Annotated in this window: 101 protein-coding genes and 3 pseudogenes (1 of these 104 running past the window's edge); 69 read left to right on the forward strand and 35 right to left on the reverse strand. The window is 72.1% G+C overall.

Annotation, left to right across the window (positions count from 1 at the left end; translation table 11 throughout):
- On the reverse strand, positions 1–726 hold a 726-nt coding region (locus E1269_RS10230), incomplete at its 3' end, for a DUF3109 family protein (RefSeq protein WP_131894032.1).
- A 52-nt stretch (positions 727–778) separates the two neighbouring features.
- Between E1269_RS10230 and E1269_RS10235 the strand changes: the two genes are divergently transcribed.
- From E1269_RS10235 to E1269_RS10250, 3 genes are all read left to right on the forward strand, one after another.
- Positions 779–1738, forward strand: coding sequence for a Ppx/GppA family phosphatase (locus E1269_RS10235; RefSeq protein WP_131894276.1), 960 nt, complete (start codon positions 779–781; stop codon positions 1736–1738).
- Between the two features lie 137 nt (positions 1739–1875).
- Entirely contained in the window at positions 1876–2610 is a 735-nt protein-coding gene (locus tag E1269_RS10245; RefSeq protein ID WP_162606331.1) for a M15 family metallopeptidase, read from the forward strand.
- A 105-nt stretch (positions 2611–2715) separates the two neighbouring features.
- A complete protein-coding gene (locus tag E1269_RS10250) occupies positions 2716–3576 on the forward strand; it encodes a sugar phosphate isomerase/epimerase family protein (RefSeq protein WP_131894278.1) in 861 nt (286 codons plus the stop codon).
- A 180-nt stretch (positions 3577–3756) separates the two neighbouring features.
- On the opposite strand, the gene E1269_RS10255 is transcribed toward E1269_RS10250, so the two are convergent.
- Complete coding sequence (locus tag E1269_RS10255; RefSeq protein WP_131894038.1) at positions 3757–4257, reverse strand: hypothetical protein; 501 nt, start codon at positions 4255–4257, stop codon at positions 3757–3759.
- Positions 4258–4720: 463 nt separating this feature from the next.
- On the opposite strand from E1269_RS10255, the gene E1269_RS10260 reads away from it, so the two are divergent.
- The 10 genes from E1269_RS10260 to E1269_RS10305 all read left to right on the forward strand — a co-directional run bounded on the left by E1269_RS10260 (position 4721) and on the right by E1269_RS10305 (position 12811).
- Positions 4721–5344, forward strand: coding sequence for a TetR/AcrR family transcriptional regulator (locus E1269_RS10260; RefSeq protein WP_131894040.1), 624 nt, complete (start codon positions 4721–4723; stop codon positions 5342–5344).
- Between the two features lie 98 nt (positions 5345–5442).
- Positions 5443–6216: an ABC transporter ATP-binding protein gene (locus tag E1269_RS10265; protein WP_131894280.1), complete on the forward strand. Its 774-nt coding sequence runs from the start codon at positions 5443–5445 to the stop codon at positions 6214–6216.
- Positions 6213–6941, forward strand: coding sequence for an ABC transporter permease (locus E1269_RS10270; protein WP_131894042.1), 729 nt, complete (start codon positions 6213–6215; stop codon positions 6939–6941). Before E1269_RS10265 ends, E1269_RS10270 begins: the two co-directional genes overlap by 4 nt.
- Positions 6942–7050: 109 nt before the next feature.
- The gene (locus E1269_RS10275) at positions 7051–7980 is read left to right on the forward strand and encodes a proline dehydrogenase family protein (protein WP_131894282.1); all 930 of its coding nucleotides are present in this window, start codon (positions 7051–7053) and stop codon (positions 7978–7980) included.
- Complete coding sequence (gene proC / locus E1269_RS10280; protein ID WP_131894044.1) at positions 7977–8783, forward strand: pyrroline-5-carboxylate reductase; 807 nt, start codon at positions 7977–7979, stop codon at positions 8781–8783. The genes E1269_RS10275 and proC overlap by 4 nt, the downstream gene beginning before the upstream one ends.
- Positions 8784–8790: 7 nt before the next feature.
- Positions 8791–9972 carry an acetoin utilization protein AcuC gene (locus tag E1269_RS10285; protein ID WP_131894046.1) on the forward strand — a complete coding sequence of 394 codons (1182 nt, stop codon included), beginning with the start codon at positions 8791–8793 and terminating at the stop codon, positions 9970–9972.
- 364 nt (positions 9973–10336) lie between these two features.
- Positions 10337–10555 (forward strand): helix-turn-helix domain-containing protein, encoded by a 219-nt coding sequence (locus E1269_RS10290; RefSeq protein ID WP_131894048.1) that lies wholly within the window; start codon positions 10337–10339, stop codon positions 10553–10555.
- A 153-nt stretch (positions 10556–10708) separates the two neighbouring features.
- Complete coding sequence (locus E1269_RS10295) at positions 10709–10810, forward strand: 30S ribosomal protein bS22 (protein WP_074946526.1); 102 nt, start codon at positions 10709–10711, stop codon at positions 10808–10810.
- Positions 10811–10869: 59 nt separating this feature from the next.
- Positions 10870–11904 (forward strand): NAD-dependent epimerase/dehydratase family protein, encoded by a 1035-nt coding sequence (locus E1269_RS10300; RefSeq protein ID WP_203433315.1) that lies wholly within the window; start codon positions 10870–10872, stop codon positions 11902–11904.
- Positions 11870–12811 carry a lysophospholipid acyltransferase family protein gene (locus tag E1269_RS10305; RefSeq protein WP_420810614.1) on the forward strand — a complete coding sequence of 314 codons (942 nt, stop codon included), beginning with the start codon at positions 11870–11872 and terminating at the stop codon, positions 12809–12811. The genes E1269_RS10300 and E1269_RS10305 overlap by 35 nt, the downstream gene beginning before the upstream one ends.
- Before the next feature lie 13 nt (positions 12812–12824).
- On the opposite strand, the gene E1269_RS10310 is transcribed toward E1269_RS10305, so the two are convergent.
- Entirely contained in the window at positions 12825–13694 is an 870-nt protein-coding gene (locus E1269_RS10310; RefSeq protein WP_131894052.1) for an HAD family hydrolase, read from the reverse strand.
- Positions 13695–13828: 134 nt separating this feature from the next.
- On the opposite strand from E1269_RS10310, the gene E1269_RS10315 reads away from it, so the two are divergent.
- The 16 genes from E1269_RS10315 (at position 13829) to ccsB (ending at position 29812) form a co-directional block, all read left to right on the forward strand.
- Positions 13829–14086: a glutaredoxin family protein gene (locus E1269_RS10315; RefSeq protein ID WP_131894054.1), complete on the forward strand. Its 258-nt coding sequence runs from the start codon at positions 13829–13831 to the stop codon at positions 14084–14086.
- 212 nt (positions 14087–14298) lie between these two features.
- On the forward strand, positions 14299–15033 hold the full coding sequence (locus E1269_RS10320) for a redox-sensing transcriptional repressor Rex (RefSeq protein ID WP_131894056.1): 735 nt from the start codon (positions 14299–14301) through the stop codon (positions 15031–15033).
- Positions 15030–16412, forward strand: coding sequence for a glutamyl-tRNA reductase (locus tag E1269_RS10325; protein WP_131894058.1), 1383 nt, complete (start codon positions 15030–15032; stop codon positions 16410–16412). The genes E1269_RS10320 and E1269_RS10325 overlap by 4 nt, the downstream gene beginning before the upstream one ends.
- Positions 16409–17350 (forward strand): hydroxymethylbilane synthase, encoded by a 942-nt coding sequence (gene hemC, locus E1269_RS10330; protein ID WP_131894060.1) that lies wholly within the window; start codon positions 16409–16411, stop codon positions 17348–17350. Before E1269_RS10325 ends, hemC begins: the two co-directional genes overlap by 4 nt.
- 14 nt (positions 17351–17364) lie before the next feature.
- Positions 17365–18975: a bifunctional uroporphyrinogen-III C-methyltransferase/uroporphyrinogen-III synthase gene (locus E1269_RS10335; RefSeq protein WP_131894062.1), complete on the forward strand. Its 1611-nt coding sequence runs from the start codon at positions 17365–17367 to the stop codon at positions 18973–18975.
- Positions 18976–19113: 138 nt separating this feature from the next.
- A complete protein-coding gene (hemB, locus tag E1269_RS10340; RefSeq protein ID WP_131894064.1) occupies positions 19114–20097 on the forward strand; it encodes a porphobilinogen synthase in 984 nt (327 codons plus the stop codon).
- Positions 20098–20167: 70 nt separating this feature from the next.
- A complete protein-coding gene (locus tag E1269_RS10345) occupies positions 20168–21697 on the forward strand; it encodes a sodium-dependent transporter (protein WP_131894066.1) in 1530 nt (509 codons plus the stop codon).
- Positions 21694–21813, forward strand: coding sequence for a methionine/alanine import family NSS transporter small subunit (locus E1269_RS10350; protein WP_131894068.1), 120 nt, complete (start codon positions 21694–21696; stop codon positions 21811–21813). Before E1269_RS10345 ends, E1269_RS10350 begins: the two co-directional genes overlap by 4 nt.
- A 68-nt stretch (positions 21814–21881) precedes the next feature.
- Positions 21882–22340, forward strand: coding sequence for a Fur family transcriptional regulator (locus E1269_RS10355; protein ID WP_131894070.1), 459 nt, complete (start codon positions 21882–21884; stop codon positions 22338–22340).
- Complete coding sequence (locus tag E1269_RS10360) at positions 22337–23785, forward strand: catalase (protein WP_131894072.1); 1449 nt, start codon at positions 22337–22339, stop codon at positions 23783–23785. Before E1269_RS10355 ends, E1269_RS10360 begins: the two co-directional genes overlap by 4 nt.
- An 81-nt stretch (positions 23786–23866) precedes the next feature.
- Positions 23867–25189 (forward strand): glutamate-1-semialdehyde 2,1-aminomutase, encoded by a 1323-nt coding sequence (hemL, locus tag E1269_RS10365; RefSeq protein ID WP_239000850.1) that lies wholly within the window; start codon positions 23867–23869, stop codon positions 25187–25189.
- Positions 25186–25833, forward strand: a complete 648-nt coding sequence (locus tag E1269_RS10370; RefSeq protein WP_131894076.1) for a histidine phosphatase family protein — start codon at positions 25186–25188, stop codon at positions 25831–25833. The genes hemL and E1269_RS10370 overlap by 4 nt, the downstream gene beginning before the upstream one ends.
- Positions 25833–26438, forward strand: coding sequence for a TlpA family protein disulfide reductase (locus tag E1269_RS10375; RefSeq protein WP_131894078.1), 606 nt, complete (start codon positions 25833–25835; stop codon positions 26436–26438). The genes E1269_RS10370 and E1269_RS10375 overlap by 1 nt, the downstream gene beginning before the upstream one ends.
- Positions 26435–27178, forward strand: coding sequence for a cytochrome c biogenesis CcdA family protein (locus tag E1269_RS10380; protein WP_131894080.1), 744 nt, complete (start codon positions 26435–26437; stop codon positions 27176–27178). The genes E1269_RS10375 and E1269_RS10380 overlap by 4 nt, the downstream gene beginning before the upstream one ends.
- Positions 27179–27191: 13 nt before the next feature.
- The gene (gene resB / locus E1269_RS10385) at positions 27192–28802 is read left to right on the forward strand and encodes a cytochrome c biogenesis protein ResB (protein ID WP_131894082.1); all 1611 of its coding nucleotides are present in this window, start codon (positions 27192–27194) and stop codon (positions 28800–28802) included.
- On the forward strand, positions 28802–29812 hold the full coding sequence (gene ccsB / locus E1269_RS10390; RefSeq protein WP_131894084.1) for a c-type cytochrome biogenesis protein CcsB: 1011 nt from the start codon (positions 28802–28804) through the stop codon (positions 29810–29812). Before resB ends, ccsB begins: the two co-directional genes overlap by 1 nt.
- Before the next feature lie 251 nt (positions 29813–30063).
- Here the strand turns inward: ccsB and E1269_RS10395 are convergent, their stop codons facing one another.
- Positions 30064–30495, reverse strand: a complete 432-nt coding sequence (locus E1269_RS10395) for a PLD nuclease N-terminal domain-containing protein (protein ID WP_203433317.1) — start codon at positions 30493–30495, stop codon at positions 30064–30066.
- 449 nt (positions 30496–30944) lie between these two features.
- Here E1269_RS10395 and E1269_RS10400 point away from each other — a divergent pair, with 449 nt between their 5' ends.
- The 3 genes from E1269_RS10400 to E1269_RS10410 all read left to right on the forward strand — a co-directional run bounded on the left by E1269_RS10400 (position 30945) and on the right by E1269_RS10410 (position 33030).
- Positions 30945–31415 (forward strand): Lrp/AsnC family transcriptional regulator, encoded by a 471-nt coding sequence (locus E1269_RS10400; RefSeq protein WP_131894088.1) that lies wholly within the window; start codon positions 30945–30947, stop codon positions 31413–31415.
- Positions 31416–31505: 90 nt separating this feature from the next.
- Positions 31506–31976, forward strand: coding sequence for a Dps family protein (locus E1269_RS10405; protein WP_131894090.1), 471 nt, complete (start codon positions 31506–31508; stop codon positions 31974–31976).
- Between the two features lie 64 nt (positions 31977–32040).
- On the forward strand, positions 32041–33030 hold the full coding sequence (locus E1269_RS10410; protein WP_131894092.1) for a threonine ammonia-lyase: 990 nt from the start codon (positions 32041–32043) through the stop codon (positions 33028–33030).
- Here E1269_RS10410 and E1269_RS34195 read toward each other — a convergent pair.
- The 3 genes and pseudogenes from E1269_RS34195 to E1269_RS10425 all read right to left on the reverse strand — a co-directional run.
- Positions 32987–33088 (reverse strand): annotated as a pseudogene (locus E1269_RS34195) (rhodanese-like domain-containing protein); the annotation flags it as partial. The gene E1269_RS10410 and the pseudogene E1269_RS34195 overlap by 44 nt on opposite strands.
- A gap of 114 nt (positions 33089–33202) precedes the next feature.
- Positions 33203–35923, reverse strand: a complete 2721-nt coding sequence (locus E1269_RS10420) for a carboxypeptidase regulatory-like domain-containing protein (protein WP_162606332.1) — start codon at positions 35921–35923, stop codon at positions 33203–33205.
- 32 nt (positions 35924–35955) lie between these two features.
- Positions 35956–40353, reverse strand: coding sequence for a S8 family serine peptidase (locus tag E1269_RS10425; protein WP_131894095.1), 4398 nt, complete (start codon positions 40351–40353; stop codon positions 35956–35958).
- A gap of 152 nt (positions 40354–40505) precedes the next feature.
- Here E1269_RS10425 and E1269_RS10430 point away from each other — a divergent pair, with 152 nt between their 5' ends.
- Complete coding sequence (locus E1269_RS10430; RefSeq protein ID WP_131894097.1) at positions 40506–41501, forward strand: helix-turn-helix domain-containing protein; 996 nt, start codon at positions 40506–40508, stop codon at positions 41499–41501.
- Between the two features lie 19 nt (positions 41502–41520).
- On the opposite strand, the gene E1269_RS10435 is transcribed toward E1269_RS10430, so the two are convergent.
- Genes E1269_RS10435 through E1269_RS10440 form a run of 3 tightly spaced genes read right to left on the reverse strand, consistent with a single transcriptional unit; the run spans position 41521 to position 44752 of the window.
- Positions 41521–43914 carry a helicase C-terminal domain-containing protein gene (locus tag E1269_RS10435; protein ID WP_131894099.1) on the reverse strand — a complete coding sequence of 798 codons (2394 nt, stop codon included), beginning with the start codon at positions 43912–43914 and terminating at the stop codon, positions 41521–41523.
- A 58-nt stretch (positions 43915–43972) separates the two neighbouring features.
- Positions 43973–44113 carry a hypothetical protein gene (locus tag E1269_RS32170; RefSeq protein WP_162606333.1) on the reverse strand — a complete coding sequence of 47 codons (141 nt, stop codon included), beginning with the start codon at positions 44111–44113 and terminating at the stop codon, positions 43973–43975.
- A gap of 45 nt (positions 44114–44158) precedes the next feature.
- Complete coding sequence (locus E1269_RS10440) at positions 44159–44752, reverse strand: TetR/AcrR family transcriptional regulator (protein WP_203433319.1); 594 nt, start codon at positions 44750–44752, stop codon at positions 44159–44161.
- A 62-nt stretch (positions 44753–44814) separates the two neighbouring features.
- Between E1269_RS10440 and E1269_RS10445 the strand changes: the two genes are divergently transcribed.
- Positions 44815–46032, forward strand: a complete 1218-nt coding sequence (locus tag E1269_RS10445) for an NAD(P)/FAD-dependent oxidoreductase (RefSeq protein ID WP_162606334.1) — start codon at positions 44815–44817, stop codon at positions 46030–46032.
- Positions 46033–46517: 485 nt separating this feature from the next.
- Here E1269_RS10445 and E1269_RS10450 read toward each other — a convergent pair whose 3' ends face one another.
- Positions 46518–47741 (reverse strand): S8/S53 family peptidase, encoded by a 1224-nt coding sequence (locus E1269_RS10450; RefSeq protein WP_162606335.1) that lies wholly within the window; start codon positions 47739–47741, stop codon positions 46518–46520.
- A 360-nt stretch (positions 47742–48101) separates the two neighbouring features.
- Here E1269_RS10450 and E1269_RS10455 point away from each other — a divergent pair, with 360 nt between their 5' ends.
- Both E1269_RS10455 and E1269_RS10460 read left to right on the forward strand, forming a co-directional pair.
- Positions 48102–50396, forward strand: a complete 2295-nt coding sequence (locus tag E1269_RS10455; protein WP_131894107.1) for a CHAT domain-containing protein — start codon at positions 48102–48104, stop codon at positions 50394–50396.
- Positions 50397–50473: 77 nt separating this feature from the next.
- Entirely contained in the window at positions 50474–51088 is a 615-nt protein-coding gene (locus tag E1269_RS10460) for an HAD family hydrolase (RefSeq protein ID WP_162606336.1), read from the forward strand.
- 158 nt (positions 51089–51246) lie between these two features.
- On the opposite strand, the pseudogene E1269_RS10465 reads toward E1269_RS10460, so the two are convergent.
- Positions 51247–51429 (reverse strand): annotated as a pseudogene (locus E1269_RS10465) (hypothetical protein); the annotation flags it as partial.
- Positions 51430–51560: 131 nt separating this feature from the next.
- On the opposite strand from E1269_RS10465, the gene E1269_RS34200 reads away from it, so the two are divergent.
- Positions 51561–51944 (forward strand): cold-shock protein, encoded by a 384-nt coding sequence (locus tag E1269_RS34200; protein ID WP_131894111.1) that lies wholly within the window; start codon positions 51561–51563, stop codon positions 51942–51944.
- Here E1269_RS34200 and E1269_RS10475 read toward each other — a convergent pair whose 3' ends face one another.
- A complete protein-coding gene (locus E1269_RS10475) occupies positions 51945–53375 on the reverse strand; it encodes an MFS transporter (RefSeq protein WP_203433323.1) in 1431 nt (476 codons plus the stop codon). It abuts the gene before it with no gap.
- A gap of 97 nt (positions 53376–53472) precedes the next feature.
- Here E1269_RS10475 and E1269_RS10480 point away from each other — a divergent pair, with 97 nt between their 5' ends.
- On the forward strand, positions 53473–54246 hold the full coding sequence (locus E1269_RS10480; RefSeq protein WP_203433325.1) for a DUF3027 domain-containing protein: 774 nt from the start codon (positions 53473–53475) through the stop codon (positions 54244–54246).
- A gap of 8 nt (positions 54247–54254) precedes the next feature.
- Positions 54255–57209 (forward strand): sacsin N-terminal ATP-binding-like domain-containing protein, encoded by a 2955-nt coding sequence (locus E1269_RS10485; RefSeq protein ID WP_131894117.1) that lies wholly within the window; start codon positions 54255–54257, stop codon positions 57207–57209.
- 22 nt (positions 57210–57231) lie between these two features.
- Here the strand turns inward: E1269_RS10485 and E1269_RS32175 are convergent, their stop codons facing one another.
- From E1269_RS32175 to E1269_RS10505, 4 genes are read right to left on the reverse strand one after another with little or no spacing between them, the layout of a single operon-like run.
- Positions 57232–58653, reverse strand: a complete 1422-nt coding sequence (locus tag E1269_RS32175; RefSeq protein ID WP_162606337.1) for a hypothetical protein — start codon at positions 58651–58653, stop codon at positions 57232–57234.
- Positions 58650–59729 (reverse strand): hypothetical protein, encoded by a 1080-nt coding sequence (locus E1269_RS10495; RefSeq protein ID WP_131894121.1) that lies wholly within the window; start codon positions 59727–59729, stop codon positions 58650–58652. Before E1269_RS10495 ends, E1269_RS32175 begins: the two co-directional genes overlap by 4 nt.
- Positions 59720–60310 carry a dienelactone hydrolase family protein gene (locus E1269_RS10500; protein WP_131894123.1) on the reverse strand — a complete coding sequence of 197 codons (591 nt, stop codon included), beginning with the start codon at positions 60308–60310 and terminating at the stop codon, positions 59720–59722. The genes E1269_RS10495 and E1269_RS10500 overlap by 10 nt, the downstream gene beginning before the upstream one ends.
- Before the next feature lie 56 nt (positions 60311–60366).
- Positions 60367–61818, reverse strand: coding sequence for an NCS2 family permease (locus E1269_RS10505; protein WP_131894125.1), 1452 nt, complete (start codon positions 61816–61818; stop codon positions 60367–60369).
- A gap of 136 nt (positions 61819–61954) precedes the next feature.
- On the opposite strand from E1269_RS10505, the gene E1269_RS10510 reads away from it, so the two are divergent.
- The 3 genes and pseudogenes from E1269_RS10510 to E1269_RS33335 all read left to right on the forward strand — a co-directional run.
- The gene (locus tag E1269_RS10510; protein WP_131894127.1) at positions 61955–63070 is read left to right on the forward strand and encodes a DUF2530 domain-containing protein; all 1116 of its coding nucleotides are present in this window, start codon (positions 61955–61957) and stop codon (positions 63068–63070) included.
- Between the two features lie 208 nt (positions 63071–63278).
- Positions 63279–63758 carry a MarR family winged helix-turn-helix transcriptional regulator gene (locus E1269_RS10515; RefSeq protein WP_239000851.1) on the forward strand — a complete coding sequence of 160 codons (480 nt, stop codon included), beginning with the start codon at positions 63279–63281 and terminating at the stop codon, positions 63756–63758.
- Positions 63755–64939, forward strand: a pseudogene (locus tag E1269_RS33335) (MFS transporter); the annotation flags it as partial. The gene E1269_RS10515 and the pseudogene E1269_RS33335, both read left to right, overlap by 4 nt.
- 154 nt (positions 64940–65093) lie before the next feature.
- Here the strand turns inward: E1269_RS33335 and argS are convergent.
- Positions 65094–66866, reverse strand: coding sequence for an arginine--tRNA ligase (argS, locus tag E1269_RS10525; protein WP_239000852.1), 1773 nt, complete (start codon positions 66864–66866; stop codon positions 65094–65096).
- 103 nt (positions 66867–66969) lie between these two features.
- Here argS and thpR point away from each other — a divergent pair, with 103 nt between their 5' ends.
- Positions 66970–67572, forward strand: coding sequence for an RNA 2',3'-cyclic phosphodiesterase (gene thpR / locus E1269_RS10530; protein WP_131894131.1), 603 nt, complete (start codon positions 66970–66972; stop codon positions 67570–67572).
- A 428-nt stretch (positions 67573–68000) separates the two neighbouring features.
- On the opposite strand, the gene serC is transcribed toward thpR, so the two are convergent.
- Positions 68001–69128 carry a phosphoserine transaminase gene (gene serC, locus E1269_RS10535; RefSeq protein WP_131894133.1) on the reverse strand — a complete coding sequence of 376 codons (1128 nt, stop codon included), beginning with the start codon at positions 69126–69128 and terminating at the stop codon, positions 68001–68003.
- Positions 69129–69227: 99 nt separating this feature from the next.
- On the reverse strand, positions 69228–70334 hold the full coding sequence (locus E1269_RS10540; protein WP_131894135.1) for a citrate synthase 2: 1107 nt from the start codon (positions 70332–70334) through the stop codon (positions 69228–69230).
- A gap of 185 nt (positions 70335–70519) precedes the next feature.
- Here E1269_RS10540 and pdxH point away from each other — a divergent pair, with 185 nt between their 5' ends.
- A complete protein-coding gene (gene pdxH, locus E1269_RS10545; protein ID WP_239000853.1) occupies positions 70520–71158 on the forward strand; it encodes a pyridoxamine 5'-phosphate oxidase in 639 nt (212 codons plus the stop codon).
- Between the two features lie 499 nt (positions 71159–71657).
- Here the strand turns inward: pdxH and E1269_RS10550 are convergent, their stop codons facing one another.
- Positions 71658–72353, reverse strand: a complete 696-nt coding sequence (locus E1269_RS10550; RefSeq protein WP_131894137.1) for a hypothetical protein — start codon at positions 72351–72353, stop codon at positions 71658–71660.
- Positions 72354–72413: 60 nt separating this feature from the next.
- On the opposite strand from E1269_RS10550, the gene nagA reads away from it, so the two are divergent.
- A complete protein-coding gene (gene nagA, locus E1269_RS10555; protein ID WP_131894290.1) occupies positions 72414–73559 on the forward strand; it encodes an N-acetylglucosamine-6-phosphate deacetylase in 1146 nt (381 codons plus the stop codon).
- A gap of 26 nt (positions 73560–73585) precedes the next feature.
- On the opposite strand, the gene E1269_RS10560 is transcribed toward nagA, so the two are convergent.
- Both E1269_RS10560 and E1269_RS10565 read right to left on the reverse strand, forming a co-directional pair.
- Positions 73586–73870, reverse strand: a complete 285-nt coding sequence (locus E1269_RS10560) for a hypothetical protein (protein WP_131894139.1) — start codon at positions 73868–73870, stop codon at positions 73586–73588.
- Positions 73867–74667 carry a ParA family protein gene (locus E1269_RS10565; RefSeq protein ID WP_131894141.1) on the reverse strand — a complete coding sequence of 267 codons (801 nt, stop codon included), beginning with the start codon at positions 74665–74667 and terminating at the stop codon, positions 73867–73869. The genes E1269_RS10560 and E1269_RS10565 overlap by 4 nt, the downstream gene beginning before the upstream one ends.
- A gap of 210 nt (positions 74668–74877) precedes the next feature.
- On the opposite strand from E1269_RS10565, the gene E1269_RS10570 reads away from it, so the two are divergent.
- Both E1269_RS10570 and E1269_RS10575 read left to right on the forward strand, forming a co-directional pair.
- Entirely contained in the window at positions 74878–75561 is a 684-nt protein-coding gene (locus tag E1269_RS10570; RefSeq protein WP_131894143.1) for an iron-dependent transcriptional repressor DtxR, read from the forward strand.
- Entirely contained in the window at positions 75558–75878 is a 321-nt protein-coding gene (locus tag E1269_RS10575; protein WP_131894145.1) for a rhodanese-like domain-containing protein, read from the forward strand. The genes E1269_RS10570 and E1269_RS10575 overlap by 4 nt, the downstream gene beginning before the upstream one ends.
- A 27-nt stretch (positions 75879–75905) precedes the next feature.
- Here the strand turns inward: E1269_RS10575 and E1269_RS10580 are convergent, their stop codons facing one another.
- From E1269_RS10580 to E1269_RS10595, 4 genes are all read right to left on the reverse strand, one after another.
- Complete coding sequence (locus tag E1269_RS10580; RefSeq protein WP_131894146.1) at positions 75906–76172, reverse strand: hypothetical protein; 267 nt, start codon at positions 76170–76172, stop codon at positions 75906–75908.
- Between the two features lie 76 nt (positions 76173–76248).
- Positions 76249–77193, reverse strand: a complete 945-nt coding sequence (locus E1269_RS10585) for a ribose-phosphate diphosphokinase (protein ID WP_131894148.1) — start codon at positions 77191–77193, stop codon at positions 76249–76251.
- Between the two features lie 13 nt (positions 77194–77206).
- Positions 77207–77680, reverse strand: coding sequence for a MarR family winged helix-turn-helix transcriptional regulator (locus E1269_RS10590; RefSeq protein ID WP_131894150.1), 474 nt, complete (start codon positions 77678–77680; stop codon positions 77207–77209).
- Between the two features lie 82 nt (positions 77681–77762).
- Positions 77763–78302, reverse strand: coding sequence for a GNAT family N-acetyltransferase (locus E1269_RS10595; protein ID WP_131894152.1), 540 nt, complete (start codon positions 78300–78302; stop codon positions 77763–77765).
- A 186-nt stretch (positions 78303–78488) separates the two neighbouring features.
- On the opposite strand from E1269_RS10595, the gene E1269_RS32180 reads away from it, so the two are divergent.
- Positions 78489–78911 carry a hypothetical protein gene (locus E1269_RS32180; protein ID WP_162606338.1) on the forward strand — a complete coding sequence of 141 codons (423 nt, stop codon included), beginning with the start codon at positions 78489–78491 and terminating at the stop codon, positions 78909–78911.
- Between the two features lie 88 nt (positions 78912–78999).
- Here E1269_RS32180 and E1269_RS10610 read toward each other — a convergent pair whose 3' ends face one another.
- Both E1269_RS10610 and E1269_RS10615 read right to left on the reverse strand, forming a co-directional pair.
- Positions 79000–79422 carry an Hsp20/alpha crystallin family protein gene (locus E1269_RS10610; RefSeq protein ID WP_131894158.1) on the reverse strand — a complete coding sequence of 141 codons (423 nt, stop codon included), beginning with the start codon at positions 79420–79422 and terminating at the stop codon, positions 79000–79002.
- Positions 79423–79545: 123 nt separating this feature from the next.
- Positions 79546–80400, reverse strand: a complete 855-nt coding sequence (locus E1269_RS10615; protein WP_203433327.1) for a class I SAM-dependent methyltransferase — start codon at positions 80398–80400, stop codon at positions 79546–79548.
- A gap of 288 nt (positions 80401–80688) precedes the next feature.
- On the opposite strand from E1269_RS10615, the gene E1269_RS10620 reads away from it, so the two are divergent.
- The 4 genes from E1269_RS10620 to E1269_RS10635 are packed head-to-tail and all read left to right on the forward strand — an operon-like array spanning position 80689 to position 84728.
- Positions 80689–81792 (forward strand): FecCD family ABC transporter permease, encoded by a 1104-nt coding sequence (locus E1269_RS10620; protein ID WP_239000855.1) that lies wholly within the window; start codon positions 80689–80691, stop codon positions 81790–81792.
- Between the two features lies 1 nt (position 81793).
- A complete protein-coding gene (locus tag E1269_RS10625; RefSeq protein ID WP_131894164.1) occupies positions 81794–82582 on the forward strand; it encodes an ABC transporter ATP-binding protein in 789 nt (262 codons plus the stop codon).
- A complete protein-coding gene (locus E1269_RS10630; protein WP_131894166.1) occupies positions 82579–83565 on the forward strand; it encodes an ABC transporter substrate-binding protein in 987 nt (328 codons plus the stop codon). The genes E1269_RS10625 and E1269_RS10630 overlap by 4 nt, the downstream gene beginning before the upstream one ends.
- Positions 83562–84728: an MFS transporter gene (locus tag E1269_RS10635; protein WP_131894168.1), complete on the forward strand. Its 1167-nt coding sequence runs from the start codon at positions 83562–83564 to the stop codon at positions 84726–84728. Before E1269_RS10630 ends, E1269_RS10635 begins: the two co-directional genes overlap by 4 nt.
- A 303-nt stretch (positions 84729–85031) precedes the next feature.
- On the opposite strand, the gene E1269_RS10640 is transcribed toward E1269_RS10635, so the two are convergent.
- Together E1269_RS10640 and E1269_RS10645 are read right to left on the reverse strand one after the other, a co-directional pair.
- Positions 85032–85238 (reverse strand): FmdB family zinc ribbon protein, encoded by a 207-nt coding sequence (locus E1269_RS10640; RefSeq protein ID WP_131894170.1) that lies wholly within the window; start codon positions 85236–85238, stop codon positions 85032–85034.
- A gap of 5 nt (positions 85239–85243) precedes the next feature.
- Positions 85244–85516: a YciI family protein gene (locus tag E1269_RS10645; protein WP_131894172.1), complete on the reverse strand. Its 273-nt coding sequence runs from the start codon at positions 85514–85516 to the stop codon at positions 85244–85246.
- Between the two features lie 175 nt (positions 85517–85691).
- Here E1269_RS10645 and E1269_RS10650 point away from each other — a divergent pair, with 175 nt between their 5' ends.
- Positions 85692–87050, forward strand: a complete 1359-nt coding sequence (locus E1269_RS10650) for a dihydrolipoyl dehydrogenase family protein (RefSeq protein ID WP_131894174.1) — start codon at positions 85692–85694, stop codon at positions 87048–87050.
- Positions 87051–87053: 3 nt separating this feature from the next.
- Here E1269_RS10650 and E1269_RS10655 read toward each other — a convergent pair whose 3' ends face one another.
- Complete coding sequence (locus E1269_RS10655; RefSeq protein ID WP_162606339.1) at positions 87054–88277, reverse strand: M23 family metallopeptidase; 1224 nt, start codon at positions 88275–88277, stop codon at positions 87054–87056.
- 91 nt (positions 88278–88368) lie between these two features.
- On the opposite strand from E1269_RS10655, the gene E1269_RS10660 reads away from it, so the two are divergent.
- Positions 88369–88947, forward strand: coding sequence for a helix-turn-helix transcriptional regulator (locus E1269_RS10660; protein WP_131894178.1), 579 nt, complete (start codon positions 88369–88371; stop codon positions 88945–88947).
- Positions 88948–89043: 96 nt separating this feature from the next.
- Here E1269_RS10660 and E1269_RS10665 read toward each other — a convergent pair whose 3' ends face one another.
- Both E1269_RS10665 and E1269_RS10670 read right to left on the reverse strand, forming a co-directional pair.
- On the reverse strand, positions 89044–89499 hold the full coding sequence (locus tag E1269_RS10665; RefSeq protein WP_131894180.1) for a hypothetical protein: 456 nt from the start codon (positions 89497–89499) through the stop codon (positions 89044–89046).
- A gap of 218 nt (positions 89500–89717) precedes the next feature.
- Positions 89718–93614 (reverse strand): S8 family peptidase, encoded by a 3897-nt coding sequence (locus tag E1269_RS10670; protein ID WP_131894182.1) that lies wholly within the window; start codon positions 93612–93614, stop codon positions 89718–89720.
- 110 nt (positions 93615–93724) lie between these two features.
- On the opposite strand from E1269_RS10670, the gene E1269_RS10675 reads away from it, so the two are divergent.
- The 5 genes from E1269_RS10675 to E1269_RS10695 all read left to right on the forward strand — a co-directional run bounded on the left by E1269_RS10675 (position 93725) and on the right by E1269_RS10695 (position 101339).
- Positions 93725–94678: a winged helix-turn-helix transcriptional regulator gene (locus tag E1269_RS10675; RefSeq protein WP_131894184.1), complete on the forward strand. Its 954-nt coding sequence runs from the start codon at positions 93725–93727 to the stop codon at positions 94676–94678.
- Between the two features lie 182 nt (positions 94679–94860).
- A complete protein-coding gene (locus E1269_RS10680; RefSeq protein ID WP_131894186.1) occupies positions 94861–98787 on the forward strand; it encodes an AAA domain-containing protein in 3927 nt (1308 codons plus the stop codon).
- 137 nt (positions 98788–98924) lie between these two features.
- A complete protein-coding gene (locus E1269_RS10685) occupies positions 98925–99749 on the forward strand; it encodes an endonuclease/exonuclease/phosphatase family protein (protein WP_203433329.1) in 825 nt (274 codons plus the stop codon).
- 149 nt (positions 99750–99898) lie between these two features.
- Positions 99899–100345, forward strand: coding sequence for a Uma2 family endonuclease (locus E1269_RS10690; protein ID WP_162606340.1), 447 nt, complete (start codon positions 99899–99901; stop codon positions 100343–100345).
- 4 nt (positions 100346–100349) lie between these two features.
- Positions 100350–101339: a zinc-binding alcohol dehydrogenase family protein gene (locus tag E1269_RS10695; RefSeq protein WP_131894192.1), complete on the forward strand. Its 990-nt coding sequence runs from the start codon at positions 100350–100352 to the stop codon at positions 101337–101339.
- 6 nt (positions 101340–101345) lie between these two features.
- On the opposite strand, the gene E1269_RS10700 is transcribed toward E1269_RS10695, so the two are convergent.
- Positions 101346–101723, reverse strand: coding sequence for an MmcQ/YjbR family DNA-binding protein (locus E1269_RS10700; RefSeq protein WP_162606341.1), 378 nt, complete (start codon positions 101721–101723; stop codon positions 101346–101348).
- Between the two features lie 212 nt (positions 101724–101935).
- Here E1269_RS10700 and E1269_RS10705 point away from each other — a divergent pair, with 212 nt between their 5' ends.
- From E1269_RS10705 to E1269_RS32830, 10 genes are all read left to right on the forward strand, one after another.
- On the forward strand, positions 101936–103453 hold the full coding sequence (locus E1269_RS10705; RefSeq protein ID WP_162606342.1) for an ABC transporter substrate-binding protein: 1518 nt from the start codon (positions 101936–101938) through the stop codon (positions 103451–103453).
- A gap of 4 nt (positions 103454–103457) precedes the next feature.
- The gene (locus tag E1269_RS10710; RefSeq protein WP_131894196.1) at positions 103458–104405 is read left to right on the forward strand and encodes an ABC transporter permease; all 948 of its coding nucleotides are present in this window, start codon (positions 103458–103460) and stop codon (positions 104403–104405) included.
- 2 nt (positions 104406–104407) lie between these two features.
- Positions 104408–105274, forward strand: a complete 867-nt coding sequence (locus E1269_RS10715) for an ABC transporter permease (protein WP_131894198.1) — start codon at positions 104408–104410, stop codon at positions 105272–105274.
- 9 nt (positions 105275–105283) lie between these two features.
- On the forward strand, positions 105284–107365 hold the full coding sequence (locus E1269_RS10720; RefSeq protein ID WP_131894200.1) for an ABC transporter ATP-binding protein: 2082 nt from the start codon (positions 105284–105286) through the stop codon (positions 107363–107365).
- A complete protein-coding gene (locus tag E1269_RS10725; RefSeq protein ID WP_131894202.1) occupies positions 107349–108272 on the forward strand; it encodes a dihydrodipicolinate synthase family protein in 924 nt (307 codons plus the stop codon). Before E1269_RS10720 ends, E1269_RS10725 begins: the two co-directional genes overlap by 17 nt.
- A complete protein-coding gene (locus E1269_RS10730; protein ID WP_131894204.1) occupies positions 108269–109417 on the forward strand; it encodes a mandelate racemase/muconate lactonizing enzyme family protein in 1149 nt (382 codons plus the stop codon). Before E1269_RS10725 ends, E1269_RS10730 begins: the two co-directional genes overlap by 4 nt.
- Positions 109417–110208 carry an SDR family NAD(P)-dependent oxidoreductase gene (locus tag E1269_RS10735; RefSeq protein WP_131894206.1) on the forward strand — a complete coding sequence of 264 codons (792 nt, stop codon included), beginning with the start codon at positions 109417–109419 and terminating at the stop codon, positions 110206–110208. The genes E1269_RS10730 and E1269_RS10735 overlap by 1 nt, the downstream gene beginning before the upstream one ends.
- The gene (locus E1269_RS10740; protein ID WP_162606343.1) at positions 110205–111407 is read left to right on the forward strand and encodes an ROK family protein; all 1203 of its coding nucleotides are present in this window, start codon (positions 110205–110207) and stop codon (positions 111405–111407) included. Before E1269_RS10735 ends, E1269_RS10740 begins: the two co-directional genes overlap by 4 nt.
- A gap of 117 nt (positions 111408–111524) precedes the next feature.
- Entirely contained in the window at positions 111525–113054 is a 1530-nt protein-coding gene (locus tag E1269_RS10745) for a glycoside hydrolase family 5 protein (RefSeq protein WP_131894210.1), read from the forward strand.
- A 17-nt stretch (positions 113055–113071) separates the two neighbouring features.
- Positions 113072–115343, forward strand: partial view of an arylsulfatase gene (locus E1269_RS32830; protein ID WP_203433331.1) — the 5' portion only. 986 nt of this gene lie beyond the right edge of the window; only the first 2272 of its 3258 coding nucleotides appear in the window; it begins with the start codon at positions 113072–113074; its stop codon lies off the right edge, out of view.

Raw genomic sequence — 115343 nt, forward strand, 5'->3', positions numbered from 1 at the left:
GGGGTGGACCAGGAGGGGGAGCTGGGCGGCCAGAAAGGCCTCGCAGTGCCGGGCCAGCTCGTCGTAGGCCTTGTCGCCGACCAGCGCGCGCAGCTCCGGCTCGTTCGTCACGTAGACCGGCTCGGGGGCGACGTGCGCCTCCGTCGCAGTAGTGCAGTACCAGTCCATGTCGTGCCCGCCGGCGCCCCACCCGGCGCGCTCGTACTCGCCGATGGTGATCTCCAGGTAGGTGCTGCCGTCCGGCCGTTCGGCCTCGCGGTAGGCCCTGCGGATCGGCAGCTGCCAGCACACGTCCGGCTTCGTCTCCAACGGATGCTGCCCGACCTTCACGGCGTACGCGTGCAGCGCGCAGCCCGTCCCGCCGGCGAACCCCGGCCGGTTGAGGAAGACGCAGGCCCCGTCGACGATGCGCGTCTTGCGCTCGCCTTCGTCGTCGGTCGCGACGACGCCGCCGCGCAGGCCCTCTTCGCGCAGCTGCCAGACGTCCGGGCCCAGCTGCAGCGCGGCGGCGCGCACGCGCTTCTCGTCGTCGCCGTCGGAGAAGTGGGCGCCGTGGGTGCAGCAGCCGTCGTCGGGCCGCTCGGCGTAGATGCCCGGGCAGCCGCGTCCGAAGATGCACGTCCACCGCGAGGTCAGCCAGGTCAGGTCGCAGCGCAGCACCTGGCCGTCGTCGGCGGGATCGGTGAACTCCACCCAGGCCCGCGCGCTCTGTGTCCGCAGCTCCATCTCACCGAGAGTACGAGGCATGTGCCCGTCGGACACGGGTATCGTCGAGTCCGTGCGCATGGGTGTGCTCGACGTGGGTTCCAACACCGTTCACCTGCTGCTGGTCGACGCTCACCGCGGCGCCCGGCCGCTGCCGGCGTACAAGGAGAAGACCGACCTGCGCCTGGTCGAGCTGCTCGACAAGTCCGGCTCCATCGGCAAGGACGGCGCACAGCGGCTGGTCGAGTCCTGCCGGCGCGCGGTGGAGGTCGCCGAGGACAAGGGCGCCACGTCCATGCTGGCCTTCGCCACCTCCGCGCTGCGTGAGGCCGTCAACGGCACCGCCGTCCTCGACCAGGTCCGCGAGAAGGCAGGGGTCGACCTGCAGATCCTCTCCGGTGAGGACGAGGCCCGGCTCACCTTCCTGGCGGTGCGGCGCTGGTACGGCTGGTCCAGCGGCCGGCTGCTCAGCTTCGACATCGGCGGCGGCTCACTCGAGATGGCCGCCGGCATCGACGAGGACCCCGACGTCGCGGTGTCGCTGTCGCTGGGCGCTGCCCGGCTCACCGGCGACTGGTTCAGCGCCGACCCGCCGCCGAAGGAAGAGGTCCGGGCGGTGCGCCGGCACGTGCGTGCCGAGATCGCATCCGTCGTCGGCAGCGTGAACCGCTACGGCGTCCCCGACCAGGCGGTCGCGTCCAGCAAGACGTTCCGCTCGCTGGCCCGGGTGGCCGGCGCCGCGCCGTCGGGCGAGGGACCGTACGTCCGGCGCACCCTGAGCAGAGACGACCTCCAGGACCTGGTCAAGAAGCTGGGCTCGATGTCGGCAGCGGAGCGCGCCAAACTACCCGGCGTCTCTGCCAGCCGGGCCGGGCAGCTGCTGGCCGGTGCCATCGTCGCCGACGCGGCCATGGACCTGTTCGAGGTCCGCTCCGTCGCCATCTGCCCGTGGGCGCTGCGCGAAGGGATCATCCTGCGCCGGCTGGACCAGATCGAAGGGGCCGGTTTCGGCGAATCGGACGATTCGGGTTAGAGTCGTCTGGCCGTTACCGGCCCGTGACCTCGACCCCCGGAGGACCGCCGCTCGTGCCCCATGCTCGACACGCCGTACGTCGACACGGCACGACGTCAAGGCACAAGCGGCGCCACGCACCGCGCCTTCTGCGGTTCGTGCTGCCGGTCGCCGGGGCCGGTGCGGCCGCCGGTGCCGCCGTCGGGGTCATCACCATGTCCGCCGACCCGGCCGGCACGACCGCCGCGATCGCTCCGGTCTCGCCGGTGCCGTTCGAGGTCGGTGGGCTGCGTGAGGACGCCGCCGACGACGCCGCGCGGTCCGACGAGCGCGACACGCCGTCTCCGCGGGCCGGCGCCGGCCCGACGGTGACACCGTCGCCCACCCCGACTCCTACGCCCACGCCGACTCCCACCCCGACGCCCGCGCCGACTTCTACCGGCTTCCCGCCGATCGAGGGCTGTGACGCCACCCCCGCCGATGACGACGTCCCCAACGGCGAGCTGAGCGACGCGCACCTGTGCCCCATCGGCGAGGAACACCAGCTGCAGCCCGAGGCGGCCGCGGCGTTCGTGGCGCTGGATGCCTACTACCGCGCCGAGACTGGCGAGAGCCTGGTCGCCTGCGTCACCGACTCCTACCGCAGCTACGACGAGCAGGTCGACGTCGCCGACCGCAAGCCCGGCCTGGCCGCGGTCCCCGGCACGAGCAACCACGGCTGGGGCCTCGCTGTCGACATCGGCTGCGGTGCCAACACCTTCGAGGGTCAGCTCTACGGCTGGCTCGACGCCCACGCCGAGGACTTCGGCTGGCACAACCCGGGCTGGGCCCAGCCCGGCGGTTCCAACCCCGAGTCGTGGCACTGGGAGTACGACAGCAGCTTGCTGCCTTAGGCGGGCGCGCGATGGCGCGATCTCGTGCGGTGAGCGCGGCCCCGGGCCGCGGCCGGGCGCCTTACCCTTGGGAGCGTGTCCGAACTGCGGCAGAGTGCTTCCGGGGTGCTGCGCGTCCCCGAGGCACCGGTGGGGCTCTCCACGGCGTCGGTATACCCGCAGGGGGTCGCGTCGGCCTTCGAGATGGCCGCGTCGCTGGGCTACGACGGCGTCGAGCTCATGGTCTGGACCGACCCGATCAGCCAGGACGTCGACCAGGTCGAGGAACTGACGCAGCGTTACGGGCTGCCGGTGCTGTCGGTGCACGCGCCGTGCCTGCTCATCACCCAGCGGGTGTGGTCGCCGGACCCGACGGTGCGGCTCACTCGGTCGCTGGAGGCGGCGCGGCGCCTGGGCGCGTCCACCGTCGTCGTCCACCCGCCGTTCCGCTGGCAGCGTGAGTATGCGCGCGGGTTCGTCGAACTGGTGGCTCGGCTGGAGGACGAGTTCGGCATCGACGTCGCGGTCGAGAACATGTACCCGTGGCGCGCGGCCGGCCGCGAGGTGGCCGCCTACGCGCCGGACTGGGACCCCACCGACGAGGAGTACCGCAACATCACGCTCGACCTGTCGCACGCCGCGGTGGCGGGCATGGACGCCCTGCGGATGGCCGAGGCGCTGGGCGACCGGCTCAGCCACGTGCACATGACCGACGGCACCGGCTCCGCACGCGACGAGCACCTGATCCCGGGCCGGGGCAAGCAGCCGTGCTCGGCGCTGCTGGAGCGACTGGCCCGCATCGAGTGGTCGGGGACGGTCATCCTCGAGGTGACGACACGGCGGGCGCGAACCACCGCCGAGCGCGAGGCCGATCTCGCCGAAGCGCTTGCGTTCACCAGGCTCAACCTGGCCGCCTCCGTGCAGACGGCGTTCGCCGTCGGCCCTGATGGGACGGCGCAGCTGGTCGCCCGCGGCCCGGCGGCCTGACGGCTCGAGATCCACCGCGGGCGCTCGAACGCGCCGAAAACGTGATCGCCTCCGGCGCGGGGACGGCCGTCGCCGAGCAGCACGGGGGGAGATTGCCGCAGGAGAATGCGGTTCGGGCAACCTCTGCCCCGTGCTCTCAGCTGTCAGCCAAGGGCACCGATGACGGTGCCGACGGCTGGGTCAGTTGCTCTGCGGCAGAACCTGGGTGCCCTCCGGCAGCATGCCCAGCAGGTCCAGCAGCTCCTGCTCGGTGAGCTCGTCGGGGGTGACACCCTCCGGCAGCAGCTCGGTCAGCTTCTCCTGCATCTCGGCCGGGATCTCCTCCGAGCCGTTGCAGGCCTCGTACTCGCCGCTCTGGTTGCCCAGCAGGATGTTGAACGGACCCTGCCAGAACCAGGGCAGGATGCACGCGTTGTCGGCGATGCTGCTGCCCTCGGCGTCCTCAGCGGCACCGTTGCAGGCCGAGTACGACCCGTCCTGGTTCTCGACCAGGAAGTTGATCGGACCCTGCCAGAACCAGGGAAGGACACAGGCGTTGTTCAGGATGTCGACCTCGGGCAGTGCTTCGGTGCCCGGGACGTCGACGCGGTCGGACTCGGCTGCCGAAGCCGAAGCTCCGAACCCGACGCAGGCGGCGAACGCCACACCTGCGACGAGAGCGCCGCGCAGTACGTTCTTCACAACAATACTCCTTGACTGATCAAACTGTGTTGCGGGCGGATGGTGCCTTGATGCGCATCAGGCTGAAAGCTTTGACGCGCGGGACGGCTATGTCAAGCGTGTTGTCGGAGAGTCACCTGATTGGTGTGACACGTCCGGCAGGGCGGTTCCAGCTGATCGCGTCGGTTCGGCTCTGAGCTGGGCTTTCAGACAGGTCGCGCCCGGTGTCGACCCATTTGGCAGAAGTCCTGAACAATGTCGGTACGGTGTATGAAATGTGCGCAGGCGACGGAATTCGCGGCTCAACTCACCGGGAATGTGGGACATCTGCGCCGATATGGCCGCGACGTCGGCATGGGTGCGTTGGCGTAGGATGGACGGAATCGTGGAGGACGAGAATTCGCCCGGTGCGGCGGTTGACGAGACGGTGTCCGCGGCGGCAGATTCACCGAATGGTGAATTGCCGGTTGGGCGGGACGCCGTGATGGGACGAACCCAGGCTCGGGGCCGCTCGGGCCGACGCCGCGGTGCGCCAGACACCCGCGGCGAGATCCTGGCTGCCGCGCGCGCCGAGTTCGGCGAGCGCGGGTACGACGGTGCCACTATGCGCGGCATCGCCCGGGCCGCCGCCGTCGATCCGGCGCTCGTGCACCACTACTTCGGCACCAAGGAGAAGCTGTTCCTGGCCGCCATGGAGATCCCGTTCGACCCGGTCATCATCAGTGAGCGGATCGCCGACACGACCAGCACTATGGGCATCGGCGAGCGCGCCATCCGCACGTTCCTCGGTGTCTGGGGCGACCCGGTCGGCCGGGCACCCATCCTCGCGATGCTGCGCTCGGCGATGCGGCACGAGGCCGCCGCGACGCTGCTGCGCCAGTTCATCACCCGCGTCGTCCTCGGCCGCGTCCTGGTGGCGTTCGAGAGCATGCCCGACGGTGCGCTGCGGGCCGAGGCGATGGTGTCGCACCTGGTCGGCCTGGCCATCGTCCGCTACGTGGTGAAGCTCGAGCCGATCGCCTCCGTGTCCGACGAGGAGCTCATCGCCCTGGTCGCCCCGGTGCTGCAGCGGTACTTCGACGGCGGACTTCCGCCGTCGCCGGGCTGACCGTCGGCGGAGCCCGCGACCCGGTCGCGGGCGTGACGTCATTCACATCCACCCCTGGGTTGACGTGGCTACCGCGCGAGCGCAATATTCATCACATGATGAATTACGTCCCGGAGCACACGGTCGACCCCACCGGCCACGGTGTGCCGGCGATCCGGATCCGAGGGCTGCGCGTCGTTCGCGGCCCGCTGACCGTGCTGGACGACTTCGACCTCGACATCCGTCGCGGCACCCTGACCGGGCTGCTCGGCCCCTCCGGGTCGGGCAAGTCGACGCTGATGCGCGCGATCGTGGGCGTGCAGCAGGTGGCGGGCGGGACCGTCGAGGTCCTGGGCGAGCCGGCCGGCTCCAAGCCGCTGCGCGACCGGGTCGCCTACGTCACGCAGGCGCCCAGCGTCTACGCCGACCTCACCGTCCGGCAGAACCTGCGCTACTACGCCCGGGTGCTCGGCGCGCCGCTCAGTGACGTCGACCGCGCCATCGAGCAGGTGGAGCTCGCCACCCACGCCGATCACCTGGTCGGCCGGCTCTCCGGTGGCCAGCACTCACGGGTGTCGCTGGCCACCGCGCTGCTCGGCGAGCCGGAGGTGCTGGTGCTCGACGAGCCGACCGTCGGCCTCGACCCGGTGCTGCGGGTCCAGCTGTGGGAGCTGTTCAACCGGCTCGCCGCCGACGGTGCCACGCTGCTGGTGTCCAGTCACGTGATGGACGAGGCCGAGCGGTGCGAACGGCTGATCCTGCTGCGCGAAGGCATGCTGCTGGCCGACGACACCCTGGCCGGCCTGCTCGCCCGGACCGGTGCGGCCGACGCCGAGGGCGCGTTCCTGGAACTGATCGAGAAAGCGGAGAAGAAGGAGGCGGGCGACCGATGACGCCGCGCATCACCCTGGCCACCGCCACCCGCGTCGTGCAGCAGCTGCGTCACGATCCGCGCACCATCGCGCTGATGCTGGTAGTCCCGAGCCTGCTCATGGCGCTGCTCTGGTGGGTCTACGACGGCGGCCCGCTGTTCGACCAGATCGGCCCCGCGCTGCTGGCGATCTTCCCGTTCCTCGTCATGTTCCTGGTGACGTCGATCGCGACGCTGCGCGAGCGGACGTCCGGAACCCTGGAGCGCCTGCTGTCCATGCCGACCGGGAAGCTGGACTTCCTCCTCGGCTACGCGCTGGCGTTCGGCGTCGTCGCACTGGTGCAGGCGCTGATCACGTCGACCGTGGCCGTCGCGCTGCTGGACATGCAGGCGGCCGGGCCGACCTGGGTGCTGATCGCCGTCGCGGTGTTCGACGCGCTGCTGGGCGTCGCGCTGGGGCTGTTCGTCAGTGCGTTCGCGTCGACGGAGTTCCAGGTGGTCCAGTTCATGCCGGCGCTGATCCTGCCGCAGTTCCTGCTGTGTGGCCTGCTGGTGCCGCGCGACCAGCTGCCCGACGTGCTCGAAGCGATCTCGAACGTCCTGCCGCTCTCGTATGCGGTCGATGCGATGACCGAGGTGAGGGCGAACGCCGACCCGGCCGTCTGGGCCGAGATCAGCGTGGTGCTGGCCTTCTCCGTCGCACTGCTCGCCCTCGGCGCCGCGACGCTGCGTCGTCGTACGCCCTGAGGAGCCCGGCGCCGGCGATCGGTGCCGTACCCTGGCGGAGTCCGTGCATAGCGCAGCCGTCGGCCATGAGCGACGGACGTGAGGAGAGGGCACCGACTTGGCAGGATCGATGGTGCGGTCGGCGTTGCTGGGTGCGTCGCGCAGCGACCGGCTGCGGCTCGCGGTGGAGCGGTTCCCGCTGACCCGCAACCTGGTCGCTCAGTACGTCGCCGGCACCGACCAGGCCGACGCCGTCCGGGTGGCCGGCGAACTGGTGGACGAGGGCCTGACGGTCACCATCGACCACCTCGGCGAGGACACCTTCGACCGCGCCCAGGCGGTCACGGTCGCGCAGGCCTACGTGTCGCTGCTGGAGGCGCTGCAGAAGGCGGAGCTCGGCGTCGAGGCCGAGGTGTCGGTGAAGCTGTCCGCCGTCGGCCAGGCGCTCAGCGGCGACGGGGAAGCCATCGCGCTGGAGAACGCTCGGCAGATCTGCCAGGCCGCGGCCGAGGCGGGCACCACGGTCACCCTCGACATGGAGGACCACACCACCACCGACTCCACCCTCGCCATCCTGCGCGAGCTGCGCCAGGACTTCCCGAACACGGGCGCGGTGGTGCAGGCGTACCTCAAACGCACCGAGGCCGACTGCCGCGACCTGGCGTACGAGGGCTCCCGCGTGCGCCTGTGCAAGGGCGCCTACGACGAGCCGGCCAGTGTCGCCTACCAGGACCGCGGCGAGATCGACCGGTCCTTCGTGCGGTGCATGAAGGTGCTGTTCGGCGCAGACGGCTACCCGATGATCGCAACGCACGACCCCCGACTGGTCGAGATCGCCGGCTCTCTGGCCGCCCGGCACCGGCGTGAGCAGGGCAGTTACGAGTACCAGATGCTGTTCGGCATCCGGCCGCGCGAGCAGCGCCGGCTGGTCCGGGCCGGTGAGCGGGTCCGCGTCTATGTCCCGTACGGCCAGGAGTGGTACGGGTACCTCATCCGTCGGCTGGCCGAGAAGCCGGCCAACCTGGCCTTCTTCCTTCGATCGGTGGCGAGCAAGAAATGACGGTCGCGATTCTCGGTGTCGGTGTCATGGGCGAGGCCCTGCTGTCCGGTCTGGTCCAGGCGGGCAGGCAGGTCTCCGAGCTGCTGGTCACCGACCGGCGGCCGGACCGCGCCGCCGAGCTGACCGAGCGGTACGGCGTCGAGGTGGTCACCAACGCCACCGCCGTGAAGCGCGCCGACACCGTCGTGCTGGTGGTGAAGCCCCAGGACATGGGCTCGCTGCTGGACGAGGTCGCCGACGCGGCCCGGCCCGGGCAGCTGTTCGTGTCGCTCGCGGCCGGCATCACCACGTCGTTCATCGAGTCGCGCCTCCCCGACGGCGTCGCCGTCGTGCGGGTCATGCCGAACACGCCGGCGCTGGTCGACGAGGGCATGGCGGCCATCTCCGCCGGTTCGCACTGCGACGAGGCCCACTTGCGCGAGGCCGAGGAGCTCATCCGTTCCACCGGCAAGGTGCTCCGGGTGCCGGAGAAGCAGCAGGACGCGGTCACCGCGATCTCCGGTTCCGGTCCCGCGTACGTGTTCTACGTGGTCGAGGCGATGATCGAGGCCGGCGTGCACATGGGGCTGCCGCGGTCCACCGCCACCGAGCTGGTCGTCCAGACACTGGTCGGCTCGGCCAAGCTGCTGCGCGACACCGGCGAGCACCCGACCGTCCTGCGCGAGCGGGTCACGTCGCCAGGCGGCACGACGGCGGCGGCGCTGCGGCTGCTCGAGGAGGGCCGGGTCCGCGCCGACTTCCTGGCCGCGATGGAGGCCGCGCGCGACCGCTCCCGGGCGCTGTCGTCGGGCGAACCCGTGTGACCTCAGCATGTCCCACACCGTGCACGTCGCCTGGGACGAGTCGCTGATCCGCTATGACTTCGGCCACGGGCACCCGCTGAACCCGGTCCGCGTCGACCTCACGATCCGCCTGGCGCGCGAGCTGGGTGTGCTCGACGGGCCCGGCGTGCACGTCGCGGTCCCCGAGCCGGCCGACGAGGCGAGCCTGCGGACCGTGCACACGCCCGAGTACATCCAGGCGGTCCGGGCCGCGGGCGCCGACCCGGACACCGTCGACGTCACGCACGGGCTCGGCACCGCGGACGACCCCTGCTTCGCCGGCATGCACGAGGCCAGCGCGCTGGTGGCCGGCGGCACCATTGCCGCCGCCCGGGCGGTCTGGTCCGGCGCCGCGGTCCACGGCGTGAACATCGCCGGCGGGCTGCACCACGCGATGCCGGCCAGCGCGTCCGGGTTCTGCGTCTACAACGACCCCGCGATCGGCATCCAGGCGCTGCTGGATGCCGGCGCGGAGCGGGTGGCCTACGTGGACGTCGACGTCCACCACGGCGACGGCGTGCAGGCGATCTTCTACGACGACCCTCGGGTGCTGACCATCAGCCTGCACCAGTCGCCGCGCACGCTGTTCCCCGGCACCGGCTACCCCGAGGAGACCGGCGGTCCCGGCGCCGAGGGCAGCGCCGCCAACGTCGCCCTGCCGCCGGGCACCGGCGACCGCGGCTGGCTGCGCGCCTTCCACGCCGTCGTGCCGCCGCTGCTGCGCTCGTGGCAGCCGCAGATCCTGGTCACCCAGCACGGCTGCGACAGCCACCTGGAGGACCCGCTGGCGCATCTCGCGCTCACCGTCGACGGGCAGCGCGAGTCGTACCGGGTGCTGCATGAGCTCGCGCACGAACTGTGCGGCGGCCGCTGGGTCGCCACCGGAGGTGGCGGGTACGCGCTGATCGAGGTGGTGCCGCGGGCGTGGACCCACCTGCTGGCGATCGCCGCGGAGAGCCCGGTGGACCCGGCGACCCCAACGCCGCAAGGCTGGCGCGACCACATCATGGCCCGCTACTCCCGGCGGGCGCCGGCGCGGATGACCGACGGCGCGGACCCGTCGTTCGCCGACTGGTCCGACGGGTACGACCCCGCCGACTGGCTGGACAAGGCCGTCGTCGCAACCCGCACCGCCGTCTTCCCCCTGCATGGCATCGACCCGTCCTTCTGAACCCCGCTGGGGATCGAGAACACCGTCCGCACCAGATCGACTGTGCTCGCGAGACGGGATGGGCGAGTCGCGACGTGGAACCAGCCGTTCGTTGGGTGGGGGCCGGGCAGGGTTCGGTCGGGCATCCGCGAGGAACGAGCGGCGGGCGGGCCCGGCCCCCACCCAACGAACGGCGGACCTCCACCATAAGAACGGGCCCCATGCCGGACGAGAGGTCACAAGATCGGATCAATCGGGACGGCCGAGGGGTTCACTTCTCGATCCCCCTTTCCCATCCGTCACATCCGCCACTACCATCAAGCCAACAGCGATGCCGACCACGCGCGCCCGACCGATGGCGACGCCGGCACGTCGTGGAGGGGCGATGACGACGAACGGACCGGAAGCACCACTGGGTGAAGTGCGCTTCCTCACCGTCGCCGAGGTGGCGACGGCTATGAGAGTGTCGAAGATGACCGTGTATCGCCTGGTCCACGCCGGTACGCTGCCCGCGGTCCAGGTGGGCCGGTCGTTCCGCATCCCGGAGAGCGCCGTGCACGACTACCTGCGCGAGTCCTACGTCCGCGGTATGCAGGCGGGCTGAACATCACGATTGGACGACGCCCCGGACCTGCCGGGTACGCTTACGTTCATGCGCGCGCCGGCGGTGCGCGCGGCAGGTGCCAGTCCGCGGGCCACGTCAACCGGCCGGCGAGTGGACGAACGACCGACCGTATCTGACGAGTGAGGGTGCCCAGTGGGCTCTGTGATCAAGAAGCGCCGCAAGCGGATGGCGAAGAAGAAGCACCGCAAGCTCCTGCGCCGCACGCGCGTGCAGCGTCGCCGCATGGGCAAGTAAGAGCAACACGCGGGTTTCTCGCCCGCATCGGGGGAACGCGCGGCGGAGAGCGGGGCACGGTGTCCAGGGTTGTCATGGTCGTCGGTGTCGCCCGGTATCTGGGCGGCCGGCTGGCTCAGCAGCTCTCCGCCGATCCCGCGGTCCAGCGCGTCATCGGCGTCGACGTCGTCGAGCCGACCGAGAACATCGGTGCCGCCGAGTTCGTGCGCGCCGACATCCGCACGTCCGACATCGGCCGCGCCATCCAGCGGACGGCGCCGGACACCGTCGTGCACATGAACATCCTGGCCACCCGCTCCGATGCCGGCGGCCGGGCGCCGCAGAAAGAGATCAACGTCATCGGCACCATGCAGCTGCTGGCGGCGTGCCAGCGGTCGGAGTCGGTGCGCAAGGTCGTGGTGAAGTCGTCGACGACGGTGTACGGCGCCGGGCCGCACGCGCCGGCGCTGTTCTCCGAGGACATGGTGCCCGGCATGGTGGCGCGCGGCGGCTACGAGAAGGACGCCGGGGAGGTCGAGGCCTACGTCCGCGGGTACTCCCGCCGTCGCCCCGATGTCGGTGTCACGATTCTGCGCTTCGCCAACGTGCTCGGCCCGACCATCCGGACCGCGCTGTCGGAGTACTTCGTGCTGCCGGTCGTGCCGGTCGTGCTGGGCCGCGACCCGCGCTTCCAGCTCGTGCACGAGCAGGACTGCCTGGACGCGCTGCGGCTGGCCACGGTCGAGGACCGGCCGGGCATCTTCAACGTCGCCGGTGACGGCTTCCTAGTGCTCAGCCAGGCGCTGCGGCGCGCCGGCCGGCCCGCGCTGCCGCTGCCGACGCTGGGCACGCCCCTCATCGGTGGTGTGCTGCGCCGCACCCGGGTCGCCGACATGGACGCAGCCATGGTGAGGTTCCTCACCCACGGCCGCGGCGTCGACACCACCCGGATGCGCACGGCGCTGGGCTTCGATCCCGCCTACAGCACCCGCGCGACCTTCGACGCGTTCGCCGCCGCCCGCAGCCGGGGCGGGCTGCTCGAGCGCGACCGCGTCCGCGCCGTCGAGCAGACGCTGCGCGGTGTCCTCACCGGGGAGACTGGCCATGGCCGATGATCCCCAGACCACCGGGGCGCTGGACCGCGTCGCCGTCACGCTCGGCCGGGCGCTGCGCGATCGCCTCGGCGTCGACGGCGCCCAGCTCGACCGGCTGGTCGAGTTCCTCGGCCGTCGGCTGACCGGCGACTTCGAGGTCGACGCGTTCGGGTTCGACCCCGAGCTCACCGAGACGGTCCTGCTACCGGTGCTGCGCCCGCTGTACCGGCGCTGGTTCCGGGTCGAGGTCCGCGGCATCGAGAACATCCCCGACACCGGCCCCGCTCTGGTGGCCGCCAACCACTCCGGCACCATCCCGGTCGACTCCTTGATGACGCAGCTGGCGGTGCACGACGAGCACCCGCGCCACCGTCACCTGCGCACGCTCGGTGCCACCCTGGTCTTCCAGCTGCCGGTCGTCTCCGACCTCGCCCGCAAGGGCGGCTCCACGCTGGCCTGCAACGAGGACGTCGAGGCGCTGCTGGACACCGGCGAGCTGGTCGGGGTCTGGCCGGAGGGGTTCAAGGGCGTCGGCAAGCCGTTCTCGGAGCGGTACAAGCTGCAGCGCTTCGGCCGTGGCGGGTTCGTCTCCGCGGCCCTGCGCAGCGGGACACCGATCGTCCCGTGCTCGATCGTGGGTGCCGAGGAGATCTACCCGCTGATCGGCAACGCCGACTACCTGGCCCGGCTGCTCGGCCTGCCCTATTTCCCGATCACGCCGACGTTCCCCTGGCTCGGCCCGCTCGGCCTGGTGCCGCTGCCGTCGAAGTGGTTGATCGAGTTCGGCGAGCCGATCCGCACCGACCAGTACCCGCCCGGCACCGCCGACGATCCCATGGTGGTCTTCGAGCTGACCGACCAGGTCCGCGACACCATCCAGCGCACGCTCGTCGAGCTGCGCGAGCTGCGCGGTCCCGCCTTCGGGTGACCCCGCGGCTGGCTCAGCGGCGCTTGCGAGCCGCCGCGATGCCGACGGCAGCGCCGGCGACGGCTCCGGTGCCGGCCGCAATGCCAAGCGTCGTGTTGCGCCGCCGACCGCGGTAGTCGCGGATGCGCCAGCCGTGCTTGCGCGCGTGCCGGCGCAGCTTGCGATCCGGGTTGACCGCGCACGGGAACCCGACCAGCGACAGCATCGGGATGTCGTTGGCCGAGTCGCTGTATGCCGAGCAGCGCGCCAGGTCCAGGCCCTCCCGGGTCGCCAGCGAGCGCACCGCGGCGGCCTTGTCCTCCCCGTGCAGGAGGTCGCCGACCAACCGGCCGGTGTAGTGGCCGTCGACGTGCTCGGCGACGGTGCCCAGCGCGCCGGTCAGCCCGAGCCGCCGCGCGATGATGGTCGCCACCTCGACCGGCGCCGCGGTGACCAGCCAGACCCGCTGGCCCTGGTCGATGTGCAGCTGGGCGATCGCCTGGGTGCCGGGCCAGATCTTGTCGGCCATTCGCTCCTCGAAAATCTCCTCGCCCACCTCGGACAGCTCGTCCACCGACCGGCCGGCGATGAACGTCAGCGCCGCCGCCCGTGCCTCGTGGATGTGGTCGGGGTCCTCGCTGCCCAGCATGAACTGCAGCTGCTGGCTGCCGAAACGCAGGATGTCGCTGGTGCGCAGCAGGTCGCGGGCGTGCATGCCGCGGGCGAGGTAGAACAGCGACGCGCCGCGCAGCAGGGTGTTGTCGAGGTCGAAGAAGGCCGCTGCGCGGGTGTCGGACGGTAGCTCGATGCCGGCGATGGCCTCGGCCGTGCTGGCGGCGGCGTCGGCGGCGGCGCCCGTCTCCGCGGCACCGGTCCGGTTCCTGCGGCTGCGCAACCACGCCATGGTCGCCAAGACTAACGGCGCCGCGCCCTGTCCCGGTCGCACTGCCGGTGGGGGCGTACGGTGACTTTGCACTGGCCGCGCATACGCGCCGGTGCGTACCTGCGGTCAGTGCAAGAGGCGTCGGAAGGATCGCCATGAGCGAAGCGGTTCGCGTGCGGCTGCTTGGCCGGCCCGGCTGCCACCTGTGCGATGACGCGCGATCCGTCATCGAGGAGGTCTGCGCGGAGCTCGGCGTCGGCTGGGAGGAACGCAGCATCGCCGGCGATCCGGAGCTGGAGCGGCGCTACGGCGAGCAGATCCCCGTGACCTTCGTCGACGGCGCCCAGCACGACTTCTGGCGGGTGGACGCCGACCGCCTGCGCCGTGCGCTCACCGCCCCCAGCGCTCCGTGATCATCAACTGTTTCGTGCGCCATGACCCACGGGATGGTTGATGATCATGGAGGAGAGTGGCGATGCCTATATAGAGCATGTGGGCCGGAACAGCAACTTTGTGCATCCGTTCACAAGTGGCCTAGTGTAGGGCGCATCGTACGTTCTGCCGGTGCGGGTTCGACACCCGCCCCCCGAATGTCGCCATCCGCGCCGGCCTACCGGGGAGTGTCGTGACCCGAAACAGCCGCCCGTCGCCCGCACCGACACCAGCCGCGGCACCGCCGCGCGGTGTGCCGGAGGCAACGGTCGCGCGGCTCCCGCTCTATCTGAGGGCGCTCACCAACCTGGCCGAGCGCGGCGTCGCCACCGTCTCGTCGGAGGAACTGGCCGTCTCCGCGGGCGTCAACTCGGCGAAGCTGCGCAAAGACCTGTCGTACCTCGGCTCCTACGGCACCCGGGGCGTCGGCTACGAGGTCGACTTCCTGCGCCACCAGATCTCCCGCGAGATCGGGCTGACCCAGGACTGGGCCGTGGTCATCGTCGGTATCGGTAACCTCGGGCACGCCCTGGCCAACTACGGCGGTTTCGCCTCCCGCGGCTTCCGCATCGCAGCACTCGTCGACGCCGACCCGAACCGGGTCGGCGAGCTGGTGGCCGGCCTCAAGGTCCGCCACGCCGACGAGCTGGAGCAGGTGGTCGAGGAGCTCGGCATCGCGATCGGTGTGGTGGCAACCCCGGCCCGCGCCGCCCAGCCGGTCTGCGACCGCTTGGTCGCCGCCGGCGTCACCAGCATCCTCAACTTCGCACCGGCCATCGTGCAGGTGCCCGAGGGTGTCGACCTCCGCAAGGTCGACCTCTCCACGGAACTGCAGATCCTCGCCTACCACGAGCAGCGCAAGAACGGCGCCGCGCTGGCCCTCACCGCCGAGCAGGCCGCCGAGCTCGCCGAGGCGGTGAACGGATGAGCGTCCTGGCCATCGGCGTGTCCCACCGCAGCGCGCCGGTCGAGGTGCTGGAGAGCGTCGCGCTGGACCGCCCGGGCGTGACGAAGCTCCTCGACGACATCCCGTCCTCGGACGAGATCGCCGAGGCCGTCGTCATCGCCACCTGCAACCGGCTCGAGCTCTACGCCGACACCGCCACGTTCCACGGCGGCATCGAGGAAGCCAGCTCGCTGCTCTCGCTGCACACCGGTGCCCCGATCGAGCTGTTGACGCCCTACCTCTACGTGCACTACGGCGACCGCGCGGTCTCGCACCTGTTCCACGTGGTCAGTGGCCTGGACTCCATGGTCGTCGGCGAGGCGCAGATCCTCGGCCAGATCCGTGACGCATTCCGGCTGGCGCAGACCTCCGGTGCCACCGGGCGGGTGTTGTCGGAGCTCTTCCAGAGCGCGCTGCGGGTCGGTAAGCGGGCACACGCCGAGACCGGAATCGATGCCGCCGGCCGCTCCCTGGTCACGCTCGGCCTGGCCCGGGTGCTGCCTGAGGTGGCGGCCGAGGGCTGGTCGGCCGGCCAGGTCGGCGGTTCGTCGTGGCGCGAGCTGGTGCGTGGTTCCAGCGCGCTGGTCATCGGCGCCGGTTCCATGGCGTCGCTGGCCGCGACCACGCTGCACAGCGAGGGCGCTGAGGTCGTCGTCGCCAACCGCACGCTGAGCAAGGGCGCCCGGCTGGCCGACGCCGTCGAGGGCCGGTCGGTGCCCATGAGCGAGGTCGCGGCGGCGCTCGACGACGTCGACCTCGTGCTGTCGTGCACCGGTGCTGCCGGCGTGGTGCTGCCGTACGACACCGTCGCGGCCGCGGTGAGCCGCCGCCGCGGCCGGCCGCTGGCCATCGTCGACCTCGCGCTGCCGCGCGACGTGGACGCCGGCGTGGCCGACCTGCCCGGCGTGGTCTTCGCCGACCTCTCCCGGCTCAGCACCGCCTCCGACGACGACGTCTCCGACGCCCGCTCGATGGCCGGCGACGTCGCCGCTGTGCGGGCGATCGTCACCGACGAGGTGGCCGCGTTCGCCACCGCCCGCCGGGCCGCCCAGGTCGCGCCCACCGTCGTCGCGCTGCGGTCCATGGCCGACGACGTCGTCGACGCCGAGCTGACCCGGATGGCCGGCCGGCTCCCCGACCTCGACGAGCGCACCCGCGCGGAGGTCGCCCGGACTGTCCGGCGCGTGGTCGACAAGCTCCTGCACGCCCCGACCGTGCGGGTCAAGGAGCTTGCCGCGCAGCCCGACGGCGCCTCGTACGAGGTGGCGCTGCGCGAGCTGTTCGCGCTGGACCGCCGCTCTATCGACGCCGTGGCCAAGCCGGACCCCGTCGCCGACGCCGAGCGGACGGAGTCGTCATGACCGGCCGCACCACGACCCTGCGGCTGGGCACCCGCGCCAGCGCGCTCGCGCTGGTCCAGGCCCGGTCGATCGCCGACGCGCTGCGCGAGCGCGGCCATGACGTCGAGCTGGTCGAGATCACGACCAAGGGCGACGTGTCGCGGGCGCCGCTGGACCGCATCGGCGGCACCGGCGTGTTCGTCACCGCGCTGCGCGACGCCCTGCTCGACCGCCGTGTCGACCTCGCCGTGCACTCGCTCAAGGATCTGCCCACCGCCCCGGCCGACGGGCTCGTCGTCGCCGCCGTGCCCGAGCGCGAGGACCCGCGCGACGCACTGTGCGCCCGCGACGGGCTCAAGCTCTCCGACCTGCCCGACGGCGCCCAGGTGGGCACCGGGTCACCGCGCCGGGAGGCACAGCTGCGGGCGCTGGGACTGGGCCTGACCGTCGTCGGCCTGCGCGGCAACGTCGACACGCGGCTGGGAAAGGTGGCCGACGGCACGCTCGACGCGGTCGTGCTGGCCCGCGCCGGGCTGTCCCGGTTGGGCCGGCTCGATGCGGTCTCCGAGGTGCTCGACCCCATGCAGATGCTGCCGGCACCGGGCCAGGGCGCACTGGCTGTCGAGTGCCGCGCCGACGACGACGAGCTGGTCGGCGCGCTGGCCACGCTCGACGATGCCGCCTCCCGGGCGGCGGTCACCGCGGAACGATCCCTCCTCGCCGTGCTCGAGGCCGGTTGTACCGCTCCGGTAGGAGCGTACGCCGAGGCGGCAGAGGGTGAAGATGGCCTCGAGCTCTACATCCGGGCCGTCGTGGCATCTCGCGACGGAACGATGAGTATCCGCAAGTCAGCCACCGGATCCGTCGAGGGGGCCGAACGGCTCGGGCGCGAGCTCGCGCACGAGCTGCTCGACGACGGCGCCGAGGCAGTCATCGACGCCCGTGATCCGGCGTCGTAGGAGGAGATAGTCACGTGACCACTCCGAGACGTGCGCAGCAGCGCACCGAAGAAGGTGGCGTCGCGTTCGTCGGCGCCGGTCCCGGTGACCCGGGGCTGCTCACCCTCCGGGCGGTCGAGGTGCTCGGTGGAGCCGATGTCGTCGTCATCGACGAGCCGGCCCACCGCGCGATGCTCGCACACGCGCCCGGCATCATCGAGGTCGTCGACGTCAGCGCCGACGACGAAGGCGTCACCCTGACCGCGGCGGCGCGCGGGCGCCGTCTCGTGCAGGCCGCCAAGGGGGGCCGACGGGTGGTGAGGCTGCTCAGCGGCGACCCGTTCACTCACGCCACCGGTGCCGACGAGGCGCTGGCCTGCGCCAAGGCCGGCATCCCGTTCGAGCTCGTCGCCGGTGTCGCCACGGCCACATCGGTCGCCGCACACGCCGGAATCCCGCTGGTCACCGGCCGCCGGCGCAGCGTCGAGATTCTCGACGTCGGCGGCAAGGTCGACCTGCGGTCCTGCGCGGCCGACACCATTCTGCTGACCGGGGTCACCGAGCAGCTCGGCTACGTGGCCGAGGCGCTGGTCGAGGCCGGACGGGTGCCGTCCACACCAGTCGCCGTCGTCACGTCGGGCAGCACCGTCGAGCAGCACACCGTGGTGTCCACGCTGGGGAGCGTCGCCGCCGACACCCGCGCGGCCAAGGTGGCCGGGCCGTTCGTCGTCGTGGTGGGCGACACCATCGAGCACCGCGACACCCTGTCCTGGTTCGAGACCAAGGCGCTGTTCGGCTGGCGGGTCCTGGTGCCGCGGACGAAGGAGCAGGCCGGCGTGCTGTCCGCGGCGCTGCGCCGCTCCGGTGCGGTGCCGGAGGAGGTACCCACCATCTCCGTGGAGCCGCCGCGCAACCCGCAGCAGATCGACAAGGCCGTGCGCGGCATGGTCGAGGGCCGCTACGAGTGGATCGCGTTCACGTCGGTCAACGCGCTGCGCGCGGTCAAGGAGAAGCTGACCGCGTACGGGCTGGACGCTCGGGCGCTGTCCGGGCTGAAGGTGGCCGCGGTCGGCGAGAAGACCGCCGAGGCGCTGCGGGCCTGGGGCATCGAGCCCGATCTGGTCCCGTCGGGGGAGCAGTCCGCGATCGGTCTGCTCGCCGACTGGCCGCCGTACGACGAAGTCCTCGACCCGATCAACCGGGTGTTCCTGCCCCGCGCCGACATCGCCACCGAGACGTTGGCGGCCGGCCTGGCGGAGATGGGCTGGGAGGTCGACGACGTGACGGCGTACCGGACGGTGCGCGCCGCCCCGCCGCCGGCCGAGACCCGCGACGCCATCAAGACCGGCAAGTTCGACGCGGTCGCGTTCACGTCCTCCTCGACGGTGCGCAACCTCGTCGGCATCGCCGGCAAGCCGCACGCCTCCACCGTCGTCGCCTGCATCGGTCCGCAGACGGCGAAGACGGCCGAGGAGCACGGCCTGCGGGTCGACGTGCTGGCGCCGGAGCCGACGATCGAGGCGCTGGCCGACGCGCTGGCGCAGTTCGGGATGGCGCGGCGGCAGGCGCTGGTGGAGGCCGGGGAACCGGTCCTCAAGCCGTCGCAGCGACGTCGCGCGTCTGCCCGTCGTAAGAGCGCCCAGTAGTAGCTGAATCTCGCGGTTCGGCCGAAATGATCACGTTCAGAATGATTGTGTGAGCGCGACGGGTCTTGCGGGCCTGGTGCGACACGAGGTTTCGTGGTGAACGTGATCATTTCGGGGTCAGGAAAGGAACGCAGCACCATGGGATACCCGGACGTCAGGCCGCGGCGGTTGCGCCGCACCTCGGCGATGCGGCGGCTGGTCGCCGAGACTTCGCTGGAACCTCGGCACCTGGTGCTGCCGATGTTCGTCCGCGAGGGCGCCACGCAGCCGCGTCCCATCCCGTCGATGCCCGGCGTCGTGCAACACACCATGGAGTCGCTGCGCAAGGCAGCGCTCGATGCCGTCGAGGCGGGCGTCGGCGGGCTCATGCTGTTCGCCATCCCAGCGCGGAAGGACGCGGTGGGCTCTGGCGGCGTCGACCCGAAGGGTCCGCTCAATGCCGCCATCCGCGAGGTGATCGCCGAGGTCGGCGACTCCACCGTCGTCATGGCCGACCTCTGCCTGGACGAGTTCACCGATCACGGGCACTGCGGTGTCCTGGCGCCCGACGGTTCTGTCGACAACGACGCCACGCTCGAGGTGTACGGGCGCATGGCCGTCGCCCAGGCAGAGGCCGGCGTCCACGTCGTCGGGACGAGCGGCATGATGGACGGCCAGGTCGGCGCGGCGCGGCAGGCACTGGACGCCGGCGGCCACACCGACGTCGCGATCCTCGCCTACGCCGTCAAGTACGCCTCGGCCTTCTTCGGCCCGTTTCGCGACGCCGTCGAGTCCTCGCTCACCGGCGACCGCAAGACCTACCAGCAGGACTTCGCGAACGCCTACGAGGCGCTGCGCGAGACCGCCCTCGACGTCGAGGAGGGCGCGGACATGGTGATGGTGAAGCCGGCCATGTCGTATCTCGACGTGGTAGCCCGGGTGCGCGACATGGTGGACGTGCCCGTGGCCGCGTACCAGATCTCCGGCGAGTACGCGATGATCCAGGCCGCCGCCGAGCGCGGGTGGATCGACCTCGACCGGGCCGTGCTGGAGTCGTTGACGTCGATCCGCCGGGCCGGTGCCGACATCGTCCTCACCTACTGGGCCGTCGACGTCGCCCAGCGGCTGCGGGCGGCACGCTGACGCTCGCCCGGCTGTCGGCGGCGGCGGCGGGTAAGGTCGCCGTCGACGTAGTTCGAGGGAGCACAGTTTCATGCACCAACAACGGGAGCAATGGGGTACCCGCGCCGGGTTCCTGATGGCGGCCATCGGCTCGGCGGTCGGGCTGGGCAACATCTGGCGGTTCCCCTATGTGGCCTACGACAACGGCGGCGGCGCGTTCCTGCTGCCGTACCTGGTGGCGCTGCTGACCGCCGGCATACCGCTGCTGGTGCTCGAGTACGCCGTCGGGCACCGCTACCACGGCTCGCCGCCGCTGGCGTTCCGCCGGCTGCACCGGCGCGCCACCACGCTGGGTTGGTGGCAGGTCGCCATCTGCTTCGTGATCGCCGCCTACTACGCGGTCATCATCGCCTGGGCGGTCCGCTACATCGGGTTCTCCATCGGCCAGGACTGGGGCGACGACCCCGAGGCCTTCCTGCTCGGCGACTTCCTGCAGGTGGGTGACCCGGGCTGGGTGACGTCGTACGTCTCGGGCGTGCTGTGGCCGCTTGTCGCGGTGTGGACGTTCGTGCTGGTGGTGCTGGCGCTGGGAGTCCGGCGCGGCATCGAGCGGGCTAACCGGGTGTTCATCCCGCTCCTGGTGGTGCTGTTCCTCGTGCTGGTCGTGCGCGCGCTCTTCCTCGACGGCGCCGGTCAGGGACTGAACGCCCTGTTCTCGCCCGACTGGGACGCCATTACCGACGGCGGCGTGTGGGTGGCCGCGTACGGGCAGATCTTCTTCTCGCTGTCGGTCGGATTCGGCATCATGATCACCTACGCCTCGCACCTGCACGGCCGCTCCGACCTGACCGGCTCGGCCCTGGTGGCCGGCTTCGCCAACAGCTCGTTCGAGATCCTCGCCGGTATCGGCGTCTTCGCCACGCTGGGCTTCATGGCGGCGGCCAACGGGGTCGCCGTCGACGACGTGGCCGAGGCCGGCATCGGCCTGGCCTTCATCGCGTTCCCGCAGATCATCTCGACGCTGACCAGCGGTGCCGGGCTGTTCGGCGTCCTCTTCTTCGCCTCACTCGTGATCGCTGGCATCACGTCGCTCATCAGCATCGTCCAGGTGATGGTCTCGGCGGTGCAGGACCGTACCGGGATGCGCCGGGTGCCGGCGGTGCTCACCGTCGGCGGGTCCGTCGCGCTGGTGTCCGTCCTGTTGTTCCCCACGGCGCAAGGGCTGCACTACCTGGACGTCGCCGACCACTTCATCAACCAGTACGGCATCGTGCTCGCCGCCCTGGTGGTCGTGGTGGTCGTCGCCTGGGTGCTGCGCCGGTTGCCGATGCTGCAGGCGCACGCCAACCTCACCTCGACCGTGCGGCTGGGCGCGTGGTGGCAGGTCGCGCTCGGTCTGGTCACGCCGGTGATTCTGGCCTGGATGCTCTGGGACAGCCTGCGCCAGGAGTTCGAGGAGAACTACGCCGGCTACTCCGGTGAGTTCCTGGTCAGCGTCGGCGGGGGCGTGGCCCTCGGCGCGATCGCTGTCGGCGTCTTGTTGTCGCTGTTCCCATGGCGTGGCCGCGACGAGTTCCTGCCGGTCGAGCTCGACTCCGTCGGCGGGAGGGAACGCGCATGAGCACCGGAGCCGTTCTGATGTTGATCGTCGCCATCCTCATCGTGTGGGGAGGGCTCGTCGCGAGCATCGTGCATCTGCGTCGTCATCCCGACCTCGGACCGCCCGACCGTGACTGAAGCCGGACATTACATCTGGATTCGTCCGCTTACTTGACTGGTTCCAGAAAAGGGCCGAGGATCGTCTCGTGCCCACCGACGAGCAGCTCCGCGACGACGCCGCCGCCCGGCTGCGCGCCGCCGGTCTGCGGGTCACGGCCCCCCGGGTTGGTGTCCTGGTGGCGCTGGAGCGGGAGTCACACGCCGACGCCGACACCGTCGCCCGCCACGTCCGGACATCGCTGGGCGCGGTGTCCACGCAGGCCGTCTACGACGTCCTGCACGCGCTGACCGAGGCGCAGCTGCTGCGGCGCATCGAGCCGGCCGGATCCACGGCGCGGTACGAGACCCGGGTCGGCGACAACCACCACCACATGATCTGCCGGGGCTGCGGCGTCATCGTCGACGTCGACTGCTCCGGAGCGGCGCCGTGCCTGGTACCCGCACACGCTCACGGCTTCGACGTCGACGAGGCCGAGGTGACGTTCTGGGGTCGCTGCCCGGCGTGCCAGAACGACGACGACACTCGTGACAAGGAGAACGGATGAGTCCCACCCCGCACACGACCAGCAACTCCGGCGCCCCGGTCGAAAGCGACGCGCACTCGCTGACCGTCGGCCCCAACGGTCCGATCGTCCTGCACGACCACTACCTCGTCGAGAAGCTGGCCCAGTTCAACCGCGAGCGGGTGCCGGAGCGGGTGGTGCACGCCAAGGGCGGCGGCGCGTTCGGCGTGCTGGAGGTAACCGAGGACGTCAGCCAGTTCACTCGGGCCGCGCTGTTCCAGCCGGGCGCCCGCACCGAGGCGCTGGCGCGGTTCTCGACCGTTGCCGGTGAGCAGGGCAGCCCCGACACCTGGCGCGACCCGCGTGGTTTCGCGCTGAAGTTCTACACCACCGAGGGCAACTACGACCTCGTCGGCAACAACACCCCGGTGTTCTTCCTGCGCGACACGATCAAGTTCCCCGACTTCATCCGTTCGCAGAAGCGGCTGCCGGGCTCCAACCTGCGCGACAACGACATGCAGTGGGACTTCTGGACGCTGTCGCCGGAGAGCGCGCACCAGGTCACCTGGCTCATGGGCGACCGCGGCCTGCCGCGCACCTGGCGCAACATGGACGGCTTCGGCTCGCACACCTACCAGTGGATCAACGCCGCCGGCGAACGCTTCTGGGTCAAGTACCACTTCCGCACCGACCAGGGGCACGAGTTCCTGACCCAGGCCGACGCCGACCGCATGGCCGGTGAGGACGCCGACCACCACATCCGCGACCTCTACGAGGCCATCAACCGCGGCGAGCACCCGTCGTGGACGGTGCACGTGCAGGTCATGCCGTACGCCGACGCCGCGGACTACCGGTTCAACCCGTTCGACCTGACCAAGGTGTGGCCGAAGGGCGACTACCCGCTGATCAAGGTCGGCACGTTGCGACTGGACCGCAACCCGGAGAACTACTTCGCGCAGATCGAGCAGGCCGCGTTCGAGCCGAGCAGTTTCGTGCCCGGTATCGCCGCCAGCCCGGACAAGATGCTGCTGGGCCGCATCTTCTCCTACGCCGACGCGCACCGGTACCGCATCGGCACCAACTACGCCCAGCTGCCGGTCAACGCGCCCAAGGCCGAGGTGAACTCGTACTCCAAGGACGGCTCCATGCGGTACTCGTGGGCGTCGCCGGAGCGTCCGGTGTACGCGCCGAACAGCCACGGCGGCCCGGCGGCCGATCCGTCCCTGGTGGGAGACGCCGGCTGGGAGTCCGACGGTGAGCTGGTTCGCGCGGCGGCCACGCCGCACGCCGAGGACGACGACTTCGGTCAGGCCGGCACCCTGGTCCGCGAGGTGCTCGACGACGCTGCCCGCGACCGGCTGGTGGGCAACATCGCCGGTCACGTGAGCAAGGTCACCACCGACGAGCTGCGCCAGCGCGTCTACGCCTACTGGTGCAGCGTCGACGAGACCCTCGGCAAGCGCGTCGAAGAGGCCGTCGGCCGCTGACGTGACCGCCCGGTCCCGCTCGGCGCGGAGCGGGACGGGGGCGGCGTTCTGACTGATCGTGCAGCTTGCGAGAATGGCCTGGTGACCTACGACGACGTGCCGCGCAGTGCGGAGCTGTTCGACCGTGCGCGGGCCGTGACGCCCGGCGGGGTCAACTCACCGGTGCGGGCGTTCCAGGCCGTTGGCGGGACGCCCCGCTTCATCGAAAGCGCCAGCGGCGCCTATCTCTACGACGTCGACGGGCGCGAGTACGTCGACCTGGTCGGCTCGTGGGGGCCGATGATCCTCGGACACGCGCATCCGGCCATCGTCGAGGCGATCCGCGCCCAGGTCGGTCGCGGCACCTCGTACGGCACGCCAACCCGGCCAGAGGTGGAGCTGGCCGAGGAGATCGTCGCGCGCACCAGCGTCGAGCAGGTGCGGCTGGTCTCCAGCGGCACCGAGGCCACCATGAGCGCCATCCGGCTGGCCCGCGGCGCCACCGGTCGGGAGAAGGTGGTGAAGTTCGCCGGCCACTACCACGGGCACGTCGATACGCTGCTGGCCGCGGCGGGCAGCGGCGTGGCCACGTTCGCGCTGCCCGACACCCCCGGCGTCACCGGCGCCTCTGCCGGTGACACCATCGTGCTCCCGTACAACGACACCGCGGCGGTGAAGGCGGCGTTCGCCGAGCACGGCGACCAGATCGCCTGCGTCATCGCGGAGGCCGCCGCTGGCAACATGGGCGCCGTCGCGCCAGGCGACGGTTTCAACGTTTTCCTGCTCGACACCGCCCATGAGCACGGCGCGCTGCTCGTGCTCGACGAGGTCATGACCGGCTTCCGCGTGTCGCGCTCGGGCTGGCACGGCCTCGACGGCGTCACCCCGGACATCACCACCTTCGGCAAGGTGATGGGCGGCGGCTTCCCGGCCGCCGCGTTCGGCGGCCGGGCGGACATCATGGGACTGCTGGCGCCGGCCGGCCCGGTCTACCAGGCCGGCACGCTTTCGGGTAACCCGGTGGCGACGACGGCGGGCCTGGCCACGCTGCGGCTGGCCGACGACGCCGTCTACGCCCATTTGGACTCCACCGCGAAGGCCGTGGGCGACCTCGTCGGCGAGGCACTGTCCGCGGCCGGGGTTCCGCACGTCGTCCAGTACGCCGGCAACCTGTTCAGCGTGTTCTTCGTCGATGACACCGGTCCCGTCACCGACTTCACGTCCGCCAAGCGCACCGACACCAGGCGGTTCGGCGCGTTCTTCAACTCCCTGCTGGCCGCCGGGGTCTACCTGCCGCCGTCGGCGTTCGAGGCGTGGTTCGTCAGCGCCGCGCACGACGGCCGGGCGCTGGACCGCATCGCGCAGGCCCTGCCGGCGGCAGCCGCTGCGGCCGCTGCCGCCGGTGGCGCAGGGGTGGTGTCGTGACGGAGACGACGAAGGTGCACCTGCTGCGGCACGGCGAGGTGCACAACCCGACGAAGGTGCTCTACGGCCGGCTCGCCGGGTACCACCTGTCCGAGCTGGGTCAGGCGATGGCGCAGCGGGTGGCCGACGCCGTCGCCGACCGCGACGTCGTGCTGCTGGCCAGCTCGCCGCTGGAGCGTGCCCGTGAGACCGCGGCACCGATCGCGGCCGCCCTGGGCCTGGAGGTTCGGCTCGACGACCGGCTGCTCGAAGCTCTCAACGTGTTCGAAGGGCTGACCTTCGGCGTCGGCGACGGCTCGTTGCGGCACCCGCGGCACTGGCGCAACCTGCGCAACCCGTTCCGCCCTTCCTGGGGCGAGCCGTATCGCGAGATCGCCGTCCGGATGCTGGCGGCCATGGACGACGCCCGCCGCGCGTCCGCCGGCCACGAGGCGCTGCTGGTGTCGCATCAGCTGCCGATCTGGACGGTGCGTGGCGCCATCGAGGGGCGCCGGCTCTGGCACGATCCGCGCCGCCGCGAATGCGCGCTGGCCAGCCTGACAACCGTCACGTACGAGGGCGACACCGTCGTGTCCGTGGCCTACACCGAGCCCGCCGGCGACCTCCTGCCGCGGGCCGGCAAACCGTTTTCGGCGGGTGCCTGATGCGCCGGCTCGCGCGCGCCGCGACGTCCGTCGTCGCCGTCGTCGCCGTCTTGATGGTCGCCGCCTGCAGCGACGGGCAGGTCGAGCGCAGCGACAACGCCAACCAGGCCGGCTACATCGCCGGCGACGGCACCATCGGCATCTACGAGCCCTCCGAGCGCGAACCCGCGCCGGAGTTCGGCGGTGAGCTGCTCGACGGTGGCGAGTTCAGCCTGGCCGAGGCCGCCGGCGACGTCGTCGTGCTCAACATCTGGGGCTCGTGGTGCCCGCCGTGCCGCAAGGAGGCACCCGACCTGCAAGCCGTGTACGAGACGGTGGCCGGCGACGGCGTGCAGTTCGTCGGCGTCAACATTCGCGACAACAGCAAGCGGGCGGCCACCGCGTTCGAGGACGAGTTCGGCATCACGTACCCGAGTGTCTACGATCCCAAGGCCGACGCGCTGCTGGCCTTCCGCGACACCGTCCCGCCCAGCGCCATCCCAAGCACACTGGTGATCGACCGCGAGGGCCGCATCGCCGCCCGCATCCTGGGCGGCATCGGCGAGGCGTCGCTTCGCGACATCGTCACCGAGATCGCGGCGGAGGGGCCCGCTGAGAGTTCGTGAACACCTTCGGCGACACAGTTCTGACCGGTTCGCTGGCGCTGGCCATCCCGGTCGCAGCGCTGGCCGGGCTGGTGTCGTTCCTGTCGCCGTGCGTGCTGCCGCTGGTGCCGGGGTATCTCGGCTACGTGACCGGGCTGTCCGGTGCGGAGCTGGCGGCCGGGCGCCGGGGCCGGGTCCTGCTCGGCGTCTGCCTGTTCATCCTGGGCTTCACCGTTGTGTTCGTATCGTATGGCCTGCTCTTCGGTGGCCTGGGCAGCCTGCTGCTGGAGCACGGCGACGTCATCACGCGGGTCCTGGGCGTGGTCACCATCGTGCTGGGGTTGCTGTTCGCCGGCTGGCTGCCGGGCCTCTCGCGCGACTGGCGCACCGACGTCCGGCCGGCGGTCGGGCTGGCCGGTGCGCCGCTGCTGGGCGCGGTCTTCGGCATCGGCTGGACACCGTGCATGGGCCCGACCCTCTCCGCGGTGCAGTTCCTCGCGTTCGACGAGGCCAGCGCCGGTCGAGGCGCGTTGCTGTCGTTCGCCTACTGTGTGGGGCTGGGGCTGCCGTTCCTGGCTGCCGCGGTCGCCTACCAGCGGGCCGCCCGGTGGTTCGGGTGGGTGCGCCGGCATCAGCGGGCCGTGATGCGCGCCGGCGGCGTCATGCTGATCGTGCTGGGGGTGCTGCTGGTGACCGGGGCGTGGAACGAGCTGATGGGCTCTATGCAGGGTTGGGTCCGCGGCTTCGACGTGGCGGTGTAGGGGTGTGGGGTCGATGACGACGCAGACCGACCAGCGGCCGCCGGTGGACAAGCGGCCGCCGCCGCTGAGCGGGCTGGAGCTGGCCCGTTGGGTGTGGCGGCAGCTGACGTCCATGCGGGTCGCGCTGATCCTGCTGTTCCTGCTCGCGGTCGCGGCGATCCCCGGCTCGGTGATCCCGCAGACCGATGTCAACCCGCTCCAGGTCCGCGACTTCCGCGCCCGCAATCCAACGCTCTCGGAGTGGTACGACCGTCTCGGGATGTTCGACGTCTTCTCCGCGCCCTGGTTCGCCGCCATCTACCTGGCGCTGATGGTGTCGCTGATCGGCTGCATCCTGCCGCGCAGCTGGCAGCACTGGAAGGCGATCCGGGCCCAGCCGCCCAAGGCGCCGCGCCGGCTGTCGCGGATGCCCGCCTACCGCCAGGTCGAGGTCGACGCGGCGCCGGACGAGGTGCTCGCGGTGGCCCGGGCCGAGCTGCGGTCGCGGCGATACCGGCTGCGCCGGGCCGGCACGGAGGGTGAGGCGGACTCCGTCGCCGGCGAGGTCGGGCACCTGCGTGAGACCGGCAACCTGATCTTTCACCTGTCCGTCGTCGTGGTGCTGCTGGCGGTGGCCCTGGGCGGGCTGTTCAGCTACCGGGCGACGGTGCTGGTGACGGAGGGCTCGGGATTCAGCAACCAGGTGATCCAGTTCGACAGCTTCTCGGCCGGGGCGCTGTTCGACACCACCGACCTGCCGCCGTTCTCCATGGACGTCGAGTCGTTCCAGATGGAGTTCGTCGACTCCGGCGCGCAGCTGGGCCAGGCCGACAACTACGAAGCGTCGGTGACGGTGGTGCCCGAGCCCGGCGCGGAGCCGGAGTCGCACACCATCCGGGTCAACGAGCCGTTGGACATCGACGGCACGTCCGTCCACATCCTCAACCCCGGCTACGCGCCCGCGTTCACCATCCGCTCGCCGGACCAGACGGTGCTCGCGGAGGGCCCGGTGCCGTTCCTGCCCGAGGATGGCAACTTCACCTCCAGCGGCGTGGTCAAGGTGGAGGTGCCGCCGGAGCTGGGCGAGGACATCGGCCTGCAGGGGTACTTCCTGCCCACGGCGGAGGTCGACCAGAACGGCCCGCGCTCGGTCTTCCCCGGCGCCCGCAACCCCGCGGTGTACCTGACCGCCTACCACGGCGACCTCGGGCTCGACGACGGCCAGCCGCAGTCGGTGTACCGGCTCGACACCTCCGCGATGGAGCAGTACGTGCGGGCCGACGGCGAGCCGTTCCGGGCCGAGCTGACCGTCGGCGAGACCATCCAGCTGCCCGACGGCAACTACATCACCTTCGACGGCTACGTGACCTGGGTCAACCTGCAGATCGGGCGCAACTCCGGACGCGAGATCGCCCTCATCGGCGCGGTCACCGCGGTGATCGGGTTGATGGGTTCGCTGTACGTGCGCCGGCGGCGGGCCTGGGTGCGTGCGAGCGTCGGAGCCGAGGGGCGTACCGTGGTCGAGGTCGCGGGGCTGCACCGCACCGAGGGCTCGGGCGCCGATCGCCTCACCGACGAGATCGGTGCCGTCACCGATGGGCTGCTGCTGCGCCTGAACGGCGCGGAAGGGGAGAGGGAGAGCTGATGGACCTCGACGCCGTCGCCGAGTGGAGCCGCTACGTCGTCTCTCTCTCGGTCTTCGTGTACCTGGGCGCCTGGCTGGCGTTCTGTGCCGAGGCCGGGTTGCGCAGCCGCATCCGTCGCCTGCTCGAGGCTACGGCCGCGGTGGACACGCCGGCGACGGAGCTCGTGGGCGTGAGCGCTGGCGCCGGCTCGGGCTCCGCTGGTGGCGGGGTGTCCGACGACGCCGACCCGGCGGCTGGCGCCCCCGAGAGCCTGCTCGAGCGCGCCGAGCGAACCGGGCGGAACGGCCGGTCGCTGCTGGTCCTCGCCACGGTGGTGCTGGCCGCCGGCGTCACCATGCGCGGCATCGGCACCAGCCGGGCGCCGTGGGGCAACATGTACGAGTTCTCCATCACCGGAGCGCTCGTCGCGTCGCTCGTCTTCCTCGTGCTGGCCCGCACCGTCGTCGGCCGTGCCGTGGCCGTCTGGGCCGTCCTGCTGATCTTCGTCACCCTCGGCCTGGCCGTCACCCTGCTCTATGTGCCGCCGGGGCCGCTGGTGCCGGCGCTGCGCTCGTACTGGCTCGTCGTGCATGTGGGCGCCGCCGTCGTCGCGTTCGGCCTGTTCACCGTCTCCGCCGTCGTCAGCGGCCTGCAGATCGTGTCCGAGCGGGCCGCGGCCCAGGGCCGGACGACGGGGTTCGGCGCGGCGCTGCCCGAGTCGTCCACCCTGGACCGGCTGAGCTACCGCCTCACCGCCGTCGCGTTCCCGATCTGGACGTTCGGGCCGCTCATCCTCGGCGCCGTCTGGGCCGAGGTCTCATGGGGCCGGTACTGGGGCTGGGACCCCAAGGAGGTGTGGGCGCTGATCACCTGGCTCGCCTACGCCGCCTACCTGCACGCGCGAGCCACCGCGGGCTGGAAGGGCTCCAAGGCCTCGATCGTCTCCCTGGTGGGCTACGCCACCGTGCTGTTCAGCTACTTCGGCGTGAACATCTTCTTCAACGGCTTGCACTCCTACGGCGGCCTGTAGACCGGAAGCGGTCACGTCCGCCCCGATCCGGGGGCGCGAGACCTCGAAATGATCACGTTCACCACGAAATCTCGTGTCGCACCATGCTTGTGAGCATCGTGGTGCGCGCATAGGCCTCGTGATGCCCGTGGGCCATCGACGGGCCGGTTCACACTGGCTCAGAGGCGCTCATTGCAAAGGCGCCCGCGACGTCGTGCTGGGCCGGCCGGGGGGCGCACCGGCGGGGCGCCGGGATGACGGGCAATGGCTGGTCAGCGGGAGTCGTCCTCGTCGTCGCCGCCGTGGCGGGACTCGTCTTCCCGCTTGCGCAGCTCGGCCTCGGCGTCCTTGCGCTCCTGCTCGCTCGTGGGCTCGTCCCCGGGCTTGTCGTCGCGGCGGATCTGCTGCTCACGGCGGCGGAGGTCGGCCTCCCACTCGCCGAGCATCTTCTCGTGGCGGGTGTCGATGTCGCGTAGCTGCCGCAGGAACTCGGGGTCGTCGTCGGGGGCGACGGGCCGTGGCGCTGGGGCGGCGGGTCGGCGCGACTCGCGGACCTTGCCGATGGTCAGCCACAGAATGGGCCCGATGAGCGGGACGAGAACGATGATGGCCAGCCAGATCACACGGTTCAGCGACCGGAATCGCGCGGAGTCGGTCTGCAGGCAATCGATCAGCGCATAGACCAGCAGCGCGATCGCCACCACGATTGGTAGTACCCGACCCACCGTGAAGACCTCCCCAGCCTATGTCCGTTCCTGCCACCAGACTAGGTGAGCCGCCGGTCGAACCGCACCCCGGAGGCCCCGCCGTTCCTCGGAGACCATCGCGCCGCGCCCCCGGCTGGGGTGCGCGGCGCGGTACGGGTCGTGAGAACGCGATCAGGTGAAGAACCGGCGGCGCGGGCGCGCACCGGCTCGGGCGGCGGACACCCGGCGCGCCTGCTCCGCCTCGCGGCGAAGGTCATCCAGGCGGGCCTTGGCGAGTTCCAAGCTGTACAACTGTGCTCCTTCAGGCAAAATCATAAGAGTATCTAAGGCAAACTTGCTTTTGCCCCTAGGATTCTAAATTACGAAGACGTAACAGATCAATCTCGGTACGGGTGATGCTCACCACGTTGCCGACCCGCTGACGAGCACTGCGAGGATGGAGCGTCATGGACACCGTCGATGCGCGTTTGGTGGCGGCGTTGCGGGCCAATGGCCGCGCCTCATACGCCGAGTTGGGGCGGCTGGTCGGGCTGTCGGGGCCGAGCATCCAGGAGAGGGTCCGGCGGTTGGAGGAGCGCGGCGTCATCACCGGCTACCGCGCCACCGTCAATCCCACCGCGCTCGGGCTGGGTCTGACCGCCCTGATCGGCCTCGTGTTGTCGGACTCGGCGGGTCACGACGAGGTGGGTGCGCGGCTCGAGGACGTCCCCGAGGTCGAGGACTGCTGGTTCATCGCCGGTGACGAGGCGTACATGCTCAAGGTCCGAGTGGGCGACGTCGAAGGTCTGGAGCGGCTGCTGAACCGGTTGGTGCGCGTCGAGGGCGTCGCGCGCACCCGGACCACGCTGATCATCTCTGCCCGCTTCGAGGACCGGCAGGTCGAAGCGAGCGACGAGGAGCTGGTCGGCAGCCGCTGACGGGGTGCGTCCAGCCCGGGATTGTGGGTAACGGATCGCGTGTTGGTACCTGACGGGTACGAGCGAGCACAACCACGCAAGGGAGGGGTCATGCCCACGATCAACAGTCCGTTGACGGACGATGCCTACAAGGTCGTGACCGAGGCGCTGCGCGACGCGCTGATCGACCTCATCGACCTGTCGCTGCTGGGAAAGCAGGCGCACTGGAACGTCGTCGGGCCGCGGTTCCGCACAATCCACTTCCAGCTCGACGAGGTCGTCGACGCGGCACGCAAGCACGCCGACATCGTCGCCGAGCGCTCGGCCACCGTCGGCAGCCCCGCAGACGGCCGGGCCGAGACGATCGCGCGCGACACCCAGATCACCCGCCTCGACGCGGGTTGGATCCGCGACGACGACGTCGTGGCGGCGTTCACCGGGCTGTACGAAGGTCTCATCGCGCGGATGCGCCAGCGCGCGCAGGACGTCGAGCAGGCCGACCCGGTCAGCAACAACATCCTGCTCGACGTCGTCGAGGAGCTGGAGAAGCAGTACTGGATGTGGCAGGCCGAGCGGTCCTGACCGACGAGCATGGGCGATGATGCTCCCGTCCCGAGTCGCTGTGGAACGGAAAACGGTGAGCATCATGCCCGACGCCTCCGGCCTGGTCACGATCGACGACGTACGTGCGGCGGCCGGCCGGTTGGACGGCGTCGCGGTGCGCACACCGCTGGTGCCGGCGGCCTGGGCCGGCGGTGAGCTGTGGCTGAAGCCGGAGGGCCTGCAGACCACCGGCGCCTTCAAGCTGCGCGGCGCGTTCAACGCCGTCGCCCTGCTGGACGACGACGAGCGAGCCCGCGGAGTCGTCACCCACTCCAGCGGCAACCACGCGCAGGCATTGGCCTGGGCGGCGGCGGCACAGGGCATCCCGGCCACCGTCGTCATGCCGGACGCGGCGGCACCGTTGAAGGTGGCGGCTACCAGGGCACTCGGCGCCGACGTCATCATGGTGCCGTCGGCGGAGCGGGACAGCCGGGTCGAGCAGCTGCGAACCGAACGCGGTCTCACGTTCATCTCACCGTTCGACCACCCCGGGGTGATCGCCGGCGGCGGAACGGTCGGGCTGGAGATCGCCGCGGACCTGCCGGACGTCGACACCGTCCTCGTCCCGGTCGGCGGCGGCGGGCTCATCTCGGGCATCGCCGTCGCGATGGCCGCGGCGGCTCCGAGCGCCCGCGTCGTCGCCGTCGAGCCAGAGCTTGCCGCCGACCTCGCCGAGAGCCTGGCCCGCGGCGAGCGGGTTCGCTGGGACCCCGAGCGCACCTACCGCACCATCGCCGACGGCGTCCGGCTCCCAGTGGTCGGGGAGCTGACGTGGCGGCACATCCAGGCCCATGTGGACGAGGTGGTGACGGTGCCCGAGGACGCGATCCTGGCCGCCATGGCGGCGATCGCCACCCGCGGCCGGATCGTCGCCGAACCAACCGGCGCGCTGACCACCGCGGCGTTCCTGACCGACCCGGGCCGATTCGGCCGGAGCGTGGCCGTCGTCTCCGGCGGCAACGCCGACCCGACGCTGCTGGCGAAGGTCCTCATGGACGCCGCAGGCTGGACCCCTCGTCCAGCCAGCCGGTGACGCCGCCGATCATCTTCTTGACCGGCCGGCCGAGCCGGGCCAGGCGCAGGGCGGCCTTCACACCTGGAGGAGATCGCCGGCAGGCTGGCCGCGCTCGGCAGCGTCACCACCTCCGTCATCTACTCCTCGCCGCTGATCTCCTTCGTCCTCTCCGGCACCACGGACAGCGGCGTCACGGGCAGCTGATCCGGCGCAGGGTGAGGTCCAGCTCGGTGACCCGTCCGGGCGCCACCCGAGCCGACACCGTCCGTGGAACCCAGACGTCGCTGCCGGCGAAGACCCGTAGCGGGTTCTGCCCCACCGGCAGCCACAGGGTGTACGAGCCGTCGGCGCCGGTGCGCAGGTCGTGGGTCTCGTCGCGGGCCTCGATCCACACGTCCGTGCCGCTCAGCGGGACGGTGGACCCGTCGCAGGCCACCCCGGAGACGGTGCCGGACACCGCACCCCAGGTGCGCGGCGCCACTGTGTCCAGGACCAGGTCGACCTCGCGCTGGTCGTACGGGGTGTCGTCGCCGCGCACCAGGAGCGTGCCGTTGTAGGCGCCGGGCTCGTCGCCGGACACCGTCAACGTCACCTCCATGCTCTCGCCGGGCGCCAGCGTCGTCGCCGGTGCCGCCGTCTCCAACCAGGCCGCGTCACGGTCGCTGGCGCAGTCGGTGTAGCCGGGCAGCGTCTCGACGAACGGGCTCTCGGCGTAGCCGGCGAACCCGCCGCCGACCCGGGTGAAGCCGCAGGTGCTGCCGCCGCGAGCCAGGTTGTTCGCGGTGGCCGGCAGCTCGCTCCACGCGTCGGTGACCGGGTCGTAGGCGAAGCCGGCGGTGACGGAGTCGTGGTAGCGCCCGCCGTTGACGCCGCCGGAGACCAGCAGCTTGCCGTCGGCGACGGTGTGCCCGGCGGCGGCGAGGTCGAGCGGCAGCGGCGCCACCGGCGTCCAGGTGTCCATCTTCGGGTCGTACTCGTACGCGGAGGTCATGGTGGGGACGCGGATCAGGAAGCCGCCCGCGCAGTACGCCTTCGCCTCGATCGCGCCGCACATGGGCTCCGCGATAGGCTCGGGGTAGTCGGCGACCTGGTCCCACTTTCGGGTCGCGGGGTCGTACCGGAATACGTCGTCGGTGCCGCAGTCCTCGTCTTCGCTGCTGAGGCAGCCGCCGACCACGTAGAGCTTGCCGTCCAGGACGAAGCTGCCCCCGCCGGTGACCGGGATCGGGGCGCCCGGCTCGGTGGTCCAGGTGCCGGCGGCCGGGTCGTAGACGTCGGTGCCCTCAGAGATGCCGCTCTCGTAGATGCCGGGCTCGCGGCCGCCGGTGACGTAGAACTTGCCGTCGATGAACTCGCCGACCGGAGCGGACCGTCCGGTGGGCATCGCGGGCAGTGTCGCCCAGCTGCCGACGGCGGGGTCGTACACCCACCCGCGGGTGATGCCGATATCGAACCCGCTGCGTCCGCCGACGGAGTAGATCTTGCCGTCGTGCATGCCGGCGACGTTCTCGACGATGTCCACCGGATAGTCGGGCAGCGCCTGCCAGGCGGTCGCCGCGACCTCGGCGGCGGTACCTGGAGTGGCGGCGGTCTGCTCGCCGCGCGTGTGGTCCTCGGTGCGCGGGACGAATGACCCCGGCCGCTCGGCGAGCGTGACGCCGGTGGGCTCGGTGCCGTCGTTGGTGACCGTGACGGTCGCGGTGGCCGGCTCGCCCAGCTCCGCGTCGAGGTCGAGCGACGTGACGCTCGTGGTCAGCATGCCGGCGCCGAGCTCGACGTCCGCCGTCGCGGTCGTGCCGGTGACGACGTCGGCGGTGATCGGCGCCTCGCGGTACTGCAGCCGCGACGCGGTGAGCTCGCGGGAGCCGGTGCCGGGGACGAACAGCCAGTAGAAGCCGTCGTCCGCGCTGGTGGTCGAGGCGGTGCCGTCCGCGGCTCCGACGCTCGCGCCGGCGACCGGCTCGCCGGTGTTGCCGTCGGTGACGTGGCCGGTGACCATCCCGCCGTCGATCGGGGCGCAGCTGCGGTCACCGACATAGACGTCGTCGAGCTGCCACCAGTTGGCGGCGGTGTACGGCCCTTCGTGGTAGCGGAACCGGACCTGGACCTCGTCCTGCCCGGCCGCCTGCGGGATCGGCACGACCTCCGCGCCAGGACCACGTACGGGCTCTACCTGGTGCCACACGGTCTCCCAGGTGGCGCCGCCGTCGAGAGACAGGTCGACGTCCGCGATGCCGGCGGCGCCGCTGTCGTAGACGAAGGTGTCGAAGTCGCTGGCGAAGCCGATCTCCGGTGCGGCAAGGTCGGTGAGATCCATCACCGGCGTCACCAGGGAGGTGTCCTGCCGGTTCGGGTAGCTGTAGAAGTAGCTGTCGACGATGGCGAACCCGGCCCGTCCGCCGGTGAGGTTGCCGCGCTCGCCCGGGTCGTCGAACCGCCAGACCTGCTCGTCGCCGATGCCGTCGACGACGCTCCAGCCGTCCGGCAGACCGTCGTCGAAGCTCGCCGCCACCCCGGCGGACTCCAGCTGGTAGCCGGGGGCGAAGCAGCGTGCCGGATCGATCGCGAGGACCACGTCCGCGGTGGCGCCGGCCTCGACCTGCGTCGTAACCGGCTCGTAGCCCGGGTACCGGCTGGTCACCGTCACCGTGTGGGTACCCGGCGGGAGGTCGAGCTGGTACTCGCCGGTCGCCGGGTCGGTGAGCGTGGTGGCGTCTGGCTGGCCCTCGACACTGACCTGGGCCCACAGCGGCCAACCCTGCCCGGAGCCGTCGCGGACGGTCCCGGTGACGGCGGCCGTAGCCTCCTCCGCGGCGGCGGTGGACCCCGTCACCAGGGCGGCGCCGGCCACGCCGGCGGCCGCGATCATGGCCAGGGCCCGGCGGGCGCGGGTCGTGCGAGGGTGCCTCATCAGCGCTGCTCCCTGTCGGTGGCGCCGGGCGGTCATCGGCCGCACCCGGACTGGCGGAGGGTGATGTCCTTGATGGCCGGCTTGCCCGGGCGCACCCGGGTGGTCGCCGTGATCGGCTGCCACCCGCTCTTGACCACGATCAGCTCGATCGGGTTGGCGGAGCGGTCGAACCACGTGCCGTACTCGCCCTCGCGGTCGGTGAGCAGCGTGCGCGGTCCGGTGGCGGTCTCCAGCTGGACCACCGCACCTGGCAGTGGCGCCACCGTTCCGTCGCAGGCCTGCCCGCTGACCGTGCCGCCCAGCTGCCCCCAGGTGTCCGGCGGGGCGATCGTCAAGTGGACGGGGACCCCGGCGGCGTCGTACGGGGTGTCGTCGCGGGCCACCAGGGCGGCGGTGAGCTCGCCGGGCTGCTCCACCGCGGACGCGTCCAGGGTCACCGTCACCTCGGCCGTCTCACCGGGCTGCAGGGTCACCGTCGCCGGGTCGGTCGACAGCCAGCCGACCGCGTCGGTCGAGCCGCAATTCGCCCAGCCCGGCAGCAGCGCCGTCGCCGCCGTCAGCGCGCTGCCGGCGTTGCCGCCGACGGTGTGCAGGCCGCAAGCGCTGCCGGCCCGGTAGAGCGGGAGGGGCGCGTTCGGGATGGACGACCAGGTGTCGGTCGCAGGGTCGTAGGCGAAGCCCTCGTTGGTGATGACCCTGTCGCCCTCGGTGACGCCGCCGGAGATGAGGAGCCTGCCGTCGGCGGCCGTCGCGGCCGACCCCCACAGCGGCATCGGCAGGTCGGCGACGCGCTCCCAGGTGTCGGTGGCCGGGTCGTAGGCGTAGGCGGAGGAGAGGTCGTTGGCCTCCAGGCCGCGCACGCCGCCGGCGCAGTAGAGCTTGTCGCCGATGCCGCCGCACGACAGCAGCGCCGCCTCCTCCGGATAGTCGGCCACCTGCTCCCAGCGGCCCGCCGCCGGGTCCAGCCGGAGCACCGTCTGGTCGCCGCATTCGCCGCCTGGACAGCCGCCGACGACGTAGAGCTTGCCGTCGTGGACCGCGGAGCCGGCGCTGGTCATCGCCTGGGGCATGGTCGGACCGGTCGACCAGGTGTCGGTGTTCGGGTCGTAGACGTCGACGTCCACCCGCTGTGCGCCGGTGGTGCTCCAGCCGCCGGCCGCGTAGAACCTGCCGCCGACGAAGCCGCCGTACGGGCGCTGCCGGGGGCGCGGCATGGCGGCGAGCGGCTCCCATTCGCCGGCCGCGTCGCTGTACACGTAGGACTGTGCGGTGGCGCCGCCGCCGTTGCTGCCACCGAAGGAGTACAGCCGGCCGTCGTGGTACCCGACGGCGCTGTCGTAGACGGCGGACGGGTAGCTGGTCAGCAACGCCCACGGTGCGATCGGCTCACCGGCCGGCGGCGTCGCCTGCTGGGCCGTCCCGGTGGCGACACCGGGCTCCAGGTCGGGCCCGGTGCTGAAGTTGCCGCTGATCCGCTGCGTCGGCGCGCCGGCGCCCTGGGCGACCGGGGCCGCGGTGCCGGGACGCTCGGTGAGGTCGACGGTGGCCGGTGCGCTGCCCTCGTTGGCGACGGTGATGGTCGCGGTCGTGCTGGAGCCCAGTTCGGCGGTGGCGTCGACGCCACCGCCGTCGTCGAGGGTGACCAGGCCCGCCGGCAGGTCGAGGCGTACCGGCGTGACGCTGTCGGCGGTCACCGCCACGGTGGCCATCTCATCCGCATAGCGGGCTCGGCTACCCGTGAGCTGCCGCTCCCCAGCCGCCGCGAAGCTCCAGAAGAACCCGTCGTCGAGGCCCGCGTCGTCGGGGGTGGCGACGGCGGTGAGCTCGGCCGGCGGAGCCAGGTCGCCGGTCACCGTCGCACCGACGATCGGTGCCGCGGTGTTGGCGTCGTGGACGTGTCCGAGCACGATGCCACCGTCGACGGTGTCGCAGTTGCGCTGGCCGACCACGACGTCGTCGACCTGCCACCGGCCGCTGAACGCGGAGTCGAACGTGAAGCGCAGCCGCGCGTCGGGCCTACCGGCCGCCGCCGGGATCGGGACCTGCAGCTCGTCGGTGATCCCGACGAGGCCGCTGTACTCCCAGACCGTCTCCCAGGTGGTGCCCCCGTCGACGGACAGGTCGATGCCGACGCTGGCGGCCGAGGAGTAGTTGGTCTTCAACCACAGCGCCGGGGTGTCGACGCCGGTGAGGTCGATGACCGGGGAGACCAGGTCGGTGTCCTGCCGGCCGTCCTGGGGATACCAGACGCTGAAGACCGAGGCGTAGTTGCCTTCGCCGCCGGTGCGGTTGCGGTCGTCGCCGTGCGGGAACTGCCAGACCTGGCCGTTGCCGACGTGGTCGACGACGCTCCAGCCGGGCGGCGCGGCGTTCGGGTCGAACGTCTCGGTGTAGACGGTGTCGCGGTCGCGCTGCGCGTACCCCGGGGCGGTGCAGGCGTACTGGTCCGCGGTGAGAGCGACGTCGTGGGTGGTGTCCCCGGTCAGTTCGACCTGGGTGGTCTCAGCGACGTGGCCCGGGTACTCGGCGGCGACGGTCACCTCGTAGGCGTCGCCTGCGGGCAGCTCGATCTCGTAGCTGCCGTCCACCGGGTCGGTGTAGTACGTGCCGTCGGGGACGCCGTCGACGGTGATCGTGGCGTAGAGCGGCCAGCCGTGGTCCGAGCCTTCGGTCACGGTGCCCGTGAGCAGCGCGGTCTCGCGCGGTTCGAGGGCCAGCCCGAGCGTGGTGGTCTCGTCGGTGCGGACGGTGGCGGTGCCGCCGGCGTCGGCGTAGCCGAAGACCGAGGCCGTGACGTCGAACTCGCCGACCGGCGTCTGCACCGACCAGGTGCCGTCGGGCGCCGTGGTGAGCCTGCGGTCGGACGGGCCGGCGACGGTGACGGTCGCGCCGGCCAGCGGCTCTCCGGTGGCGGCGTCGGTGACCGTGCCGCGCAGCACGCCGGTGTCACCGCGCGGTGCCGCCTCGATGGCGGCGTAGATGTCGAGGTACCCCTCGCCGTACACGTTGTTGTCCGTCGCCGTGCCGCCACAGGTCGTGTCGTCGACGTCGATCGCCTTCTCGTCGAGCAGTGCCCGGGTGGCCTCGATGTCGCCGGCCACGGCCGGCGCGGCCGACCACAGCAGCGCCACCGCGCCGGACAGGTGCGGCGTCGCCATCGACGTGCCGCTCCAGCTGGCGTAGCTGTCGCCGGGGACCGACGAGCGCACGGCGACGCCCGGTGCGGAGATGTCCGGCTTGGTCTCGCCCTCGGCGCCGGGGCCGCGGCTGGACTGCGCGTCGATCACGCCGTTGGCGTCGTGCATGCCGGCGCTGTAGGTCACCGCTGCGTCGCCTGGGTTGTTGGCGCTGCCGCACCACGGGCCGGCGTTGCCGTTGGCGAAGGCCGGGAAGATGCCGGCGGCGATCCAGGCCTCGATCAGGTCGTCGTACCACCGCTCGGTGGTGGTGCCGCCCCAGGAGTTGTTGACGACGTGCGGGCGCAGGTCCGGCCGCGGGTTCAGGCCGTTCTGATCGGTCGGTGCCAGCATCCACTCGCCGGCGGCGAGCAGGGCGTAGCCGGAGCAGCCGTCGCCCTCGCAGCCCTTGGCCGCGATCCACCGTGCGCCGGGCGCGACGCCGATCTGGGCGCCCTCGCCGGTGCCGGTCATGGTGCCGGTGACATGAGTGCCGTGCCCATCGTTGTCGCACGGCTGCGGGACACTGCCGGCGCACAGTTGGGTCGGGTCGTACCAGCTGTAGTCGTGGTCGAAGGTGCCGTCGCCGTTGTTGCCGCGGTACTGGTCGACCAGTGCAGGGTGGTCGAACTGCACACCGGTGTCGACGCTGCCGATGACGATGTTCTCGCCGCGGGTGCCGAAGTCGACCCAGGCGTCGTCCGCGCGGATGTCCTCGATGCCCCACTCGACCGCGTCCTGCACGCTCAGCGTCATCGCCTCGTGGCGCGGCTCGGGTAGTGCGTACTCCCCGGCCGGGGTCAGCTCGACCACCTCGGTCCGCCCGGCGAGCTGGCCGGCGAGCTCCTCGGAGCCCTCGAAGACGTAGATCGCGTTGGTGACGTGGAAGGCGTGGTAGTCCACGCCGGCGCGGTCGAGCTGCTGGCGGACGGCGCGCTGGCTGCGCTCGGCGGTCGTCGTCAGGGCGTCGAGGACGGCGGCACCGCGCTCGTCCCAGTCCTCGATGGCGGCCGCGGCCGTGAGGTCGGCCTCGTCGTCGAACGTGACGAGGAAGTCGGCGCCGTCGCCGTCCTCCAGGTCGTCCAGCTCGTCGGCGAGGGTGGCATCGATCTTCGCTTCCGGTGCTGCGGAGGGGGTCGCCGGGTCGGGGTGACCGGCCTGCGGAGGAACGGCCTGGGCGGTGCCGGCCAAGAGGACTGCGGCCAGCAGGGCGGGTACGGCGGCCGCGGCCGGACGCCTCGGGGTGTGCCTCACGCGGAGCTCCTCGGATCACGAGTCGGAAGCCGCGTCATCGGCGGCACGAATCAGCACAAGAGGGGTGATGCCGACACGTGTCCGCGAAACTATCGGCGCCGTCGCGGGAACGCACGACCTGAGACGTGACGCACTAGAGTCACGTCTCAGCTATGACATCGCACCCGCCAGATCCCGAACCGGTCAGCCGCCTGTCCGGCATCGGACTGACCCAGGCCGAGGAGACGGTCTACCGCGCGATGCTCGACCTGGGCCCGGCCGCCAGCGGCGACCTCGCCCGCAGGGTGGGTTGGGGCGAGCGCGAGGTGCTGGCCGCGGTGCAGTCGCTGGAGGCGGCAGGGCTGGCCGGGCGTACCGCCACCCGGCCAGCCCGGTTCACCGCGGCGCCACCGGAGGTGGCGTTCGAGCCGCTGCTCATGCACCGGCAGCAAGAGCTGCAGGAGGTCCGGGCCGAGGTGCACCGCCTCCAGCACAGGTATCGCGAGAACCTGCTGGTGACATCTCCGGCGGACGCGCTCCAGCTGGTCACCGAGCCGGCCGCGATCGTGCAGCGGTTCGAGCAACTGCAACTGTCGGCGCGCTCGGAGGTCATGGTCTTCGACAAGCCGCCGTACGTGGGCTCCATCGAGGGCAACATCGAGATCGAGCTGCGCATGCTGGCGGCTGGGGTGCGCTACCGCGGCCTCTACGACCAGCAGGCGCTCGCCGAGCCGGCGAAGGTCCGCGCGCTGAGCGAGCTGATGGAGTCCGGCGAGCAGGCCCGGGCGATGGCCGAGCTGCCGATGAAGCTCGCCATCGCCGACCGCCAGGTGGCGATGCTGCCGCTGCGGGTCGAGGAGAGCACCGGCGCGCTGCTGGTGCACGCGTCGTCGCTGCTGGACGCGCTGTGCGCACTGTTCGAGACGCTCTGGAACGCCGCCGCGACGGTGAACCTGGCCCGTCCGGGCGGGCTCGACGAGATCCTCGGGCCCGACGAGCACCTGCTGCTCGGGCTGATCGCGTCCGGGGTCAAGGACGACGCCATCGGCCGCCAGCTCGGCGTCGGTCGGCGGACCGTGCAGCGGCGCATCACCGAGCTGCAGCAGCGCCTGGGCACCACCACCCGGGTCGGCCTCGTCGTCGAGGCCGCTCACCGCGGTTGGGTATGAGCGCGGCTTCGTCAGCGCGTCAGGCGACGTCGACGGGGGCGACCCCGCTGATGCGATGCACCGCGAACGAGCGGACCTCGCCGCTGCGGTGGTCGAACGCGGACAGCCAGCCGCCCTCGAGCCGGGCAGGGTCGACCAGCCGCTCGGTGGTGGCGCCGTGGTGGTCGACGTAGCCGATCCAGACCGTGGTGCCGCTCTCCAGGGCACGACGCAGGTCGGCCAGCGTGGCGGCGGCGCCGGTACGGCCCAGCCGGCCGGGTGCGGCGTCGGGCGGACGCTCGGCGCGTGAGCGGTCGCCGGCCCGCAGCGCTCGGACCGCCGCCCCCAAAAGCGTCTCCTCCGGCACCGACGGCTCGGCGAACCCCGGCCGCGGCACGGTCCGGACCACCGCCCGGCGCGGCTCGGCGCGCCCGATGACGATGGAGCCGTCGGCCGCCTCCGGCACCGGGCTGAACCCGAGCTGCCGCAGCCGCTCGACCAGCGTGTTGGCCGGCAGCGAGGACGCCAGCACGGTGGGTGCCAGCCGCCGCAGGCCCAGGCTGGACGCCCGCGGCTCGGCCATGATGGCGGCCAGCACGGCGTGGTCGTCGCAGCGGACGAACGACTGCGCGCTGCCCACCCGCAGCTGGCCGTGCGTGCGGGCGACATCGTCGACGAGGTACGTGAGCGGCTGCGGCACCGGCGTCCGGGAGATGGCGGCGAGGAACTCGTGCACGTCGGCCGCGGACCGCCCGGCGTCCAGGGCCCGGCGCAGCGACCCGGCGGTGAACCGGTGCACCGACGCGCCGCCGCGGCTCTCGACGTCGGAGATCAGGGTCAGCTCGCGCTCGAGGTCAGAGCGCAGCGGTCCGGGTGCGACGGCGGTGAGGTCGGCCTGGAGCAGCACGTGGTCCAGCGGTTGCGGCAGGCAGGCGCGGATGGCGTCGGCCGCGGCGCCGACGGCCTTGTCGTCGACCCGGCCGGCCAGCAGCGGGCGGACGAAGGAGGCCAGCGCGCCCATGCCGGTGACGCCGACCTGTTCGGCCTCGCGCAGCGTCCAGCGGACGAGGTCGTCGCGGAACCGGCCGCCGCGCCGCGGTCGTCGCCACTGGACGGCACCGAGCACACCGACGAGGTCCGGCGCCGAGCCCGGGGGCAGATCGGCCAGTTCCTCCAGAGCCAGCCGCCGGTACTCCGGCGCGGCCGGGCGCTCGAGGTCGCGGCCCAGTGGCGCCACCGGACGATCGCGCTCGTCGCGGCTGCCGGCCACGCCCGCGACCCGGGTGGTGGTCAGCCAAGCCCGCGCCAGGACGGCCCAGCGCCGCGCCGGCTCCTCGCGCCGCCACGCGTCGAACTCCGGCGTCGGCAGCCACACCTCGTCGACGTCGTCGCTGGCAGCCAGCAGACCGGCGGCGAGCGCGATCTCGGCGATCAGCGCCCCGCCGGCCTCGTCGGTGTCGAGCAGCTCCGGCAGGCGGCGCAGGTCGCGTACGCCCAGCCCGCCGGTGCGCAGCACCGCCGGCGGCTCGGCCGACCAGGTGTCGAGCAGCAGTTCGACCTTGCGGACCAGGTCGAACGCGCCCGCGCCGGCGGTCCGGTCGACGGTGTCGGGATTGCGCTCGGTGACCGGCGGCCGCGGCGGCGCCGTGAGGACGTCGGTGTGTACGCCGCCACGCAGGTGCAGCGCGATCTCGCGGGGCAGCACGACCGTGGCGGAGTCGACCGGCACCAGCAGGCCCAGCGCGAGCAGCTGGTCGATCGGCGTCCGCGCGGACTCTCTGTCGACGTCGCGCAGGGCGTCGTCGATGCGGCCGGTGGGCGGCCCCGGCGTCAGCGCCGCGAGGGCGGAGCGGGCGTCGTCGGTCAACTGGTCGAGCAGTGCGCTGAGGGTGGTGGGATCGCTCAGGTAGGTGGCGAGCGCTTCGGCGGCGGCGCCGTGGTCGCCGTTCGACGACAACCCGAGCACACGCATGATGGTGGTCAGCCGGCTCGGCGACAGCGCCAGCAGCGCCTGCCGCGCCGGCGGTCCCAACCCGGCCGGATGCGGGCCCAGGATCTCGCGCACGATGTGCGGCACCCGAATGTCGTCGTCGGGCCCCCACGCCAGGGCCTGCGCGCGCAGCGTGCCCAGGGAGACGTCGACGGAGCCCGCCTCGGGCCCGGCCAGCGGCAGCGCCGCGCGCACGCCGTCCACCCCCACCGGCGACGGCAGCACGACGAGGGCGTCGAGAACCTGCAGTGTGAAACGGTCGAGACGATCGAGCGCCCGCACCGCCGAGGCGCGCGTGGTCGCGCGCGCCGCCAGCTGGCTGACGTCGACCGGGACCGGGACAAGCAGGTCGGGCCGGGCGCGCAGCAGCGCGGCCAGCTCGTCGTCTGCCCGGGCACGCAGATCCTCCGCGAGGCTGCGCGCGGGCGTGTCGTTCCCGGTCACCCGCTCTACGGTACGGCGTTCATCAGGCGTGACGCGACCTGCGGCCGCTCGTCGGCGCTCAGAGCTGGCGCAGCCGTTCCAGGAGCTCGGCGCTGCGCTCGGCCGCCTCGGCCCGCGCCTCGCTGTCCGCCGCTCGCAGCTCCTCCGTGATGTCGGGGTCTACCGGAATCTCGAGTGGTTTGCGTCGCTCGACCGTCACATGCGCGACATTACCGGGCACCGCCGTCGCCGGCCAAGGTGCGGTTCACCGATGCGGACGCCCCGTCAGGATGAGTACGACATCCTCCAGGTAGGCGTGCCGTTCGTCGGGATCGGCCGGCAGGACGCCTGGCGTGGAATGCGCGAGCTCGCCGTGTCCTAGGTACGCGCTGTACGCGAGCAGCGCGCGACGGCGCGCGTCGTCCGGCGGGAATCCCATCCGCTGGAAGAGGGAGACGATCAGGTCGATGCGTGCGGCGGTGACCCGGGCGAGTACGGACGACACTCGCGGCTCGCCGGCCGTGGCGAGCAACGCCGGGCCGACGGCGTCGCGTTCGGTCATGCCGATCACTCGGGCGATCAAACGACGCAGGAGCGTGACGGGGTCGTCGGAAAGATCCGCGATCTCGCCGATCACGTCGGTGGTGGTCCGCTCCTCCCAGCGGGCCAGGGCGGCGTCCAGCAGGGCCTCACGGTTGGCGAAGTGCCAGTAGAAGCTGCCTTTCGTGGTTCGGAGGCGGGCGGCGATCGGTTCGATCGCGACCGCGGCAACGCCACGTTCGGCGATGGCGGCCAGCGCAGCGTCGGTCCAGTCGTCCTTGGTGAGCCGTCGCTGAGGGCTTGCGTCGCTGCCGACCATTGCCATACGGTACCGTACGGATACCATACGGCTACGTATGGTGGGTCTCCGAGGGGGTCGTCGTGCCCTACGACGTGATCGTGGTCGGCGCGCGGGTGGCAGGTTCCACCACCGCGATGCTGCTGGCCCGGGCCGGGCTGCGGGTACTCGCGGTCGACCGGGCGGCATTCCCCAGTGACACCGTCTCCTCGCACCAGGTGCAGGTGCCTGCGGTCGCGCGCCTGGCCCGTTGGGGTCTGCTCGGTCGGCTCCGCTCCGCCGGGACACCCCCGACCCGGGCGGTGCGGTTCGACGCCGGGCGGATCGTCCTGGCAGGCGCCTTCCCCGCATCCGGAGGCGTCGACGCCATGTTCAGTCCACGGCGCACGCTGCTGGACACCGTCCTCGCCGATGCGGCCCGCTCCGCCGGGGCCGAGATCCGCGAACGGTTCCGCGTTGAGCGACTGGTGTGGCGAGACGGCCGCGTCGCAGGAGTACGCGGACGGTGCGGCAGGGGCCCCGAGGTGACCGAGACGAGTCAGCTGGTCGTCGGGGCGGACGGGAAGCGCTCGCTTGTCGCTGCCGCCGTGGGTGCTGTCGCCTACCGGGAGCAATCCGTGCGCACGTTCGCCAGCTACGGCTACTGGTCCGGTGTCCCTCTGGATGGCGGCGAGCTCTACCACCGTCCCGGGTGTGCCGCCGCGGCGTTCCCCACCAACGACGACCTCACCATGGTGTACGTCGCAAGCCCGCTGAGCGAGTTCGCCGCCGCCCGGCGCGACCTCGATGGTCATCACCTGCGGCAACTCGACGGCTGCGGCGACCTCGGCGCGCGGGTGCGCGCCGGTGTCCGCGCCGAGCGGTTGCGCACGACGCCGGATCAGCCCAACGTCCTGCGCACCTCGTTCGGTCCCGGCTGGGCGCTGGTCGGCGACGCCGGCGCCGTCATGGACTCGGTGTCCGCTCAGGGGATCGCGCACGCCCTGGCCGACGCGGAGTCGTTGGCCCACGCGGTCGTCGCCGGACTCAGTGGGTCTCTGCCGCTCGCGGCCGCACTCGCCGAGCGGCACCGGTTGCGCGACCGTACCGTGCGGCCGATGTTCGACCTCACCCTCCGGCTCGCCGAGCTACGGTCCCGCCGCGTCGATCACCTGATGTTCGCGGCGCTCGCGGATCGGCCCGCCGATGCCGAGCGGTTCTTCGGCGCGCTGTCCGGCACCGTGCCGGCCGACCGGTTCTTCACGCCGCGCACCGTCTTGCCCTTGATCGGCGCGGCGGGCTGGCGCCGGCTGATCGGCTGACCACCGGGCGGAGCGGGCGCGGCGATCCCGTGCCCGCCGTACGGCTCGATGATCGTCGTGTCCCGGGCATAGACGAGACCGTCAGGCTCGGAGTCCGGGGTCACCGCGCCGAAACCATCGTCGAATCGCGCCGGCCAATGCGTCGGCCAGCTCAGCAGCGTCCCGGTCGCCCACGTGCAGGACCCGCAGTCTCGGCAGCGGGCTGGTCACACGATCGGGACGCTCCAGGCCGGCCGCGGCGAAGGACGACAGCACCACGTCGAGGTCGGCGGCGCGGCACAGCAGCTCGCCGTGCTTGTCATGGACTCGACCCAGTCGCCGGCGCCTCGGATCGAACCTCTCCGGCCCGTCCCGGGCTCGGTCCTGACGGCGATCGGTTCGGACGGCTGCGTGATGGGAGCTCCAGACGGTCCGGGGGCCAGTACGTACCGCAAGCACCGGCCGCCGGACCGCTGATCAAGGGAGCCGGTCGAGGCCCGGCCGCGTCAGATGATCAACCGCGGGCCGGTCTGCGGCAGCGCCCCGATGGCTGCTTCCTGCAGCACGATGTGTCGTGCCACCGGTGCGTCGACGCCGCGCTCGACCATCCGGCGGGCGATCAGGCCGGCGACCACCGGGGTGGCGAACGACGTGCCGGACCAGATGGCGTGTCCGTTCGTGAACCGCGTCGACGTCTTGTCGACATAGGTGTAGCTGCCGTTCGGGAACGGGACCACGGTGCTCTCGCCCGACGTGTAGGTGTCGACCCAGTATCCGAAGTTCGACCACGACGTGCGGGAGTCGCCATTGCGCGTCAGCGAGCCGACGGCGGTCGTCCAGCTATAGGCCGCCGGCCAGAACGGCACGTCGGTACCGTGGTTGCCGGCCGCGGCGACGATCACGGTCTTCGGGTGCCGGCTCAGGACGCGGCGGTAGAACATGTCGAACGCCTTGGGCGTGTTGCCGGGGCGGGCATAGAGGCCGGCCTGGACGCTGATGACCTCGACGCCGGCATGCACGACCTTCTCCAGGTCCTCGACGATGGCCAGCTCGTCGACGGCACCGCCGATCAGGCAGTCGCGCACCTCGACACTCACCGACTGGGCACCGGAGACCGCGAGCAGCCGGGCGGTCGCCGCCGTGCCGTGGCCGCCGTAGGGGCGGATCTGGTCGGTGCCCGGTACGAACACGTCGTCGTCGACCTCGTACTTCTTCACCGCGGCGAAGCGTTCGAAGCCGGAGTCCTTCGCCACCTCGGGGAGGAAGCCAGTGTCGACGACGGCGACGCGCGCTTCGCCCTGTCCGACGGGTTCACCGAGCTCCGGGATCGGCCCGTAGAGCGGAATGGGCTCGGTGGCCGGACACATGGCCATATGGCCCTGCGCATCCAGCACATGGTTGGGAGCGACGATCCGCTCGTCACCCAGCTCTCCGGCCAGCTTCGCGGCTACCTCGTAGGCGTCGGTGCCGGGGAGGTGTATGACGACCAGGCCCACGGGTCCCTCCGAGACCTCGGGCCGGTCGAGCCGCAGCTTGTCGAAGGCGGCGAGGACGTCGTCGAGGTCGCGCTCGTCGCAGATCAACTGGCCCTGCCGGTACAGAAACTCGATCTCGGTCTCGTCGCGGTTCCACCTGGCGGCGAGTTCGAACCCCCGATTCTTCGTGCGACGGGCGCTGTTGTCGCGCAGCCGGTCGAACTCCTCGTGAAGCCTGTCACGATCGCGTTCCATGATTCCCCCTGTCATGATCCTGGCAAATGGCTACATGTTTAGCATCGGCACGTGGGCATCGGAAGTACGGCGAACATATCGGCCGCGGCCGATTTGCCCACGTTGGCCATGTCGAGCCCCGCCGAGGCGGTTCGCCGGGCCGAGCGTGTGCTCGCAGACGGCGCGGATGTCGTCGACCGGACGTACGCCCTCCAGGCCATCGCGATCGTGGAACGCGAACGCGGCGAGCTGCGGCGTGCCATTCGGACCATTCGTCGGGCAGTCGCTCTCTGCCGGAGCCACGGTCTCGATGAGCGGGCGTCAGACCTCGAAGCAAGTTTGGGCACGATCCTGGCCCTTGCGGGCCGGCGCCGTCCGGCCATGGCGTCCTTCGAGAATGCGCTGAGCACGGCGGACGACCTCGATCGGGCTCGCATCCTCGTTCGACGCGCCGCCGCTCACTTCTTCTTCGGCGGTCTCGAGGAGGCCAAGAAGGACAGCCGCGACGCCGTGTCCATCCTCGCCAGGCGCGGCGACTCCGTATGGGAGGCTCGCGCCCGCATCAACCTCGGCTACACGCTCTCCGGGCTGGGCGAGTACCGCGAGGCCGACGAGGCGCTGGCAGCGGCGCAGGGCCTCGCCGAGGCTGGCGGACAGGACTACCTCGCGACGATCGTCGTCCACAACCGTGGCGACTGCGCACATCGCCTGGGCGACTTGCCACGTGCCTTGCGACTGCTCTACGACGCACGGCGGAGGTATGAGGAGCTCGGCGTGGTGCCGCCGGAGGTGGTGCGGGACCTGGCCGTCGTGCAGTTGGCGGCCGGGTTGACCGAGGATGCGGCCCGGACGGCCGACGAGATGGTGGCGCGGCTGGAGAGCACCCGCGACGCCGCCTTGCGGAGGGCCGACGGGTTCATCGCCGCGGCCATCGTGCACCTGGCCGCGGGCAACCACGAGCGCGCCATCGACCTGGCCCGCAAGGCAGCGCGATCCAGCGCCCGGCAGGGCCACCGCGACGCCGCGCGGCACGCGCGCGTCGTCGTCCTCCGGGCGCAGGCCGCGACCGGCCACGTCACCAAGCGGCATGCCCGCTCCGCCGCCGCGCTGGCGGCGGAGCTGACCGACCGGTACTCGTCGGAGCGGCTGGACGCGCTGGTACTGGCCGGGCGGATGGCACGCTCCGCGGGCCTGCCGGAGCTGGCCGCGGAGAACCTGCGGGTGGCGGCCGCTGCCCGGCACCGCGGCTCGGCGCTGCGCCGGGCGTCGGCCTGGTACGCACAGGCGCTGCTGGCCGAGCAGCGCGGCGACCGGCGCGGCATGCTGCACGCGTGCGCCCGCGGGCTGGACGTCCTCGATGCGCACGCGGTGTCGTTGGGCGCCACTGAGCTGCGCGCCCGTGCGACCGTCCACGGCACCGACCTGGCGATCCTGGCGACCCGGCGGGTGGCGGTCGACGGGTCCGCGCGTGAGCTGCTGCGGTGGACCGAGCGGTGGCGCGGCAGCCTGCACTCGCTGCCCTGGCCCGATGCCCGCTCCGACGGGGAGCTCGCGGCCGAGCTGGGCCGGCTGCGCTCGGTGGACAGTGTGCTCGGCACGGGCGGCGACACCGAGGCCGAGCGACGCCGGGTGGAGGAGCGCATCCGCCGGCACGTGCACGGCCGCGCCGGCGACAGCACCGGCCGCCGGCGCCGGTTCGACGTCGGCGACCTGCTCGACGCGTTGGGTGACCGGACGCTGGTGAGCATCGTCGGCCTCAAGGAGGAGCGGTTCCACATCGTCGTGGCCAGGCACGGCCGGTTGCGGCACCTCGTGGCGGGCGAGGTCGCCGGCGCGCTGGAGGAGGTCGAGTACGCCCGGTTCGCGTTGCGCGGCGCCGCGCTGGCAGGCGACGCCGTCGCCGGTGCCATGCTGGCCGCGGCCGAGCCGGGGCTGGCCAGGCTGCAGGAGACCATGCTCGGCCCGGTGGCCGCCGAGCTGGGTGACGGGCCGGTGGTGCTGGTGCCGCCGTCGACCATGCAGGCGATCCCGTGGGGCGCGCTGCCGGCGTTGCGGGAGCGGGACGTCACCGTGGCGCCGTCGGCGGCGGCGTGGCTGCGGGCACGCACCAGCAACCCGCCCGGACGGCGACGGGTCGCGCTGATAGCCGGCGCCGACCTCGCGTCGTCGGGCGCCGAGGTCGGGGTGCTTGCGGGCGTGTACCCGGACGCGACGGTGCTGTCCGGCGACGCCGCCACCGCCGAGGCCGCGCTGGCCGCTCTGGACGGCGCCTGGCTCGCGCACGTCGGTGCGCACGGCCGGTACCGCGGCGACAACCCGATGTTCTCGGCGTTGGAGTTGGCCGACGGGCCACTCACCGTCTTCGACCTGGAGCGGCTGGCCGCGCCGCCGTACCGGCTGCTGCTGACCGCGTGCGAGTCCGGCGTCGGCTCGCCGACCGGCGCGGACGAGCTGCTGGGCCTGACGACGTCGCTGTCGGCCCTGGGCACCGCGGGTCTGCTGGCCAGCGTCGTCCCGGTCAGCGATGCCGGCAGCGTCGACCTCAGCCTCACCGTGCACGAGCGGCTGCGCGCCGGCCACGACCTCAGCACCGCGCTGCTCGCGGCGCGTCGGGCCGCCGCGGACCCGCGAGGCCGGGCCACCGCGTGGGCATTCCTGGCTCTCGGCGCGGCGTGACCGTGCGTACGGTTCGATGTCACCGAGAGTGATCCGGGTTACACGAATGTCATCAAACCACGCGTAAGGTGGCCGCCGTGGGCCTCGTCATCGGTTTCGATCTCGATCTGACGCTGGTCGACTCCGCGGACGGCATCGTGGTGTCCATGACGGAGGCGGCTCGGCGCGTCGGCGCCACCATCGACCCACATCAGCTGCGCCCACTGATCGGCCTGCCGCTGGACGTTACGCTGCGCACCTTCCTCGACGAGCAGCGCGCCGAAGAGGCCAAGCAGATCTACCGGGCCATCTATCCCGAGCTGGGCATCCCGGCGACGAAGCCGCTGCCCGGCGCCGCCGAGGCCATCGACGCCATCCACCACCATCGCGGCCAGGCCATCGTCGTCAGCGCCAAGATCGAGTCGGCGGTGCGGGCCGTACTCGCGCACGTCGGCCTGCCGGTCGACGACGTCATCGGCGAGCGGTTCGCCGAGACGAAGGGCACGGCGTTGCGCGAGCGCGGCGCGGACGTGTACGTCGGCGACCACCCGGGAGACATGATCGGCGCCAGGTCCGTCGGCGTCTACGCGATCGGGGTCACCACCGGCACGCACGACCCGGTCGCGCTGCGCGAGGCCGGTGCCGACGTCGTCTTCGCCGACTTGCTCGACTTCCCGTACTGGCTGGACGACTTCGTCGGCAACCCGACCTGACGGCTGCGCGTCCGGGGGCGGTATGGAGGCTCACCGCACCCCGGCGAGCGACCCGAAATGATCACGTTCAGCAGGATTGCCCGTGCGCTACCAGGGTTGCAAGCATGGTGTGACACGAGATCTCGTGCTGAACGTGATCATTCCGAAGCCAGGGGCCCGATCTCCGCGACCAGCGTCTTGGGGCCCTGCCCGGCGCCGCTGAGCTTCGTTACGTAGGTGCCGAGGTCGTCGGCCTCGACCAGACCGGGCAGTGAGCCGCCCTCGCGCAGCGGCTCGACGTACCGGACCGCGCGAACCTGAGGTAGCGCGGCAACCGGCGCCACGACCGGAAGGCCGACCATGGAACCGACCGTACGACATCGGATTGATCGCCCCCGGAGAGGCCCGCGGGGCGGCGTCCGCCGTACTCTTGTGACGTCTCCCGGTCAACGGGAGAAATGTCCGAGTACCCCCGACACGAACGAGGTCCGCCGTGCCAACGGGCAAGGTCAAGTTTTTCGACACCGAGAAGGGCTTCGGCTTCCTCTCGAAGGACGAGGGCGGCGACGTCTTCGTCCACTCGTCCGCGCTTCCTGCCGGTGTGACCGCCCTCAAGCCCGGTCAGCGGGTGGAGTTCGGTGTGGCGGAGGGCCGGCGGGGCGAGCAGGCGCTCTCGGTGCGGGTACTCGACCCCCTGCCGTCGGTCTCGGCGGCCACCCGCAAGAAGCCCGACGACATGGTCACCATCGTCGAGGACCTCATCAAGCTGCTGGACGGCCTGTCCAACACCTACCGTCGCGGCCGGCACCCGGACCAGAAGACCTCGCGGAAGGTGGCGACGGTGCTGCGCGGGGTCGCCGACGACCTCGAGCTCTGATCACTCGTCGGGACGGGCCGGTGGCGGAGCCGGCGTCGGCTGGTGTGCTCGGGGACGCACGCGCAGCGCGAACACCAGCCCGACCGCCATGACGATGGTCGCGACCGTCATCCCCACCCACGGGACCAGCGGCAGCACGATACCGACGCCGCCGCCGACCACCCAGCCGAGCTGAAGCAGCGTCTCGGACCGGGCGAAGGCGTTCGAACGGTTCTGCTCCGGCACGTCGCGTTGGACGATCGCGTCGAGCGAGAGCCGGCCCAGCTGCTGGGCGAACCCCGCCGCCAGGCCCACCAGCACCACCGTCAGAAGGCTCCAGTAGACGGCGGTGACGGCTGCGCTGGCCGCGGCGAACCCCACCAGCACGAGCACCGTCCGGTCCGGGCTGCGCGCCTGGACGAGTGCGCCGACGGAGGACCCGGCGGTGCTACCCAGCCAGGCCGCCGCGGCCACGATGCCCAGCAGGAGAAGGTCGGACAGCCCGGCCACCGGCTCCTCGCGCAGCACGAACGCCATGAACATCGTCAGGAACCCCGACATCCAGCGCAGCGCGGCGTTGGCACGCAGCGCCCGCACGACGGCCGGGCCGACGCGGAACTTCCCGGACCCGTCGCCGCCGTCGGACAGTGACGCCGACTCCTCGCCGGCGGACAGGTCCACCCGTTTGGGCAGCAGGATGGCCAGCACCGTCGTGCCGACATAGGCGAAGAACGCGGCACGCAGCGGCCAGTCGTCACCGATCTGGGTCAGCAGGACGCCGACCGGCGCGCCCACGAGCGTCCCGAACGTGGCGGCGAGCTGGAGCCGGGAGTTGGCGGCCACCAGGGTCCAGCCCTCCGGCGGCAGCAGCCGTGGCACGGCCGCGGCCCGGGTGACGGCGTACGCCTTCTGCCCGACCAGCACGCCGAGCGCCGCCGGGTAGAGCCAGACGCCGTCGTCCATGACGGCGTCGGCGGCCACCCACGCCAGGAAGCCACGCCCGGCCGCGGTGAACCCGATGGCCCAGCGCCGGCCGTGGCTGAACCGGTCGAGGAACGGCCCCAGGACCGGGGCGACGACGGCGAACGGCGCCATCGTCAACGCCAGGTACAGCGCAACGTTGCCGCGCGCCTCGGTCGTGGAGACGGAGAAGAACAGCGTGCCGGCCAGGGCCACGGTGACGAGGGCGTCGGCGAACGCGCTGGCCGCGTTGAGCTCGATCAGCCGGGAGAGCCCGGTCTGACCGGCGCCTTTGGCCTCGGCGGCGCGGTGCAGCCGGTTGGCGCTGACCTTGGCCGCGCGGGACGTGCCGGACGCGGCCGTGCGGGCGGCCCGTGCCGACGCACCGGCGGCGCGGCGGAACCGCTGCGAGCGGTTCGGCTGCGCGGGCTCGCCGGTGCCGCCCTCGTCGGGTGGGCCGGGCGGGCCGTGCAGCGGATCGGTCGGTGGCACACACCCATCCAACCTCATGCGGCCCATCCGGCAGGCAGCTGACCCGCCAGAGGACGCGGAGTGTCGATCATGGCCGGAGTTTGCGAGAATCAGGTTTGTGACCCCCGCATCGGCCCGTCCCCGGGCAGCCAAGGCCGACACCGTCCTCGTCAAGGCCGTCGACGACGCGCGCGCCGCCGCCGTCGCCATCGGCAGCGTCGACGCCGTCGGCGACCACCTCGGTCAGGACACCGAGGGCGACCGGGTCGTCACGCACTACTTCGGCTGCCTGCTGCCCGGCTACGTCGGCTGGCGCTGGGCGGTTACCGTCACCCGTGCGTCGCGGTCCAAGGCGGTCACGGTCAGCGAGTGCGTTCTGCTGCCCGGCGCCGAGGCCGTCCTGGCGCCGGCCTGGGTGCCGTGGGAGGAGCGGGTCAAGCCCGACGATCTCGGCCCCGGCGACCTCCTGCCGGTCTCCGACGACGACTACCGCGTCGAGCCGGGCTACGTCACCCCCAGCGATCAGGACACCCTCGAGGTCGTCCGCGACCTCGGCCTCGGCCGCGAGTGGGTGCTGTCCCGCGAGGGCCGCGACGACGCCGCGCAGCGCTGGTCCGACGGCGACACCGGCCCGAACACCGAGATCGCGAAGGCGGCGCCGGGGCACTGCGGCAGCTGCGGCTTCGCCGTCCCGCTGGCCGGCTCGCTCGGCGGCGGCTTCGGGGTGTGCACCAACGAACGCACTCCGTTCGACGGCCGGGTCGTCGCGCACGCCCACGGCTGCGGCGGCCACACCGACGTCCGGCTGCCAGCGCCGTCCGAGGACGCTCCGGAGCCGGTCGTCGACACCCTGAGCTATGAGCTGGTCCCGCTGGAGCTCGACCAGCCCTGATCCTTCCTGTGGACGTCTTCGGCACCGCCGCCCTGCGTGAGCGGGTGCTCGCCGCCTGGGCGGCATCGCCGGCTCGGTTCCGTGAGGACGCCAACGCCGAGGAGGAGCTGGCCCGCGGCGCATACCGCGACCGCGTGGTCGTCGAGCTGGCCCAGAACGCCGCCGACGCCGGCCGCCGCGCCGGCGACCCCGCGCGGCTGCTGCTCCGGCTGGACGGCCGCACCCTGGTCGCGGCCAACACCGGCGCGCCGCTCGACGCGGCGGGCGTCGAGGGTCTGTCCACCCTGCGCGCGTCCACCAAGCGCGACGAGGAGTCCGTCGGCCGGTTCGGGGTCGGCTTCGCCGCCGTCCTGGCGGTCACCGACGAGCCGCGGGTGCACACCGCCGGCGGCGACGGCATCCGCTGGTCCCGCCACGACGCCCGCGCGGCCGCCGCGGCGGTGCCAGGCCTCGCCGGCGAGCTCGACCGCCGCGGCCACGCGGTCCCCGTGCTGCGGTTGCCTTTCGCCGCCGCCGCACCGGTGCCGGCCGGCTACGACACCGCGGTCGTGCTGCCGCTCCGCGACGACGACGCCGTCGCTCTCGTCCGGCGGCTGCTCGACGAGATCGACGACGCTCTCCTGCTGACGCTGCCGGCGCTGGCCGAGGTGACGGTCGAGGTCGACGGCCACGGGCTGACGCTCGCCGCGGGTCGGCCGGTGACCCTCGCCGGCGGGCTGCAGGAGCGGCGCATCGGGGACCGGACCTGGCGGTTGAGCACCCGCTCCGGGTCCGCCGCCGACGAGCTGCTGGCGGACCGGCCGTTCGAGGAGCGGTCCAGGCCGGTGTGGTCGGTCACGGTCGCCGTACCGGTCGGGCCGGGCGGCACCCCCGGCCCGCTGCCGTCGTCGGTCCCGGGGGTCCTGCACGCACCGACGCCGACCGACGACCGCACCGACCTGCCGGTGCTGGTCATCGCGAGCCTGCCGCTGGACTCCTCCCGCCGCCGGGTGGCGCCCGGCCCGCTGACCGACCACCTGGTCGAGCAGGTCGCGCAGGCCTACGCCGCACTGGTGGCCGGGCTTGCACTGGCCGCCGGTGCCACAGTGCTCGACCTGGTGCCCGGGCCGCTCGGCGTGGACGCCGTCGACGCCCAGGTGCACCGGGCGGCCCGGACGGCGCTGGCCGCGACGCCGTTCGTCCCGGCCGCCGGTGGTGACCTGCTCCGGCCCACCGAGGTCGTCCTGGTCGACGGACTCGGCTGGTCGGCGTCGGGCGGCGCCGCGGCCCTGGCGGGCGTCGTCACCGGACTGCCCGAACGTGACTGGTGGCGCGACGACGTGCTGCCCGGCCTGGGTGCCACCGTCGTGCCGCTCGCCGACCTGGTGGACGAACTGGCCGGGCTCGAGCTGGACCCGCCCGGCTGGCGGGCGCTCTACGACGTGCTGGACGGCTCGGACCCGGAGGCGATGGGTGCGTTGCCGGTGCCGCTGGCCGATGGGCGCCTGGTCCGCGGCCCGCGCGGAGTGCTGCTGCCCGGTGACGTCGACCCCGAGCTGCTGGCGCCGTTCCGACTGCGGGTGGTGGCGCCGGACGCCGTCCACCCGCTGCTGGGCCGGCTGGGTGCGGCGGAGGCGACCGCGGCATCGGTGCTGCGCGATCCTCTGGTGGCGGGCGCCGTGACCGACCTGGCCGACAGCGACGACGACCCCGAGGCGGTGGCCGGCGCGGTGCTGCGGCTGATCGCCGAGACCAGGCTGACCTGGCGCGACGAGCCGTGGCTGGCCGAGCTGCCGCTGCCGGACGCCACCGGCGCGGTCGGACCGGCCCGCGAGCTGCTGCTGCCCGGGTCCGCGGTGCTGTCCGCGCTCGACGCGGACCCGGACGAGTTCACCGTCGCCCCCGAGGTGGTGGCGCGGTTCGGGCCGGGCACGCTGCGGGCGGTCGGGGTGCGCGACGGGTTCGCCGTCGTCCGTGACGCCGACGTGCCGCTCGATCCGGACACCGAGCACGACCTCGACGACGAGCAGGGCTGGGTCGACGCGACGCTCAGGTTGGTCAGGGCGCGGCCCGCGGAGGCGTTCATCGGCGAGTTCGTCGCCGTCGCCGACCTCGACCTCGTCCGCGACGACGCCTGGCCCGACGTCCTGGGCTGGCTGGCCGGCGACGCCGAGGCGCGGGCGGCCGTGGTGGAACCAGCGCTGCTCACGCTGCCCGACGGATCGCGGCGGGCGGTCGCGTCGTATCCGGCGTGGTGGCTGCGCACCCACGCGGTGCTCGACGGCCGGCCGCTTGGGCGGTCCAGCCTGCCGGGTGCCGACCGGGTCGTGCGAGCCCTGCTGCCGGTGGCCGACGTGCCGGTCGACGACGCGTTCGCCGCCGCCGTCGGCCTCGTGCGCACGCTCGCCGACGCCGATGCGGACGCCCTGCTGGACCGGCTGGCCGACGACGACGTCGCGCTCGGCGCCCCGGACCTGACGGCCGTGTACGCGGAGCTGGCCGGCCGCGATCCGTCCACGGTGCGGCCGCCGCAGCGGCTCCGGGTGCTGGACGGCTCCGGCAGCCGGGTGGTGCCTGCCGGCGAGGCCGTTGTCTGCGACGGGCCGCACTGGCTGCAGCTCGGCCTGACCGGTGTGGTCCCGGGGCCGGTGCCGCTTGCCGACGTCCTCGACACCGACCTCGCCGCCGACGTCATCGACGCCGACCTGTCCGCGGGCGGGCGGCGACAGCCGGTGCCGGACGCGGCCGCGGCGGTGCTCGGCCGGGTGCCCGGGACCTACGTCGAGCACGACGACCTGCGGGTCGGCGGCGTCGAGGTCGACTGGTGGGTCGACGGCGACGACGTCCACGCCGCGACGACGGACGGGCTCGCCCGCGGACTGGCCTGGGTGACCGGGCGCTGGGACCGGCGCTGGCTGTTGGTCGAGGCGCTCAGCGAGCCCGAGGCGCTGCCCCGCCTGCTGGTCGAGGATGCCTTCGAGTAGCGAGCGCTGGTCGGCGCACCGGTCAGAAGCGCCGGCCGCCGCCGGAGCGCCGGGACGACCGCCGGCTCGAACCGCCGCCGAAGCTGCTGCGCCGGCGCCGGCTCCTGCCGCCACCGAAGCCACCGCCGAACCCGCCGCGGCCGTCGTCGTCGCCCGAACCGGACTGCGACATCGCGGAGCTGATGCCGCGCCCCAGTGAACGGCTGAAGCGGCCCAGCCGGGCCCGTGGCCGCCGTGACTCCCAGCGGCTCCAGAGGTCGCCGCGGGCGCGGCCGTGATCGTCGTGCGGGAACCGCCAGTAGTTGTCGTCGCTGGTCCAGTAGCCCTCGATGTAGGCGACGAGGTCCTCGCCACCCTCCCAGTAGTTGCGCTCGCCGGCCGTGCGGGCGATCGGGGCCTGCGCGGTGTCGAGCCGTCCGGCGCACTCGTCGCAGACCGGGACCTCGCGCTCGGCGCCGTCGGTGGGTGACCACTGGCGCTGCTGGGTGCTCGGGCCGTGCCGCGGGTCGAAGAAGCACGGTGGCGTCGGCTCCGGGATCGGTTTGCCCTGCCGCAGCGCGACCAGGCACGCCAGCTTGTAACGGGCCGACCCGAGCATCGACGTGACCGCCTGCACGTCGTCGTCACCGGCGACGGCGTCGAGCCGGTGCCGGGCCTTCTCGACCGTGTCGAGGACCTCGCGGCTGAGCTTCGACTGCTCGATGTCGGCGGTCGTCGGCAGCTCGGACACCCGCTGCGACAGCTCGATGACCTCGTCGTTCAGCATCGGGCGGACGACGTCGAGGTGGCGCTGCTCCTCGGCCTTGCGCCGACGGCGGTTGGACAGTGTCGTGCCGCCCCACCAGAGCCCGAGGACGCCGGCCGCGCCACCCGTCCACGGTGCGACGTCGACGTAGAGCGGCCGGTCGATCTCGGAGGCACGCTCGATGAACCGCTCGATCATCGGGCCGTAGGACGGTGCGCAGCAGTCGACGGCTTGGTCGACGGCGTCGCCAACGTAGTACGTCGGGCCCTCCTCGCTGTGCTGTACCGCGTTGAAGCTGCGTCCGTCGTGCGAGGAGTCGGCGACCGTCATGACGGCGTACACGCCGTCGACGCCGACGCGGTCGTACAGCTGGGACGCCAGCTCCTCCCCCTCCCAGAGCAGGTCGGCGCTCACGAACTCGTCCTCGCCGCGCGGGTCGAGCTTGCCCGCCGGGACGACGGCGATGCGCATGTCGACCGGAGCGTCGGCGGCGGCCGCGTCGAGCTCGCTCTCCCACTCCGGGTCGAGCTCGTCGGCGACGTCCGGGTCGACCCAGACACCCGGCTCGGCCAGCTCGAGCGCGACCTCGTCGAAGTAGCGCTCGACGTCGGCCTCGTCGGCGACGGAGGACGGAGCGGCGACGAGGACTGCGGCCGTCGCCGCTGTCGCGGCGGCCGCGAGGCGGTGCGCGGACCTCATCGGTGTGTCTCGGTCAAGCGGTCGCGGCAGGCGGCGCAGATCGGGACTTCACGGGCGCGGCCGCCGGCCGGCGTGTACATCCAGTCGGTCACCGACACTCCATGGCGCTGGTCGAAGAAGCAGTCAGCGCGTCGCGCCGGCGGCGGCTGACCGGCCAGGCGCGCTCGTCCGCACGCCAAACGCCACCGACCGTACTCGACCGTGGCTCGAACCGCACGCAGCACGGTGTCGTCGGGTGCGTCGTCGACCGCCGAACCGGCCTCGGCGTAGGCGTCCATGGCCGACTGGACGTCGGCCGCGACGGTGGGGTCGTCGACGGCGAGGTCGGCGGCGTCGAGCTCCTCGCCGAAGCGGGTGACGTCCTCGCGGGCCAGCTGCTGACGCTCGGCCAGCGAGTCGGTCTCGTCGTCGAGGACCTCGAAGGACGGCCGATACGGCGCCGGCCCCGCGGCGCCGCCCGCTCCCTGACGCCGTCGCCGGCGCCACCAGAGGAGTGCGCCGGCCAGCACCGCGAGGACGGCGACCACGACGAGCACGGGAACCACCCAGCCGCCGGAACCGTCCTCAGCGGGCGCACCGGGCAGGCCGAGCTCGGTGAGGACGTCGTCGAGGACGGCGACCTGGTGCGAACGGGTGTACCGGTCGAGCGCGGCGTCGAGCGCCGGCCCGACGGGTGCGTCGATGCCGACCGCCATGCCGTAGGTGGCCGCGCCGCCGAAGACCACCAGGTAGGCGCCGTCCGGTGCGCCGGCATCGGCGAGTGCGTCGAGGAACGCGCGGCCGCGTTCGTCGTTGGAGCCGCCCGGCATGTCCGACAGCGCCACCGCCGGCACGACCGCGATGTACGTGGGCGGATCCTGCCCCTCGACCCGCGCCGTGAGTCGCTGGGCGTCGTCGTCGGAGACGATGGAACGCTGCCCCGGGTCGACGAAGACCGGCGCGGACTCCCAGCCGGCCAGTACGTCGGCGACGTGGCCGTCGGCGGGCGCGGGACCGGAGAGCTCGACGGCGGCCGGGGCTGCGGCCAGGCCCGTCCCGGCCAGCGCGAGTAGCGCCGCCGTGAGAGTCAGCCGCATGCGGCGAGAAACCTCTGGGCACGGCCGTTCATGGTGCCGGCCGCCTCCCGATGGTGCTCACGCGGTAGCGAGGAGTCGGCGAACAGGTGTGTGGTGACCCCCGGATACGAGAAGTACTGGTAGGCGGCGCCGGCCGCGCTGACGGTCTCGGCGAACTCGTCGTTCAGGTCGTTCTCGCGGAACGGATCGTGCTCGCCCTCGTGCACCTGCGCCGGCACCGACGACGGCCACAGCTCGGCCCCGACGGCGCGCAGCGGCACCGAGCCGTGGAACAGCAGCGCACCGAGGGCACCGGGCCGTGACGCTGCGAGCTGGATGGCGGGCAGCACGCCGTTGGAGTACCCGGCGTACACGACGCGGGACGGCAGCCCGGCGACCGCCTCGCCGGCGCGTCGCAGCAGCTCGGGCTGGCCGCCGTACCCATCGAACCAGGCGAACGCGTCGTCGTAGTCGTCGAACACCGCACCACCGTAGAGGTCGGGGACGTGGACGACGTGGCCGGCCTGCCGCCACTGCGTGGCCGTCTCCAGCACGCCGGGACGCAACCCCAGCACGGAGTGGAACAGCACGATCTCGGTCATGGTCTGGGTTGTATCAGCCGGCACCGACAACACCCGCTCGCTCCGTGATCACGGCGTCAGCTGACACCGAGCAGGTCCTCGATCGGGGCGATGGCGAAGTAGACCACGAACATCGCGGCGACCACCCACAGCAGCGGATGCACCTGGCGGGCCTTGCCGCGGGCGAGCTTGATGATGACGTAGGCGAGAAAGCCGGCGCCGATGCCGGTGCTGATCGAGTACGTGAACGGCATCAGCGCGACGGTGAGGAACGCCGGGATCGCGAACTCCAGGTCATCCCAGGAGATCTCGCGCACCTGCGACATCATCAGGAACCCCACGAGCACCAGCGCCGGGGCGGCCGCCTCGTTCGGCACCATCGCGACCAGCGGCGCCAGGAACGTCGCCAGCAGGAAGCAGACCCCGGTGACGACGCTGGCCAGGCCGGTGCGGGCGCCCTCGCCGACGCCCGATGCGGACTCGATGTACGACGTGTTGCTCGAGACGGACGCGGCACCGCCGGCCGCGGCCGCCACCGAGTCGACGACGAGGATCCGCGCCGTGCGCGGCGGGTTGCCGTCCTCGTCGAGCAGGTCGCCCTCGGCACCGACGGCGACCATGGTGCCCATCGTGTCGAAGAAGTCGGCCAGCATCAGCGTGAACACGAACAACACGACGCTGACGACGCCGACGGCCTCCCACGACCCCAGCAGGCTGAACTCACCCAGCAGCCCGAAGTCCGGCAGATCCACGACCTGGTCCGGAACCTGCGGCGCGTTGAGGTTCCAGCCGTTCGGGTTCTCCGCCGACGTGCCGAGGTCAGCGACGGACTCGACGATCACCGCGAGCACGGCGGTCGCGACGATGGTCCACAGGATCGCGCCGCGGATCTTCAACGCGTAGAGCACGATGACCGCGATCAGGCCGGCGCAGAACACCGCGACCGGCAGCGTCGTCAGCGAGCCGCCCGCACCCAGGCCGATCGGCGGCGACGGGTTGCCGGTCGAGCGGACGAACCCGGCGTTGACGAACCCGACCAGCGCGATGAACAGGCCGATCCCCACGCTGATCGCGGTCTTGAGCTGCCGCGGGACCGCCGCGAAGACGGCCTGACGGAACCCCGTCAGCACCAGGACGAGGATGACCAGGCCCTCCATCACGACCAGGCCCATCGCGTCGGCCCACGACATCTGGCTGGCCAGCCCGAAGGCGACGAACGCGTTGAGGCCGAGGCCGGTGGCCAGCGCCAGCGGGTAGTTGGCGAACGCGCCCATCGCGATCGTGAGCACGCCCGCGACGAGCGCCGTCGTCGCCGCGACGGCCGCGAGGTCCGGCTCCGCGCCACCGCCGAGGAAGACGCCGTCGACGTCCGGCACGGTGCCGATGATCAGCGGGTTCAGCACGATGATGTACGCCATCGTGAAGAAGGTGACCAGGCCACCTCTGACCTCACGGCCGACGGTCGAACCACGTTCGGTGATCCTGAAGTACCGGTCCAGGGCCGTCGTCTCGGTGGGGGACGAGGTCATGCGCTCCTCCGGTGCGTGAGGGGGTGTCGCGGCGGGGGTTTCGCGGGTGAGGATGCCAGAAGATCGCTGGGAACGTGAGGCAGCTGACGATCGAACGGCTCGCCCCGCCGGCCCGGGCGGGGCTAGCCTGGGTGACATGGGGAGACGGCGACGGCGTTCCAACGACGCGCCAGAGGTCGAGGCGGACGACGTCCAGCCGCTCGACGTCGACGGTGTTCGCACCGTCGCTGTCCTGACCATTCTCTGGGCGGTCGCCTTCGTCCTGCTCGCGCTGCGCATGGATTCCCTGGAGGCCGAGAGCCGCGGCTGGTGGCTGTGGACCTGCCTGGCCGGCGTCGGCCTGGGGCTGCTCGGCCTGGAGTACACGCGCAAGCGGCGTGACGCCATCGAGGAGGCGCGCGAAGAGGCTCTGCTGAACGCTGAGCCGGCTGGCGCCGAGGACGGTGACGTGCCGGTCGAGGCGCCCGAGGAACGGCCGGCGTCCATCCCCGCCGAAGCAGCCGGCCCTGCCATGCCGCCGGAGGCCGACGACACCGGCCGGTCCCGTTCGCGCCGGCGCTCCCGGCCCGACGCCGTGACGCGCCCCATCGACACCGACGGGAACCTGCCCCCGATCCGCGACGCCGGGCCTGGGCCCGCGGGGACCAGGGTCGACGCCCCACCGGTCCGGGACGCTGGACCTGGACCTGGACCTGGGCCTGGACCTGGGCCTGGGCCTGCTGTGACGCGAGCCGACCTCCCGCGTCTGCCGGGTGAAGGACCGGCAGCCGCGCCGGGCGAGCAGCCGACCAGCCGACCCGGTCCGCTACGGCCGCCCGTCGAGCGGGCGACCGGGCCGAACCGGGTCGCGCCGGCCGATCCCGCGTCGAGCGGGGAGCGGTCCACCGCCCCGGGCCGCACTCGTGGTGCTGAGCGCGCGACCGGGCCGAACCGGGTCGCGCCGGCCGATCCCGCGTCGAGCGGGGAGCGGTCCACCGCCCCGGGCCGCACTCGTGGTGCTGAGCGCCCGTCCCGGCAGAATCGGCGCACGCAGCCCTCCGAGCTCTTCGGCGACCTGGGAGCGGACTCCGCCTCGTCGAGGTCGCCGGGTCGCCAGCCAGCGCCCGCGTCCGACGACGAGCCGCTGCTCGACACGACCATGGGTGGTCGCCGGGCGCGCGACTACGACACCGCCGACGAGGTCGAAGAGGTAACCGAGGGTGGCGGCACGCAGTACCGCGGCCGCCGAGCCCGGCGCTCCGACACTGCCTGACATCGCCGTGACACCACGAGGATCTCTCGTGGGTCACCATGCGCGTAGCTGCTGTGGCATCACGAGGCCTTCTGGTGCGTCACGAGGCTTGCAGGCCTGGTGACGCACCAGAAGTACTGGCCATGGTCACCGCTTCCACCCGAGGCCAGGAGCGTCGGCTACGTATACGCCTGGCATTTAGCAAGGGTAATGAGTTAAACTAAGCAAAGTGTCAACCTCGAAGATCTCATCCACCTCGTCGCCGGCCCGGTCCGGGTCGGCGCAGCCTCGCACCCAGGCCGGCCTCGCCAGCTCCCTCCGCATCGCCATCGGCCGGTTGAGCCGGCGCATCCGCAACGAGCGCGAGGACGACTCGCTGACCCTCAACCAGCTGTCCGCGCTGGGCGTGCTGGTGCGCAAGGGCCCCATGCCGGTCGGCGAGCTCGCCGCCTGCGAGCGGGTGCGTCCGCCGTCCATGACCCGCACCGTCAGCGGGCTCGAGGAGCTCGGCCTCGTGGTCCGCGAGCCCGAGCCGGGCGATCGCAGGATCGCCGTCGTCCGTATCACCGAAGCCGGGCTCGCGCGTACCGCGGCCGATCGCAAGCGCCGCGACGCCTGGATGAACCATCGGCTGCGCGAGCTCTCGCCGGACGAGCGGGAGCGGCTGCGCGCCGCCCTGCCCGTGCTCGAGAAGTTGGCCGGACTGTGAGCCCTACCTTCAGCTCCCTCCGACACCGTGATTATCGTTTGTACTGGTCAGGCATGTTCCTGTCCAATGTCGGCACCTGGATGCAGCGCATCGCGCAGGACTGGCTGGTGCTGGTCGTGCTCGGTGGTGGCGCGCAGGCGGTCGGCATCACGACGGGGCTGCAGTTCCTACCGTTCCTGCTGGTAGCGCCGTTCGGTGGACTCCTCGCCGACCGGTTCTCCAAGCGCAAGCTGCTGATCTTCACCAACGCGTTCATGGGCACGGTCGGGCTGGCGCTCGGCGTGCTCACGCTGACCGGCCTGGCCGAGATCTGGCACGTCTACGTGCTGGCCTTCCTGTTGGGCGTCGGCACAGCGCTGGACAACCCGGCGCGGCAGGCGTTCGTCTCCGAGCTGGTGCAGAAGGACGATCTCACCAACGCCGTCGCGCTCAACAGCGCGTCGTTCAATGCCGCGCGCCTTGTCGGCCCGGCGGTGGCGGGTGTGCTGATCGGCCTGATCGGCACCGGCTGGGTGTTCGTCCTCAACGCGGCGTCGTTCCTCTCGCCGATCCTCGTGCTGGTCCTGCTGCGGCGGCGGATCGCCCGGACTACGCGCAAACGCGAGAAGGCTGGCACGTTCTCGCAGCTGCGCGAGGGGGTGCGTTACGTCCGGTCCCGGCCTGACCTGATCATGGTCATGACCATCATGTTCGGGCTCGGCACGTTCGGCATGAACTTCCAGATGACCATGGCGCTGATGGCCACCGACGTCTACGGCAAGGGCCCCAGCGAGTACGGCCTGCTGGGTTCGGTGATGGCGGTCGGCACGCTGTCCGGCGCGCTGGTCGCGGCGCGCCGGCGGGTGCCGCGGCGCCGGCTGATCGTCGGCGGCGCGGTGCTGTTCGGTGCGTTCGAGATCATCGCCGGCCTGATGCCTACATACGTGCTGTTCGCGGTCGCGCTGGTGCCGGTCGGTGTCATCGCGATGACGGTGCTGACGGCGGCCAACGCGTACGTCCAGACCACAGTGCCGCAGTACGTCCGTGGGCGGGTCATGTCGCTGTACATGATGATCTTCATGGGCGGGACGCCAGCCGGTGCGCCGGTCATCGGGCTGGTCGCCGACGCGTTCGGCGCGCGCTGGTCGCTGCTCGGCGGAGGCATCCTGACCATGGTGTTCGCGATCGGGGCGCTGGTCGTGCTCGCGCCGAAGAGTGGCGTGGTCGTGCGCACCCGGCTGCGGCCGCGGCCCGGCCTCGTCGTTGTGGCCAGGCCGGTCGAGGACGCTGCCGCGGTGGCCAGGCCGGTCGAGGACGCCGTCGTTGTGGCCAGGCCGGTCGAGGACGCCGCCGTGGTCACATCCGCTCCGGAGCCTCGATCCCCAGCAGGCCGAGTCCCTGCTGGAGCGTCGCCGCGGTCAGCCGGCACAGTGCGAGCCGATTGCCGTGCGCCGGTGGTGGCGCGGTCAGTACCGGGCACGCCTCGTAGAAGTCGGTGAACGCCCTCGCGGTGTCGTAGAGGTACGTGCACAGCCGGTGCGGCTCCAATGTCGCGGCGACCTCGGTGAGCGCGTCACCGAACCCGTCCAACGCGATCGCCAGCGCGCGTTCGGCCGGGTGCATGCCGGCCGCGGCGTCGACGCTGACTCCGTCGTCGCCGGCTCCGCGCAGGATCGACCGGATGCGCGTGTGCGCGTACTGCAGGTACACCCCGGTGTCGCCGGAGAAGGAGACCATCCGGTCGACGTCGAAGGCGTAGTCCTTGACGCGCGACGTGGACAGCTCGGCGTACTTCACAGCGCCGACGCCGGCGGTCTCGGCGATCCGGTCCAGCTCCGCGGTGTCCAGCTCGGGGTTCTTCTCGCCGACGACGGTCCGTGCGCGCTCGACCGCGGCGTCGAGCAGGGCGGTGAGCCCGACGGTGTCGCCGGCGCGGGTCCGGAACGGCCGGCCGTCGGCGTCGAGGACGGTGCCGAACGCGACGTGTTCGACGTCGACGGTGTCGGCGAGCCAGCTCGCGCGGCGCGCGGTCTCGAACACAAGCCGGAAGTGCAGTGCCTGCCGCGCGTCGACGACGTAGAGGATGCGGCCAGCGCGCAGCTCCTCCAGCCGGTAGCGGATCGTGGCCAGGTCGGTGGTGTCGTAGCCATAGCCGCCGTCGCGTTTGCGCAGGATCAGTGGGATCGGCCGGCCGTCCGGCCCGGTAGCGGACGCGGAGAAGACCACGACCGCGCCGTCGCTGTCCTCCGCGAGGCCGGCGTCGCGCAGATCGCGCACCACCGCGTCGAGCCGCGAGTTGTAGAACGACTCGCCGGCTGAGTCGGCCGGCGTCAGGAGGATGCCCAGCCGGGCGTAGATCTCCCCGAACCCGCGCTCGGACTCCGCGACGATGTCGCGCCAGGCCGCGACGGTGGCGTCGTCGCCGGACTGCAGCGCCACCACCCTGGTGCGGGAACGGTCGGCGAACTCGGGGTCGGCGTCGAACGCCGCCCGCGCGTCCCGGTAGAGCTGGTTCGGCGCGGACACCGCCGAGGCACCGTCGGCCAGCTCGGCGCGGTGCCAGGTCGCGTCCGGATGCTCGTCGAGGTACTGGATGAGCATGCCGAACGGCGTGCCCCAGTCGCCCAGATGGTTCTGCCGGATGACGTCGGCGCCGAGATGGGCGAGCACCCGGGCGAGGCTGTCGCCGATCACTGTCGAGCGCAGGTGCCCGACGTGCAGGTCCTTCGCGATGTTGGGCGCCGAGTAGTCGATGACGGTTCGCCGGCCGGCCTCGCCGCGCGGTACGCCGAGCCGCGGAGCGGCCAGCCGAGCCGCCACCTGCTCCCACAGCACATGATCGGTCACGCTCAGGTTGAGGAACCCCGGCCCGCTGACCTGGACGTCGCGGAGCAGCTCGGTCTCGGTGCCGCCGCCCGGACCGAGGTGGCCGGCGAGCTCGGCGGCGAACTCGGCCGGCCGGGCGGCGACGTGGCGGCTCAGCGCGAGCGCGCCGTTGGACTGGAAGTCGGCGTGCTCGCTACGTCGCACGACGGGGTCCGCGTCGGTCAGCTCCGGCCAGGCCGAGCCGATCGCGGACGACACCGCCGCCGCGACTCGGTCTCTCAGCGACTCGACGTGCTCGGACACCGTGGGACTCCTCCTCAGGTCGATGGCCGGCCATTCTCCCAACCCGCCGTCGGCGTCGGCCATGGAATATTGGGCGCATGCGCCAGCAGCGGAACGCCGTCCGGTGAGGCTGTTCGTCGCCGCGGTGCCGTCGCCGGACGCCGTCGCACACCTGGACCGAGCCGTCACCCCGATCCGGGACGGTGACCACGACCGGCGGTTGCGCTGGTCCGACCCCGCCGGCTGGCACGTCACGCTGGCGTTCTACGGCGACCTGGACCAGGCGCGGCTGCCCGACCTGACCGAGCGAGTGCGGCGCGCGGCCGGGCGGTACCAGCGAGCCCGGGTGCGGCTGTCCGGCGCCGGGCGGTTCGGCGCCGCGGTGCTGTGGGTAGGCGTCGACGGCGACACCGAGGTGCTCCGGCGGCTGGCCCGGTCGACGGTAGCCGCGGGCCGGCGCGCGGGCACCACTCACCGGGAGCAACAGCGGTTCCGGCCGCACGTCACCCTGGCACGGTCACGACAGCCCGCTGACCTTCGGCGATACGTCGAAATCCTGGCCGACTACGCTGGGCCGTCGTGGACGGTGGAGGAGCTGACCCTGCTGAGCTCGCATCCGGGACCGCCCGGTGCCGGTCCGCGCTACGAGGCGCTCGCGACCTTCCCCGTCGGTGCCGAGCCGAACACCGTCAGAGCAGTGCGGCCACGGCGACGACGACCAGCATGACGATCAGCGTCACCGACACCAGCTGCCGCGTGGTCTTCGGCCGCACCACCGTCCCCCTCTCCACCTTCCGGCTGCCAGCGTACGCGCCTGCTCGGCCCCGTTGATCGACAGGACGCGACCACCGTTCGGGCGAGAGCGCAGTCGATTCGAACAGCGAGGGTTGACCAAAGAGGTGACTCCGCATCACCGCCAATTTCATTCGTCTCTGACCTGCGGCGATGCGTTTTGCCGCGCCGAATCCCGGCCACGCGGCCCATGCTCAGATGACCGAACGGATGATCCACAGCCTGCCGGGTCACACTCTATGGTTGTCACCAGGAACACGACGGGGGAATGGGTTCCAGCCGATGGCGGAACCGAACGACGCGCCCGGCCGCTGACACGAAATCGCGGCCGGGCGTTGTTTCGTGCCAGGGGTGCTTCGCCCCTCAGGCGCCGAGCTGCCCCACGACGTAGTCCACGCACGCCGTCAGCGCCTCGATGTCGGCGGGGTCGACGGCGGGGTACATCGCGATGCGCAGCTGGTTGCGCCCGAGCTTGCGGTACGGCTCGACGTCCACGATGCCGTTGGCCCGCAGCACCTCGGCGACGGCGGCCGCGTCGACCGCGTCGTCGAAGTCGATGGTGCCTACGACGAGCGAGCGGGCGTCGGGGTCGGTGACGTACGGCGCCGCGTACGGGCTCTTCTCCGCCCAGCTGTAGAGGTGGTTGGACGATGCCGAGGTGCGCCCGACGGCGAACTCGAGGCCCCCCTGCCCGTTGAGCCAGTCCAGCTGGTCGGCCAGCAGGAAGAGCGTGGCGACGGCCGGGGTGTTGTACGTCTGGTCCTTGCGCGAGTTGTCCACCGCGGTCGCGAGGTCGAGGAACGCGGGAACGTACCGGTCGGTGGCGGCGATCTCCTCGAGCCGGCCCAGCGCGGCGGGCGAGAACGCGGCGACCCACAGTCCGCCGTCGCCGGCGAGGTTCTTCTGCGGCGCGAAGTAGTACACGTCGGCCTGCGACGCGTCGACCGGCAGGCCGCCCGCGCCGCTGGTGGCGTCGACCAGCACGAGGGCGTCGTCGGCGGCGTCGTCGATCCGGCGCACCGGCGCCATGACCCCGGTGGAGGTCTCGTTGTGCGGCCACGCGTAGACGTCGACACCGTCCTCGGCGACCGGCCGCGGCAGTGAGCCGGCCTCGGCCTTGACGACGCTCGGCTCGTCGAGCCACGGCGCGGTCTTGGTGACGATGGCGAACTTCGACGAGAACTCGCCGAATGACAGGTGCTGTGCGCGCCGGCGGACCAGCCCGAACGCCGCTGCGTCCCAGAACGCCGTAGTGCCTCCGTTGCTCAGCACCACCTCGTAGCCGTCAGGCAGCCCGAGCAGCTGGGTCACACCGTCGCGGACGCGGCGCACGAGGTTCTTGACCGGGGCCTGCCGGTGCGAGGTGCCCATGACCTCGCCGCCCTGGGCCGCCAGCGCGGCCAGGGCCTCGGGCCGCACCTTGCTCGGGCCGGACCCGAACCGGCCGTCGGCGGGCTTGAGGTGGTCGGGAATCCGCACAGTGTCGGTCATGAGGCGCTCCGGTGTCGTGTCCGGTGGGTTACGTCAAAGTGACGACACTGTCAGAGCGGCTATTGTGCCGCATCGACCGAGCGGCTGCGAAACCGGGTGTCAGGCGGCCCAGTCGGGGTTCCAGCCGGGGACGGTGTCAGGTGTGCGGGCCCCCGGACCGGTGTACTTGGCCGACGGGCGCACCAGCCGGCCGGTCTTCTTCTGCTCGAGGATGTGCGCGCACCAGCCGGCGGTGCGGGCACAGGTGAACATCGACGTGAACATGGACGCCGGCACCTCGGCGAAGTCGAGGACGATGGCGGCCCAGAACTCCACGTTGGTGGCCAGCACCCGGTCGGGCTTTCGCTCGTGCAGCTCCGACAGCGCGGCCTTCTCGAACGCCTCGGCCACCTCGTAGCGAGGCGCGCCCAGCTCGCGGGCGACCCGGCGCAGCGTACGGGCCCGCGGGTCCTCGGCGCGGTAGACGCGGTGACCGAAACCCATGAGCCGCTCGCCGCGGTCGAGGACGCCCTTGACGTAGCCCAGGGGGTCGCCGGTGCGCTCGATCTCCTCGATCATGGCCAGCACCCGCGACGGCGCGCCGCCGTGCAGCGGGCCGCTCATGGCACCGACCGCCGCGGACAGCGCCGCGGCGACGTCGGCGCCGGTGGAGGAGACCACCCGGGCGGTGAACGTCGAGGCGTTCATGCCGTGCTCGGCCGCCGAGGTCAGGTAGGCGTCGACGGCGGCGGTGTGCCGCGGATCGGGCTCGCCGCGCCATCGGGTCATGAACTGCTCGACGATGCTGCCGGCCCCGGCGACGACGGCGTCGGGCACCTGCGCCTGCCCCGTCGCCTCACGGGCGGACTGAGCGACGAACGACAGCGCGGTTGACGCGGTGCGCGCCAGTTGGTCGCGAGCGTCGTCGTCACTGGTGTCGAGCAGTGGCTTGAAACCCCACAGAGGTGCCAGCGTGGCCACGGCACTCTGCACGTCGACGCGCACGTCGCCGGTGTGGACCGGCAGCTCCAGCGGCTCGGCCGGCGGCAGGCCGGGGTAGAAGCCGCCGTCGACCAGCAGCCCCCAGACGTTGCCGAACGGCACTCGCCCGACGAGGTCGTCGATGTCGACGCCGCGGTATCGCAGCGCGCTGCCTTCCTTGTCAGGTTCGGCGATGTGCGTCTCGAAAGCTACGACACCCTCAAGGCCATGCATGACCTCGGACATTCGGTCTCCATTCGTGGTGCGCTCGCGGCCCTTCTCCATCATGCCCCGCACCTGGTGGGTCTGGACAAGTTGCGACAATGTGAATGTGTGGTTTCCCACAGTGTGATACGCCACGTCGACGGATTTTCGGCCCAGTCCGAACCGATCCGGCTCAACTGTCCGGGACGGGTGACACAGTGGTTGCCGTGGAGGAAGGGCTGCCCCGGATGCGCCGCCGGTACACGGCCGGACGGCTGCTCGAACGTGATCTCGCCGCGGACCCGTTCGATGAGTTCCGGGCCTGGTTGCACGACGCCGTCGCGGCCGGTCTGGCCGAGCCGAACGCCATGGTCCTGTCCACCGTCGGCGCGGATGGCCAGCCGAGCAGCCGCACGGTGCTGTTGAAGGGCATCGACGACGGCGGCTTCGTGTTCTTCACCAACCGCGGCTCGCGCAAGGCGTTGGAGATCGAGGCGAACGCGCTGGTGTCCCTGTGCTTCCCCTGGATCGCGATGGAGCGGCAAGTATTGGTCTGCGGTGCCGCGGCGACGGTCCCGCGCGCGGCGAGCCAGGCCTACTGGGTGACCCGTCCGCGCGAGTCGCAGGTGGGCGCCTGGGCGAGCCGGCAGTCCACGGTCATCGGCGGCCGCGACGAGCTGGAAGCGGCGGCGGCCGACGTGGCGCGGCGGTACCCGGGCGACGTGCCGCTGCCGGAGTTCTGGGGCGGTTACCGTGTCGAGCCGTCCTCCATCGAGTTCTGGCAGGGCGGCCTGGCCCGCCTGCACGATCGGCTGCGCTACCGCCGCGAGGACGCCGGCTGGGTGGTCGAGCGGCTCTCCCCCTGAGAAGCCGGCCCCGTGCCACGAGCAAGGGCTCGGCGACGGCGGGGTGTCGGCACAGGCTCGCGTTCGCTGTGCCTCGTGATCATCAACGATCGGGTCCGTCACGAGGATGGTGTGTGCTTCACCATGCTTGTAGGCCTGGTGGAGCGCGGGAACGCCTGGTGAGGTCGCGGATCGTTGGTGCAGCCGGCCCTAAACGACGACCGGCCAGAAATGGAACGACCCGTGGGCTGCTTCCACGTCCATGCGGACGCGGCCCGGACGGACCAACGCCGGGAGCCCACGGGTCGGGTGACTGCTCGGTACTGCCAGCCACCAGGCCGGCGAACACGGGGGTCACCCCCAAGTCCTGCGTCGAGCAGGGCGGCTAGCGAGCAGCCACCTCACGAGTCCGATAGCTATTCACCGTTGGACCACCTCCTTTCCGTGTCCCTCAAAAATATGCGGCCACGGCTCCCGCGGCAATGGGTTATTCATGTGGTGAACGTCCGCCGGTGCGGCCTCACGACGACGGCAGGGCGATCCAGGTGGCGTGGGCGCGGCCGAGCTGCCGGCCGTCGGCGCCGTAGACGGTCGAGGCGGTCCAGGTCTTGCGGCCCTCGGTTTCCAGGAAACGGCCCATGACCAAGCACGGCTCGCCAGGCTCCGGCACGCCGGCGATGTCCGCGGTCATCCGGCCCAGCACCATCGGCCGGCCCTCGATGGGTGCGGACCAGCCGCCGGGGCAGTCCAGCGCCGCCCAGACCAGCTCGCGGCGCCCAGCCAGCTCCGACGTGACGTCCCACACGCAGGCCGTGCGGCCGTCGCCAAGCCGTCCGGGAAACAGCCGCAGCCCGTCGCCGGGCTCTCGCTCCGGGCCACAGACGAAGCACTGCGGGAACGGGTGCGTGGCGAAGCCCGGATACCGGCTGGCGGCGGCCGTCGCCTCGTCCGGCCCGACGGGGTCGACGGCGACCAAGTCACCGTCGTCCGCGGACACGGCTTCGGCGACCAGGGTTTCGCGGTCGACGAGCCGTAGCCCGGCGCCATCGGCGACGACGTCCAGCGGCGCCTCCAGCGGCGGAGGGGTGCGTAGCGTGACGCTCACCGGACCGCCGGCCAGCCGTCCGGCGAGCAGCCCGGCGAGCAGCCCGGCGACGTAGCCGCCGTTGCCGGAGGTAGTGGGTCCGCGGAAGCGTCGCGGCACCGTCAGCGTCATGCCGACGACGGTAGCGGTACCGTGCCGCTCGCACCCTTCGACCCATGGGAGGCGCAGGAGATGACGGTGATCGGCGGCGCGCGGATGGTCACGCCCGATGGTGTGGTCGAGGACGGGTGGCTGGAGGTGTCAGGGCGGCGGATCGCCGCGCTGGGCGTCGGTGCGCCACCGCGGCCGGCCGAGCGCGACCTGGGGGGACGCTGGCTGGTGCCCGGGTTCGTCGACATCCACTCGCACGGCGGCGGCGGTGGCAGCGTCGTCGGCGCCGACCCGGAGCAGGTGCGCACGTTCGCCGCCACCCACCGCCGGCACGGGACGACGTCGCTGATGGCGAGCCTGGTCAGCGGCGGCTACGACGACCTGGAGCGCGACGTGCGCGCGCTGGCCGAGCTCGTCGACGACGGGCTCGTGCTCGGCGTGCACCTGGAAGGGCCGTGGATCTCGCCGACCCGCAAGGGTGCGCACGACGAGTCCGCGCTGCGGGCGCCGGAGCCGGCCGCGGTGCGCCGGCTGCTCGAGGCCGGCCGCGGGACGGTGCGCATGGTGACGCTGGCGCCGGAGCTGGAGCATGGCTTGGACGCGGTGCGGACGGTGGTCGACGCCGGCGCCGTCGCCGCCGTCGGGCACACCGACGCCTCCTACGAGGTCACGACCCGGGCGATCGACGCCGGCGCGACCGTCGCGACGCACCTGTTCAACGCGATGGCGCCGGTGCATCACCGGCAGCCGGGCCCGATCGTCGCCCTGCTGGAGGACGAGCGGGTCACGATCGAGCTCATCCTCGACGGTGTACACCTGCACCCGGCGATCGCGCGGCTCGTTCGGGGCGCGGCCGGCGCCGGCCGGGTGGCGCTGGTGACCGACGCCATCGACGCTACCGACATCGGCGACGGCGACTACGTCCTCGGCGGGCTCGCGGTGCGGGTCACGAACGGCGAGGCGCGGCTGGTCGAGGGCGGGTCCATCGCCGGCAGCACGCTGACGATGGACCGGGCGTTCCGGTTCGCCGTCGAGCAGGGCGGGTTCACCGTGCTGGAGGCGGTCGCGGCGACGTCGGCCAACCCGGCCGGGGCGCTCGGCATCGCCGACCGCGTCGGCGCGCTCGCCGCCGGCCGGGACGCCGACCTCGTCGTGCTCGACGAGTCGCTGCGGGTCGAGGCTGTGATGTCGCGCGGGTCCTGGCTGCCGGAGCCCGCCTCGCCGTAGCGCCGCGCCGCGGTGCGGGTCGCGGCCTAGCTGTCCGACCAGACGCGCAGGACATGTGCGGCCGCCTGCTCGGCCGTCCAGCCGTAGGTCTCGGCCTTGCGCCGCAGCCGCTTGCGGTCGCGCTTGGACAGGTGGACCAGCAGCTCGGCGTCGTCGTCGGCGGGATGGCCCTTCTTCTTGTGCTTCTTCGCCGCCTTGGCGACTGCGGCCTCGTCGACAGCGAGTGAGGACAGGTGCGCGGCGGCGGGCCGGACGGTGCCGTCGGCGGCCCGCAGCAGAGCCGGCCGCGGCGCCGGCATGGACGAGCTCATCTGGCGGCTCCCTTCGCGAACGGGCCGGCATCGGACCTGGCCGCGGTGAGCAGCAGCTCGAGGTAGCCGGCGAAGATGCGGCCGACCTCGCGCGCACCCGGTGACGGCCACCGCTGGATGGGCAGGCACGCACCCTGCGCGCGGGAGACGGCCGACCGCTCCGGCACGACGGGGTCGAGGACCAGGTCGCGGTAGACGGCGATGAGCTCGTCGAGCCGATACCGGTGCTCGGCCGACCCGGTGCGGTAGCGGTTGACGACGATGCCCGCGGGCCGCAGCCGCAGGTTGTGGCCGCGGCGGACAGTGTCGACGGCGGCCAGCGCCTGCTGGGCGCCGGTGAGTGCGAACGCCGTCGGCTCGGCCACGACCACCGCGACGTCGCTGGCCGCGAGCGCGCTGCTGGTCAGCTCGGCCAGGCTGGGCGGGCAGTCGAGCAGGACCAGATCGACGTCGCGCAGGCCGCCCAGGGCCGTGCGCAGCCGGTGCCGCGCGGCCACGCCGTCGGCCGGGTGGTTGCGCCGTTCCAGAGCCGGCTCGCTGGCCAGCAGCCGGACGGTGTCGCCCCAACCGCTGGCGGTCAGGGCGTCGCCGATCGGCACTGCTCCGTCGGCGGCGAGCACGTCGTTGGCGGTGAAACGCACCTCGGCCGGGTCGAGCGCGGTGGTCGCGTTGCCCTGCGGGTCGAGGTCGGCGACCACGCACGGCAGCCCTGCGGCGCGGGCTGCGCCGGCCAGGCCGAGCGTGACGGACGTCTTTCCGACGCCACCCTTCAGACTCAGTACGCTGACGGTCGGCACCCATGTGAGTGTGCCACGCCGCCGGCCCCGCGTCTGCACTGTGTCCCGTTGCGAGCAGCGCCGTTCCGCGCGATCGGCACCGGAAAACGAGACGCGGTCGCGATAAGCTCGTGACATCAGCCCGCGCCAGCAGGGTTGGTCACGATCGACGGTGCCCCCGCGGCCCGAGGTCGTCCGGTCTTTGTGAGCAGATGCTAGGAGAGCCGTCCGGTGAGCGACCTCATCGATACGACAGAGATGTACCTCAAGACGATCTTCGAGCTCGAGGAGGAGGGCATCGTCCCCCTTCGAGCGCGCATCGCCGAGCGTCTGCACCAGTCCGGGCCCACCGTGAGCCAGACGGTGGCGCGCATGGAGCGCGACGGCCTGCTGCACGTCGACGAGGACCGCCACCTCGAGCTGTCGGAGAAGGGTCAGCTCCTGGCCATGCGGGTCATGCGCAAGCACCGCCTGGTCGAGCGGCTGCTCGTCGACGTCATCGGCCTGGACTGGGAGCTGGTCCACAACGAGGCCTGCCGCTGGGAGCACGTCGTCTCCGAAGCCGTCGAGCGACGGCTGGTCGACCTGCTGCACGAGCCGGCGGCCGACCCATACGGCAACCCGATCCCCGGCCTGGGCGAGCTGGGCAGTCAGATCCAGGTCGAGGAGTTCCGCGCCGGCGTCCGGCAGCTCAAGCACGTCAGCACCATCGACGGTGCCGAGGTCACCGTCCGGCACATCGGCGAGCCGCTGCAGGTGGACGAGAAGCTGCTCGCCAACCTGCGCGTGGCCGAGATCGTGCCGGGCCGCACGGTGCGCGCTGTCACCACCGACGGCGGCATCCAGATTCGCAGCGCCGAGACCGTGGAGCTGTCGGTCGCCGACGCCTCCCATATCTTCGTGAGCGTCCCGTGAGCGGCGCGGAGATCACCGTCGACGACCTCGCGCCGGTGTGGCGCGAGGGCGCGCACATCATCGACGTGCGCGAGCCGGGGGAGTACGTCGAGGCGCACATCCCGGGCGCGCAGCTGCTGCCGATGGGCTCGGTCATCGCCGAACTGGCGCAGATCCCGCGCGACCGGCCGGTATACGTCGTGTGCGCGGTCGGCGGGCGCAGCGCCCAGGTGGCCGACTACCTCGGCGCCCAAGGCGTCGACGCCCGTAACGTCGCCGGCGGCACCCACGCGTGGATCCGCGCCGGGCACCCGATCGAGACCGGACTGCCCGAGTAGAAGCGTTTGGCTGCGGCTTCGCCGGGGTCAGATGCGGCGGACGTGGCGCACGAGCATCGCCGGCGCGGTGCGCGCCGTGCGGCTCTGCGGCGCCACCACGCCGGTGATCTCGACGTCGTCGCCGGGCTGGGCCGCGTTGTCGAACGGGCCGAGAAGCTCGAACCGCTCGCCGGCGGCGTCGAGCTCGAGGAAGCCTTCGCGCTTGGCGTGCACGAGCTTGCCGCGGCGGGTGACCGCGGTCAGCGGATCGGTGAAGTCCGTGATGCCACGGGTATCGAACTGACTCCTCGTCATGAGGCACGAGTATGGATGGTTCGCGAGGCTCGCGCCTGGGAAATGCCCGGATTGGTCGGGGTAGGTGAGCGACGTCTCACGTGTCGTGGAACAGCGCGCTGACCGACTCCCCGTTGTGGATGCGCCGGATCGCCTCAGCCAGCAGCGGAGCGACCGACAGCACCGTCAGTTTGGGGTGAGCTTCGGCGGCGGCCAGGGGGACGGTGTTGGTGCAGACGATCTCCTCGACATCGGGCTGCTCGCCGAGCCGCTGGAGCGCTTTGTCGGCGAACAGCCCGTGCGTGCAGGCGATCCGGATGGACCGGGCGTCGCGCTCCCGCAGCCGGTCGATGAGCTCGATCAGCGTGCTGCCCTTGGCGATCTCGTCGTCGAGCACGATGATGTCGCGGCCCTCGACCTCGCCGATGATCGCGGTGATGGTGACCTTGTCGTCGGCGAACCGCTGCTTCGCCCCGGCGGCCACCGGCACGCCCAGCATGCGGGCGAAGGCCGAGGCGGGTTTGGCGTTGCCGAGGTCGGGGGAGACGACGACGGAGTTCGACAGGTCGTGGCCGCGGAAGTGGGCGGCGAGCTCGCGCAGGGCGTGCAGCTGGTCGACCGGAACGCTGAAGAACCCGTGCACCTGCGGCGAGTGCAGCGTCATCGCCAGCACCCGGTTGGCACCGGCGCTGACCAGCAGGTCGGCCATCAGCCGGCCGCCGATGGAGATGCGCGGCGCGTCCTTCTTGTCCGACCGGGCGTAGGCGTAGTGCGGCATGACGACGGTGATGCGTGCGGCCGAGGCGCCCCGGGCGGCATCGAGCATCAGGAACAGCTCGACCAGGTGCTCCTGGACCGGCGGGACGATCGGCTGGATCAGGAAGACGTCGTGTTCGCGGCAGTTGGCCTGGAGCTGCACCTCGAGGCAGTCGTTGGCGAACCGCTGGATGCGGACGGGGCTGAGGGTGGCGTCGAGCTGGGCGCAGATCTCCGCGGCCAGCTCCGGGTGCGCGCTGCCACTGAACACAGCGATGTCTCGCATGGTCGTGAGCCTCTCAGGAAGGGGGGCCGGGCCGGTCGTCGTGCGGAGCGAGCACCGCGGTGAAGATCTCACCGAGCTGACGCACCTGTTCCGGGGTGAGCGGGTCGAACAGGACGCTGCGGACCTCCTCGACGTGGCCCGGCGCGGCCTCGGCGAGCACGTCGAACCCGTCGTCGGTGAGTGTGGCGATGGTGGCCCTGCCGTCGGTCTCGTGCCGGCGCCGCCGCACCCAGCCGGCCCGCTCGAGCTTGGCGACCGCGTGCGACAGCCGGCTCGGTGACGAGCTGACCGTCCGGGCCAGCTGGGACATGGTCATGGAGCGTCCCGGCGCCTCGGACAGCATCGCCAGGATGATGTAGTACCCGTGCGGCATGCCGGCGTCGCGTTGCAGCTGGCGGTCCAGCGCGTCGCGGAGAAGCTGGTTGGCCTGCAGATACGTCCGCCAGATCCGCTGTTCGTCCGCACTGAGCCACCGAGTCCCGCGCACGGGGCCAGCATAGGTAGATGGTTGAGGGCTCAAGTGTGCGGCCCTATGATCACCTCGGCGGAGGGCACGAGGCGTGCCGTCGTCAGCCGGCCAGCGTCAGTGTGGCGCGCCGGACCGGCGGCTCGCCCGCCCACGTCGTCCGGTTGCCCGCGCCGGTGGTCTCCGGGCCGATGTCGAAGCCGAGCGCGGCCAGGAACCGGTCGCCGGCCGGCCAGGCGGTGCTCGACGTGGCGGTGACCTCGTCCAGCCCGGCCTCCCGCGCCTCGTCCAGCAGCACCTTCGCCACCGCTCGGGCGAGTCCGCGGCCGCGATGCGTAGGCGCGACCAGGAACAGCCCGACGGCGGCGGCGCGCCGGTGCGGGTGGCCGAGGACCGCGTCCACCAGGCCCACGATCTTCTCGCCGTCGCGGATGGTGAACAGCCGCTTGTCCTCGAACGACGCACCCTCGGGCAGGGAGTAGAACAGGCCCTGCACGTCTCCGGGGCCGGACGGCCCCCCGGTCACCGCCTCGAACCAGTCGTCGCAGGCGGTGAAGAGCTCCAGCAGGCCAGGCTCGTCGTCCGGCTCGATCTGCTCCCTCACGACGACGGGCCCGAAGTCGGTGGCGACGGTCCAGATCATGCCGTCACCATAACCGCCAGCGTCATCAACCTGTTGCCTCACGAGGATCGTGTGTGCTTCACCATGCTTGTGAGCCTGGTGGAGCGCGAGGACGCCTGGTGATGTGGCGGACCGTTGACGATCGAGCGGTACCAGGTGCTCGTCGCAACGGCGGAACTCACGCCGTGTTCGGGGCGTCGAAGTGATGTGAGGATCGGTCGGGCCGGGTTGGTCGCCGTCGCAGCGGCGGCGGTGCTTCTCGCCGGGTGCGCAGACGACTCCCGCACGTCCGGCGACGACCCGACCACGACGGTCTCCCCCACGGCTGAGATCCCGACGGCCACGCCCACGCCGACAGTGACGCCCACTCCCACGCCGACGCTGGAACCGACCGAGCCGGTGCCGCAGCCCACCACGCTTCCCGACGTCGGTGAGCTGACGGGCGTGCCGGAGCGGGGAGTCGAGTCGGGCTGCTGGCTGCTCGATGGGTATCTGCTGCTCGGCGCGGACGAGACGTTGCTCGCGTCGGGGCAGCCGCTGCGCATCACCGGACACGTGGAGCACGATGTCCTCACGACCTGTCAGCAAGGCACGCCGTTCCGGGTCGAGAACGCGGTGCCCATCCAGTGACCCGCCACCCGAACCACGGGCATGGAAAAGGGGGCAGGCCCTGGCTGCGGGACCTGCCCCCTTTCTCGTGCGATGGAGCCTCGAGCGGTCAGGCCGCGCGCGACACCTCGATGCGGGTCGGCGACGTGCCGGCGTAGGCGCCGGTCACCCGCACCGTCAGCACGCCGGCGTCGTAGCTGGCGCTGACGGCGCTCGGGTCGACCGGAGCGCCGAGCGAGACCACCCGGCGGAATCCGCCGTAGCGGACCTCGCGGACGCGACGGCCGTTGCCTTCCTTTTCGCGGGTGTCGCGACGCTCACCGCGCACGACGAGCCGGCGTCCCTCGACCTCGACCGTGACGTCGTTGTCCGGGTCGACGCCGGGCAGGTCGAACCGGGCCACCAGGTCGTCGCCCTCGCGAGCGACGTCGGCGGCCGGCGCGAACCCCGTCGCGGTGCGGGTCGCCGGGGCGTCCCAGAACGAACGGAACAGTCGGTCGACGTCGGGGAACGGGACGAGTGTGGTGCTCATGGTGTCTCCTTCGGTGTCGTATTCCTGGTACGACCAGGTCTGACACGTATAACTTGAGTCGACCAGACTCAATTCCCAGGAGGCGTTCGCCGACGGCGATCAGGCGCTCAGGCGGCCGCCGTCTCAGTCGGCGCGGTACCCGAGGTGGACGCTGCGGGCGCTGAGCGAGTACACGTCGTCGCGATCACCGAGCCATGCGTCGTCGTCCGGGTCGAGCAGCAGCGACCAGGCGCGGACGTCGTCGGCGTCGAGCTCACCGTCGGCCTCGGCCCGGTGCACCCGGTGCGCCAGCCCGTCGATGACCGAACGCAGGTCGCCCCGCCCGAGCGGAGTGGGCCGCTCGAACGTGAACGTGCGGGTCGTGACGTCGATCAGTCCCGTTCGGCGCAGCGCGGTCGGCCAGCCGTACGGCATCGCGACGCTGCCGGGCAGGCACTCGCGCATCCGGGCGAACCATCGATCCTCCGCGGCCAGGAGCCTGGCCTCCAGGCCGGGCACCCCGACGCCGACGTCCCAGGGCAGGTGCCGTGGCGGCAGGCCGCCCTCGGCCAGGGCCAGCCGGCCGCCGGGCGCGAGCAGGGCGGCGAGCGCGTCGATGGCGGCCTGCTGATCGGCGAGGTGATGGATCGACGACGACGCCCAGATGATGTCCGCGCCGCGGACCACCTCGGGCAGCAGCGCGAGATCGGTGTCGAGGTCGGCGCGGAGGAGCCTGAGGTGCCCGTCGTCGAACCCTGACTCCACGATCCGGCGCCGTGCCGTGTCGAGAACGGTACCGTCAGCGTCGACGCCGACGACGAACGCGGCCGGCGGCAGCTCGGCGCCGAGCGCCACGGCCATGCCGGCGCCGCCGCAGCCGATGTCGACCGCCAGGCGGTCGGCCGGCTGCACCAGCTCGTGCGCGATGGTCCGGTACCAGGCGGCGTCGTCGGCGACTGCGGCGCTGAGCCGGTCCGCCTCCTCCGCCCAATTGATCACGACGGATGTCTGTTTGCCGTTCATGCTGCCCCCCGTGGCGTCGACTCCGGCCGACCGGCAACCAGCCCACGGACCGTCACCCTCGTCGGCCAGCACCCATTGTGCGCCGTCGCGGCGCGTGTGGGTACCGCTGCCGGCGGTCCAGTTGCCGTGTCGAGCCTTTCTGGGAACGAGTCTCATTGAAGCACGAGCCGCGGCATGATAAAAGTGAGAATCGTTTTTAATGTCGGATTCACCTCGAACCCTCCGAACCGCACGGGAGTGCCGTATGCAGCAACCGGTGACCCGGTGAGCGTCGCCGCACCATCGTTGGATCGCAATGGCGCCATCGGCCCGGACGGCAACGGCGCGGCCAAGCGCCGGGCACCGGTCGCGGGCCTCGTTGCCGTGCTCGTGCCGGTGCTCGCCGTCTCGGCCGTCCTGGCCATCGGGCTGGGGCCGACGGTGATCGCGCCCGGCGACACGGCCCGTCTCCTCTGGGCAGCCGTCAGCGGTGGCCGGGTCGGCGCCGACGAGGCGACGACGTACCAGATCATCTGGCAGGTGCGCACGCCGCGCGTGCTGCTGGCGGGCGTCGTCGGGGCTGGGCTCAGCGTGGTCGGCGTCGGCGTGCAGGCGCTCGTGCGCAACGCGCTGGCCGACCCGTTCGTACTCGGGGTGTCGTCGGGCGCCTCCGTCGGCGCCGTCGCGGTCACCGTCGTCGGCGGTCTCGCGTCACTGGGCGTCTACGCGGTGTCCGCGGGCGCGTTCGCCGGTGCGCTGGCGGCGACCGCCCTGGTGTACCTCGCCTCGGCCGGCCGGACCGGGATGAGCCCGCTGCGGCTGGTGCTGACCGGCGTCGCGATGTCGTTCGGGTTCCAGGCGGTGATGAGCGTCGTCGTCTACTTCGCACCGAACAGCGAGGCGACCAGCACCGTGCTGTTCTGGACGATGGGCAGCTTCGGCGCGGCCACCTGGGGATCGCTCCCCGCCGTGGCGGTCGCCGTCGTCGTCGCCGTCGTCGTGCTGCGTCGGCTGGCCCGGCCGCTCGACGTGCTGGCCCTGGGCGACGAGACCGCAGCCAGCCTCGGCGTCGACGCCGGCCGGCTGCGGACCGGCCTGTTCGTGCTGACGGCGCTGACCACCGGTGCGATGGTGGCGGTCAGCGGCGCCATCGGCTTCGTCGGCCTGGTCATGCCGCATCTCGTGCGCATCATGGCCGGCGCCGGGCACGCCCGCGTGCTGGCCGTCGCGCCGCTGGCCGGCGCCGTGTTCATGGTGTGGGCCGACCTGGTGTCGCGGACCCTGGTCGCACCCCGCGAGCTGCCACTGGGTGTCATCACGGCCCTGGTGGGCGTGCCGGTGTTCATCGCGCTGATGCGCCGGCGCGGCTACCTGTTCGGGGGTCGGTGACGTGGACCTGCGGCTCGACGCGGTCAGCGTCGCCGTCGACGGCGCGAGCCTCGTGCGCGACCTCTCCCTCCACGTGGCGCGCGGCCGGGTCGTCGGGCTGATCGGCCCGAACGGCAGCGGCAAGTCCACCGCGCTGCGCTGCGTCTACCGAGCGCTGCGGCCGACCCGCGGCACTGTCCGGATCGGCGGCGACGACCTGTCCGCCCTGACCCTGCGGCAGAGCGCCAGGCGCGTCGCCGCGCTCACCCAGCAGGGCGGCAGCGACCTGGACTTCACCGTCGAGGAGGTCGTGGCCCTCGGCCGGGCGCCGCACAAGCGCGGCAACGAGCCGCTGACCGGCGCGGAGCGGGAGCTGTGCCGCCGTGTCATGGACCGGCTGGACCTGCTGCGCCTGGCCGCGCGCGGGGTGCTGTCGCTGTCCGGGGGCGAGCGGCAGCGGGTCCTGGTGGCCCGGGCACTGGTGCAGGAGCCGGAGGTGCTCGTCCTCGACGAGCCCACCAACCACCTGGACATCCGGCACCAGGTCGAGGTGCTCTCGATGCTCCGCGACGACGAGCTCACCGTGCTCGTCGTCCTGCACGACCTCAACCTCGCCGCGGCCGCGTGCGACCGGATCGGTGTCCTGCACCAGGGCCGGATCGTCGCCGAGGGCTCACCCGGCGAGGTGCTCACCGCCCAGCTGGTCCGCGACGTGTTCGGGGTGGAAGCCTGCGTGGTCGCCCACCCCGTCACCGGCTCGCCACAGGTGCTCTATTCGCTCGTCAGCACACCGGAAGGACGTTGGACATGACCCGTCACCGAGGTACCGCACTCGTCGTCGCGGCGATCACGGCATCGGTTGCCGCCGGCTGCGGCGCGGAGGTGGAGTCCGCCGGCGAGGCCGGCACGGTCACCGTCGACCGGTGTGGCGAACCGGTCGAGTACACGACGCCCCAGCGCGCCGTCGCCTACGAGGGCGGCAGCGCCGACAAGCTGTTCGCGCTCGGCCTCACCGACCATGTGCACGGCTACGTGATGCCGCCGGCCAACCCGCCGGTCGAGGAGTCGCCGTGGGCGTCGGAGTACGCCGAGGTCGAGTTCCTCAGCGACGACCTGCTCAACCGGGAGCTCGTCGTCGACGCCGACGCGGACCTCGTCGTGGCCGGCTGGAACTCCGGCTTCAGCGACCAGCGCGGCATCACCCCGGAGATCCTCGACGAGCTGGGCATCCAGAGCTTCATGCACACCGAGTCCTGTTTCAACTACCCCGGCCACCCCGAGCAGGTCACGCCGTTCGACGGCCTCTACACCGACCTGGAGCGGCTGGGCCGCATCTTCGGGGTGGAGGATCGTGCCGCAGAGGTGATCGCCGAGTTGCGGGAACGGGTCGACGCGGTCCGCTCGCAGGTGCCAGCGGGCGACCCCGTCCCCGTCTTCCTCTACGACTCCGGCACCGACCAGCCCTTCACAGCGGGCAACCAGGTGCCGCCGAACGACATCATCGAGTTCGCCGGCGGCCGGAACGTCTTCGCCGACCTCGACGAGCGCTGGACGCAGGTCGGCTGGGAGGCCGTGGTCCAGGCCGAGCCCGAGGTGATCATCATCCTGGACTACGGCGACCAGCCCGCCGAGGACAAGATCGAGTTCCTCCGCACCTCGCCGATCACCCGTGAGCTGCCGGCGGTCCGGGCCGGCAACTTCTACGTCATGAACTACAACGAGGGCATCAGCGGGCCCCGCAACGTCGACGGTCTGGAGGGGTTCGCGGAGTACCTGCGGACGCTGCGAGGTTGAGCCAGGCCAGGGCACTGTGGCCGGTCCTGCTGGCCGCCGCGGTCAGCCTGTTCCCGTTCACGGTCTACTCGACGTTCCTGGTGCCGATCGCTGCCGCCGCCGGCGCGGACACCGCCGCTGTCGGCGCACTGCGCGGGCTCGGCGGGGTCGCGGCGCTGGTGACCGGGGTGGCGCTCGCGCCGGTCGTCGACCTTGTGTCGAAGCACCGCAGCGGTGCCGCGGCCCTGGTGGTGCTGGCGGCGTCGTCGCTGCTGGCGACCGAGGGCAGCTATCCGGCACTGCTGGCGTTCTGTCTCGGCGTCGGGACGGCGACGGCGGTGCTGACTCCGTCGTTGCTGGCTGCCGCGTCCGAGGCCGCCGGTCCAGCCGAGGCCGCCGGCCGGGCGGCGACGCTCGTCACGGCGGTCGGCTCACTCGCCGCGGTGCTCGCTGGCCCGGCCATCGGCGTGATGGCGGGCTGGCGGGGCTGGCAGGGAGCGCTGGTCATCACCGCCGGGCTGGCGCTCGCGGTGGCCGCGGTGCTGGCTGCTCGGCCGGTGGCCCGCGGCGCGGTGCCGGCGTCGCGTGGGTCGTATCGGGGTGCGCTGCGGTCGGTGCTGACGCGGCCGCTGCTGGCCGCGCTGGTGCTATGCGCGACGCTGCGCACGGCCGCCTTCATGGGCCACCTCGCCTACCTGGCGGCGGTGTACGACGAGCGCTTCGGCCTCGACGCCCGGACCTTCACACTGGTGTGGACGCTCAGCGGCGCGTCCTTCTTCGCCGGCAACCTGGCCGGCGGCCGGTGGGCCAACGACGCGCGCGCGCCCGCCGCGCGGCCCCACCGGATGCTGGTGGCCGGCCTGATCGGCGCCACCGTCGCAGTCGTCGCCGTCTTCCAGGTGACGGTTTTCGGCTTGGCGCTCCTGGCCACGGCCGTGCTGGCGGCGAGCCACGCCGTCGTGGCGGCCGCCGTGACGACGCTGATCGTCCGCGGCGACCCGACGATCCGGGGCGCGGCGCTGAGCGTCAACGCCGCCGGCATGAGTCTCGGGGTGTTCCTCGGAGCCGCGCTCGGCGGTGCCGGCCTGGCCCTGGCCGGTTACGCGGGCATCGCCGCCGTACTCGGCGGTCTGACCCTGGTAGCCCTGGTGATCGCGGTGGCCGTCGGCCGGCGACCGCACTGATCCCGAACGGGGCTCACGTCACTCCTCCGGCAACGTGTTGTCCCACGTGGAACAACGGGAACGACGACGTGAGGAGAGCGATGAGCAGCTTTGACGCAGCCCGTGCGGCAGGCGGCCTCTTCCTCGTCGGCGGTGCGGCCATGGCGTTGGCGTATGACGCACGGCGTGCGACGCGCGATCTCGATGCGGACTTCGCCCGACCGAGGTCGTGCGAAAAGCCGCGGCCACTGTCGTCGAGAAACACGAGTTGGAAGAAGACTCGCTGAACGACGCGGTGAAGGGCTGAGGGCTCAGCCGTGGTGCTCAGCCGCAGCCGCAGGCTCCGCCGCAGCAGCCGCCTCCGCCGCCGGCGGGCTGGCTGGAGCCGCCGGTCAGGCCGACGGTGGTGAGCAGCTTGACGGTGTCGTCGTGGCCGGCCGGGCACGACGCGGGCGCGGCCGCGTCGGCCATCGGGCGGACGACGTCGAACGTCGAGCCGCAGGCGCGGCAGCGGTACTCGTAGGTCGGCACGTCAGTCAGCGTAGCCGATTGCTGTCCTCGGCCCGGTTGAGCAGGAACGCGCGCTCCACGTCGTTCGCGGTGAGTTCGGCCGCGCGCCGGTACGCGGCGGCGGCCTCGTCGGTCCGGCCCTCCTTCAGCTCGACGTCGGGCCCGTCGGTGACGAGCAGGTCGTCAAGACCTGGTGGCGGCCGCAGCGTCGTCGCCGTCGTCGACGGACGCAGCGCCGCGCCCGAGTGCTCGATGCCGCGCTTCTCCAGGTAGGCGATGAACTCTCCGTGCGCGCTCAAGGCCCCCGGTGCGGACCTCGCCCGGCGCCGAGTCCCAGTCGGTGTCGGGTTCGAAGAGCAGGAGCATGTACTTCATGACGGCTCGTCCTTCCGTGTGGTGGCTGCCTACCACCCATGACGAACGGGGTACGGCGGAATCGACAGTAGGCTCGGCGAGGGACGAGTGGAGGGGTGCATGAGCGAGCAAGTCGATGTCGTCGTCCTCGGCCTGGGCGTGGGCGGCGAGGCCGTCGCGGGCGCGCTGGCCGAGACGGGGTTGAACGTCGTCGGTATCGAGGGCCGGCTGGTCGGCGGCGAGTGTCCCTACTGGGGCTGCGTCCCGAGCAAGATGGCCATCCGCGCGGCCGACCTGCTGGCCGAGGCAGGCCGCGTCGACGGCATGGCCGGGCACGCGGAGGTGACGCCGAACTGGGAGCCGGTCGCCACGCGCATCCGCGACGAGGCCACCGACGACTGGAACGACCAGGTCGCGGTGGACCGCTTCACCGGCAAGGGCGGCCGGTTCGTTCGCGGCTGGGGTCGCCTGGCCGGGCCCGGCCGCGTCGAGGTGGACGGCACGACGTACGAGGCCCGCCGCGCCGTCGTCATCGGCACTGGGGCCGCGCCGGCCAAACCGCCCATCGACGGGCTGGCCGACACCCCGTACTGGACCAACCGCGAGGCGCTGGAGGCCAAGGAGCTACCCGGCTCGCTGCTGGTGATCGGCGGCGGGGCCGTCGGGATCGAGCTGGCGCAGGCGTTCGCGCGGTTCGGCGCACAGGTGGGCATCGTGGAGTCTTCGGGTGGGCTGCTCTCGCGCGAGGAGCCGGAGGCATCGGAGCTGGCGGCAGCCGCCCTGCGCGCCGACGGCATCGACGTGCGGCTCGGCGCCCACGCCGTCGCGGTCCGCCACGATGGCGAGCGGTTCACCGTCACCCTCGACGACGGGGTGGACCTCGGCGCCGAGCGGTTGCTGGTGGCGGTCGGACGGCACAGCGATCTCTCCGCGCTGGGCGTCGACACCGTCGGCCTGGACCCGACGGCGCGGCAGGTCGAGGTCGACGAGCACCTGCGCGCCGGCGAGCGGCTCTGGGCCGTCGGCGACGTCACGGGCCACGGCGCGTTCACCCACGTGGCCACCTACCAGGCCGACATCGTCGTGCGTGACATCCTCGGCGAGGACGGGCCGCCAGCGGACTACCGCGCGCTGCCGCGGGTGACGTTCACCGACCCCGAGATCGGTGCGGTCGGCCTGACCGAGGCACAGGCGCGCGACGCGGGCGTCCGGGTCGAGACGGGCCTGGCCCAGGTTCGGTCCACCGCGCGCGGCTGGATTCACAAGGCCGGCAACGACGGCGTCATCAAGCTGGTCGCCGATGCCGACGCCGGCATCCTGGTCGGCGCGACGTCGGCGGGGCCGACCGGCGGTGAGGTGCTCGGTGCGCTCGCGGTGGCCGTGCACGGACGGGTCCCGGTGGAGACGCTGCGGCACATGATCTACGCCTATCCCACGATCCACCGCGGCATCCAGGACGCACTGCGCGACCTCGGCTGAGGCTTACGAGAGCCAGCCCATCGGGTCGGTGAACTCGCCGTTGACCAGCACCTCGAAGTGCAGGTGGCAACCGGTGGAGGAGCCCGTGGTGCCGACCCGGCCGATCAGCTCGCCGGCGGCGACCGTCTGGCCGGGGCTGGAGCTGAACGCGGACAGGTGGTTGTAGGTGGTCGTGACCTCCATCCCGCCGATGGTGCCGTGCGAGATGGTGATCTGGTTGCCGTAGGCGCCCTCGTAGCCGGTGGACTCGATGGTGCCCGGATAGGCCGCGTGGACGCCGGAGCCGCAGGAGGCGCCGAAGTCGGTGCCGCTGTGCAGCTTGTAGACGCCGGTCACTGGGTGGACCCGCATGCCGTACGGCGACGTGATCGGGCCGGTGGAGGGCCGGGCGAAGGTGCCGTCGCCGGTGGGCGGCGGGGTGTCGGTGCCGCCGTCGTCGCCGTCGCCGCGGTCGGGCTGGTTCTCGGCCTCGGCCCGCTCCTCGGCGGCGCGCTGGGCAGCCTCGTGGATGTCGCGGACCTCGCGCAACACCTCGCTGGCCTGCTGGGTCGCGGACTCCGCCTCGGCGAGCGCAGCGTCGGCCTGCTCGGAGAGCTCCGCCGCGGCCGCGGCGGCCTCGTCGGCGGCCTTCACGTGGCCGTTGGCGCGGTCAGCGGCGTTGGTGGCCTCGGCCTGGGACTCCGCCGCCTGGCGGATCATCGTCTCCTGGACCCGCATCAGCTCGTTGATGCCCGTCGACTGCGACTGGAACTCCGTTGGGTCCGCAGCACCCAGCTGGACCAGCGACCCCAGCTCGGAGTTGTTCATGTAGGCGTTGGCGGCGAGCTGGCCGAGCGACCGCCGGGCCTGCTCCGCCGCCTGCTCGGCGTCGGTGACCTGGCCGCGGGCGCGCTCAGCGCGGGCAACGGCCTCACGGGCCGCGGTCGCCGCGTCGAGGGATGCCTGGCTGGCCGCTTCGGCCCGTTGCTGAGCTTCCTGCTCGGTCTGCTGCGCGGCCTCGAACTCGGCCTGCGCCGCCTCGAGATCGGTGGCTGCCTCCTCGACGGAGGGGACTTGCCCATCGGCGGGGAGCAAGGATGCCTGACCACGGATGTCGCTGGCGTCGGTGCCGATGCTGGTGGTGCCGGTCGACGCGGCCGGCGTGGCCACCGTCGACGACGGCACCCCCCATGTCACACACCCGACGGCCGCGGCCGTCATGATCGCCCCCAGAGATCGTTTCCTCACTCGGGGCTCTTCCTGTCCTGGGTCATCGGCGGCTACTGTAAGCGACGTTTGCCCGGTATACAACCAATGGCTGTATCGACAGGGAGCCCTCATGCTCGACGCCGGCGCGGAGCTCGAGGCCTCGCTGCGCCCGCTGACCTGGCCTGATGTCGAGTTGTTCGCCGGTGGCGGAAACTTCCTCCGCAGCAGCGGAACGTGGCTCTACACGGCCACCCGTCGGCCGGTGCCGGGCGCCGTCGACGTCACCCTCGCGCGCCGCTACGCAGGGGTCGGCCGGGCGACGCGCGACGGTGTCGAGGTCGCCCTGCTGAACCGGTCATGGGTGGACGGGCCGCAGGCGCGCCCGGAACTCGCGTGGTGCGCCCCGTTCGGTACGCCGCCCGAGGGCCAGGGCGATGACCCGATCGCGGTCCCCGTCGCCGAGCTGGAGGCTCGCGGCCCGGTGGTCGTGGGCATGTCGGCACCGGAGTTGGAGCCGGCCGAGCTGCTGACGGCGTCGGCGATCGCGCGTCTGCTCGGGGTCAGCCGCGGCACCGTCAACGCCTATCACTCGCGCGGGCAGATGCCGCCGCCGGTCGCGACCCTCAACCACCGGCTGCCGCTGTGGACCCGCCCGATCATCGACCATTGGACCGCGAGCCAGACCCGCCGGCGCCGCCCGCTGCGCTAGTAGTTGCCCACCATGATCATCAACGGGTGGCGACGCCATGACGTCGCCACCCGTTGATGATCATGTGAGAGCCCCGCGCCGTCGGCTCCCTGCACGTCAGACGCTTTTGGTGCGCCCAGTGCACCGGGGGTCTGAATCGTTCGCGCGGTCGAAGACGAACTCATACGCGCCGTACATGCTGGATCCCCGGGACACCCGGACGTTGGAAATCTGCCGACTCGAGCTCCCGGCTGGGACATTGTCGCCGGAGATGTAGGTGTGCTTGACCGAGTCCGTGCCGCCGGTGTTGACGGTCTTGACGCGCGCCACGACGTTGTTCTTGTTGCCAAGACCAGTACCTAGCAGTCTCCACCGGTACGTGTCCGGATAATCGAATGAGCCGGAGGTGTGGTAGTCCAGCCAGAAGAACGCTGTGTATTGGTCATGGCCGACGTAGACATCGCACGCACCCTCCGTCGAGGCAGCGAGTGCATTGCTGGCCGTCAGCGCTAGTCCGGCGCCGACGACTGCCGAGGTGACCGCCCGAACGAGTCGCTTCGTCCATCGTTTCATGCGCAAATCCCATCTTTCGTGATCATCAACCGGTGGGGACGCCCATGACGTCGCCAACCGTTGATGATCACCGGATGTTTAGACTGGCGGGTCCCACCGCACAGTGCCGTCGATGTCCACCGTCACCAGCTCGCCGGCCGCGGTGAACATCGCCGCGTCGACGTCTCCGCGGCTACTGGTCGTGGTGCCCGACGCGTGATATCCCTCTGATCTGTGGATCAGTCCTCCGCCACGGCGGCCGCCCGGATGATCTCCTGGTCGATCCGGTTGCCCTGGGCGTCGGTCGCGCTGATCCGCAGCGACAGGTAGCCGTTGTGCCCGCGGGGCGGCCGAGCCGTCAGGTGGGCGGAGTACTCGTCGTCGGAGTTCCCGCGTACCCGCAACGGCCGCCAGGTGGCGCCGTCGTCGTAGGAGGCCTCGACCGTGACGTCGGTGATCGGGACGTCCGCGCCGGCGAGGTGGCCGACCGTCACCGACACCTCGGCGGGTCCGCGCCGCTCTCGCGGGCCGGGCAGCCGGTTGGTGAGGTCGGCGCCGAGATCGTGGTCGAGTGTGAGCAGCGGCACGACGGCGACCTCGTCGGTGTGCGTGGAGGTGAAGGTCCACGAGGTCGTCGACCGCGTCGAGAGCTGCGCCCACGGGGTCCTGTTGTCGATCGAGTAGTCGATCCGGTAGGTCTCCTCGCCCGGCGGCAGCGCGATCGTGCCGGAGGGCAGCTCGACGCCGGACACCTCGCCCAGCAGCTCGTCGCCGTGCCACACCTGGAACAGCCCGGCGTAGCCCTTTCCGAAGCCGTCGGCCGTGGCCTCGCCGAAGTTGCCGGCGGCATCGACGTAGCCGGCGGTGGGGATGATCAGGATGTCGCCGTCGCGCGCGAGCGGTCGGTCGGTGCGGAAGCCGGGGACCAAGGGCTGGCGCAGCCACGAGTGGTCCTGGACGCCGGGCCGGTCGTACACCGTCTCGGTGCTGGTCAGCCGCAGGGGAGTGACGAACGGCTCGGGCCAGAAGCTCCCGTAGGCGTCCTCAGGCGTCGATGCGCCGTACTCCCACGTGGTGCCCGGGTCCGCGACGTAGTAGTCCGTGCGAGCCGCTGGCGCCGATCGGACCGGGTACGCAATGCCGACCGAGTAGTCCCATCCGTCCACCAGCGGCCAGGCCACCTCGGTGAGGCTGCCGTCGACCTGGACGGTGAGGTCGCGCTCGACCGCCGCGAGATCGTCGGTGTCGGCGACGTGCCGCAGGTCGCTTGGGATCCGGTCGTGATACGCGTGGACCAGCTCGTACAGGTACGGGCTGGACGGCGTGCCGACGGCGCTGAGCTCCACCTCGCCGGTGCGCAGCCGCTCCAGCAGCGCCGTCCCGTCCTCGTGCGACAGGCGTACGGTCGGCACCTCGAGCCGGATCCCGGTCGCGCCGATCTCGCCGCTGGAACCGGGCTGGTCGTTGTAGACCGCCACCATCGTGGCGCCGGCGGCCGCCGCCGCGTTCGCCTGGTCTCCGACCGAGACGTCGTCGCTGCGCCGCACCAGCGCGAGCGCGCCGTCCAGGTCCAGGCCGTCGAGATCGCCCGGGGTGGCAGTCCCGGCGTCGACCACCGGCATGGTCGCCTCGCCGTCGAGCATCGGGAACTGCCAGCTGTTGTCGCTGAACAGATCGGCCTGGTAGTACGCCGGCCGCAGGTCTAGTCCGGACACGTCGAAGGTGATCTCCGGGGCGGCGAGCCGGTACCGTGACGACGCCGCGAACGAGCCGATCGTCACGTCGTCGGTGGGCTGCAGGAAGATCCGCTCCTCCAGCTGCGTGCCCGGTGAGCTCAGCAGGTTGTCCGTGGCCGCGACGCCGTTGTCCGCGACGCGCGCCCAGCCCATGTCGGCGGCCGCGCCGGGGTTGGCCCAGCTGTCGTGGTCCGGCGTCTCGATTTCGACCTCGACGGCTTCGCGGGCGTCGAGCACGACCGTCGCGTCGGCCGCCACCTCGACCTCCGGGTCGCCGACCAGGGCCGCGTGCAGCGGCACGGTCGTGTAGGAGAGCCCGTCGCTGTCCGCCCACGCCGGCTTGGTGTAGACGAACGACATGACGGAGTACGTGCCGGCGGGGACGCGCACGCAGCGGTCCAGCCCGGCCGGCTGCTCCGTGCATGGCTCCCACATCGGGTCGCCGGTCGCCACGTCGACCACCGGCGAGGCGACGAACGTGGCCCAGGGGATCGACGGCCGGCCGTCACGGGCGATCGCGCGCACCGTGAGATCGAAGTGCTGTGCCTCGACCGAGAACGCGACCGGCAGCCGCAGCGCGGCGGCGTCCGTGGTGTCGCCGACCGGAGTGGCGAGGAGGTAGCCGGCGTAGTCGCCGGGCGTGCCGCCGGCCACGTCCAGGGCGACCTCGGCCTGCGCCGTCGCGCCCGGCGCGATAGTGAGCCGGTCCGGGCTGATCGTGAGGCCCTCGGCGGCCGCGCCGGTGAGGGCGGTGTCCAGCTGGAGCGTCACCGGCTGGTCGGTCACGTTGCTGTAGGAGACGGTGCGGCGCAGCGGCTCGGCCGGGCCGTCCTCGGGGAACGGCACGAGGCCGAAGCTCAGCGAGCCGGAGCCGGCCAGGGCCGGGCTGTCCAGCACACGGCCCACGTCGATGCGGCCGCTGCCCTGGTCGAACACGCTGAACTCGTCGGTCGGCACGGCCGTCGACATCAGCGCCGCCTTGAGTTCCTGGCCGGTCAGCTCCGGCCGGGCCTGCGCCAGCAGCGCTGCGGCGCCGGCCACGTGCGGCGAGGCCATCGAGGTGCCGGACAGGGCGACGTACGGGTCGTCGCCGACCGCCGTGGCCTGGGCCGCGGAGATGCCCACGCCGGGCGCGGTGACGTCGGGTTTGGCGTCGTACCCCCGGAAGACCGGGCCGCGGCTGGAGAAGTCGGCGAGGGTGTCGTCACGGTCGACGGCGCCGACGGTGAGCGCGGACGGCGCGTCGCCCGGGCTGCCGACGCAGGCCGTGCAGCTGTTGTTGCCGGCGGCGATGACGAACAGGACGTCGTGCTCGGCCGAGAGCCGCTCGACCGCGCCGGTCAGCAGCGGCGCCTCGATGTGACCCGGGCCCAGGCCGAGGCTCATGTTGACGATGTCGGCGCCCTGCCCGACGGCCCACTCCATGCCCGCGATGGCCCACGAGACGAAGCCGCCGCCGGAAGCGTCCAGGACCTTGCCGCTGAGCAACTTCGCCCCGGGCGCCACGCCGCGGCGGGCACCGTCGGAGGCCGCGCCGGTGCCGGCGATGGTCGAGGCCACGTGCGTTCCGTGGCCATTGCGGTCGACGGTGTCCGCCTCCTCGGTGAAGTTCGCCGCCGCCTGCACCTGGCCGGCGAGGTCCGGGTGCGTGTCGTCGACGCCGCTGTCGAGGACCGCGGCGGTGACGCCGTCGCCGTCGTAGCCGGCCTCCCACGCCGCCGGGGCGGAGATCTGGCTGGTGCTGCGGTCCAGCCGGGCCTCCACCCGCGCGTCGAGCCAGATCTTCTCCACGCCTGCCAGCGACCCGGCCGCGAGCGGCTGGGCGCCGGCCTCCGCCAGTCCGAACACCGCCTGCGACAGGGCGTCGGTGGACCGGTCGGCGTCGACGGCGACCGCGCCGACGCTGTCCAGCCGCAGCCGTGGCTCCACGCCCGGCACGGCGGCCTCGCTCAGGGTGCGTGGCTGGTCGTCGGCGTACTCGAGGATGAGCGGGAGCTGGTCGCCGCCCGCGTCGTCCAGGCCCTGGTCGATCAGGGCGGTGACGTCGAACAGCGCGACATCCAGCCGGGCGGGCACGAGCGCGGCGACGTCCGTTGGCAGGACGTAGGTGGCGTCGCCGCGGGTGGAGACCTGGAACTGCGGTACGTAGCCGTCCGGGCGCGGCGAGGAATCGACCGTGATGGCCGGCTCGCCACCCGGCCCGTCGTGCACGTGCACCTGGTCGCCGGTGATGAGCGTGACGGTGACGGCGCCGCCGTCTGCCGTGCCGAACGACGTAGCCGGCGCCGGCGTGCCGCCGAGTGCGGCCGGCGTGCTTGCGCCCAGGGCCGCGACGACCGACGCGCCCAGCAGGACGGTGGCCAGCTTCGGTGCGGTGGCGTGCTGCTGCCGACGACCCATCACGACTCCTTCGCCCCATTCCGACCAGATCGACCACCAGTTTTCAGAGGGTGAACCGGTCGACGCCAGGTCCGGAGCATGGCGAGGTTTGGTCATGGCATCATCTGGCCATGCTGGAAGCGCTCGGGGTGATGCCGCAGGACGAGGAGCTCTACCGGGCGCTGCTGCGTCATCCCGGCGCCACCCTCGACGACCTCGCCGACGCCGGCGGGCTCGCGGTCACGACGGTGCGCCGGTCCGTCCGGCGCCTGGAGGACCTCGGCCTCGTGACCCGCTTGGCCGGCGCGCCGGTGCGGCTGATGCCGGCGCGGCCGGACGTGGCGGTCGAGGTGCTGGTCGCGCAGCGGCGGCAGGAGCTCGTCCAGGCCCAGCAGGGCGCGCGTGGCCTGCTACAGGAGATGTCGACCGAGCAGATGCCCGAGTCCGACGGGCTCATCGAGATCGTCCAGGGCCGGCAGGCGGTGGCGCACCGGTTCATGCAGATGGAGCAGACGGTGTCGCGCGAGCTGCTGGTGCTGGACCGGCCGCCGTACGCGCAGCCCGTCGAAGTGCCGAACCAGCGGGAGTACGAGCTGCTCGCCCGCGGCGTGCGCTGCCGGGGCATCTACGCGCCGGAAGGGCTGGAGCAGCCCGGCCGGCTGGCCGAGCTGCGGCGGCTCATCGAGGCCGGCGAGGAGGCTCGCACGTCGTCGGCGGTACCGCTCAAGATGGCCATCGCCGACGGCTCGGTCGCGATCCTGCCGCTCAACTTCGAGCAGATCACCGAGCAGGCGCTGGTCGTGCACGCCTCTACGCTGGTGGATGCGCTGGTGTCGCTGTTCGAGGTGCTGTGGGAGCTGGCGGTGCCGCTGGCGGGCTTCCAGTCGGTGCCGGACGGCGGGGTGGGCGGCGGGCTGCTGCAGCTGCTCGCGGCCGGCCTCGGCGACCAGGCGATCGCCCGGCAGCTGGGCGTCAGCCAGCGCACCTTGAGCCGTCAGCTGGCGACCCTGATGGAGCACCTCGGGGCCCGCACGCGGTTCCAGGCCGGCGTGCTCGCGGCCCGCCGGGGCCTCGATCGCGGGTGAGTCGCGCGGGTTATACGCGAAGCCCTCCTAGATCACCACGAGCCCCTCGCCCGAGGCACCCATCGGGTGTTCGGACCATTTCCGCGCCAGATCCGACATAGGCCGCGTTGCGTACCTAGTCTCCAAGACAACCGCAGGTGAACGGAGCGTCGCCGGCGGCAGGCCAGACGCGAGGGAGCCTGATGAGCGAGCTGTCGATCCATGTGCGGACCGAGCCGGTCCGCGAACGTTTCGTTGCCGTTCGCCCGCCCGTCGCTGCCGTGCCGACGCCTGCGACGGTGGTCGCCCGCCGGCCCCTGACGGCAGCGAGCGCTCTCGAGATCGCCGACCGGGCCGACCGCCGCCGGCTGCCCGCCGGCGAGCGCGCGGCCCTGCTCGTCGGCACCGCGGTATACGACCACGTCGACTACCCGCGGTTGTCGACGGCGGCCGCGGGGCTCCGGCATATGCAGCAGGTACTGGAGCGGCCGGACGTCGGCATGGCCGACGTCGTCCGCGTCGTCGCCGACGCCACCCGCACCGACATGATGCGTGCCATCGAGACGTTCCTCGACGAGCGTGAGCTCAGCGACACCGTGCTGGTGTACCTCGCGGGCTACGCGGGCGTTTCCACCCGCGACGGCCGGCTGTTCCTGGTCGCATCCGACACCGACCCCGCCGACCTCGAGGGCACCGCCGTCGCCGCGGACTTCCTGCGCCAGCGGCTGCAGGAATGCCGGGCGGCCAGCAAGGTCGTCCTGCTCGACCACTGCGCCGCCGGCGACGAGCCGGACCGGCTCTCGGTGCGTGGCCGTGAGGTGATGCCGGAACCCGCCGGGGTCTACGTCATCTCCGCCTCGCGCACACTGCGGCCGGCCGCGGACCTGGCCGATTCCGCGTCGACCCTGGGCACCACCAGGTTCACCGAAGAGATCGTCGAGGGTCTGCTCACCGGGCGGGTGAAGTCCGGCCTCGGCGCGTGGGTGACCGCCGACGACCTCGCCGCCTACGTCGTCGACCGGCTTACCGAACGCGGCGTCCCCGCCGACCGGCTCCCGGCGACGTCGACGCTGGCGGTCTCCGGCAACCACGTCATCGCCCGGTCCGCCGTCCGGGCGCTCAGCCTGCTCGACGGGGACCGCGCGGCCGAGCGCCCGGTCACGGCCCAGCCACGGGCCGAGAACCGCCACGAGGAGCTGGCCGATCCAGGCTGGCGCGACGTGATCGCGTACTACCGCGCCTGCCTGACCGAGCCACGCGCGCCCGAGGTGCTGCCGTCGCGCGACGAGGAGTCCGCCGACTGGTTCGCCATCGGTTCCGGCCCGGAGGTGCTGCTCAGCGGCACCGAGGCGATCGCGCGGGCACCGCAGGGGGTCGACACGTTCGACTGGAAGGAGCGTGACGTCTGGTACGGCTACCCGTTCGTCACGCTGGCCGGCGGGGGCCGCCGGCACTCCGCCAACCCGCTGGCCCCGCCGAGCGTGGCGCCGCTGCTGGTGCGGCGGGTCGAGGTGACGGTCGACGCTCGCGGCGCCGCGGCGCTGCGGCCCACCGGCCCCGTCGTGCCGCATGCGGGCGTGCTGCAGGCCTGCCTGGACGACCAGGAGGCGGCGAGTGTGCTCGCGACCTGGCGGCAGAGCTGGAAGCCCGGCGACCGCGAGCAGATGCTGGCCGCGATCCGGCAGCTCATGGGCCGCCTCGGCCTGACCGAGCTGGACGAGCTGGAGCCCGCCGAGCTGTCGGCCGACGACCTGCGCACCGCGACCCGCACCGGCATCCACAACGCCGCCTGCGTCCTCTACGTCGAGTCCGACCGGCCGACCGCCTTGGCCGTCAGTGCCGAGCTCGGCTCGGTCGCTGACCACCGGACCCAGATCCCGGGCACGGCCCTGGAGTACCTGGGCAAGCCGGTCGGCCTGCGCCGGGTGACCGGCACCGTCCCACCACCTGTGCTCCCCGCGGAGCTGGACGAGAGCCAGCAGGCGGTGCTGACCGCCGCGATGACCCGGCCGCTCACCGTCGCCGCCGCGCCGCCCGGCACCGGCAAGGAGCGGTTGATCGTCGACGTCGTCGCGACCGCGGTCGCCGCCGGGCAGAAGGTCCTGGTCACCTCGACCGACGACGCCGCGTTGCACGAGCTGGCGCGGCGCTGCGGCGCGCTGGCGCCGGGGCTGCTGATCAAGACCGGCGACGCTCAGGCCCGAGCGGAGGAGAAGCAGCTGGTCCGCGAGCTGCTCAGGTCGACGAAGGGCGAGCCGCGGGGTCGCCGCCGTAGCACCGTCGAGGCCGAGCTGGCCGCCGTCCGCGACGACCTGCACGAGTGGCGGCGGCTGCTGCGCGAGCGCAACGCCGTGGAGACCCGGCTGCGCAAGACGACCGCCGCCCGCGCCGCGGCGGCCGGTCGGCTGGGCCTGTCCGTCGGCGTCCTCGGCCAGGCGTGGCGCGAGCACGACGCCGCCATGCGGGAGTGGATCGACCGGGCCCGCGAGCTGACCGACGTGAAGTTCCTCGGCGGGTTCCGGCGCCGCAGCCTGGTCGTCGCCTACCTGCGGGCCCTGGGCGAAGGCGGCATCGACGCGGGCTCGCTGCGCCGGCAGCTGCTGGAGCCGGCCGCGTTCGACTCGCTGCTGCTCTTCGCCCGCGCGGAGCAGCGGCTGCGCGAGGACCGGTGGACCGTCGAGCAGCTGGGCGACGACCTCCTGGACGCCCAGGGCCGCGTGCTCACCGAGCGGTTCGGTGAGCTCTCCGCCGAACTGATGGCCGTCGTCGTCGCCGAGCAGGCGGCGGCCGCCCGCGACGAGCTGACGGCGCGGCGGCGGGCGCTGGAGCCCGGCGGCAAGGACCGCCCGGCCAGCCAGCGGCACCTACTGGACCACCTGGGCGGGTGGGCCGTCACCGTCGACGCCGCGCAGCAGCTCGCGCTGGAGCCGGGCATGTTCGACCTCGTCGTCCTGGACGACGCGCACCGGTGCTCGGTGGCCGAGGCACTGCCGGTGCTGTTCCGGGCCCGCCGGGCCCTGGTGATCGGCGACCCGCGGCTCCGGCCGCAGCAGCCGCCACTGAGCGACCACCGCATCCGCAAGGCCCGCGAGAACGCGGGCCTCAGCGCGGCCTGGCTGGAGCACCGCCGGCTGTCGTTCGGCGCCCACTCCGCCTACGACGCCGCGCTGGGCAACGTCGACCGGCCGATCCTGCTCGACCAGCACGACGGCTCGCACCCGGGTATCGCCCGCATCGTCGACGAGCACTTCTACGACGCGCGGCTCACCGTCGTCACCGACGTCAGCGGGCTGCGGCGGGCCACCGATGCCGAGAGCGGCGAGGCCACGCTGCTGCTGTGGGAGGACGTCAACGGCGCGCCGGAGCGCGGCCTGAACGGCGGCTCGTGGCGCAACCAGGCCGAGATCGACCGGGTCGTGTGGGCCGTCAACGAGCTGCGCGACCAACTGCCCAAGGACGCCGCCATCGCCGTCGTCACCCCGTTCCGGGCACAGGCGGAGGAGCTGCGCTCGCTGTTCCGGTTCGAGCCGGTGCGGGTGGTCTCCGTCGACGATGCCGAGCTGGCCGCCTGCGACGCGGTCGTCCTCTCGCTGGTGGCCGGCGAGGACATGCCGGAGCAGACCGTGCGCTGGGTCCAGGCGCAGGCGGACCTCTGGAATGCCGCCCTCGGTGCCGCCAGGTCGCACGTCGTGACGGTCGGCCAGCACGGGTTCTGGTCACGGCGCTCCGGCCTGCCGGAGCTGCTGGCCCGGCGGTCGTCGGTGCGCTCGTTCCACGTCCACCCGATCCCGCCGGCCTTCGCCGAGTCCGGTGGTGACGTCGACCCGCTGGTCGATCTGCTCTGCGAGCGGCTGACCGCCGCCGGACACGACGTCACGCCCAACGCCGTCGTCGACGGGTACCGGTGCGACGCGCTGGTGCGCACGCCGGACGAGACCGTCGCGGTGCTGCTCGACCGGGGCTGGCCGGCCGATCAGGACGCGTCGCGGCACGCACGCCTGCTGCTGCTCCGGCGCCGGCTACTGCTGGGCCTGTCCGCCTCGCCGGAGGGTCCTTCGGTGACGCGGGTGTTGCGGGTGCCGACCTGGCAGGTGCGCTCCGGCGAGCCGATCGAGGGCCTGATGGCCTGAGTCCGTTTTCGCCGAGTTTGACCAATTGTCATCGCGTATGGGCAAGATCGGCGTCACACGTGCCGTGACGTCGAGAGGACACGACCATGCGCATCCTTCGCCTCGCGCTACCCGCACTTCTGGCAGTCTTGGCCTTGATGGCAGGGGCAGTGGTACCAGCGGCCTCGACCGACGTCGCGCGGTCGGCCGCTGGTGAGCCGTCGCCGCGTGACCGGCCGCTCACCGTCATGAGCTTCAACATCCACCACGGCGTCGGCCTGGACGGCATCCTCGACCTGCAGCGGGTCGCCGACGTCATCAAGACCGAGGGCGTCGACGTCGTCGGTCTGCAGGAGGTCGACCGGCACTGGGGCGAGCGCAGCGACTTCGTCGACCAGGCCGCCTGGCTCGCCAGCGAGCTCGACATGCACGTGGTCTACGGCGCCAACCTCGACCTGGACCCGCTCGAGCCGGGCGCGCCGCGCCGGCAGTACGGCACCGCGATCCTCAGCGAGCGCCCCATCCGCGAGTGGAGCAACACCTTCCTGCCCAGGTACGAAGGCCACGAGCAGCGCGGGCTGCTGAGCGCCCGGATCAACGTCCGCGGCGTCTGGGTGACCGTCTACAACACCCACCTACAGCACAACGACGCCAACGAGCGGCTGGAGCAGGTGGCCGCGATCCAGGAGCTGATCGGCACCCCGGACCACTCCGTGGTTCTGCTCGGCGACCTCAACGCCACGCCGCAGTCCCCGGAGATCCAGGAGTTGGTCGACGACCTGGTCGACACCTGGGAGGCCGCCGGAGTCGGCGACGGCGACACCTACCCGGCCGAGGACCCCAACGCCCGCATCGACTACGTCCTCACCTCCGGCGGCGTCATCGCGCGCACAGCCGCCGTGGTGGCCACCGACGCGTCGGACCACCTCCCGGTGCGTGCCGACATCCTGCTCCCCGGTGACCGCGTCGGCCTCGGCAGCTGAGGGTCCGGTTTCGGGCCAACCGCCGCGCTGTCGGTCCGCCGGCCGGACAACCGGGCCGGCGAATTCGAGCAACCGCGGGATGGTTCCGGTCCGCGTATCGTGGCGGTATGACTCGACGGTCAGAAGAACATCGAGCCGAGGAGGAACCGATGACGACGGTCACGGTGCCCGACGAGCTCCTGACCATCGAGGATTGGGATGCACTCGAGGAGACTGACGCCAATCGGCGCTGGCAGCTCGCCGACGGTCTGGTCGCCGTGGCGCCGTTTCCGTCGCTCGACCACCAGGAGATCGTCACCAACCTCACCATCTGGTTGCGTGAGCACCTACCTGCGGATGTGCGCGCCATCCCCGGTGTCGCGGTCACCATCGAGGCGGGCTTTCCACCGACGGTTCGCGGGCCGGACGTCACGGTTCTCGTGCGGGCTCGGCCGAGAACGAATGTGCTGCGAGTCGACCCTGCGGACGTGCGGCTGGTCGCCGAGTTCGTCTCACCGGGGTCGCGCCGGCTCGATCGGGTGACGAAGGTGTCCGAGTACCAAGACGTCGGCATCCCGCTGACCCTCGACGTCGGTGCGCTGCTGACGCTCGACTGACGCGATGCGCGCCTGGCGGGTGACGTCGCCGGGGCCGATGGCGTCCCGGCCGCTGACCCTCGTCGACACACCAGTACCCGAGCCCGGGCCGGGTGAAGTGCTGGTCCGGGTGCTCGCCTGCGGCGTGTGCCGTACCGACCTGCACGTCGCCGAAGGAGATCTCCCGATGCACCGGGAGGGCGTCGTGCCCGGGCACGAGGTGGTCGGCGAGGTGATCAGCGCGGGCGACGGCCTCGCGGCCGGTGACCGGGTCGGTATCGCCTGGCTGCGGGGCACCTGCGGTACCTGCCGGTACTGCCTGCGCGGCACCGAGAACCTCTGCCCGAGCTCCGTCTACACCGGGTGGGACGCCGACGGCGGGTATGCGGAGTTCGCCATCGTGCCGGCGGCATACGCGCTGCGCCTGCCCGGCGGTTACGGCGACGCCCAGCTGGCGCCACTGCTGTGCGCGGGCATCATCGGCTACCGGGCACTACTGCGCGCCGAGCTGCCGCCTGGCGGGCGGCTGGGCGTCTACGGCTTCGGCGCCAGCGCCCACCTGGCCACTCAGGTGGCCATCGCGCAGGGCGCGACGGTGCACGTCATGACCCGCAGCCCGGCCGCTCGCGCGCTCGCCCTCGACCTGGGCGCCGCCTCGGCCGGCGACGCCGCGGTGCCGCCGCCCGAGCCGCTGGACTCCGCCATCCTGTTCGCGCCGGCCGGCGGCCTCGTGCCCCCGGCACTGGCCGCCCTGGACCGCGGCGGCACGCTCGCCGTCGCCGGCATCCACCTGACCGACCTGCCGCCGCTGAACTACCAGCATCACCTGTTCCAGGAGCGGCAGCTGCGCAGCGTCACCGCGAACACCCGGGCCGACTCGCGGGCGTTCCTGCGCTTCGCCGGCGAGCACCGGCTCGAGGTGACCACGACGCCGTACCCGCTCGGCCGGGCCGACCAGGCGCTGGCCGACCTCGCCGCCGACCGCGTCACCGGTGCGGCCGTCCTCCTCCCGTAGCCGCCGTCAGTCCGCGTCCAGCGCCTTGATCATGCGCTTGAGCGCCACCTGACGGTACGAGGCGTCCAGCAGCTCGCCGACCTCGGTCCAGTCGACGTCGGCGACGGTGAAGTCCAGTGCCAGCCAGCCGCTCGGACCCCAGTAGGCCGGTGAGTAGAAGCGCGGGTCCTGCAGCAGGGCGGGCCGGTCGTCCGGCTCGGGCTTGAAGATCACCGCGAACGGGTGGGCGGCGTCGCCCTCGAACACGGCGAAGATCTTCTTCCCGGCCCGGAACGTCGGCCGGCCCCATGCCTCGACTTCGACGGCTTCGGGGAAGCCCAGGCAGGCCGCTCGCAGCTCGGCCAGGTGCGGGTCGTCGTCGCTGTACATCCGCGGGTGCGCCATGGGCGACACGCTAGCCTCGGCGGATCTCGCCGGTGGACACCCGTTGACAACGGCGCGTCCTCCTATATTCTTCGTGTCGAAGAAATTCACCTCTGCCCGTCCCGGACCATCCGGGGTGCGCCTCCGACGAAGTGGGTGGTGAAGTGAGAGTCATCCGTCAGCAGCCGACAACCTCGGCTACCGCGCTGTCGCTCCCGTCGCGACGAGACCTGTTGAAGTGGGGTGTCGCGGCCGGGGCCGCGCTCGGGCTCGTCGGGTGTGGCTCCGACGAGACCGGCTCCCAGGGGCAAGGGGGCTCGGCGACGCCTCGGCGCGGTGGCACGCTCACCATCGCCCAGCCGACCGAAGCGAACCCCGCCCAGGCCCTGAACCAGAACATCGCCAACCAGAGTTGGCGCCGGGCCGTCTACGACTGTCTGGTCGACTTCGACCCCGAACGGCGCGAGGTGGTCGAGGGCCTGGCAACGGCCTGGGAGACCAGCGCCGACGGCAAGCAGGTCGTGCTGACCCTCCGCGACGGCGTCACCTGGCACTCCGGGCGGCCGTTCGGCGCGGACGACGTCGAGTTCGCGATCGACAACGCGATCAACTCGACCCCGTCGTTCCAACTCGCCTGGGCCTTCCAGAATCTCCAGGGCATCGACAAGGCCGGGAACACCGTCACCCTCGCCTTCTCCGAACCGGCGACATCGATCTACGACGCCTTGAGCCTCCTGACGATCATCGACCGGGAGTCACACGACGCCTTCGTCGACGGCACCGCGCACGTGGGTACCGGACCCTTCGTCTGGGGCGATTTCGCCCCCGGCACCAACATCACGCTGCGGCGCAACGAGAACTACTGGCTCCCTGACCGCCCGTACCTCGATGGCATGGAGGTGCGGTTCATCACCAGGTCCGAGGCCCTCGTCTCGGCGGTCCGCTCGGAACAGGTCGACATGGGGCTCAACCTCCTGCCGCTGGACCGGGGCACGGTCGAGCAGGACGGCCGCTTCGACGTCGTCGCCTACAACACCTACGGCGCGGCGCTGTACGTCGGCGCCAACGTCGAGGTCGAGCCGCTCAACCGCAAAGAGGTCCGCCAGGCCATCAACTACGCCATCGATCGGCAGCGGATCAACGACGAGCTGTACCAGGGACAGGGCAAGGTCAGCGCCGCACCATGGTCGCCGACGAGCCCGGCCTACGACGAGGGCTGGGCCGAGGCCTACTCCCGCGACCTGGACCGGGCCCGGAGCCTGCTGGCCAGCGCCGGGGCCATCGACCAGGTGATCGCCGTCGAGGCCAACGCCGCGCAGTCGAGGGCGGCCGAGATCGTCGCGTTCAACCTCAGCGAGATCGGCCTGGAGACCGACATCCAGATCCTGGAGCCGGCGGTGATCACCGAGCGGTTCCAGAACCGCAGCTTCGCCGGGCTCTACCTCGCCTTCCACGGCTGGAACACGTTGTCGCCGGTCAACGTGGTCTACAGCGCCGCGCCGTTGCGGGTCGACAACAACCTGTTCCGGTTCGCCTCCGACGAGTACGCGCGACTGGCCGGCGAGCTGGCGACCGCTGTCGAGGACGACCAGCACGCCGCGATCGAGGCGCTGACGGAGTTCATCCTCGACGAGGCGTTCTGCCTCGACGCGGTCCACACGTCGAACAATGTCGTCACCCAGCAGGACGTGCACGGCTGGGCCTACAACGTCTGGGACGAGATGCTCTTCGCCGACGCGTGGAAGAGCTGAGCCCATGCTGCGGTACACCCTGAGCCGGCTCCCCACGGCGGTCCTGACGTGCCTCGTGGCGTCGCTGGGGATCTTCTGGCTGGTCCAGCTGCTCCCGGGAAGTCCGGTGGCGATGGTGCTGGGCGAGCAGGCCACGCCCGAGGCGGTCGCGGCGCTGGAGGCCGAGGCTGGCCTGGACCGGCCGCTGGTCGTGCAGTACTTCGACTGGATCGGTGGCCTGCTCACCGGCGACCTGGGCGTCTCGTACGTCTCCCGGGTTCCCATCGGTGATCTCATCGGGCCCGCCGTTGGCGCGACGCTGGAGCTCGCCCTGGCGAGCCTGCTGCTGACGATCCTCATGGGGTTCGCCCTGGGCATCACCGGCGTCGTCGCCCGCCGTCGGCCGGCGGCCGTGGCCTACCGGCTGTTCTCGGCCCTGGGGTTCGGCGTCCCGGAGTACGTAGTCGGGGTGATGCTGGTCTTCGTCTTCGCGGTGACGCTGCGCGTGCTGCCGGCCGGCGGGCGGACGCCGATCCTGGAGGACCCGGGCGCCGGCTTCCAGCAGCTCCTGCTGCCCGCCATCGCGCTGTCCGTCCATTCCGCGGTGGTCGTCGGGCGGTTTCTCGAGACCGCCCTGAACCAGCAGCTGGACGAGGAGTACCTCGACACCGCGCGGGCCAAGGGCGCGTCGCGGCGGCGAGTGCTGTGGCGGCACGCGCTGCCGAACGCGCTGCCGTCGGTGGTGACCGTGATCGGCCTGCGGATCGGTCACCTGCTCGGCGGTGTCGTCGTGATCGAGACGATCTTCGCCTGGCCAGGGTTGGGCACAGTACTGGTCAACGCGGTCTCCGCCCGCGACTACCTGCTGGTCCAGGACCTCGTGCTGATCTCCGTCGTGGTCTTCATCGCAGTCCAGGTGGCCAGTGACCTGGCGCACGCCGCCCTCGACCCGCGCGTCCGGCTGGAGGTCTGATCATGAGCACGGTCGTCGAGACCACAGAGGTCGCGGCCCAGGCCCCGCGTAGCCGCGGGCGGATCCGGTCGGCTCTACGGACCCCCGCCGGAATGGTCGGCGCGGTCGTCGTGGTCGCGATCAGCTGCCTCGGGCTGCTCGCCCCGCTGCTGGCGTCGTCGGATCCGGCCGCGCAGCAGGCCGGCGCGTCCTTGCTCGGTCCAAGTACTGACCATCTCCTCGGAACCGACGAGATCGGCCGCGACATCTTCTCCCGGTTGCTGTACGGCATCCGGCAGAACGTCATCGTCGTCATCCTCGCGGTGCCGGTGAGCAAGGCGATCGGTGTCGTCATCGGCCTGCTCTCCACCATGCACCGCCGCATCGACACCGCGGTGCAACGGATACTCGACGTCCTCATCGCGTTCCCCAACCTCATCCTGGGCGCCTGCCTCGTGGCCTTCCTCGGCGCGGGATTCGGCACGGTCGTCGTCGTGATCGTCGTCATCGGCATCCCGATGGCGGCTCGGCTCACCCGCACGGCGGTCCTGACACAGCGCGAACGCGAGTACGTCCTCGGCGCTCGGGCCGTCGGCGCGTCCCGTCTTGGGGTGCTGTTCCGGCACGTGCTGCCGAACTCGCTGGACGCCCTCATCGTGAACTTCGTGCTCTCCGCCGCGACGGCGATCTTCGTCGAGGGCGGGCTGAGCCTGCTGGGCTTCGGCATCCAGCCGCCGAACCCGTCGCTGGGCAGCATGGTGGACGCCGGCCTGCCCTACCTGGCCGACCAGCCGTTCTACGCGCTCGCACCGGTCACGGTGATCACCGCTCTTGTCATCGGGTTGAACCTGTTCGCCGACGCGCTCAACCGCGCACTGCGGCGAGGGTGAGGGGTCGGCATGAACGCTGCACATGACACCGTGCTCCAGGTACGCGGGCTGCGCGTGGAGTTCCCGGGCTCGGCCGGGACGGTCCAGGCGGTGCGCGGCATCGACCTCGACGTCCGCGCCGGCGAGCGGCTGGCCATCGTGGGCGAGAGCGGGTCGGGCAAGACGGTCACGGCTCGCACGATGCTGAGGCTGCTGCCGCCTACCGCCACCATGACCGGCCAGGTGCTCTTCAGGGGCCAGGACGTCCTGTCCATGGACGACGATGCGCTGCGCCGGTACCGCGGCGGTGACGCCGCCATGGTGTTCCAGGACTCGCTGGCGGCGCTGAACCCCGTGATGCGCATCGGTGAGCAGGTGGCCGAGGCGATGCGCGTCCACGGCGTGCCCAAGGAAGCCGCCCGCCGCCGCGCCGTGGACATGCTGGAGCTGGTGGGCGTGCCCGATCCGCACCGGCGCGTCGACGAGTACCCGCACCAGTTCTCCGGCGGCATGCGCCAGCGGGTCGTGATCGCGATGGCGTTGGTGAACGACCCGGACGTGTTGATCTGCGACGAGCCGACCACGGCGCTGGACGTCACGGTGCAGGCCCAGATCCTCGACGTGTTCGCCCGACTCAACGAGCAGCTCGGCACCGCTGTCGTCCTCATCACACACAACCTCGGTGTCGTCGCCAGCCTCTGTGAGCGCACCGTCGTGATGTACGGCGGCCGGCTCGCCGAGGTCGGCAGCACGGAGCAGCTGCTCACCGGGCCCTCCCATCCGTACACCGCGCAACTGCTGAAGGCGGTGCCGCGGCTGGGCGTCGACTCCGCGCTACGGATGCATGCCATCCCCGGCCAGCCGCCGGACCCGCAGCATCCCCTTCCGGGCTGCCCGTTCACGCCTCGCTGCCCGCTGGCCGAGGACCGCTGCTCGGAAGGGGCGCCGCCGCTGACCGGCCGGGGCGACGACCACGTCGCCGCGTGCTGGGTGACGCAGGACCGGCCGGACCGGCTCGACGTGCTCGTCGCCGACGAGGTCGCCGTCGCCGCGCCGCGGCCGGCACCCTCGACCGAGAAGCCGGTCATGGTGCTGGACGGAGCCGAGAAGACGTTCCATGCGCGGCAGCGTCTGCTCCGCCGGCACCGGGAGAGCGGAGTCCGGGCGCTCGACGGCGTCAGCCTGGAGATCCGGCCCGCGGAGACCCTCGGCCTCGTCGGCGAGTCCGGCTGCGGCAAGTCGACGCTGGGCCGGGCCGTCCTCGGGCTGCAGGATCTCGACGCCGGGCAGGTCCTGGTCGCCGGCGGCGACCTGCAAACGGCGCGCGGCGACGAGCTGCGCCGGTTGCGTCGTCGCGCCCAGATCGTCTTCCAGGACCCCTACGCCTCGTTGAACCCGCGTCACACCGTGGGCGCCCTCGTGGCCGAGCCGCTCAGGATCCATCGGATCGTCCCGTCCGCGGAGATCCCCGCGCGGGTCGGTCAGCTCCTGGAGCTGGTCGGTCTCGATCCCGGCCACGCCACGCGGCTGCCCCGGGAGTTCTCCGGCGGACAACGGCAACGGGTCGCGATCGCCCGCGCACTTTCCACGGAGCCGGACGTGGTGGTGCTCGACGAACCGGTCTCGGCCCTCGACGTCTCGCTCCAGGCCCAGGTCGTCAACCTCCTGCGCGACCTGCAGGACCGGCTCGGCGTGGCGTACCTGTTCATCGCGCACGACATCGCGCTCGTGCGGTACATGAGCGACCGGATCGCCGTCATGTACCTCGGGCAGGTGGTCGAGCAGGGCGACGCCGACGAGGTCTGCGCCGATCCGCTCCACCCGTATACGGCGAGTCTCCTCTCCGCGGTGCCGGACCCCGAGCCGAGGGCACGGCGGGAGCGGATCATCCTCTCCGGCGACGTGCCCAGCCCGGCGGACCCACCGCCGGGGTGCCGGTTTCACACCCGCTGCCCGATCGGCCCCATCGCGCGGCCCGACCGCGAGATCTGCGCGACGACCCCGCCGCCCTTGGCAGAGGTGCGACCGGGCCGCTTCACCGCCTGCCACTTCGCCAACGACGTACCGGACCTCGTGATGAGCAGGGAGAACACACATGTCCAACGGGGGTGATGCCGTGGAACGGATCGGTGGCGTGTCGCCGGTGCTCGCCACGCCGTTCGAGTCGGACGGGGCGATCGACCGGGTGTCGTTCCGGCGATCGGTGACCAGGCTCGCCGGTGCCGGTGTCACGTCGATGATGTTCCCGGGCTACGCGTCGGAGTTCTACCAGCTCGACGACGACGAGAAGTCGCTGCTCCTGGCGGACGCGCTGCGAGCCACGGAGGGCTCGGAGATCGCCGTCATCGGATCGGTGGCCGACAACTCGACGCACGCGGCGTGCCGCCGAGCGGTCGAGATGGTCGAGCTGGGCGTCGACGCGGTCAACGTGCTGCCGCCACGCCACCACGCGCCGCCGGGTCCGGCGCTGCTGGAACACCCGGGCGCCGTCGTCGACGCGGTGGCCCCGGTTCCGGTGGTTTTGCAGTACGTGCCCCAGGAGACCGAGACGCGGCTGGCCGTCGACGACGTCCAGCGCCTCGCGACCAAGCACCCGAACCTGACCTTCGTCAAGGCGGAGCAGCGAGCGCCGGCGGACTACATCAGAAGCCTCCTCGACGCGGACCCGCCGATCAGGAGCCTGATCGGGAACGGCGGCATCGACCTGCTGGCCGCCCTGCGGGCCGGCGCCGCGGGCGTCCAGCCCGGCGGCGGCTTCGTCGAGGTGTACCTGGCGATCTGGCGCGCCTGGACGTCCGGCGACACCGCCGCCGCGGAGCAGCTGTACCGGCGGCTGTTGCCGTACCTGACGTGCTGGCTCGGCGCCGGTGTGCTCACTCAGGCCGGCAAGCTGATCGCCAGTCGCCGCGGCGAGATCGACACGCCCGTCTGCCGCCGGCCGGTGGCGGACCTCGGCGGCTACGCCGCGGAGCTGGTCGACCGGTTCCTCGAGGAGTTCACCGAGGAGCTGGCGGCGTGAGCGACCCGCGACTCGTCGAGGTCCGCCGATGCTCCCGCGACGTGTCCTGGCGGACCACCTGGGACTTCATCGAGATCGTCACGTCCGACGGCTCCGTCGGGGTCGGGGAGTGGTCCGACGCGGGACCCTGGCAGCTGGCACACCCGTTCATGGACGCGCAGGCCAGCCGGTTCGTCGGCCTGCCGCTGGAGTCCGCAATGGCCCAGGTGGCCGCGGACGCCGAGGAGGCCGGCCGCCGCGACCCGCGCTTCGCCGGGCGCCGCCGGCTCGAGCTCACCGTGCTGGGCGCGCTCGACGCCGCACTGTGCGACCTCGCCGCTCAGCGGGCCGGCGTATCGGTCGCGGGTTGGCTGGCGCCGGAGGAGCACCGCGGAGCGGGCGACGGGCGGTGGAACGGTGGCGTACCCTGCTACGGCAACATCAACAGGGCGGTCCACGACCGAACGATCGACACGGTGGTGCAGGTCGCCAAGGAAGCGCTCGCCGCGGGCTTCACCCGGCTCAAGTTCGCGCCGTTCGACTTCCTCGTCGGCGCTCGCCGCGTCTCGGCCGGCCTCGAGCTCGCGGCCGCGGTCAGGGACGCCGTCGGTGCCGAGGCCGAGCTCATGCTCGACCTGCACAACCAGCTGAGCGTCGAGGAGATACTCACGGTGGGGGACGCGCTCGGAGGGCTCGGCCTGCGGTGGCTTGAGGACGTCGGGCACCTGCACGACGTCGAGGCACATCGACGCGTGCGCGACGAGCTGGGCATACCGCTGGCCGCCGGCGAGTTCGCCGCCTCGCCGGAGGAGCTGCGGCCGCTGCTGGACGCCGGTGCGGTCGACGTGGTGATGCCCGACGTGAAGCACGCCGGCGGTCCCCGTCGCGCGCTCGAGCTGGCCCGCTTCGCCGAGGGTTTCGGCGTCGAGGTGTCGCCGCACAACCCGACCGGCCCGGTGTCATCGGCGCACACGGCGGCACTGTGCGAGGCGGTGTCGTCACCCGGCCTGCTCGAGCTGGCCGTGCTGGAGAGCGACGGCCGTCCGGCGCTCGTCGAGCCGCGGGAGGCGACGACCGGTGGCGCCTACGTCACTCGGCCCGGCCCCGGGCTCGGCGTCGGCCTGGACCCGTCGGCGGTGTGGTCGAACGTCCACAGGATCCGGTGATGGCCCGCTTCGACGGCGAGGCCGTGGTCGTGGTGGGTGCCGGCGGCGGCATCGGCGCTGCGGTGGTGTCCGCCTTCGCCGCCGGCGGCGCGGCGGTCGTCCTCGTCGACCAGCGCTCCGACGTGGCGGCACGAGCGGCCGACCTCGGGGGGACCTCGGCCGCCGTGGTCGGCGACGGCTCGGACCCTGAGGTCCTGGAGCGGGCGGTCGACTCCGCGGCCGGAGCCGGGCGCCTGACCACGCTGGTGTACGCCGTCGCCTATCAGCGGCCGGCGTCGGTGCTCGACCTGACGTCGCAGGAGTGGGACCGGGCCCACGACGTCGCCGTGAAAGGAGCCTGGCTCGCCGCCGGCCGGTTCGCGTCGGCCGTCCGGCAGCAGCGCGGCGGGCCCGCGTCGATCGTGATGATCGCGTCGATCCACGCCTACCAGGCCTATCCGCGCGACGCCGCCTACGGGACCGCGAAGGCCGCGCTGGTGGGCCTGACCCGCTCGCTCGCGGTCGAGCTCGGGCCGCTGGGCATCCGGTGCAACGCGGTGGCACCCGGGTTCATCGCGGTCGAGCGCAACCGCGAGGCGTGGCGCCGGCCGGAGCAGGCGGCGCGGCACGCCGCCCGCAACCCGCTGCGCCGGCTGGGGCGCCCCGAGGACGTCGCAGGCGTCGTCACGTTCCTCGCATCCGATGACGCGGCCCATGTGAACGGTGTATGCCTGCTGGTGGACGGCGGCGAGCTCGCCGCCGGGCCGGGCGACTTCGATCGGGATCACGACGTGCTCACGGAGGACCAATGACCTGGCGCACCACCTCCAGCCTCCATCCGGTGACGATGCGTCAGCAGAACCTCGCCACCGTGTTGAAGGTGATCCTCGCCCACGGCCCGATCCCACGCGCCGAGATCACCGAGATCGCCGGGACGTCCTCGGGCACGACGACCAAGCTCACGGCCGCACTGATCGACGCGGGCGTGGTCAGGGAGCTGACGGCGTCCGGGCCGGCCGCCGGCGCGGGACGACCGCGCGTGCCGCTCGACCTCGACACGACCAGCCGCGCCGTCCTGACGTTGCACATCGGCGTGCACTACTCGCTGGTCGCCGCTGTCGACCTGCGGGCCGAGCAGATCCTGCAACGGCAGGTGGCACACAGCTCTGCCGAAGCCGAGTCGGTGATACGTGGGGCCGCCGAGGCTCTCGCCGAGCTCCGCGACCAGCTCAGCGGGCGGCACGTGGTGGGCGTGGGCATCACCTCCGGTGGCTCCGTCGACCACACGGCCGGCAGGCTGATGCACCACGCCGAGCTCGGCTGGACCGAGGTCCCGGTCCGAGATCTCGTCGCCGAGCAGCTCGGGCTGGAGGTCGTCTACGACAACGAGGCCCGCGGTGAGGCTCTGGCCGAGTTGACGTTCGGTGTGGGGTCCAGCGCGGACAACGTGATCGCGCTGTTCGTCGGGAGCGTGGTGGAGGCCGCGCTCGTCGTCAACCGGCAGATCCACCGCGGCGCCCGCGGCATCGCGGGCACGGTCGCCCACCTTCCCGTCGGGGCAGCGCAAGGGCCCCGCTGCGAGTGCGGCCGGACCAACTGCCTGCGCATGGTGGCGAGCAACACCGGGCTGCTCGCGCTCGCCCGGGAACGGGGCCTCGCCACGGAGTCGACCACCTACGAGGAGCTGGTGAACCGCGGTGCCGACGCCGCCGTCAGCGACCTGCTGGCGCTGCGCGGGCGCTGGGTGGGCGAGGCGGTCGGAACCCTCACGGACCTGCTGGACCCGGACGCGGTCACCCTGTCCGGCAACGCGACCCATGCCGACGGTTTCCTCGACGCGGTCCGCGACGGCATGCGTGCGGCCGACCCGAGCCGGCCCGACGGCATCGTGCAGCTGGCGACGTTCGGCGAGCGGTCGACCGCTGCCGCGGCGGCGGCGCTGCTCCTGGACCGCTACTTCACCGACCCGGTCGCGTTCGAGCCGGGCCTCGACACCCACCAGGCCGGCTGACTCCCGGACCGCCCATTGACGACCTCGGGACCTGCCCGGTAGATTCCTGACCACTAATTATCTTTGCTAAGAAGATAATTCAGCGGAGAACCAATCCCAACGTCGCAGGAGGTTCCCATGCGTGTGCTGTCCCATCGGTTACCCGTGGCGTCGGCGGTGCTCATCGCCGGTTCCGTGCTGGCGGCTGTGCCGGCCGGTGCCGAGGAGGCGACCGCGGATCCCGGTGTCGCCGGCGTAGCCGCCGGTTCCGGTTCCTTGGTCGTTGCCGGTACGTCGACACCGTACGTGCCGCAGGGCTTCAACTCCGTCGGCATCCTCTACCCCGAGGAGTACCCGCAGCTGTGCGACTCGATCGGGATGAACCAGGAGACCAGGGACGAACTGTCCGATGTCCGTGCCGCGATGGTCAACGACACGGCCGAGCAGATCCTCGCCATGAAGACGTACTGGAACGCCGACGCGGTGCGGTTCCAGGTGAGCCAGGGTGCCCTCGCGTTGGAGGCCACCGACCCGGGGCCGGACCCGTACACCGACACCGTCCTCGACGTGGTGGCGCAGGCCCGGGCGCTGGGCATGGTCGTCATCGTGTCCGTGCAGACGCAGACCTACGGGTGCACGCCGCGCGTCGACGGCGACCAGGTCAAGCTGCCCAACGAGGACACGCTCGCCGCGTGGACGCAGCTCGCCCCATCGTGGGGCGATGACAAGGGCATCGTCCTGGAGATCTTCAACGAGCCGCAGAGCAAGCGGCCCTGCCCGACCGGGGTCGACTGGTCGTGGCCGGAATGGGCGTACGGTTGCGACACCGATCCCGACACGGGAATCGACGGCATGGTGCCGCTCGGCCTGGCCGTGCGAGAGCTCGCCCCGGACAACGTGCTGCTGTTCGACGGTGACAACAACGCCGGCAAGTTCAACGACTTCGTGCCCCCGCCGGAGATGCCCGACAACTCCGCCTACGCCGTCCACCCGTACTTCTACGCCGACGGCCCCACCGGCGACGGCCCCGCCGGAGGCGAGGGCTGGGACGACCGCTTCGGCCACCTGCAGGACAGCGGTGAGGCCCTCGTGGCCACCGAGTGGAACGGGTCGGCGTCGTGCCGGGAGCCGGAGCTGGCGGCCGAGCTCGTCCAGGACTACCTGCCCGCCCACGACATCGGCCTGTTCGTGCACTCGTGGGACGCGCCGGCGGCGAGGCTGGTGAGCGCGACCTACGAGCCGGTCGACTCCGTGACGAAATGCCCGGAGTTCACCGGGGCCAGCCTGGCCTACGACCAGTTCTGGTCGCAGGCCGCCGGCGGCGACCCGGCGCCTGAGGTGCACGTCGCCTCGGTCGGCATGTCGGGCGGCTCGGTCGACGCGGTGACCGTGGCGATGGCCGACACCGGCAGCGACGACGGCGCGAGCGGGCCGCTGGAGGTGCGCTCCGTGCTGCTCCTCGTGCAGCAGGCCGGCACCGGCAGGACGACGGCGGTGACGAGCATGAGCCTGGACACGACCGAGCCGTGGGCGAACGGTAGCTTGACGCTCGCAACCGCGTCCGGCCTGGCCGACCGGCGGATCGCCGCCTCGTCCGGCGACGTGTTGATCGTCCGGGTGCGGTACTCCGGCGGTGAGAGCCGGGAGATCGCCTACCCGGTCGGCTGATGGAAGGGTCGCTGGCCATGAGCGGTACCGACCTGGCGCGCCAGCGTGCGATCTTCGTGTTCTTCGACACGCTCAACCGCCGGTACCTGCCGCCCTACGGCAACTCCTGGGTTCACGCACCGAACTTCACCCGGCTCGCGCAGCGCGCGGTGACGTTCGACAACTGCTACGCCGGCAGCATGCCGTGCATGCCGGCACGACGAGAGCTGCACACCGGGCGATACGGGTTCCTGCACCGTGGCTGGGGGCCGCTGGAGCCGTACGACGACTCCATGCCGCAGCTGCTCGCCGAGGACGGCGTGTACACCCATCTGGCCAGCGACCATCAGCACTACTGGGAGGACGGCGGCGGGACGTATCACACGCGGTACCGCTCATGGGAGTTCTTCCGCGGGCAGGAGGGCGATCCATGGAAGGGCCAGGTAGCCGAGCCGGACATGCCCGACGCGGTCCGGCTGGTCCGCAACCAGCTCTGGCGGCAGGACTGGGTGAACCGGTCGCATCTCCAGCGTGAGGAGGAGCACCCACAGACGCTCACCGTCGACGCCGGGTTGGAGTTCATCGCCACCAACCATGACCAGGACAGGTGGCTGGTCCAGATCGAGACCTTCGACCCGCACGAGCCGTTCTTCACGTACAAGAACTATCGCGACCGGTATCCGCACGACTACGACGGCCCGCACTTCGACTGGCCCGAGTACAAGCGGCTCACCGAGCGGCCGGTCGCCGTGGACCACGTCCGCTACGAGTACGCGGCACTCTTGAGCATGTGCGACCACTCGCTGGGCCGCGTGCTCGACGCGATGGACCGGTACGGCCTGTGGGCCGACACCATGCTGGTCGTCGGCACCGACCACGGCTTCCTGCTCGGCGAGCACGGCTGGTGGGGCAAGAACGCCCAACCGTGGTACGACGAGACCATCCACACGCCGCTGTTCATCTGGGACCCGCGGTCCGGTCACGGTGGGCAGCGCCGGTCCAGCCTGGTGCAGACCGTCGACCTCGCACCGACGCTGCTGGAGTACTTCGGCGTCCAGCGGCCGCCGGACATGCAGGGCGTGCCCCTGAAGGACACCATCGCGTCCGACCGGCCGGTGCGGGCCGCGGGCCTCTTCGGATCGTTCGGCGGCCACGTCAACGTCACGGACGGCCGGTACGTGTACATGCGCGCGTGCTCCACGCCGCGGAACGGGCCTTTGTACGAGTACACCCTGATGCCCACCCACATGCGGGCCCGGTTCGCGACGGACGAGCTCGCCGGTGCGGAGCTGGTGGACCCGTTCGCGTTCACCAGGGGCTGCCCGACGCTGCGCGTGCCCGCGCCGGGCCAGGTGAACACCCACGTCTTCGGGACCCTGCTCTTCGACCTCGAGACCGATCCGGCGCAGGAGCGCCTGCTCGTCGACGACGAGCTGGAGCGCCGGATGGCCACCCTCATGGTCGAGCTCATGCGCTCCGCCGATGCCCCGCACGAGCAGTACGAGCGCCTGGGCCTGCCGGCGGACGGCGACGTCGAAGATCGTCACCTGCTCGTTCGGCGGCAGCGTGAACACAGCGAGCGCGCCGCGGCCGCGCTGCCACGGCCGGAGGACCTGCCTGCGGGCCCGATCGACCTGAGCACGCCGATCGGCGCACTGCTCGCCGAACCAGACGTGGCCGACGTCATCCACGCGACGGTGCCCGGGTTGCTCGACAATCCACGGGTGCCACGCTTGGGCACGTGTCGTTGCTGGACCTGGCGGCGCTGGCACCCAGCGTGCTGGACGCGCCGCGGTTGCGGGCGCTTGCCCAGGCACTCGCCGAACTCCGGCCCGTCCATGAACTACCGAGGAAGGACCCCGATGGATAGTCCACGGAACGTGGTGCTGATCTGCGTGGACCAGTGGCGCGGCGACTGCTTGTCGGCCGACGGCCACCCGGTCGTACACACGCCGCACCTGGACGCGCTGGCCGCACGCGGCGCGCGCTTCCGCCGGGCCTACTCGGCGACCCCGACGTGCATCCCCGCACGTGCGGCGCTGATGACCGGACTGTCCCAGCGGTCGCATCGGCGGGTCGGCTACGAGAACGCTCGTCCGTGGGACTACCAGCTCACCATGGCCGGGGAGTTCCGACGGGCCGGCTATCAGACCCAGGCCATCGGCAAGATGCACGTCTACCCCGAACGCTCCCGGCTCGGGTTCGACGACGTCGTGCTGCACGACGGTTACCTGCACTTCGCCCGGCGCCGCCACCGGCCCTACGAGGAGTTCGACGACTACCTCCCGTGGTTGCGCATGCAGGCCGGTG

The sequence above is a fragment of the Jiangella asiatica genome, assembly GCF_004349065.1.
Taxonomy (GTDB): domain Bacteria; phylum Actinomycetota; class Actinomycetes; order Jiangellales; family Jiangellaceae; genus Jiangella; species Jiangella asiatica.

Coding starts and splice junctions, on each gene's coding strand:
- E1269_RS10510 (WP_131894127.1), top strand. CDS start 61,955: ATGGGGAGACGGCGACGGCGTTCCAACGACGCGCCAGAGGTCGAGGCG.
- E1269_RS10260 (WP_131894040.1), top strand. CDS start 4,721: ATGGGACGAACCCAGGCTCGGGGCCGCTCGGGCCGACGCCGCGGTGCG.
- E1269_RS10500 (WP_131894123.1), bottom strand. CDS start 60,310: ATGACCGAGATCGTGCTGTTCCACTCCGTGCTGGGGTTGCGTCCCGGC.
- E1269_RS10630 (WP_131894166.1), top strand. CDS start 82,579: ATGACCCGTCACCGAGGTACCGCACTCGTCGTCGCGGCGATCACGGCA.
- E1269_RS10310 (WP_131894052.1), bottom strand. CDS start 13,694: ATGGCGTGGTTGCGCAGCCGCAGGAACCGGACCGGTGCCGCGGAGACG.
- E1269_RS10715 (WP_131894198.1), top strand. CDS start 104,408: ATGAGCACGGTCGTCGAGACCACAGAGGTCGCGGCCCAGGCCCCGCGT.
- E1269_RS10450 (WP_162606335.1), bottom strand. CDS start 47,741: ATGGAACGCGATCGTGACAGGCTTCACGAGGAGTTCGACCGGCTGCGC.
- E1269_RS10720 (WP_131894200.1), top strand. CDS start 105,284: ATGAACGCTGCACATGACACCGTGCTCCAGGTACGCGGGCTGCGCGTG.
- E1269_RS10700 (WP_162606341.1), bottom strand. CDS start 101,723: ATGGCGCACCCGCGGATGTACAGCGACGACGACCCGCACCTGGCCGAG.
- E1269_RS10315 (WP_131894054.1), top strand. CDS start 13,829: ATGAGCGAAGCGGTTCGCGTGCGGCTGCTTGGCCGGCCCGGCTGCCAC.
- E1269_RS10420 (WP_162606332.1), bottom strand. CDS start 35,923: ATGAGGCACCCTCGCACGACCCGCGCCCGCCGGGCCCTGGCCATGATC.
- E1269_RS10410 (WP_131894092.1), top strand. CDS start 32,041: ATGCCCGACGCCTCCGGCCTGGTCACGATCGACGACGTACGTGCGGCG.
- resB (WP_131894082.1), top strand. CDS start 27,192: ATGACGACGCAGACCGACCAGCGGCCGCCGGTGGACAAGCGGCCGCCG.
- E1269_RS10670 (WP_131894182.1), bottom strand. CDS start 93,614: ATGGGTCGTCGGCAGCAGCACGCCACCGCACCGAAGCTGGCCACCGTC.
- E1269_RS10285 (WP_131894046.1), top strand. CDS start 8,791: ATGTCCCACACCGTGCACGTCGCCTGGGACGAGTCGCTGATCCGCTAT.
- serC (WP_131894133.1), bottom strand. CDS start 69,128: ATGACCGACACTGTGCGGATTCCCGACCACCTCAAGCCCGCCGACGGC.
- E1269_RS10685 (WP_203433329.1), top strand. CDS start 98,925: ATGGCAGGGGCAGTGGTACCAGCGGCCTCGACCGACGTCGCGCGGTCG.
- E1269_RS10610 (WP_131894158.1), bottom strand. CDS start 79,422: ATGAGCACCACACTCGTCCCGTTCCCCGACGTCGACCGACTGTTCCGT.
- E1269_RS10580 (WP_131894146.1), bottom strand. CDS start 76,172: ATGACGAGGAGTCAGTTCGATACCCGTGGCATCACGGACTTCACCGAT.
- E1269_RS10710 (WP_131894196.1), top strand. CDS start 103,458: ATGCTGCGGTACACCCTGAGCCGGCTCCCCACGGCGGTCCTGACGTGC.
- E1269_RS10405 (WP_131894090.1), top strand. CDS start 31,506: ATGCCCACGATCAACAGTCCGTTGACGGACGATGCCTACAAGGTCGTG.
- E1269_RS10400 (WP_131894088.1), top strand. CDS start 30,945: ATGGACACCGTCGATGCGCGTTTGGTGGCGGCGTTGCGGGCCAATGGC.
- E1269_RS10440 (WP_203433319.1), bottom strand. CDS start 44,752: ATGGTCGGCAGCGACGCAAGCCCTCAGCGACGGCTCACCAAGGACGAC.
- hemC (WP_131894060.1), top strand. CDS start 16,409: ATGACCGGCCGCACCACGACCCTGCGGCTGGGCACCCGCGCCAGCGCG.
- E1269_RS10595 (WP_131894152.1), bottom strand. CDS start 78,302: ATGATCTGGACCGTCGCCACCGACTTCGGGCCCGTCGTCGTGAGGGAG.
- E1269_RS10550 (WP_131894137.1), bottom strand. CDS start 72,353: ATGACGCTGACGGTGCCGCGACGCTTCCGCGGACCCACTACCTCCGGC.
- proC (WP_131894044.1), top strand. CDS start 7,977: ATGACGGTCGCGATTCTCGGTGTCGGTGTCATGGGCGAGGCCCTGCTG.
- E1269_RS10350 (WP_131894068.1), top strand. CDS start 21,694: ATGAGCACCGGAGCCGTTCTGATGTTGATCGTCGCCATCCTCATCGTG.
- nagA (WP_131894290.1), top strand. CDS start 72,414: ATGACGGTGATCGGCGGCGCGCGGATGGTCACGCCCGATGGTGTGGTC.
- E1269_RS10360 (WP_131894072.1), top strand. CDS start 22,337: ATGAGTCCCACCCCGCACACGACCAGCAACTCCGGCGCCCCGGTCGAA.
- E1269_RS10650 (WP_131894174.1), top strand. CDS start 85,692: ATGAGCGAGCAAGTCGATGTCGTCGTCCTCGGCCTGGGCGTGGGCGGC.
- E1269_RS10740 (WP_162606343.1), top strand. CDS start 110,205: ATGACCTGGCGCACCACCTCCAGCCTCCATCCGGTGACGATGCGTCAG.
- E1269_RS10660 (WP_131894178.1), top strand. CDS start 88,369: ATGCTCGACGCCGGCGCGGAGCTCGAGGCCTCGCTGCGCCCGCTGACC.
- E1269_RS10560 (WP_131894139.1), bottom strand. CDS start 73,870: ATGAGCTCGTCCATGCCGGCGCCGCGGCCGGCTCTGCTGCGGGCCGCC.
- E1269_RS10505 (WP_131894125.1), bottom strand. CDS start 61,818: ATGACCTCGTCCCCCACCGAGACGACGGCCCTGGACCGGTACTTCAGG.
- E1269_RS10695 (WP_131894192.1), top strand. CDS start 100,350: ATGCGCGCCTGGCGGGTGACGTCGCCGGGGCCGATGGCGTCCCGGCCG.
- E1269_RS10270 (WP_131894042.1), top strand. CDS start 6,213: ATGACGCCGCGCATCACCCTGGCCACCGCCACCCGCGTCGTGCAGCAG.
- E1269_RS10275 (WP_131894282.1), top strand. CDS start 7,051: ATGGTGCGGTCGGCGTTGCTGGGTGCGTCGCGCAGCGACCGGCTGCGG.
- E1269_RS10345 (WP_131894066.1), top strand. CDS start 20,168: ATGCACCAACAACGGGAGCAATGGGGTACCCGCGCCGGGTTCCTGATG.
- E1269_RS10430 (WP_131894097.1), top strand. CDS start 40,506: ATGACATCGCACCCGCCAGATCCCGAACCGGTCAGCCGCCTGTCCGGC.
- E1269_RS10680 (WP_131894186.1), top strand. CDS start 94,861: ATGAGCGAGCTGTCGATCCATGTGCGGACCGAGCCGGTCCGCGAACGT.
- E1269_RS10735 (WP_131894206.1), top strand. CDS start 109,417: ATGGCCCGCTTCGACGGCGAGGCCGTGGTCGTGGTGGGTGCCGGCGGC.
- E1269_RS10455 (WP_131894107.1), top strand. CDS start 48,102: ATGGCGTCCTTCGAGAATGCGCTGAGCACGGCGGACGACCTCGATCGG.
- E1269_RS10675 (WP_131894184.1), top strand. CDS start 93,725: ATGCTGGAAGCGCTCGGGGTGATGCCGCAGGACGAGGAGCTCTACCGG.
- E1269_RS10690 (WP_162606340.1), top strand. CDS start 99,899: ATGACGACGGTCACGGTGCCCGACGAGCTCCTGACCATCGAGGATTGG.
- E1269_RS10745 (WP_131894210.1), top strand. CDS start 111,525: ATGCGTGTGCTGTCCCATCGGTTACCCGTGGCGTCGGCGGTGCTCATC.
- E1269_RS10265 (WP_131894280.1), top strand. CDS start 5,443: ATGAATTACGTCCCGGAGCACACGGTCGACCCCACCGGCCACGGTGTG.
- E1269_RS10540 (WP_131894135.1), bottom strand. CDS start 70,334: ATGTCCGAGGTCATGCATGGCCTTGAGGGTGTCGTAGCTTTCGAGACG.
- E1269_RS32175 (WP_162606337.1), bottom strand. CDS start 58,653: ATGAGGTCCGCGCACCGCCTCGCGGCCGCCGCGACAGCGGCGACGGCC.
- E1269_RS10665 (WP_131894180.1), bottom strand. CDS start 89,499: ATGAAACGATGGACGAAGCGACTCGTTCGGGCGGTCACCTCGGCAGTC.
- E1269_RS10495 (WP_131894121.1), bottom strand. CDS start 59,729: ATGCGGCTGACTCTCACGGCGGCGCTACTCGCGCTGGCCGGGACGGGC.
- ccsB (WP_131894084.1), top strand. CDS start 28,802: ATGGACCTCGACGCCGTCGCCGAGTGGAGCCGCTACGTCGTCTCTCTC.
- E1269_RS10375 (WP_131894078.1), top strand. CDS start 25,833: ATGCGCCGGCTCGCGCGCGCCGCGACGTCCGTCGTCGCCGTCGTCGCC.
- E1269_RS10725 (WP_131894202.1), top strand. CDS start 107,349: ATGTCCAACGGGGGTGATGCCGTGGAACGGATCGGTGGCGTGTCGCCG.
- E1269_RS10290 (WP_131894048.1), top strand. CDS start 10,337: ATGACGACGAACGGACCGGAAGCACCACTGGGTGAAGTGCGCTTCCTC.
- E1269_RS10325 (WP_131894058.1), top strand. CDS start 15,030: ATGAGCGTCCTGGCCATCGGCGTGTCCCACCGCAGCGCGCCGGTCGAG.
- hemB (WP_131894064.1), top strand. CDS start 19,114: ATGGGATACCCGGACGTCAGGCCGCGGCGGTTGCGCCGCACCTCGGCG.
- E1269_RS10585 (WP_131894148.1), bottom strand. CDS start 77,193: ATGCGAGACATCGCTGTGTTCAGTGGCAGCGCGCACCCGGAGCTGGCC.